97 protein-coding genes and 4 pseudogenes (2 of these 101 cut by a window edge) are annotated in these 115,343 nt (G+C 71.2%); 48 read left to right on the top strand and 53 right to left on the bottom strand.

The features are described 5' to 3' along the window. The 4 genes from CGL27_RS43720 to CGL27_RS50510 all read left to right on the top strand — a co-directional run. Positions 1-526, top strand: partial view of a type I polyketide synthase gene (locus CGL27_RS43720; protein ID WP_276147898.1) — the end only. It extends 11,159 nt beyond the left edge of the window; 526 of the gene's 11,685 nt are visible here — the last part of the coding sequence; its start codon lies beyond the left edge, outside the window; the stop codon is at positions 524-526. Positions 527-534: 8 nt separating this feature from the next. Beyond that, on the top strand, positions 535-1,308 hold the full coding sequence (locus CGL27_RS43715; protein ID WP_119993156.1) for an arylamine N-acetyltransferase: 774 nt from the start codon (positions 535-537) through the stop codon (positions 1,306-1,308). Between the two features lie 17 nt (positions 1,309-1,325). Beyond that, entirely contained in the window at positions 1,326-2,942 is a 1,617-nt protein-coding gene (locus CGL27_RS43710) for a bifunctional 3-(3-hydroxy-phenyl)propionate/3-hydroxycinnamic acid hydroxylase (protein WP_240450843.1), read from the top strand. Between the two features lie 117 nt (positions 2,943-3,059). Continuing rightward, positions 3,060-3,287, top strand: coding sequence for a hypothetical protein (locus tag CGL27_RS50510; RefSeq protein WP_162952805.1), 228 nt, complete (start codon positions 3,060-3,062; stop codon positions 3,285-3,287). Between the two features lie 131 nt (positions 3,288-3,418). Here the strand turns inward: CGL27_RS50510 and CGL27_RS43705 are convergent, their stop codons facing one another. The 6 genes from CGL27_RS43705 to CGL27_RS43680 are packed head-to-tail and all read right to left on the bottom strand — an operon-like array spanning position 3,419 to position 9,186. Beyond that, the gene (locus tag CGL27_RS43705) at positions 3,419-3,715 is read right to left on the bottom strand and encodes an O-linked N-acetylglucosamine transferase (RefSeq protein ID WP_078645578.1); all 297 of its coding nucleotides are present in this window, start codon (positions 3,713-3,715) and stop codon (positions 3,419-3,421) included. A 4-nt stretch (positions 3,716-3,719) separates the two neighbouring features. Further along, positions 3,720-5,777 (bottom strand): carbamoyltransferase C-terminal domain-containing protein, encoded by a 2,058-nt coding sequence (locus CGL27_RS43700; RefSeq protein WP_119993153.1) that lies wholly within the window; start codon positions 5,775-5,777, stop codon positions 3,720-3,722. A 52-nt stretch (positions 5,778-5,829) separates the two neighbouring features. After that, positions 5,830-6,942, bottom strand: coding sequence for an HAD-IIIC family phosphatase (locus CGL27_RS43695; RefSeq protein WP_119993151.1), 1,113 nt, complete (start codon positions 6,940-6,942; stop codon positions 5,830-5,832). Next, positions 6,939-8,051, bottom strand: coding sequence for an acyl-CoA dehydrogenase family protein (locus CGL27_RS43690; protein WP_119993150.1), 1,113 nt, complete (start codon positions 8,049-8,051; stop codon positions 6,939-6,941). Before CGL27_RS43690 ends, CGL27_RS43695 begins: the two co-directional genes overlap by 4 nt. After that, a complete protein-coding gene (locus CGL27_RS43685) occupies positions 8,048-8,323 on the bottom strand; it encodes an acyl carrier protein (RefSeq protein ID WP_014058869.1) in 276 nt (91 codons plus the stop codon). Before CGL27_RS43685 ends, CGL27_RS43690 begins: the two co-directional genes overlap by 4 nt. After that, positions 8,320-9,186, bottom strand: a complete 867-nt coding sequence (locus CGL27_RS43680; protein ID WP_078645568.1) for a 3-hydroxyacyl-CoA dehydrogenase family protein — start codon at positions 9,184-9,186, stop codon at positions 8,320-8,322. Before CGL27_RS43680 ends, CGL27_RS43685 begins: the two co-directional genes overlap by 4 nt. Before the next feature lie 243 nt (positions 9,187-9,429). Between CGL27_RS43680 and CGL27_RS43675 the strand changes: the two genes are divergently transcribed. Next, on the top strand, positions 9,430-10,086 hold the full coding sequence (locus CGL27_RS43675; RefSeq protein WP_119993148.1) for a class I SAM-dependent methyltransferase: 657 nt from the start codon (positions 9,430-9,432) through the stop codon (positions 10,084-10,086). 116 nt (positions 10,087-10,202) lie between these two features. Here CGL27_RS43675 and CGL27_RS43670 read toward each other — a convergent pair whose 3' ends face one another. The 5 genes from CGL27_RS43670 to CGL27_RS43650 form a co-directional block, all read right to left on the bottom strand. After that, positions 10,203-12,932, bottom strand: coding sequence for an AAA family ATPase (locus CGL27_RS43670; RefSeq protein WP_346345789.1), 2,730 nt, complete (start codon positions 12,930-12,932; stop codon positions 10,203-10,205). A 325-nt stretch (positions 12,933-13,257) separates the two neighbouring features. Then, positions 13,258-14,322, bottom strand: a complete 1,065-nt coding sequence (locus CGL27_RS43665) for a 3-dehydroquinate synthase family protein (protein ID WP_119993144.1) — start codon at positions 14,320-14,322, stop codon at positions 13,258-13,260. Between the two features lie 80 nt (positions 14,323-14,402). Beyond that, positions 14,403-14,597: a ferredoxin gene (locus CGL27_RS43660; protein ID WP_119994841.1), complete on the bottom strand. Its 195-nt coding sequence runs from the start codon at positions 14,595-14,597 to the stop codon at positions 14,403-14,405. A gap of 42 nt (positions 14,598-14,639) precedes the next feature. Beyond that, entirely contained in the window at positions 14,640-15,833 is a 1,194-nt protein-coding gene (locus CGL27_RS43655) for a cytochrome P450 (RefSeq protein ID WP_119993143.1), read from the bottom strand. Between the two features lie 156 nt (positions 15,834-15,989). Next, positions 15,990-18,818, bottom strand: coding sequence for a LuxR family transcriptional regulator (locus CGL27_RS43650; protein WP_162953202.1), 2,829 nt, complete (start codon positions 18,816-18,818; stop codon positions 15,990-15,992). Between the two features lie 813 nt (positions 18,819-19,631). On the opposite strand from CGL27_RS43650, the gene CGL27_RS43645 reads away from it, so the two are divergent. After that, positions 19,632-20,345, top strand: coding sequence for an HAD-IA family hydrolase (locus CGL27_RS43645; protein WP_119993139.1), 714 nt, complete (start codon positions 19,632-19,634; stop codon positions 20,343-20,345). 173 nt (positions 20,346-20,518) lie between these two features. Beyond that, positions 20,519-21,160 carry a TetR/AcrR family transcriptional regulator gene (locus CGL27_RS43640; RefSeq protein WP_119993137.1) on the top strand — a complete coding sequence of 214 codons (642 nt, stop codon included), beginning with the start codon at positions 20,519-20,521 and terminating at the stop codon, positions 21,158-21,160. A 12-nt stretch (positions 21,161-21,172) separates the two neighbouring features. Here the strand turns inward: CGL27_RS43640 and CGL27_RS43635 are convergent, their stop codons facing one another. Beyond that, on the bottom strand, positions 21,173-22,654 hold the full coding sequence (locus CGL27_RS43635; protein ID WP_119993136.1) for a hypothetical protein: 1,482 nt from the start codon (positions 22,652-22,654) through the stop codon (positions 21,173-21,175). 192 nt (positions 22,655-22,846) lie between these two features. Between CGL27_RS43635 and CGL27_RS43630 the strand changes: the two genes are divergently transcribed. The 3 genes from CGL27_RS43630 (at position 22,847) to CGL27_RS43620 (ending at position 26,667) form a co-directional block, all read left to right on the top strand. Further along, positions 22,847-23,524 carry a DUF305 domain-containing protein gene (locus CGL27_RS43630; protein WP_119993134.1) on the top strand — a complete coding sequence of 226 codons (678 nt, stop codon included), beginning with the start codon at positions 22,847-22,849 and terminating at the stop codon, positions 23,522-23,524. A gap of 227 nt (positions 23,525-23,751) precedes the next feature. After that, a complete protein-coding gene (locus CGL27_RS43625; RefSeq protein WP_119994840.1) occupies positions 23,752-25,095 on the top strand; it encodes an FAD-dependent oxidoreductase in 1,344 nt (447 codons plus the stop codon). Positions 25,096-25,260: 165 nt separating this feature from the next. Next, a complete protein-coding gene (locus CGL27_RS43620) occupies positions 25,261-26,667 on the top strand; it encodes a nucleobase:cation symporter-2 family protein (protein ID WP_119993132.1) in 1,407 nt (468 codons plus the stop codon). Here the strand turns inward: CGL27_RS43620 and CGL27_RS43615 are convergent. Beyond that, the gene (locus CGL27_RS43615; protein ID WP_119993130.1) at positions 26,581-26,964 is read right to left on the bottom strand and encodes a helix-turn-helix transcriptional regulator; all 384 of its coding nucleotides are present in this window, start codon (positions 26,962-26,964) and stop codon (positions 26,581-26,583) included. The genes CGL27_RS43620 and CGL27_RS43615 overlap by 87 nt on opposite strands. Positions 26,965-27,056: 92 nt before the next feature. Continuing rightward, the gene (locus CGL27_RS43610; RefSeq protein WP_119993128.1) at positions 27,057-28,136 is read right to left on the bottom strand and encodes an NADH:flavin oxidoreductase/NADH oxidase; all 1,080 of its coding nucleotides are present in this window, start codon (positions 28,134-28,136) and stop codon (positions 27,057-27,059) included. 327 nt (positions 28,137-28,463) lie between these two features. On the opposite strand from CGL27_RS43610, the gene CGL27_RS43605 reads away from it, so the two are divergent. The 5 genes from CGL27_RS43605 to CGL27_RS43585 all read left to right on the top strand — a co-directional run bounded on the left by CGL27_RS43605 (position 28,464) and on the right by CGL27_RS43585 (position 33,705). Continuing rightward, positions 28,464-29,552: an exo-alpha-sialidase gene (locus tag CGL27_RS43605; protein ID WP_119993127.1), complete on the top strand. Its 1,089-nt coding sequence runs from the start codon at positions 28,464-28,466 to the stop codon at positions 29,550-29,552. Between the two features lie 80 nt (positions 29,553-29,632). Further along, entirely contained in the window at positions 29,633-30,310 is a 678-nt protein-coding gene (locus CGL27_RS43600) for a uracil-DNA glycosylase (RefSeq protein WP_078645543.1), read from the top strand. Positions 30,311-30,349: 39 nt separating this feature from the next. After that, positions 30,350-31,171 (top strand): phospholipid scramblase-related protein, encoded by an 822-nt coding sequence (locus CGL27_RS43595; protein WP_119993125.1) that lies wholly within the window; start codon positions 30,350-30,352, stop codon positions 31,169-31,171. Positions 31,172-31,211: 40 nt separating this feature from the next. Further along, on the top strand, positions 31,212-32,384 hold the full coding sequence (locus tag CGL27_RS43590) for a BadF/BadG/BcrA/BcrD ATPase family protein (protein WP_119994839.1): 1,173 nt from the start codon (positions 31,212-31,214) through the stop codon (positions 32,382-32,384). Positions 32,385-32,706: 322 nt separating this feature from the next. Further along, entirely contained in the window at positions 32,707-33,705 is a 999-nt protein-coding gene (locus tag CGL27_RS43585) for a hypothetical protein (RefSeq protein WP_119993123.1), read from the top strand. 131 nt (positions 33,706-33,836) lie between these two features. On the opposite strand, the gene CGL27_RS43580 is transcribed toward CGL27_RS43585, so the two are convergent. Beyond that, positions 33,837-34,871, bottom strand: a complete 1,035-nt coding sequence (locus tag CGL27_RS43580; protein ID WP_119993121.1) for a lactonase family protein — start codon at positions 34,869-34,871, stop codon at positions 33,837-33,839. Between the two features lie 154 nt (positions 34,872-35,025). On the opposite strand from CGL27_RS43580, the gene CGL27_RS43575 reads away from it, so the two are divergent. Both CGL27_RS43575 and CGL27_RS43570 read left to right on the top strand, forming a co-directional pair. After that, the gene (locus tag CGL27_RS43575; protein WP_119993119.1) at positions 35,026-35,709 is read left to right on the top strand and encodes an HAD family phosphatase; all 684 of its coding nucleotides are present in this window, start codon (positions 35,026-35,028) and stop codon (positions 35,707-35,709) included. A 66-nt stretch (positions 35,710-35,775) separates the two neighbouring features. Then, positions 35,776-36,717 (top strand): serine hydrolase, encoded by a 942-nt coding sequence (locus CGL27_RS43570; protein ID WP_078645528.1) that lies wholly within the window; start codon positions 35,776-35,778, stop codon positions 36,715-36,717. Between the two features lie 114 nt (positions 36,718-36,831). On the opposite strand, the gene CGL27_RS43565 is transcribed toward CGL27_RS43570, so the two are convergent. Then, the gene (locus CGL27_RS43565; protein WP_119993117.1) at positions 36,832-38,268 is read right to left on the bottom strand and encodes a DUF1996 domain-containing protein; all 1,437 of its coding nucleotides are present in this window, start codon (positions 38,266-38,268) and stop codon (positions 36,832-36,834) included. Positions 38,269-38,631: 363 nt separating this feature from the next. On the opposite strand from CGL27_RS43565, the gene dacB reads away from it, so the two are divergent. Continuing rightward, a complete protein-coding gene (dacB, locus tag CGL27_RS43560; protein WP_240450842.1) occupies positions 38,632-39,930 on the top strand; it encodes a D-alanyl-D-alanine carboxypeptidase/D-alanyl-D-alanine-endopeptidase in 1,299 nt (432 codons plus the stop codon). 55 nt (positions 39,931-39,985) lie between these two features. Here the strand turns inward: dacB and CGL27_RS43555 are convergent, their stop codons facing one another. Beyond that, positions 39,986-40,204: an EF-hand domain-containing protein gene (locus CGL27_RS43555; RefSeq protein WP_119993113.1), complete on the bottom strand. Its 219-nt coding sequence runs from the start codon at positions 40,202-40,204 to the stop codon at positions 39,986-39,988. Between the two features lie 98 nt (positions 40,205-40,302). Next, positions 40,303-40,722 carry a YjbQ family protein gene (locus tag CGL27_RS43550; RefSeq protein ID WP_078645522.1) on the bottom strand — a complete coding sequence of 140 codons (420 nt, stop codon included), beginning with the start codon at positions 40,720-40,722 and terminating at the stop codon, positions 40,303-40,305. A 295-nt stretch (positions 40,723-41,017) separates the two neighbouring features. On the opposite strand from CGL27_RS43550, the gene CGL27_RS43545 reads away from it, so the two are divergent. The 4 genes from CGL27_RS43545 to CGL27_RS43530 all read left to right on the top strand — a co-directional run bounded on the left by CGL27_RS43545 (position 41,018) and on the right by CGL27_RS43530 (position 44,306). Then, positions 41,018-41,827, top strand: coding sequence for an ABC transporter permease (locus CGL27_RS43545; RefSeq protein ID WP_119993111.1), 810 nt, complete (start codon positions 41,018-41,020; stop codon positions 41,825-41,827). Further along, complete coding sequence (locus CGL27_RS43540) at positions 41,800-42,597, top strand: ABC transporter ATP-binding protein (protein ID WP_119993109.1); 798 nt, start codon at positions 41,800-41,802, stop codon at positions 42,595-42,597. Before CGL27_RS43545 ends, CGL27_RS43540 begins: the two co-directional genes overlap by 28 nt. Before the next feature lie 122 nt (positions 42,598-42,719). Next, positions 42,720-43,754 (top strand): ABC transporter substrate-binding protein, encoded by a 1,035-nt coding sequence (locus tag CGL27_RS43535; RefSeq protein ID WP_078645517.1) that lies wholly within the window; start codon positions 42,720-42,722, stop codon positions 43,752-43,754. Positions 43,755-43,844: 90 nt separating this feature from the next. Beyond that, positions 43,845-44,306 (top strand): ATP-binding protein, encoded by a 462-nt coding sequence (locus tag CGL27_RS43530; RefSeq protein ID WP_119993107.1) that lies wholly within the window; start codon positions 43,845-43,847, stop codon positions 44,304-44,306. Positions 44,307-44,382: 76 nt separating this feature from the next. Here the strand turns inward: CGL27_RS43530 and CGL27_RS43525 are convergent, their stop codons facing one another. Continuing rightward, entirely contained in the window at positions 44,383-45,198 is an 816-nt protein-coding gene (locus tag CGL27_RS43525; RefSeq protein ID WP_119993106.1) for a TetR/AcrR family transcriptional regulator, read from the bottom strand. Positions 45,199-45,361: 163 nt separating this feature from the next. Between CGL27_RS43525 and CGL27_RS43520 the strand changes: the two genes are divergently transcribed. After that, positions 45,362-46,585 (top strand): DUF418 domain-containing protein, encoded by a 1,224-nt coding sequence (locus CGL27_RS43520; RefSeq protein WP_119993104.1) that lies wholly within the window; start codon positions 45,362-45,364, stop codon positions 46,583-46,585. A 37-nt stretch (positions 46,586-46,622) separates the two neighbouring features. Here the strand turns inward: CGL27_RS43520 and CGL27_RS43515 are convergent, their stop codons facing one another. After that, the gene (locus CGL27_RS43515; protein ID WP_119993103.1) at positions 46,623-47,228 is read right to left on the bottom strand and encodes a TetR/AcrR family transcriptional regulator; all 606 of its coding nucleotides are present in this window, start codon (positions 47,226-47,228) and stop codon (positions 46,623-46,625) included. A 271-nt stretch (positions 47,229-47,499) separates the two neighbouring features. Here CGL27_RS43515 and CGL27_RS43505 point away from each other — a divergent pair, with 271 nt between their 5' ends. Then, positions 47,500-48,309, top strand: a complete 810-nt coding sequence (locus tag CGL27_RS43505) for an alpha/beta hydrolase (protein ID WP_119993101.1) — start codon at positions 47,500-47,502, stop codon at positions 48,307-48,309. A 91-nt stretch (positions 48,310-48,400) separates the two neighbouring features. On the opposite strand, the gene CGL27_RS43500 is transcribed toward CGL27_RS43505, so the two are convergent. Both CGL27_RS43500 and CGL27_RS43495 read right to left on the bottom strand, forming a co-directional pair. Then, on the bottom strand, positions 48,401-48,919 hold the full coding sequence (locus CGL27_RS43500) for a lytic polysaccharide monooxygenase auxiliary activity family 9 protein (protein ID WP_119993100.1): 519 nt from the start codon (positions 48,917-48,919) through the stop codon (positions 48,401-48,403). A gap of 323 nt (positions 48,920-49,242) precedes the next feature. Further along, complete coding sequence (locus CGL27_RS43495; protein ID WP_119993098.1) at positions 49,243-52,002, bottom strand: FAD/NAD(P)-binding protein; 2,760 nt, start codon at positions 52,000-52,002, stop codon at positions 49,243-49,245. 210 nt (positions 52,003-52,212) lie between these two features. On the opposite strand from CGL27_RS43495, the gene CGL27_RS43490 reads away from it, so the two are divergent. Together CGL27_RS43490 and CGL27_RS43485 are read left to right on the top strand one after the other, a co-directional pair. Further along, positions 52,213-52,677: an Rrf2 family transcriptional regulator gene (locus CGL27_RS43490; protein ID WP_014058908.1), complete on the top strand. Its 465-nt coding sequence runs from the start codon at positions 52,213-52,215 to the stop codon at positions 52,675-52,677. 157 nt (positions 52,678-52,834) lie between these two features. Next, the gene (locus CGL27_RS43485; protein ID WP_119993096.1) at positions 52,835-53,491 is read left to right on the top strand and encodes a maleylpyruvate isomerase N-terminal domain-containing protein; all 657 of its coding nucleotides are present in this window, start codon (positions 52,835-52,837) and stop codon (positions 53,489-53,491) included. Between the two features lie 75 nt (positions 53,492-53,566). Here CGL27_RS43485 and CGL27_RS43480 read toward each other — a convergent pair whose 3' ends face one another. The 5 genes and pseudogenes from CGL27_RS43480 to CGL27_RS43465 form a co-directional block, all read right to left on the bottom strand. Beyond that, complete coding sequence (locus CGL27_RS43480) at positions 53,567-57,394, bottom strand: CHAT domain-containing protein (protein WP_119993094.1); 3,828 nt, start codon at positions 57,392-57,394, stop codon at positions 53,567-53,569. 101 nt (positions 57,395-57,495) lie between these two features. Then, positions 57,496-57,936 carry a PPOX class F420-dependent oxidoreductase gene (locus CGL27_RS43475; protein ID WP_014058911.1) on the bottom strand — a complete coding sequence of 147 codons (441 nt, stop codon included), beginning with the start codon at positions 57,934-57,936 and terminating at the stop codon, positions 57,496-57,498. A gap of 24 nt (positions 57,937-57,960) precedes the next feature. Continuing rightward, positions 57,961-58,446 (bottom strand): hypothetical protein, encoded by a 486-nt coding sequence (locus CGL27_RS53330; RefSeq protein WP_276147941.1) that lies wholly within the window; start codon positions 58,444-58,446, stop codon positions 57,961-57,963. Between the two features lie 52 nt (positions 58,447-58,498). Beyond that, positions 58,499-58,765: pseudogene (locus CGL27_RS53325) on the bottom strand (SAM-dependent methyltransferase); the annotation flags it as partial. 73 nt (positions 58,766-58,838) lie between these two features. Further along, a pseudogene (locus CGL27_RS43465) lies at positions 58,839-59,132 on the bottom strand (cytochrome P450); the annotation flags it as partial. Positions 59,133-59,237: 105 nt separating this feature from the next. Between CGL27_RS43465 and CGL27_RS43460 the strand changes: the two are divergent. Continuing rightward, positions 59,238-60,236, top strand: a complete 999-nt coding sequence (locus CGL27_RS43460; protein ID WP_119993093.1) for an MsnO8 family LLM class oxidoreductase — start codon at positions 59,238-59,240, stop codon at positions 60,234-60,236. 123 nt (positions 60,237-60,359) lie between these two features. After that, positions 60,360-61,880, top strand: coding sequence for a sulfatase (locus CGL27_RS43455; RefSeq protein WP_119993091.1), 1,521 nt, complete (start codon positions 60,360-60,362; stop codon positions 61,878-61,880). Between the two features lie 26 nt (positions 61,881-61,906). On the opposite strand, the gene CGL27_RS43450 is transcribed toward CGL27_RS43455, so the two are convergent. Beyond that, on the bottom strand, positions 61,907-62,479 hold the full coding sequence (locus tag CGL27_RS43450) for a YceI family protein (RefSeq protein ID WP_119993089.1): 573 nt from the start codon (positions 62,477-62,479) through the stop codon (positions 61,907-61,909). An 88-nt stretch (positions 62,480-62,567) separates the two neighbouring features. Continuing rightward, complete coding sequence (locus tag CGL27_RS43445) at positions 62,568-64,586, bottom strand: aconitate hydratase (protein ID WP_119993088.1); 2,019 nt, start codon at positions 64,584-64,586, stop codon at positions 62,568-62,570. 231 nt (positions 64,587-64,817) lie between these two features. Between CGL27_RS43445 and CGL27_RS43440 the strand changes: the two genes are divergently transcribed. Then, positions 64,818-66,164 carry a family 43 glycosylhydrolase gene (locus CGL27_RS43440; protein WP_119994838.1) on the top strand — a complete coding sequence of 449 codons (1,347 nt, stop codon included), beginning with the start codon at positions 64,818-64,820 and terminating at the stop codon, positions 66,162-66,164. On the opposite strand, the gene CGL27_RS43435 is transcribed toward CGL27_RS43440, so the two are convergent. From CGL27_RS43435 to CGL27_RS43400, 9 genes are all read right to left on the bottom strand, one after another. Next, positions 66,154-66,843, bottom strand: coding sequence for a GntR family transcriptional regulator (locus CGL27_RS43435; RefSeq protein ID WP_205587843.1), 690 nt, complete (start codon positions 66,841-66,843; stop codon positions 66,154-66,156). The genes CGL27_RS43440 and CGL27_RS43435 overlap by 11 nt on opposite strands. Positions 66,844-67,085: 242 nt before the next feature. Continuing rightward, positions 67,086-68,918, bottom strand: a complete 1,833-nt coding sequence (gene phnE, locus CGL27_RS43430) for a phosphonate ABC transporter, permease protein PhnE (protein ID WP_119993085.1) — start codon at positions 68,916-68,918, stop codon at positions 67,086-67,088. Beyond that, on the bottom strand, positions 68,919-69,227 hold the full coding sequence (locus CGL27_RS52640) for a hypothetical protein (protein ID WP_240450841.1): 309 nt from the start codon (positions 69,225-69,227) through the stop codon (positions 68,919-68,921). After that, positions 69,215-69,859, bottom strand: a complete 645-nt coding sequence (locus tag CGL27_RS43425; RefSeq protein WP_240450840.1) for an ATP-binding cassette domain-containing protein — start codon at positions 69,857-69,859, stop codon at positions 69,215-69,217. The genes CGL27_RS52640 and CGL27_RS43425 overlap by 13 nt, the downstream gene beginning before the upstream one ends. Then, positions 69,856-70,794 (bottom strand): phosphate/phosphite/phosphonate ABC transporter substrate-binding protein, encoded by a 939-nt coding sequence (locus CGL27_RS43420; protein ID WP_119993083.1) that lies wholly within the window; start codon positions 70,792-70,794, stop codon positions 69,856-69,858. Before CGL27_RS43420 ends, CGL27_RS43425 begins: the two co-directional genes overlap by 4 nt. A 216-nt stretch (positions 70,795-71,010) precedes the next feature. Further along, entirely contained in the window at positions 71,011-71,982 is a 972-nt protein-coding gene (ppk2, locus tag CGL27_RS43415; protein ID WP_119993081.1) for a polyphosphate kinase 2, read from the bottom strand. Between the two features lie 20 nt (positions 71,983-72,002). Beyond that, on the bottom strand, positions 72,003-72,236 hold the full coding sequence (locus CGL27_RS43410) for a hypothetical protein (protein WP_078645489.1): 234 nt from the start codon (positions 72,234-72,236) through the stop codon (positions 72,003-72,005). 30 nt (positions 72,237-72,266) lie between these two features. Then, positions 72,267-73,421 carry an inorganic phosphate transporter gene (locus CGL27_RS43405; protein WP_119993079.1) on the bottom strand — a complete coding sequence of 385 codons (1,155 nt, stop codon included), beginning with the start codon at positions 73,419-73,421 and terminating at the stop codon, positions 72,267-72,269. Between the two features lie 122 nt (positions 73,422-73,543). Beyond that, positions 73,544-74,464, bottom strand: coding sequence for a multicopper oxidase domain-containing protein (locus CGL27_RS43400; RefSeq protein ID WP_240450839.1), 921 nt, complete (start codon positions 74,462-74,464; stop codon positions 73,544-73,546). 214 nt (positions 74,465-74,678) lie between these two features. On the opposite strand from CGL27_RS43400, the gene CGL27_RS43395 reads away from it, so the two are divergent. Beyond that, on the top strand, positions 74,679-75,689 hold the full coding sequence (locus tag CGL27_RS43395) for an alpha/beta hydrolase (RefSeq protein ID WP_119993077.1): 1,011 nt from the start codon (positions 74,679-74,681) through the stop codon (positions 75,687-75,689). Positions 75,690-75,694: 5 nt separating this feature from the next. Here CGL27_RS43395 and CGL27_RS43390 read toward each other — a convergent pair whose 3' ends face one another. The 5 genes from CGL27_RS43390 to CGL27_RS43370 all read right to left on the bottom strand — a co-directional run bounded on the left by CGL27_RS43390 (position 75,695) and on the right by CGL27_RS43370 (position 80,795). Then, positions 75,695-76,300: a response regulator transcription factor gene (locus CGL27_RS43390; protein ID WP_119993074.1), complete on the bottom strand. Its 606-nt coding sequence runs from the start codon at positions 76,298-76,300 to the stop codon at positions 75,695-75,697. After that, positions 76,297-77,574, bottom strand: coding sequence for a sensor histidine kinase (locus tag CGL27_RS43385; protein WP_119994837.1), 1,278 nt, complete (start codon positions 77,572-77,574; stop codon positions 76,297-76,299). The genes CGL27_RS43390 and CGL27_RS43385 overlap by 4 nt, the downstream gene beginning before the upstream one ends. Positions 77,575-77,637: 63 nt before the next feature. Next, a complete protein-coding gene (locus CGL27_RS43380) occupies positions 77,638-78,453 on the bottom strand; it encodes an ABC transporter permease (RefSeq protein ID WP_078645482.1) in 816 nt (271 codons plus the stop codon). After that, positions 78,450-79,376: an ABC transporter ATP-binding protein gene (locus tag CGL27_RS43375; RefSeq protein WP_078645480.1), complete on the bottom strand. Its 927-nt coding sequence runs from the start codon at positions 79,374-79,376 to the stop codon at positions 78,450-78,452. The genes CGL27_RS43380 and CGL27_RS43375 overlap by 4 nt, the downstream gene beginning before the upstream one ends. Positions 79,377-79,481: 105 nt before the next feature. Beyond that, a complete protein-coding gene (locus CGL27_RS43370; RefSeq protein WP_119993071.1) occupies positions 79,482-80,795 on the bottom strand; it encodes an aspartate aminotransferase family protein in 1,314 nt (437 codons plus the stop codon). 110 nt (positions 80,796-80,905) lie between these two features. Here CGL27_RS43370 and CGL27_RS43365 point away from each other — a divergent pair, with 110 nt between their 5' ends. Continuing rightward, entirely contained in the window at positions 80,906-81,853 is a 948-nt protein-coding gene (locus CGL27_RS43365) for a LysR substrate-binding domain-containing protein (protein WP_119993069.1), read from the top strand. 133 nt (positions 81,854-81,986) lie between these two features. Continuing rightward, complete coding sequence (locus CGL27_RS43360; RefSeq protein ID WP_119993067.1) at positions 81,987-82,718, top strand: alpha/beta hydrolase; 732 nt, start codon at positions 81,987-81,989, stop codon at positions 82,716-82,718. Positions 82,719-82,770: 52 nt separating this feature from the next. Here the strand turns inward: CGL27_RS43360 and CGL27_RS43355 are convergent, their stop codons facing one another. Next, positions 82,771-84,132, bottom strand: a complete 1,362-nt coding sequence (locus tag CGL27_RS43355) for a glutamine synthetase family protein (protein ID WP_119993066.1) — start codon at positions 84,130-84,132, stop codon at positions 82,771-82,773. 194 nt (positions 84,133-84,326) lie between these two features. Here CGL27_RS43355 and CGL27_RS43350 point away from each other — a divergent pair, with 194 nt between their 5' ends. From CGL27_RS43350 to CGL27_RS43290, 13 genes are all read left to right on the top strand, one after another. After that, on the top strand, positions 84,327-84,902 hold the full coding sequence (locus CGL27_RS43350; protein ID WP_119994836.1) for a MarR family transcriptional regulator: 576 nt from the start codon (positions 84,327-84,329) through the stop codon (positions 84,900-84,902). A 134-nt stretch (positions 84,903-85,036) separates the two neighbouring features. Further along, on the top strand, positions 85,037-86,548 hold the full coding sequence (locus CGL27_RS43345; protein WP_119993064.1) for an aldehyde dehydrogenase: 1,512 nt from the start codon (positions 85,037-85,039) through the stop codon (positions 86,546-86,548). Then, positions 86,541-87,476, top strand: a complete 936-nt coding sequence (locus CGL27_RS43340) for a catechol 1,2-dioxygenase (RefSeq protein WP_119993062.1) — start codon at positions 86,541-86,543, stop codon at positions 87,474-87,476. The genes CGL27_RS43345 and CGL27_RS43340 overlap by 8 nt, the downstream gene beginning before the upstream one ends. A gap of 11 nt (positions 87,477-87,487) precedes the next feature. Next, entirely contained in the window at positions 87,488-88,336 is an 849-nt protein-coding gene (locus CGL27_RS43335; protein WP_119993060.1) for a fumarylacetoacetate hydrolase family protein, read from the top strand. A 33-nt stretch (positions 88,337-88,369) separates the two neighbouring features. Beyond that, positions 88,370-89,731 carry an aminotransferase class I/II-fold pyridoxal phosphate-dependent enzyme gene (locus tag CGL27_RS43330; protein ID WP_078645466.1) on the top strand — a complete coding sequence of 454 codons (1,362 nt, stop codon included), beginning with the start codon at positions 88,370-88,372 and terminating at the stop codon, positions 89,729-89,731. Between the two features lie 51 nt (positions 89,732-89,782). Beyond that, on the top strand, positions 89,783-90,589 hold the full coding sequence (locus tag CGL27_RS43325) for an acetoacetate decarboxylase family protein (protein ID WP_119993059.1): 807 nt from the start codon (positions 89,783-89,785) through the stop codon (positions 90,587-90,589). A 25-nt stretch (positions 90,590-90,614) separates the two neighbouring features. Then, a complete protein-coding gene (locus CGL27_RS43320) occupies positions 90,615-91,370 on the top strand; it encodes a GntR family transcriptional regulator (protein ID WP_119993057.1) in 756 nt (251 codons plus the stop codon). A gap of 131 nt (positions 91,371-91,501) precedes the next feature. Next, entirely contained in the window at positions 91,502-92,626 is a 1,125-nt protein-coding gene (locus CGL27_RS43315) for a TIGR03364 family FAD-dependent oxidoreductase (protein ID WP_119994835.1), read from the top strand. Between the two features lie 5 nt (positions 92,627-92,631). Further along, the gene (locus tag CGL27_RS43310; RefSeq protein ID WP_119994834.1) at positions 92,632-93,348 is read left to right on the top strand and encodes an HAD family hydrolase; all 717 of its coding nucleotides are present in this window, start codon (positions 92,632-92,634) and stop codon (positions 93,346-93,348) included. After that, on the top strand, positions 93,348-94,397 hold the full coding sequence (locus tag CGL27_RS43305; protein ID WP_119993055.1) for an ABC transporter ATP-binding protein: 1,050 nt from the start codon (positions 93,348-93,350) through the stop codon (positions 94,395-94,397). The genes CGL27_RS43310 and CGL27_RS43305 overlap by 1 nt, the downstream gene beginning before the upstream one ends. Beyond that, positions 94,390-95,256, top strand: coding sequence for a 2-aminoethylphosphonate ABC transporter permease subunit (locus CGL27_RS43300; RefSeq protein WP_078645457.1), 867 nt, complete (start codon positions 94,390-94,392; stop codon positions 95,254-95,256). Before CGL27_RS43305 ends, CGL27_RS43300 begins: the two co-directional genes overlap by 8 nt. After that, a complete protein-coding gene (locus CGL27_RS43295; protein ID WP_205587842.1) occupies positions 95,243-96,040 on the top strand; it encodes an ABC transporter permease subunit in 798 nt (265 codons plus the stop codon). Before CGL27_RS43300 ends, CGL27_RS43295 begins: the two co-directional genes overlap by 14 nt. Positions 96,041-96,080: 40 nt before the next feature. Further along, on the top strand, positions 96,081-97,133 hold the full coding sequence (locus tag CGL27_RS43290; RefSeq protein WP_119993051.1) for a 2-aminoethylphosphonate ABC transporter substrate-binding protein: 1,053 nt from the start codon (positions 96,081-96,083) through the stop codon (positions 97,131-97,133). A gap of 8 nt (positions 97,134-97,141) precedes the next feature. Here CGL27_RS43290 and CGL27_RS43285 read toward each other — a convergent pair whose 3' ends face one another. The 8 genes and pseudogenes from CGL27_RS43285 to CGL27_RS43250 all read right to left on the bottom strand — a co-directional run bounded on the left by CGL27_RS43285 (position 97,142) and on the right by CGL27_RS43250 (position 111,527). Then, on the bottom strand, positions 97,142-99,559 hold the full coding sequence (locus tag CGL27_RS43285; RefSeq protein WP_119993049.1) for a glycoside hydrolase family 95 protein: 2,418 nt from the start codon (positions 99,557-99,559) through the stop codon (positions 97,142-97,144). A gap of 138 nt (positions 99,560-99,697) precedes the next feature. Next, positions 99,698-100,465 (bottom strand): annotated as a pseudogene (locus CGL27_RS43280) (ThuA domain-containing protein); the annotation flags it as partial. 211 nt (positions 100,466-100,676) lie between these two features. After that, a complete protein-coding gene (locus tag CGL27_RS43275; protein WP_119993046.1) occupies positions 100,677-102,923 on the bottom strand; it encodes an ROK family protein in 2,247 nt (748 codons plus the stop codon). Continuing rightward, entirely contained in the window at positions 102,920-106,030 is a 3,111-nt protein-coding gene (locus tag CGL27_RS43270) for a glycoside hydrolase family 38 C-terminal domain-containing protein (RefSeq protein WP_119993044.1), read from the bottom strand. The genes CGL27_RS43275 and CGL27_RS43270 overlap by 4 nt, the downstream gene beginning before the upstream one ends. Positions 106,031-106,355: 325 nt before the next feature. Next, positions 106,356-108,827, bottom strand: a complete 2,472-nt coding sequence (locus CGL27_RS43265; RefSeq protein WP_119993043.1) for a PQQ-dependent sugar dehydrogenase — start codon at positions 108,825-108,827, stop codon at positions 106,356-106,358. 123 nt (positions 108,828-108,950) lie between these two features. Continuing rightward, a complete protein-coding gene (locus CGL27_RS43260; RefSeq protein WP_240450838.1) occupies positions 108,951-109,271 on the bottom strand; it encodes a hypothetical protein in 321 nt (106 codons plus the stop codon). A 53-nt stretch (positions 109,272-109,324) separates the two neighbouring features. Then, positions 109,325-110,611 (bottom strand): enolase C-terminal domain-like protein, encoded by a 1,287-nt coding sequence (locus CGL27_RS43255; RefSeq protein WP_119993041.1) that lies wholly within the window; start codon positions 110,609-110,611, stop codon positions 109,325-109,327. Between the two features lie 121 nt (positions 110,612-110,732). Further along, positions 110,733-111,527: an IclR family transcriptional regulator gene (locus CGL27_RS43250; protein WP_119993039.1), complete on the bottom strand. Its 795-nt coding sequence runs from the start codon at positions 111,525-111,527 to the stop codon at positions 110,733-110,735. Positions 111,528-112,045: 518 nt separating this feature from the next. On the opposite strand from CGL27_RS43250, the gene CGL27_RS43245 reads away from it, so the two are divergent. Genes CGL27_RS43245 through CGL27_RS43235 form a run of 3 tightly spaced genes read left to right on the top strand, consistent with a single transcriptional unit; the run spans position 112,046 to position 114,421 of the window. Further along, positions 112,046-112,411: a carbohydrate ABC transporter permease gene (locus CGL27_RS43245; protein ID WP_240450837.1), complete on the top strand. Its 366-nt coding sequence runs from the start codon at positions 112,046-112,048 to the stop codon at positions 112,409-112,411. Further along, complete coding sequence (locus CGL27_RS43240) at positions 112,408-113,298, top strand: NAD(P)-dependent oxidoreductase (RefSeq protein WP_119993038.1); 891 nt, start codon at positions 112,408-112,410, stop codon at positions 113,296-113,298. The genes CGL27_RS43245 and CGL27_RS43240 overlap by 4 nt, the downstream gene beginning before the upstream one ends. Before the next feature lies 1 nt (position 113,299). Continuing rightward, entirely contained in the window at positions 113,300-114,421 is a 1,122-nt protein-coding gene (locus CGL27_RS43235; RefSeq protein ID WP_119993036.1) for a glycoside hydrolase family 99 protein, read from the top strand. 59 nt (positions 114,422-114,480) lie between these two features. Here CGL27_RS43235 and CGL27_RS43230 read toward each other — a convergent pair. Beyond that, positions 114,481-115,343: pseudogene (locus CGL27_RS43230) on the bottom strand (glycoside hydrolase family 71/99-like protein); its annotated part runs 367 nt beyond the window's last position; the annotation flags it as partial.

Below are 115,343 nucleotides of genomic sequence, written 5' to 3'. Positions count from 1 at the left end.
CGACACCGCGCTCGCCACCCGCCACCCCCATCTCGTCCCCCTCGAACTCGACCTCGCCGCCCTCCAGAACAACACCGGCCCGCGCACCCTCCCGCCCCTGCTGCGCACCCTCATACGCGGCCACCACCGCCCCACCGCCCACACCACAGCCCAGCCCGAGGACGACGCCCCGTCCCTGGCCGAGCAGCTGGCCGCCCTCGACCCGACCCAGCGGCACCAGCGCCTCACCGCGCTTGTCCGCGCCGAAGCCGCGGCCGTCCTCGGCCACCCCACCCCGGACGCGGTGGGGCCGGACGACGCCCTCTTCGAGATCGGGTTCGACTCGCTGACCGCGGTGGAACTGCGCAACCGCCTCAACGCGGCCACCGGCCTCCAGCTCGCCGCGGCGATGCTGTTCGACTACCCAACCCCGTCGATGGCCGCCGAGCACCTCCAGGAACAGCTCGCGCTGGACGCGGCCACCACGGACACACACGTGGCGGCCCGGGAAGCGGCGGAACACGACGACCAGAGCACGGAGAGGTGAGACAAAGCATGTTCGACGTGGCGAAGTATCTGCGGCGCATCGGGGTGGAGGGGACGCCCAAACCGACCCTCGACACCCTCCGTCATCTGCACAAACGGCATCTCATGGCGGTCCCGTACGACAACTCCACAGCCCCCGACCGGCTCCCGGCCTCGCGGCATCTGACGAACGTCCCGCTGGACCTGGTGTTCGGGCATGTGGTGACCGAGGGCCATGGCGGAGTGTGCTACGAGCTCAACCGGTTGTTCCACACGCTGCTGGCGGAGCTCGGCTACGACGTGCGTATGGTGGCGGCGGCGGTGCGGCAGGCGAACGGGACCTTCGGCCCGGAGCGGGAGCACACCTTCGACCTGGTCCACCTCGATGGCCGGACCCACCTCGTGGACGTCGGCTTCCCCGGGCCGTCCTATTCGGAGCCGTTGTACCTGTCCCATGAAGAGCAGCACCAGTACGGCTGCTCGTACCGCGTGACCGAACACGACGGCTACCGGGTGGTGGAACGGCGGCCCAAGGGGAGCGACTGGCAGCCGCTGTACCGGTTCCGGCCGGAGCTTGCCGATCCGTCCGGCTGGGACGCGGTGCGGCTGGACAGCCTGGACGACTACGCACAGGACTCGGTGCTCGCCGGGACCACCTTCCGCAGCCGGGCCACGGACAACGGGAAGATCGTGCTGATCGGCAGGCGCTACTTCACCGTCGAGGACGGGGTGGAGCGCACCAAGGTGCTGGTGAAGGCGGACGAATTCCAGGACGTGGTCGACCTGATCCTGGCGGGCGCATGAGCGGGAAGGAGGCGGCAGTGGACACCGCGCGGGAAACGGACAGCCTCGAGGCCGAGGTGCTGATCGTCGGCTACGGACCGGTGGGCCAGCTACTGTCGGTGCTACTGGCCCAGCGCGGGCGGCGCGTGACGGTCGTGGAGCGCTGGCCGGAGCCGTACCGGCACCCCCGGGCGGTCGGGTTCGACAGTGAGGCCGCGCGCCTTCTGGCCTCGGCCGGGATCGGCGACTCGCTCGACAAGTTCACCGAACCCGCGCGGGACCACGCCTGGCAGAACACGAAGGGCGAGACGCTGATCGACCACGAGGTGGCCGACCGGGGGCACTGCACCTGGCCGGAGGCTTTGTCGGCGTATCAGCCCGCCCTGGAGTCCGCGCTGATCGAGCACGGGGAGACGCTGCCGCCGCTGCGGATCCTGCGCGGATACGAGGCGGTGGGACTCGCGGACGACGGCGACCATGTGACCTTGACCGTGGTCGGCCCGGACGGGGAGAAGACGGACCTCACCGCGCTGTGGGTGGTCGGCTGCGACGGCGCGAACAGCCTGGTAAGGACGGGCGTCGGCACCACCATGACGGACCTCGACTTCTCGTACGACTGGCTGATCTGCGATGTGCGGTTGCACGAGCACCGCGAGTTCCGGCCGAACAACCTGGAGATCTGCGATCCGGCGCGCCCCCGGACGGCGGTGTCCGCGGGTCCTGGCCATCGGCGGTACGAGTTCATGCGGGTGCCCGCGGACGACCCCGAACACTTCGGCACCGTGGAGAGCGCCTGGGAGCTGCTGCGGCTGTTCGATGTGACGCCCGAGAACGGCGTTCTGGACCGGCACGCGGTCTACACCTTCCAGGCCCGCTGGGCGGAGCGCTGGCGGACCGGACGGATGGTGCTGGCCGGGGACTCGGCACACCTCATGCCGCCGTTCGCGGGGCAGGGCATGTGCTCCGGATTCCGTGACGCGGCCAATCTGGCCTGGAAACTGGACCTGGTCCTGGGCGGACACGCGGCGCCGACGCTGCTGGACACCTACACCACCGAGCGGCGGGCACACGTGCGGCACGCGGTGGAGATGTCGGTGGGCCTGGGCCGGGTGGTGTGCATGGCGGACCCGGCCGCGGCGGCGGACCGTGACGCGGCGATGCTGGCCGCGCGCAAACGCAACATCGGCCCGAGTGCCGCCCGCCGTTCCGTGGTGAGGCCGCTCGTGGACGGGCTGCTACGGCAGGACGGTCAGGGCCGCCCGGCACCGTACGCCGGCCAGGCGGGCCCCCAGTGGCGAGTGTGCCGCGCGGGAACCACCGGCCTGTTCGACGACGTGGTGGGCACCGGTTTCGTCCTCCTCTACGCCGAGGACGTGTTCCCCGCGCTGGACGCGCGGCGGCTGACATTCCTCGACAGCATCGGCACCCGACTGGTGCGCATGGTCCCCGCGGACACGCCCCCGGCCGCCCTGGGGCCACGGGACGCGCTGGACGTGGAGGACCGGTACCTGTCCTATCTGTCGGAGATGGACGCGCTGGCGGTACTGGTACGCCCGGACTTCTACCTGTTCGGTATCGCGGAGGACGAGGGCGAACTCCTCTCTCTCGTAGACGACTTGGCCACCCAGCTGAGCCCGTCACCCACCCCTTCGTAAGGCTCCCCTGCCTGGGCATGGCTGGTCCCTTCCCCCAAGTGCCGTGGGGGAAGGGACCAGTTGCTTTCACGGCCCTGCGGCCGTCGAAGCCTCAAGGAGCCCCGCGCGGCTTCCGGTATGCGGCGCACGGCCTCCGGGCTGATGGCGCCGGCCGCCGTACGAGCGCTGCGGAGGCTCGTCGACGAGATGGAGGCGCTTCAGGTCGACCGGGCGCGTGAACTCGGCTGGCCCTGGGGCGACATCGCCGGGTCGCTCGGCGTTTCGCGGCAGCTCGGCGCACCAGAAGCACACGCGGTGGCGTGCGAAGACCCCGCACCCGGCTTCGCGGCCGGGGGCGGGGTCTGATGGCACCTCGGGTGAGGCGCCATCAAGGGGCGCTGGGCTGTGTCGATGTGCGGCTCCGCCGCGTGGGCGCGACCGGCCACGACGGCGCCGCGGAGAATCGACGGCAGGTCAGGGCATATCCACCGGAGCGATTAGGTGTCCGAGGTGACGCTCTCTCCCGTCCCCGCCGCGCGGCGGCGTTCGTCGCCCGCCTTGACCAGGGCGTATCTGATGGCCAGGGCCGCCGCGTTGACCGCGTGCAACGCTTCCTGCGCGCCGGTGTCAGGGTGTATCTGGCCGGTGACGGCGGCCGAGGTGCACTGGGCGGCCTCCAGGCAGGCGACGCACGCCTCCACGAGGGCGTCCGGACGTGTGCCGGAGGATCGGCCCAGTTTCGTCAGCAGCCGGGTGATATCCCGGTGCGCTTCGGTGATCGGGTCCGCCGCCATCGGGTCAGTGCCCCCGCGTACCGTCGTCGGCCAACGGCCCTATGTCCCCGGCCGGGGACAGGGTGAGGAACCGCTGCTCCCACAGGGCGAACACCTCGGTGGCCAGTGCGTCCGACAGCCCGCCCACGGTCTTGGCCAGATCCCCGAGGGTGGTAGTGCCGTCGACCGCGCCGAGCAGTTCGTACAGCTCGGGCGACACCTTCGCGGACGGGCCGCCGTCGTAGTCGAGGTGGATCTCGTGGGTCTTGGCTCCCGCCGAGGCGTCCGGACCGGCCGTCCTGCGCTCGACCAGCCGGGTCACCGGGCGGAACCGCGGCACCAGAACGCCCAGGTCGGGCGAGGCTTTGCCGCGTACCAGGCAGTCCTCCACCACCAGAACGTCCAGGTCGGTGGTCAGGAAGCTGGTGACCACGTCGTCGAGGCTCTGCACGATGGGTTCGGCGTTGTTGTTGAAGGAGGTGTTGAGGAGCACGGGGGTGCCGGTCAGTTCGCCGAACCGCCGCACCAGGCGGTGGAACCGCTCGCCGGACTCGGCGGAGACGACCTGTACCCGGGCGGTGCCGTCCACGTGGGTGACCGCGCCGAGTTCCGTACGCCGCTCCGGCAGCACCGGCACCACGAAGGACATGAACTCGTGGTTGCCGTCCGCGCCGGAGAGGTCGAAGTAGTCGCGGGCGGCTTCGGCGGTGACCACCGGGGCGAACGGCCGGAAGCCCTCGCGCTTCTTCACCATCGCGTTGATGCGGGTCCGGTTCTCCTCGGGGCGTGCGTCCGCGACGATGCTGCGGTGGCCCAGGGCGCGGGGGCCGAACTCGGAGCGGCCGTACGCCCAGCCGAGCACCTGCCCCTCGGCGAGGAGTCCGGCCGCGGTCTCCACGGCGTCGTCCGGGAACTCCACATCGATCAGCGGCGCCCAGTCGGCCAACCGTGCCCTGATCTGCTCCCCGCGGCCCAGCGCCGGGCCGAGGCTCGCGCTGAGCAGCCGCTTCCCCGGGCGCTCCAGCGTGCCAAGGCTCGCCGCCGCGGCGTAGGCGGCGCCCTCGCCCGCGCCCGCGTCGTGCGAGGCGGGGTGCACGAACACCTCGTCGAAGAGTCCGGACTTGAGGATCAGCCCGTTGAGGCTGGAGTTGTGGGCGACGCCACCGCCGAAGCACAGGCGGGAGTGGCCGCTGGTCTTCGCCCAGTATTCGAGGATGTGCAGCACGATCTTCTCGACCGTCTCCTGGAGCGCGGCGGCGAAGTCGCGGTGCGCTTGGGTGAACGGCTCGCCCTTGCGGCGCGGCCGGAAGCCCTCGGCGTAGAACAGCGGGCTGACCAGGTTCGGCACCATGATGTTGCCGTGCAGCTCGTACTCGCCGTTTTCCTGGAGGGTGTAGAGCTTGGCGAAGGTGTCGCGGTAGGTCTCCGGGTTGCCCCAGGGGGCCAGACCCATCACCTTGTACTCGTCGCCGAAGCCGTAGCCGAGCAGATAGGTGGCGTTCAGGTAGAGCCCGCCGAGCGACTTGGGCACCGGGTAGTCGGCCAGCTTCTCCAGCCGCGTGCCCTCGGCGCGGTAGACGGTGCCGGAGTGCAGTTCGCCACGGCCGTCCAGCACCAGGACCAGTGCGGAGTCCATGCCGGAGTGCAGATACGAGGAGTACGCGTGCGCCTCGTGGTGCGGCACGTACACCAGCTTCTCGTCCGGCAGGTCCCAGCCCAGGCCCTCCTTCAGCCGCTGCCGGATCAGCTCCCGGGAGTAGCGCAGGGGTGCCCGCGGATATTCGGTGTAGAGGTGGTTGAGGACGGTGTCGATGTGGTTCTCGGGAAAGTAGTAGCCCACCGCGTCGACGTCCTCGGGCCGCGCACCGGCCAGGGCCAGGCACTCACGGACCGCGTTGAGGGGAAATTTGGTTGTCTTCTTGATCCGGTTGAGCCGCTCCTCCTCCACGGCGGCCACGAGTTCGCCGTCGCGGATCAAGGAAGCCGCCGAGTCGTGAAAGAACACCTCTCCGAGCTGCGGCACCACATCGGTGTCCGCGGCGGAGAAGTTGCCGTTGAGCCCGAGCACAAGCACAGTGATCACCCAAACCAGTCGGAGGCGAACGCGAGGATGCGGGGCGGAAGACGCCCGCCGGTCACCGGGAGCGCGGCAGCGCCGCGTCGGCGAGCTCAGGCGCCGTCAGCCGCAGCGTCGTCGGAGCCGGCTGGAACGCGGGGGTGAGGTGGAGGCGTTCGACCCCCTCCTCGTCGGGGACCGCGAGGGCGGCGGTGCAGGCGCAGGTGGTGTCGGCGAACCCGGCGAAGCGGTAGGCGACCTCCATCATCCGGTTGCGATCGGTGCGCCGGAAGTCGGCGGCCAGGTGCACCCCGGCCTGCGCCGCCTGATCGGCCAGCCAGCTCAGCAGGGTGGACCCGGCGCCGTAGGAGACCACGCGGCACGAGGTGGCGAGCAGTTTCAGATGCCACACCGCGGGGTGCCGTTCCAGCAGCACGATGCCGACGGCCCCGTGCGGGCCGAACCGGTCGGCCATCGTGATGACCAGCACCTCGTGTGCGGGGTCGGTGAGCAGTCCGCGCAGTGCGGAGTCGGGGTAATGCACACCGGTGGCGTTCATCTGGCTGGTGCGCAGGGTCAGTTCCTCGACCCGGGACAGCTCCCGCTCCGTGGCGCGGGAGATGCCCATGCGTATGTCCAGGGTGCGCAGAAAGTCCTCGTCGGGGCCGCTGAACTCGGCCCGCTCGGCGTCACGGCGGAACCCGGACTGGTACATGTTCCGGCGCTGCCGCGAGTCCACGGTGACCACGGCGGGGCTGAACTCGGGCAGCCGGGTGAGCCCGGCCAGGTCCTCGGCCGCGTAGCAGCGCACTTCGGGGAGCCGGTAGGTGACCTCGGCCCGTTCGGCGGGCTGGTCGTCGACGAACGCCATGGCGCGGTCGGCGAAGTTCAGCCCATCGGCGATGGCGCGCAGCGATGCGGACTTGGGGCCCCAGCCGATGTGCGGCAGTACGAAGTACTCGGCCAGGCCCAGCGCTTCCAGGCGCTCCCAGGCGTGGTCGTGGTCGTTCTTGCTGGCGATCGACTGGAGAATGCCGCGTTCGTCGAGGGTGGTGATGACATCGCGCACCCACTCGAACGGCAGCACCTCGCCGTCTTCGAGCAGGGTGCCGCGCCACAGTGTGTTGTCCAGGTCCCAGACGAGACATTTGACGGCCGTCGGCGGCTCGCTCACGGGCTTCCCCTCCGTCATGCTTGCACCTTCTTCCGCGTGTGCTGGGCGAGGACGAGCTGGCAGATCTCGCTGGTGCCCTCGATGACTTCCATCAGCTTCGCGTCGCGGTAGGCCCGGGCCACCACATGGCCGTCGGATGCCGCGGCCGACGCCAGGAGCTGTACGGCGCGTGCCGCGCCCTCGGCGGCCTCGCGGGACGCGACGTACTTGGCGTGCACCGCGTCGACCGCCATGTCGGGCGAGCCGGTGTCCCAGGAGGCGCTGGCGTGTTCGCAGGCCCGGGTGGCGTGCCGCTCCGCGACGTACAGTTCGGCCAGGTGCCGGGCCACCAGCTGGTGCTCGGCGAGTTTGCGGCCGGACTGTTCCCGGGTGGCGGTGTGCGTGGCGGCGGCGTCCAGGCAGGCGCGCAGGATGCCGACGCACCCCCACGCCACGGACATGCGCCCGTATGTGAGCGCCGCGGTGGTCGCCAGGGGCAGCGGCAGTCCGGTGCCACCGAGTACATGGCCGACGGGTACCCGGACCGCGTCCAGGGTGATGTCCGCGTGGCCGGCGGCGCGGCAGCCCAGCGGGTCCGGCACCCGCGTGACGCGGACGCCGGGGGCCCGGGCGGGCACGACCACGGCCGCGGCGCCGCCGCGGTACTTCCCGAACACCACCAGCAGGTCGGCGTAGTGGGCGGCGGTGATCCACACCTTGCGCCCGGTGACGACCACGTGTGTGCCGTCGTCGGCGATCTCGGTCTCCATCGCCGCCAGGTCGCTGCCCGCCCCGGGCTCGCTGAATCCGACCGCCGCCAGGTCACCGGAGGTCAGCCGGGGCAGAAAGGTGCCCCACTGTTCCGCGCCGCCCAGCCGCCGTACGGTCCATGCCGCCATGCCCTGGGACGTCATCACGCTGCGCAGCGAGCTGCACCGGGCGCCGACCGCCGCGGTGAGCTCCCCGTTGGCATGGCTGTCCAGTCCGGTGCCGCCGTGCTCGGCGCCGACCTGCGCGCACAGCACACCGGAGGCGCCGAGTTCGACCAGGAGGTCGCGGGGCAGCTCCCCGGCCAGGTCCCAGGCGTCCGCCCGGTCCCCGATCAACCCGCTGACCAGCTCCGTATGGCTGGTGGCGGCGTCGGTCACGGCTGTGCCCCGCGCAGCCGCAGGACCATCGCGGTCATCGCGTTGACCGTGCGGAAGTTGTCCAGCGCCAGGTCGGGGCCGGTGATCACCACGTCGAAGGTCGACTCCAGGTGCACGACCAGTTCCATGGCGAACATCGAGGACACGGCGCCGGTGCTGAACAGATCGGTGTCCGGGTCCCAGGTCTGCTTGGTGCGCTGTTCGAGGAACTGCTGCACCTCCTGCGCCACCGTCTCGGCGGTGTGGCTGCCCGGCTCGGATGAGATGGTCACGCCAGTTCCTTCCCGTATGCGTAGAACCCGCGGCCCGACTTGCGGCCCAGGTGGCCGTCGCGGACCTTCTTCAGCAGCAGTTCGCATGGCGCGCACCGGGCGTCGCCGGTGCGTAGCTGCAGCACGCGCAGCGAGTCGGCGAGGTTGTCCAGGCCGATCAGGTCCGCGGTGCGCAGCGGCCCGGTGCGGTGGCCCAGGCAGTCCCGCATGAGTACGTCCACGGCCTCCACCGTCGCCGTGCCCTCCTGCACCACCCGGATCGCGTCGTTGATCATCGGGTGCAGCACCCGGCTGGTGACGAACCCCGGCCCGTCGCCGACGACGACCGGCTTGCGCTCCAGCGCACGCAGCAGATCCGTCACGGCGGTCATCACCGCTTCCCCGGTACGGGGGCCGCGGATCACCTCCACCGTGGGGATCAGATAGGGCGGGTTCATGAAGTGGGTGCCGACCAGCCGTGCCGGATCGGCGATATGACCGGCCAGTTCGTCGATCGGGATGGAGGAGGTGTTCGAGATCAGCGGCACCCGCGCTCCGGTGAGCCCGGCGACCGCTTCGAGCACCTTGGCCTTGGTGGGGGTGTCCTCGGTGACGGCCTCCACCACGGCGGTGGCGTTCCGGCCGTCGGCCAGGGACGCGGTGACCGTCAGCTCGCCCTGCGGGCGACCGGCCGGCAGGGCTCCCATGAGCTGCGCCATGCGGAGCCGTTCGGTGACCGCGGCCCGTGTTCGGCCGGCCTTGGCCTCATCCACCTCGACGACCGTCACCGGGATTCCGTGCCCGACGACGAGAGAGGTGATTCCCAGTCCCATCGTTCCTGCGCCCAGCACCGTGAGCCGCGGCGCCTCCGCATCTCCGCTCATCAATCGCCTCCGCAGCGCGTTGTGAACAACGTGCCGACCATGACACGCGCTTCCGCGTTCACGGTATTCTCCGGGCGGTCACCCAAATCCCCTAAGGATCCCCCCTATACCCCCCTCAGCCGGAATATGAGTTCCAGCATTCTGGAAGACCCCATTGCGCGGCGCGTCGACGGATTCTTAGCATGGGCCGCATTGCCTTTCCCTGAACCTTCCCTTTTCAGCTTTGCGGGGTGCGGAAATCCGATGGCTCAGCAAGTCGATGTGACCGAAGAAATTCTCGGATATGTCCGGGAACTGTCCCTGCGCGATGACGATATTCTGGCCGGGCTGCGGGCACAGACCGCGGGTCTGCCCGCCGCGCAGGCCATGCAGGTGATGCCCGAGGAGGGCCAGCTCCTCGGGCTGCTGGTCAGGCTCGTCGGCGCCCGTTCGGTGTTGGAGATCGGCACCTTCACCGGATACAGCACGCTGTGCATGGCGCGGGCCCTGCCGGCCGACGGCACGCTGGTGACCTGCGACATCACGGCGAAGTGGCCGGGGCTCGGCGGCCCGTTCTGGGAGCGCGCCGACGTGGCGGACCGCATCGACGTGCGCATCGGCGACGCCAAGGAGACACTGGCCGGACTGCGGCGGGAGGGCCGGGAGTTCGACCTGGTCTTCATCGACGCGGACAAGACCGGATACGCGCACTATTACGAGGAGTCGCTGGCGATGCTGCGGCGTGGCGGGCTCATCGTCCTGGACAACACCCTCTTCTTCGGCCGGGTGACCGACCCCGCCGCGCAGGACGCCGACACCGCCGCCCTGCGTGAGGTGAACAAGCTGCTCCGGGAGGATGGCCGCGTCGAGATCAGCATGCTCACCGTGGGGGACGGCATCACGCTCGCGGTCAAACGCTGACTCCGCGGCTGAGCGCCTGCGCGGCTGAGCGTCTGAACGTCTGACGGCCATGTTCCGGGGGGCTCCCGGGACATGGCCGTCCGCGCGGCTCCGCTGTCAGGCGCGCCGCGCCGCGGTCACGCCAACTCCGTCCGGTCGACGTACAGTTCGGTGGGCAGTTGCTCCCGGTGCTTGATGTCCAGCTTGCGGAACACCCGGGTCAGATGCTGCTCCACCGTGCTGGCCGTGACGTACAGCTTCCCGGCGATCTCCCGGTTGGTGTAGCCCATCGCGGCCAGCGACGCGACACGCCGTTCGGAGTGCGTCAGCCGCTCGATCGCGGTGTCCGACTTCGGCGTTGGTGCGGTGGCATGGTGCTGGTCGTCGGCCGGCAGCCACTCCTCGTACAGCGACGCCGCGTCGCACATCTTCGCCACATGCCAGGCCCGGCGCATGGTCCGGCGGGCCTGCTTCTTCTCACCGAGCGCGTGGTACGCCTGGCTGAGGTCCCACAGCGTGCGGGCCAGCTCGTACTTGTCCTCCTGCTCGGTGAACAGGCCCACCGCCTCGTTGAGCAACTGCGGCCGCCGCTTCGCCGAACTGGTGGCCGCCAGAAGACGCAACGACTGCCCGCGGGCCCGGGCGCCGTCCGTGTGCGGACGGCTGAGCTGCTGGTACACCAGGATCCGGGCCTGGTCGTGGTTGCCCTGCGCCAGCCATGCCTCCGCCGCCCCGATCCGCCACGGCACCGGGTCGCAGCCGCTGCTCAGCCCCCAGTCGGTGAGCAGTTCACCGCACAGCAGGAAGTCCGCGAGCGCGGCCTGGTGCCGGCCAGCCGCCAGGAAGTAGTGGCCGCGCGCGTACAGGTAGTGCAGCCCGTAGGAGCTTTTGAACATGGCGTTGGGCACGGTCTGCGCGACATGGAACCCCGCCTCCTCGTGCCGCCCCATCCGCGTACACGCCAGGATGAGGGCGCCGAGCGGCAGCCCGATCGCGACACCCCAGGCGCCGGGGGAGGCGTGGGTGAGGGCGGCGCGGGACTGCTCCGCGGCCTCGGCGAGGTCACCGCGGCGCAGTGCGATCTCCGACCTGGCCGCCGACAGCACCGCCTGCCGCATCGGGACGTGCGGTCCCCCACCGGTCTCGCCGAGCGCACCCTCGCACCAGGCGGACGCCAGGTCGTTCCGGCCGCCGTAGACCAGGGCGAGCAGGGCGAACAGCCCCGCCTGCTCGTGGCATGCCGGGTCGTGCCCGAGCTGCAGTTCGCGCAGCACCTCCTCGGCCCGCCGGACGGTGTCATGGGTCTGCCCGCCGGTGAGCACGTCGGCCAGGACGGTGCCGGCCCGGGGCCACACCGCCGCCCGTGTCGCCGCGGAGCCACCGTGGTGTGCCGGGGCCGCCCGCCGCTCCGCCAGCCAGGGATAGGTGCAGGTGAGTGCCGCCTCGATGGCATGGAGCTGGTCCGTGGCCGCGGGGTCCTCGCGCAGGTGGGCGAGCAGCCCCTCCACCTCGCCCAGTCCCCCCTTCCACAGGAGCTGCATGAGCAGGGTGACGCTGTCGGGGAGGCCGAGCCGGCCGGCGCGGACGGCGTCGTACAGCGGTGCGTGGTGCCGCGTGGCGGTGGACGGATTGATCTTCCATTCCGCCCCGGCGAGCTTCGCCTGCAGGGCTGCACGGCGCTCTTCGTGCGGGCATTGCTCGAAGGACTGCTCCAGTAAGTCGACGGCGATGGACGCCTCTTCGCCCACCGCCACCTGCTCGGCCACTTCCAGAAGCACCTCGGCCGACCACGAGTCGGGGATCTGCCCGGCCCGCACCAGATGACGGGCGATCGTGGTGGCGGGCCTGCCCTGGTCGTGCAGCAGCCGCGCGGCCCGCTGGTGCAGGGTCCTGCGGGCCTGTGCCGGCATGTCGTTGAGCACGCTCAACCGCGCCGCCTCCTGCCGGAACTCGCCCTCGTCCATCAGCCCGGCCCCGGTCAGCGCCGCGAGCACCTGGCTGATGGGCTCGGGCTCGTGTCCGGTCATCCAGGCGAGGTCGGCGGCGGGCAGGGCGGATCCCACCACGGCCAGCGCGCGCACCACGTCCAGGAAGATCGGCTCATTGCGGTGCAGGCAGCTCAGGAAGGACTGGCCGTAGCCGGCCTGGCTGGCCTCGCCGTGTTCGCGGTAGTCGGACAGCAGAGTGTGCAGCAGCAGCCGGTTGCCACCGGTGGCGGCGCAGATGTCGCCGACGTGGGCGCGAGCGGTCTCCCCCAGCTCCGCCACGACCACTTCGGCCACCTGGCCGGGGGAGAGCGGGCCCAGGCCGATGCGGCGCAGGTGCTGGGCGCGCAGCAGTTCGTAGCGGAGCGGCAGGGACGACGGCAGGCTCAAGTCGTCGGTGAATACGGCCGCGATGCGCGCCGAGTCCAGGCGCCGCACCAGTTGCAGGAGGAAGTGTGCGGAGGCCGCGTCGCTGTGCCGGACATCGTCCACGGCGACGAGCAGCGGCGTGTGTTCCGCGTGGTCGATCAGCGAGGTGCACAGCCGGTGGCACAGCCGGGCGATCCCGGCCTGGTCCAGCGGATCGCCGGCCGCGCGGAGGATGTCCGGCAGCCCCGGTACCTCGGGCAGCCCGCCCGGTGACTTCCAGGCGCCGCGGGCCAATTGTGAGACGACCCCGAAGGGAAGGTCCCGCTCGCTGGGGGAACACGTCGCTGTGACGGTGAGATAGCCGGCCTCGGAGGCTCGCTCGGCGAACGACCGGAGCAGGGTCGTCTTCCCGCATGCCAGCGGTCCGTCCACGAGAAGAGCCTGCCCGGGCCGCACCAAAGAGTCACCGAATGGATGTCCGAGGTACGCCGCGGTATGCAATACCCCGCCCATCGGACGGGAATTCGGCTCGGTATTCAACGGCATGGCATAGCTGTAGGGCATGGTGATGGTCCCCGATCGAGGTCGACGGAATACGGACTCGCGGCCCTTGAGTCAGACCAAATTGTTGATCGGGACACGATTCCATCAGCACGCCCCCGCCCGCCTCAACCCCTACCGGAACCTCCGCCCCCTAACCGGCGCCACCACATCTCGTTCCCTTCATCGCGCCGTCAGTTATCCGTGGCGGGCGCCGCACGGTCAACCCCCTATCGAGTCCGTGCGCCCCTAAAACGTATGCGGAGAAACGTCCAGGCGGCTCGGATACCGTGACGCATCACCATGCGGGCGCGCGGGGCATCGCCGCGAGGGTGGCGCCGACGGTGTCCTCGGGGATCCCGCGCACCAGTCCGGGCCCCGCGGGGCTATCCAGGACGAACGTCAGCCCGTCGGTGGCCTTCTTGTCCAGGCGCATCAGCTCCACCAGCTCGGACACGGAGACATGCGGGGGCAGCGCGGTCGGCAGGCCGTAGCGGGCGACCACGTCATGATGCTCGGCCACGCGCTCCGGGCCGATGCGCCCCAGCGCGCCGGCGAGCCGGCCGGCGAAAACCGTGCCGATGGCCACGCCCTCCCCGTGCCGCAGCGCGAACCCGGTGGCACGTTCCAGCGCATGCCCCAACGTGTGTCCGTAGTTGAGGAGGTGGCGCAGGCCCGAGTCGCGCTCGTCCGCGGCGACGATGCCCGCCTTGAGCGTCACACTGGCCGAGATCTGGTCGAGCAGCGGCAGCCCGTCGAGATCGGGCGCGCCGATGAAGTGGCAGCGGGCGATCTCACCGAGGCCGTTGCGCCATTCCCGTTCGGGCAGGGTCTTCAGATGTTCGAGGTCGCAGAGCACGGCCGCGGGCTGCCAGTAGGCGCCGACCAGATTCTTGCCCTCGGGCAGATTCACCGCGGTCTTCCCGCCGACGCTCGCGTCCACCTGGGCGAGCAGCGAGGTCGGCACGTGTACGACCGGGGTGCCCCGGTGGTAGAGGGCGGCGGCCAGGCCCACCGTGTCGGTCGTGGTGCCGCCGCCACAGGACACCACCACATCCGAGCGGGTCAGTCCGAATCCGACGAACCGGCGGCACAGATCGGTCACGGCGGCCAGGTCCTTGGCCGCCTCCCCGTCGCGGGCGGGTACGACGAGCGAGGGCACTCCTGGGTCGGGGGTCTGCTCGGCGGGCCGCGCGGTGACCACCACCGCCCTGCGCGCGCCCAGGGCGGCCACCACCTGTGGGAGCAGCCGCTGCACACCGTGTCCGATGTGCACGGTGTAGGAGCGTTCGGCCAGCCCGACGTCGACCTGTCGGGCGGGGGAAGCGGAACTGGCGGCCGGACTGGAAGTCGACGTGGTCAAGACTGCTTTCCCATCGCTGGCGCGGCCCCGGCGAGAAGCCGTCTCGCCGGGGCCGGAATCGGGTGCGTGCGGAGCCCTTTTCAGTCCTCGACCGTGATCGCGGCGGCCGGGCACAGGAACGAGGCCTCGGCGACGCTGTCGCGCAGCGCGAGCGGCGGCCGCGGGTCCAGCAGGACCACTGTCCCGTCCTCCTCCCGCTGGTCGAAAACCTCCGGCGCCGCCAGCGCGCAATGCCCGGCCGCGCAGCACTTCTCCTGATCCACCGAGACCTTCACCATCGTGTTCCCCTCATCATCCTTCTGTCATCCGTTCCGCGGTCACCAGGCGACGGGCACACGGGCGACGCCGAAGTTCATCGACTCGTACAAAAACGCCAGGTCGTCGAAGGGGACCTCCAGGCGCAGCGTCGGCAGCCGGCGCAGCAGGGTCTCCAGGGCGATCTGGAGCTCGACCCGGGCGAGGGTCTGCCCCAGGCACTGGTGCACTCCAAAGCCGAACGCGACATGTTCGCGGGCGTTCGGCCGGCTCAGGTCCAGTTCGTGGGCGTCCGCGAAGTGGGGGTCGCGGTTGGCGCTGGGCAGATTGATGATCACCCCTTCACCGGCCGGGATGAGCACCCCGCCGACCTCGACGTCCTCGGTGGCCACCCGTCCGGTACCTTCCTGGACGATCGTGATGTACCGGAGCAGTTCGTCCACCGCGTTGCCCATCAGCCCGGCGTCCGCCCGCAGCCGGGCGAGCTGTTCGGGGTGGCTCAGCAACAGGACGGTGGACAGGGCGATCATGTTGGCGGTGGTCTCGTGCCCGGCCAGCAGCAGCACCAGGGCGGTGGCGACCACCTGCTGCTGGGTGAGCCCGCCCGTCAGCTCCTGGTCGACGATGAGCCGGCTGAGGAGATCGTCTCCCGGGTCGGCGCGCTTGGCCGCGCACATCCGGGCGACGTAGTCCACCATGACGCCGAGCGCGGCGCCCATCTCCTCGGCCGACGCGGTGAAGTCCATGACGCCCTGCGACGCCTGCTGGAACTCCGCGAAGTCGGCGTCCGAGACCCCCAGCATCACACCGATCACCTGGGACGGCAGGGGGAAGGCGAAGTCGGCCACCAGGTCGGCCGGCGGCCCCTGGGCGATCAGCCGGTCCAGGAGGCCGTCCACGATGCCCTGGATCATCGGCCGCATCGCCTCGGTGCGCCGGATGGTGAAGTTCGCGGTGAGCATGCGGCGGATCCGGGCGTGCTCCGGATCGTCCATCCTCCCGAGGTTGAACACCTCGGCCGGCACCTCGAACTTCACGAAGCGCGGCATCGCCTTGTGCGTGCCGTCGGCGCTGAACCTGCTGTCGCCGAGCGCGGCCCGCGCCTCGTGATAGCCGGTGACGAGAAACGGGGTGCTGCCATCCCACATCCGCACCCGCGTGACGGCGGACCGCTCGCGCAACTCCTCGTATCCCAGCGGGGGTGAGAACGGGCATGCAGCAGCCCGCGATTCGGGGTAGTCGCGTATCTCGTCCATGCCTGTCCGTCCTGTCCGTCGCTTCGTCGCCACCACTGCGCCGCCCTACGGATGGACAAGTCTGGTCCGCGCACCCGCTCCCCACTCCCCTAACCACTCCCCTATGCCCCCTTGGCTTGAGGGCAGGTATCCCCCCTTGCCTCGGCGGCAGGACACTCAGCAGGAGGACGATCCGGTGGCTCCGATGAGCAGCCACAGACGGCGCGACAGCTCCTGCCGATTTCCCACTGAGAGCTTGCGGTAGATGCGCGTCAGATGCTGCTCCACGGTGCTGACCGTGATGTAGAGGCTCTTGGCGATCTGCCGGTTGGACATCCCCGACGCGGCCAGGGTCGCCACGCGCCACTCGGCCTCCGAGATAACGGGCTGCTCTGCGCCTTCGGCCGACGCGCCGGGCTCTCTCTCCTCGGACTCCCCGGCGGCTTCCGACAGTCGAGCGTCCACGGGGCTCTCGGCGCCGTCCACGACCAGGTCCCTGCGGCTCTCGTGCTGGGCGCTGATCCCGCACTCGTCCATCAGCTTCTGCGCCTCATGCCAGGTGGTGCGAGCCTGTTGGGTCTCTCCGGTGCTGAGGAAGTCCTGGCTGAGCTCGGCGAGCGTACGGGCGAGTTCGAAACGGTCGCCGTGCTCACGCAGACACTTGGCGGACTGATAGAGGAGCAGCCTGCGCTTGTCCGGGTCCTCGGCCATGGCCAGAACGCGCAGCGCTCGGCCACGGGTGCTCAAGGGGCGGTCGGGCGAGAGCTTGAGCTCTTCCAGGGCGAGTCTTTTGGCCTCCGCCGGCTCCTGGACATGCAGATACGCCTCGGCGGCGTCGATGCGCCAGGGCGCCAGGTCGCCGAAGTCCACGGGCCACTGGTCCATCAGCATCCCGCTCACCATGAAATCGCTCAGCGCGGCATAGGGGCGGTTGGTGGCCAGACAGTACTGTCCGCGAGCCCGGAGGTACTCCAATCCCACAACGCTGTCGAACATTTCCTTCGGCACCCAGTAACGCAGATATCGCTCGGCATCATCGAGTCTGCCGATGGCGGTGTGGGCCGCCACCAGAACGGAGAGCGGCAATCCGATGGCGACGCCCCAGCCGCGCGGGGGGATGGAATTCAGTGCGGTGCCGGCGAAATCGATGGCCGAGGTGAAGTCCCCACGGCGGCATCTGATGTAGGCGCGCATGGACAGAGCGACGGCGCCGGGCGTCTTCATGTTCAGCTTGTCGGCCGCGGTGAAAAGCGCGCCGCACAGCCGGTCCGCCGTTTCCGCTTCTCCTCTCGCGGTCAATGCCCAGACCATCCGGCAGGCGTATGCGTACGCGAACCAGAAGTGATTGGAGGGCGACAACAGATGCATGGCATCGGGAAAGAAGTCCGCCACCTGCCGGGGATCCTGGAAATGCCCGATCTCCATGCCCAGTTCGCCGACGGACAGCTGCAGACCGTGCTCCAGGTTGGCCGCCCACAGTCCGTCGACTTCCCCGTCCGAGAGAGCGTGGTCGGGGAAGTCATGGATCAGGGTCGGTTTGAGGAAGGTGGCCCACTGCCGGGTCACCCGCAGAGCGGCCATGCTGGACGCGTTATCGGTGTCACCACCGCCCGACAGCCACTTGAAGGCTTCTTCCCCATCGCTGAACCGGCCGAACCACAGCACCATGAAGAGCAGAAAGCACAGATACCGCTCGGGGATGTCGGCGGGGAATTCCTCCCGTATCGCGGCCAACAGGCGGTCCAGTTCGGGTTCGGCGGTCGCCGGATTGCTGGACCATAACGCCCCGACCAGCGCCATGAGAATGTCCATGTGCTCCCGTCGGCCGAGGTCCGCGCGGGCGGCGAGCCGCAGGCCGGCGATCGCTTCCTCCGTACGGCCGTGGTCGAGATTCTTCTGGGCCGCGTGCCAGAGCACTGTGACGCCTTTTTGGTCGGGCGTTTTATCGGCGGTGACCAGGAGTTCCGCCACCGCGATCGGGTCGGCCCCGTCGGCATACAAAAGTTCGGCCGCTTTCGCGCTGAGGCGGGCCCGGTCCTCCGCGGGCAGCGTCTCCAGCGTGGCGTATCGCGCCGCGGGGTGCCGGAAACGTCCGTCCTCCAGCAGTCCCGCGGAGTTCATGATGGTGATGACCCGGGCCACGCGTTCCTGGCCGCATTCGAGCAGATTGGCCACCCGCCACGGGCTGCCGTACCGGTCCAGCACCGCGAGGGCCTGTGCCACCTGGAGCAACGCCGGATGGGATAACAGACACCCGCGATAGGCCTCCTGGAACTCCGCGCCGACGGTGACAGCAGTCTCCGGCCCGCCCGGAGCGGCTTGGAGATGGTCGCGCAGCAGGGCCTTGACCAGTCTGGGATTGCCACCGCTGACGGCGTGGCAGGAGGCGCGGATCCGGTCGGCCAGGTCGGCGTCGCTGTGCCGCTCCAGCAGGTGTCCGACCCCGGATTCCGGGAGTGTATCGATCTTGATCTTGTAGAACTCGTGGAAGCCGTGAGTCGGGGCGCACAACGGATGTGTCTGCCCGCCGGTCATCACGACGAGTGTGCGGGTGCCGGACGCATGCCTGGCGATATACAGAAGGCACATGAGGGAGGGGTAGTCGGCATGCTCGGCATCGTCAATCGCGATGATCAGCTGCTTGCCGCCCGCGATACGGTGCAGCACATCGGATATTTCACGGACCAGGCTTCTCAGCATGCCGGGTTCGGCCTCCGAATACCGCTCTCCGGCAGTCCTCCAGCGCGCCACGACGTCCAATTCGCCCATGAACGCGGAGGACCAGATCAGCTGTTCCACTATGTTGAACGGGATGGCGGTGTCGTCCGCGAATCCGGACGCCGTAAGACAGACCGCACCCGACTCGGCCGCCTGTTCCTTCAGACAGCCCAATAAGGAGGTCTTTCCGACGCCGGGCCCCCCGGTCACTTGGAGAAGCCCGCCGTTGCCTCGTGCTGCCGCGTCGAGGACGTCGCGAAGCTCGAATTGATAATCTGTCAGTCCCATACTCATCAGTCCTCGCTGTGGGGGTGTGCGTCTGAGCGATGAGTTGATCTCCGCAGTCATCCCACCCTGCGGAAGAAGGCTTCTCTGACGAGACAGATAACCGCTGCGCCGACGGCGGACGATTCCCTGATCTGGATCACCTCCGGTGGGAGCCCATGTCCTTGACGTTCATACAAGCAGAGTCACAACCGGAGCGAAACCTTCCACCGATCATGATGAACCACGGTTTCCGACCCCCGCGTGAACGTGCCTGCCCGAGCGGGCGGCCCCCTTCCTCGCACCCCCGAGAAGGGCGGGGCGCCACCGGTGCCGGCGCGCAGGAGAAAGGCGATGTACGGCATGCCGACGCGAATGCACCTCGGACTCTGAACCGGTTATGGACCCGGCAGCATTCCTTGCCCTGTGCAAAGCTGGCGGTTTACCAGCAGCCGCCCCGGCCGGTCGCCGCTCCACGCCCGTCCCAGCGGGCTCCGGAGCGGCAAGTGCCCCACCTGCGGTCATCCCCCGGTTGCCTCAAAGTCATGTCGCGTACCATTCCCGGCAACCTCCTCGCCCCTCAGCAGATATGTCTGCCCCCCGACTCGCGACGGAGATACGGGGATTGACCCCTATATGATCACCGCGACAGCGCGACCATAAACGGCCGCCGCCCCATGATTCCCCTAAACTCTTCGCCGTGATTTGGCCGGGATTTATCTGCCTGCAAAACGGCCGAAACGGGTGCGCCGTGGACCGAGCCCGGGGCCGGACCCGCGGCATACGACGCCGGAAGTCCTGGCTCCTGGCCACTTCAGAGACGAGGGAGCGTGAACTGTGACCGTCAAGGGCGCGTTGTTCGACTTCTCCGGGACGCTGTTCCGAATCGAGTCCGCCGAGTCCTGGCTCCGTACCGTGCTGGAGCGGAGCGGGACCGCGGCCCCGGACGAGGATGTCCTACGGTACGCGCGGAACCTGGAGGAGGCCGGTGCGCTGCCCGGCGGCGCCCCACCGCTCGCGGTGCCGCCGCACCTGGAGGAGGTGTGGGCCGTACGGGACCGCGGCGCCGAGCCGCACCGGGCCGCCTTCACCGGTATGGCCCGCGAGGTGCCGCTGCCCCGCCCCGAGCTCTACGACGCCCTCTATGACCGCCATATGGAGCCCGCGGCCTGGCGGCCCTACCCCGACGCCCGCGAGGTGCTGGGCGAGCTGCGCCGGCGCGGGGTGCGGATCGCGGTGGTCAGCAACATCGGCTGGGATTTGCGCCCGGTCTTCCGCGCCCACGGCCTGGACCCGCTGGTGGACGCCTATGCGCTCTCGTACGAGCACGGGGTGCAGAAGCCGGACCCGAGGCTGTTCCAGGCCGCGTGCGACGCGCTGGGCGTGGCCCCGGGCGACACGGTGATGGTGGGCGACGACCGCCGGGCGGACGCGGGAGCGGCGGCCCTGGGCTGCCGGGTCCACCTGGTGGACCATCTCCCGGTGGACCGGCGTCCGGACGCCCTGCGCGCGGTTCTCGGCCTGCCGCCGGACGCCGCCACGGCCCCCTAGGCCCCGCGGAACGAAGCCCGAAAGGGATCCCACGGGGCGAACCCACCGGTTCGGGCGATCCCCCCATGCCGCCCGAACCGGCGGAGACATACGGCGGCCCTCGAAGGATCGGCGGACAACCGAACGTCGCCTGAGTATATTGGCTGACAGCCAGCCAACGCAGGAGTTACAGCATGGTCCCCCGAAGCCCGTCGGTCAATGAGGAGTTGCGCCGCCGATCCCAGGCCCGTCTGCTGGAGGCGACGGTCGAGCTGATCGACGAGCACGGCTACGAGGCGACCACCCTCGCCCATATCGCCGACCGGGCCGGGGCGGCCCGCGGCCTGGTCTCGTACTACTTCCCGGGCAAGCGGCAGCTACTGCAGACGGCCGTCCACCGGCTGATGCACATGGAGTTGACCCGGGGGCTCGAGCGGGAGCCGCGCCCGGAGGGCGAGGAGTCCGGGCGGGAGCTGATGGCGCGGGCGATCGACGCGATCCTGGGGCTGGCCCGGGACCGGCCGCGGCTGATGCGGACGCATATGGCGGGGATCCTCACGGCCGAGGGCTTCATCCAGTGCCCCGAGCAGCAGCGGCTGGCCGGTCTGCTGCGGGACACCGTCACGCGGTACGGCTCCGAGGACCCCGAGACCGACTACCGGCTGCTGCGCGCCCTGCTGATGGGCGCGGTGGTCGCGGTGCTGCTGCCGGGCGCGCCGATGCCGCCCGAGCGGCTGCGGGCGGAGCTGTTCCACCGCTACGGACTGGACTGGGAGCTCGGGCTCCCGCCGGGCGAGGAACCGCCCGACGGGAGCCGGATGAGCACGCCGGAGTGAACGGACGGGCTCTCAGCGGTAGTCGGGCTGCGTCTGCGTGTTCAGCTCGCGCAGCCGGACCGACGCGGCGCTGTCGGTGCGCCGGTCGTGGATCTTCAGGACATCGAAGCCCTTCTCGATGTCGTTGGAGTAGATGTAGCCGTTGTAGTAGTACGCGGACCAGGAGCCGCCGGTGACGAGCGTGTCGCTGGAGAGCGGCCCGCGCTCGAAGTAGCCGATCTCCTCGGGCTTGTCGGAGTTGGTGAAGTCCCAGACGGAGACGCCGCCCTGGTACCACGCCTGGACCATGATGTCGCGGCCCTTGGCCGGGATCAGCGAGCCGTTGTGGGCGACGCAGTTCTCGGTGTCGGCCTGGTGGCGCGGGATCTTGTAGTAGCTCCGGAAGACCAGCTTGCGCTTGTCGCCCTTGCCGACGATGTCGTAGATGCCGTCGGCGCCGCGGTCCTGGCCCACCTCGGTGTTGCAGGTCGCGGCGACGCCGCCGCCCAGCTCATCGGTGAACACGACCTTGGTGCCGCGCTCGTTGAAGGTCGCCGAGTGCCAGAAGGCGAAGTTGACGTTGTCCTCGACCCGGTCGATGACCCTCGGCTTCGCGGGGTCGGCGATGTCGAGCAGGACGCCGTCGCCCATGCACGCGCCCGCCGCCAGCTTCAGCTTGGGGAACGTGGTGAGGTCATGGCAGCCGGTGGTCTGCGAGACGCCGGGGTTGGTGGACCCGCCGGGGTTTCCGCCGTCCGGGAAGAGCACGGGGAAGTCGATGACCGCGGCCTTTTCGGGCGCCTTACGGGGCACCTTGATGACGGAGATGCCGTCATGCGGGGGCTGGCAGTCCGGGAAGGTGGCGCTGGGCGCGTACGAGGAGACGTAGATGTACACGTCCTTGCGCTCGGGCACCAGGGTGTGGGTGTGCGAACCGCAGGAGGTCTCGACGGCGGCGACGTACTGAGGGTTCCGCTTGTCGCTGATGTCGAAGACCTTCATGCCCTCCCAGGAGGACTTCTCGGTCGCGGGCTGGGTGGTGCTGGTGCAGGAGTTGTCGCTGCGCGAGGAGTCGGTGGAGAGGAAGAGCAGGTCTCCCGAGACCGAAACATCGTTCTGCGAGCCCGGGCAGAGCACCTGGCTCACCATCTTCGGGCTCTTCGGCCGGCTGATGTCGTAGATGACAAAGCCGTCGTAGTTGCCCGCGAAGGCGTACTTGCCCTGGAAGGCCAGGTCGGTGTTGATGCCCTTGAGGTCCTGCTTGGGGATGTTGGTGAGGTGGCTGACATTGTCGCTGTGGACCACCTGGTCCACGCCGGGGATGTCGCCGTCCTCGATGGCGGCCCTGGCTTCCGACTGCTGCCCCTTCGTCACCCGCTCCTTGTGCGGGGCGTCACCGGGGTCGGGCGTCGCTGCCGCCGGGCCCGCGGCCAGCAAGGTGGCCACCAGACCGAAGGCGGCCGCGGCCGCGCCGAGATATCTGCGCCGCTGCGGAGGTCTTTCCCACGGCTTCACTGCGTCCTCCCTTTTTCGCCGTCCCCGTTCGGAGTTGAACGGTTGACGGACCGGAGGAAGTATCGCTCTATCCATGTACACCACAACAGGTAGCAACATGTTCGTAAAGAGAATTTCCCAACGCGCCCGGCACGGTCGCGCCGCTGACGTGCTAAGACGGTCTGCGGATCCCAAGCGCCCCAGGAGGCCACGGTGTTGAACCGCCGTACGACGCTCCACACCGCATCCCTCGCGGCCGCCGTGGCGGCAGCCCTGGCACTCGTCCTGACCGGCTGTGACGCGGAGAGCGGCGGCGGGGCCGACGCCGGAAAGGGCAAGGACGGGAAGCCCGCGGTGATCGCGCCGGGCAAGCCCGGCGAGGCGGCGAAGAAGCTGTCGGCCGAGGAGGCGGCGAAGGCGGGGGACGACGACTCCCCCAACACGGCCGACCGCTCCTACGTCCGCATGATGATCGAGCACCATGCGCAGGCCCTGGTGATGACCGACCTCGCCACCGACCGGGCCAAGTCGGCGAAGGTCAAGCGGCTCGCGGACCGCATCGCGGCCGGGCAGAAGCCGGAGATCGAGGCGATGCGCGGCTGGCAGAAGACCAACGGCGGCGCGCCGAAGGGCGACGACAGCGCCCATGAGGGCCATGACGCGAAGATGCCGGGAATGGCCACCGCGGCCGAGCTCAAGCGGCTGCGCGGCGCCGAGGGCGCCGACTTCGACGCGCTCTTCCTCAAGCTGATGATCGCCCATCACCGGGGCGCGGTCTCCATGGCCACGGATGTGCTGGCCCAGGGGAACAACATCCAGGTGGAGGAGATGGCGGGCGATGTGATCGCGCAGCAGAGCAGCGAGATCCGGCGGATGCTGCGGACGTCGTAGGCGGACAGCGGTAGGCGGATATTCGTAGGCGGATCTCGTAGAGGGGCGCCACAGGGGCGTACGGGGCCCGTTGAACCGATCTCGTCGAGCCGGGCTCGCGGCGCGGTCGCGGGCCCGTGGACCGGTGGCCGGGAGGCGTCATCCGGGCCGGTCCCCCGGCGCGTAGTGCCGGACACGACGCCCCGCCGGGTGGGATGCTGGAGACATCCTGCGGAAGGGGCTCCTTCGTGCTTCGCGTCGCGGTCGTCGGATCCGGGCCGAGTGGGGTGTACGCCGCCCAAGCGCTCGTCCAGCAGCAGGCTGTCCCCGAGGTGTCGGTGCATGTGCTGGACCGGCTGCCCTGTCCGTACGGGCTGGTGCGCTACGGTGTCGCGCCCGACCATGAGAAGATCAAGTCGCTGCAGCACACCCTGCGCGCGGTCCTGGAACATCCCCGGGTCAGCTTTCTCGGCCATGTGCATGTGGGCCCGCCCCCGCTGCTGCCCGAGCGGCTGCTGGAGCTCTACCACGCGGTGGTCTACTGCGTGGGGGCGGCGACCGACCGGCGGCTCGGCGTTCCGGGCGAGGAGCTGGCGGGCAGCTTCTCCGCGACCGACTTCGTCTCCTGGTACAGCGCCCATCCCGACGCGACCGGCGACGCCTTCGCGCTCGGGGCGGACTCCGCCGTCGTCGTCGGGGTGGGCAATGTCGCGGTGGACGTGGCGCGCATCCTGGCCCGCGGGGCGGAGGAGCTGCGGCCCACCGATGTGCCGCACGCCGCCCTCGGGGCACTGTCCGAAAGCCGGGTCTCGGACATCCATATGGTCGGCAGGCGCGGGCCGTCGCAGGCGAAGTTCACCACCAAGGAGCTGCGTGAGCTGGGCTCGCTGACCGGCGCCGAGGTGCTGGTGCGCCCCGAGGAGCTGGCGCTGGACCCGGGGTACGAGGACCCGTCGGGGCTGCCGGGGGTCAACCGGCGCAATGTCGAGGTGCTGCGCGACTGGGCGCGGCGTGCGCCCGTGGGCCGGCCGCGCCGGATCCATCTGCGGTTCTTCCTGCGGCCGGTGGCGCTGCTGGGCGAGGGCGCGGTGCGCGCGGTGCGCTTCGAGCGGACCGCGCCGGACGGGCGCGGCGGGGTCGCGGGCACCGGGGTTTTCGAGGACATCGAGGCGCCGCTGGTGCTGCGGTCGGTGGGCTATCGGGGGGTGCCGCTGCCGGGGCTGCCGTTCGACGAGGAGCGCGGCACGGTCCCCAACGCGGCGGGGCGGGTGCTGCGCGGCGGCGAGCCCTCGTCCGGGGAGTACGTGGCGGGGTGGATCAAGCGCGGGCCGACCGGGGTGATCGGCACCAACCGGCCGTGCGCGAAGGAGACCGTGGCCTCGCTGCTGGCCGACGCGGAGGCGCTCGCCGCCCGCCCGGTAGTGGCGGATCCGCTGCGGGCGCTGCGCGAGGCGGGAGTGGAACCGGTGGAGTGGACCGGCTGGCTGCGGATCGAGGCGGCCGAGGAGGCACTCGGGGCGGCGCTGGGGCGTACGAAGGTGAAGATTCCGGACTGGATGGGGCTGCTGGGCGCGGCGCGCGAGCAGGAGTGAACCGGGCGGGGCGCCGGTCGGGCTCCGTCGGCGGTCCCCGGGTCCGCGCAGTCAGAGGGGTTGACACACGGCGGCAACGCCCCTGAAATCAACAGATTGTTGAATCCCTCTACGGTTGCGTCACCCTGATCCGCCGCCCATCCCGTCGCCGCGCGAGGAGCCGCCATGACGTCCGTACGTCCTCCCGTGTCCATACGCCATCCCGTGGACGAGGTGCCGCCGCCCGGCCGGCTCGCCGCCTTCGGACTGCAGCATGTGCTGGCCATGTACGCGGGCGCGGTGGCCGTGCCGCTGATCGTCGGCGGCGCGATGAAGCTGTCCCCCGCCGATCTGGCGTATCTCATCAACGCCGATCTGCTGCTGTGCGGTATCGCCACGGTCCTGCAGTGCGTGGGGCTGTGGCGGTTCGGCGTCCGGCTGCCGATCATGCAGGGCTGCACCTTCGCGGCGGTCACCCCGATGGTGCTGATCGGCACCGAGGGCGGTGGGCTGCGCGCGATCTACGGTTCGGTGATCGTGGCCGGGGTGGCGATGATCCTGCTGGCGCCGGTCTTCGGGCGGCTGCTGCGGTTCTTCCCGCCGCTGGTGACCGGCACGGTGATACTGATCATCGGCCTGTCGCTGCTGCCGGTCGCGGGCAACTGGGCGGCGGGCGGCCAGGGCGCGGCGGACTTCGGCGCGCCGAAGAACCTGGGCCTGGCCGCCGGGGTGCTGGTCGTGGTCCTGGCCGTCCAGCGCTTCGCGCCCGGCTTTCTGAGCCGGGTCGCGGTGCTGGTGGGGATCGTGGCCGGGACGGCGGCCGCGATACCGCTGGGCTTCACCGACTTCTCCGGGGTGGGCGATTCCGACTGGGTCGGGGTCTCCACCCCGTTCCATTTCGGCTCCCCCACTTTCGAGACGCCGGCCGTGGTGTCGATGCTGGTCGTCGCGCTGGTGACGATGACCGAGACCACCGGCGACTTCATCGCGGTGGGCGAGATGACCGGGCGCCCGGTCGACCGGCGGCGGCTGGCGGACGGACTGCGCGCGGACGGCACCGCGACCGTGCTCGGCGGGGTCTTCAACACCTTCCCGTACACCGCCTTCGCGCAGAACGTCGGCCTGGTGGGGATGACCCGGGTGCGCAGCCGCTGGGTGGTGGCGGCCGCGGGCGGCATGCTGGTGCTGCTCGGGCTGGCCCCGAAGCTGGGCGCGGTGGTGGCGGCGATCCCGGCCCCGGTGCTGGGCGGGGCGGGTCTGGTGATGTTCGGTACGGTCGCGGCGAGCGGGCTGCGCACGCTGGCCGGGGTGGACTTCCGGGACAACCACAACCTCACCGTGGTCGCGGTGTCGGTCGCCGTGGGGCTGCTGCCGGTCGGCGTACCGGGGATCTACAAGGAGTTCCCGAACTGGTTCCAGACGGTGATGGACAGCGGGATCAGCGCCGGGTGCGTCACCGCGATCGCGCTCAATCTGCTCTTCAACCACCTGCCGGGCGGGCGGGCTTCAGCCCCGGTCGCCGCCGAGGCGCCCCTCCTGGAGGGCCGCGGCGGCGAGGACGCTGTCGAGCAGACCGGGGAACAGCGCGTCTAGGTCCTCCCGGCGCAGCGCGTTCATCTTGGCGGTGCCCCGGTAGATCTGGTGGATCACCCCGGATTCGCGCAGCACCCGGAAGTGGTGGGTGCTGGTGGACTTGCTGACCGGCAGGTCGATGACCGAGCAGGTCAGCTCGGCGGACTCCTCGGCGAGCGTCCGCACCACCCGCATCCGCATGGGGTCGGAGAGCGCGTGCAGCACATCCTCGAGGCGGATCGCCTCGCGCCGTGGGTGCTCCAGCGAGCGCCCCGTCGCTTGTGGCTGGGGCCCGGTCGACGTGGTCTGCGTCTGCACGGCTGCTCCTCATCGCCTCGTTCCGTGACCCCCAGTGTAGTTTGACGATCGCCGTACTACTTCAGGCCAGGAGGGAACGGGAGCGATCCGGGTTACCGACCGGCGCGGTGGTACTGGTCCGGGTTGCGCACCTGGCCGCCCAGCTCGGTCGCCGCGCGGCGGGCGAAGTAGGGGTCCCGGAGCAGCTCGCGGCCCAGCAGGACGGCGTCCGCCTCACCGTTGGTGACGATCTTCTCGGCCTGCTCCGCCTCGGTGATCAGCCCGACCGCGGCCACCGGCAGCCCGGTCTCCCGGCGCACCCGCTCGGCGAACCGCACCTGGTAGCCCGGCCCCGTCGGAATGCGCACTCCGGCGGCGTTGCCACCGCTGGAGACGTCGAGGAGGTCCACTCCATGGTCCTTGAGCAGGGCGGCGAGCCGGACGGTGTCCTCCGGGGTCCAGCCGTTCTCCTCCAGCCAGTCGGTGGCCGAGATACGGAAGAACAGCGGCAGGTCCTCCGGCCAGACCTCGCGGACCGCGTCGACGACCTCCAGGGCGAAGCGGACGCGGTTCTCGAAGGAGCCGCCGTAGCCGTCGGTGCGGTGGTTGCTGTGCGGGGAGAGGAACTCGCCGATGAGGTAGCCATGGGCACCGTGAATCTCGGCCACCTCGAACCCGGCCGCGAGCGCGCGCCGGGCGGCGTCCGCGAACTGGCGGGTGATCTCGCCGATCCGCTCCGCGGACAGCTCGTCCGGCACCGGATGGCCCTCGTCGAACGGAATCGCGCTCGGCGCCAGCGGCTGCCAGCTCCCCTGGTCGGCGCCGAGCGGCGCACCGCCCCGCCAGGGGGCGTCGGTGGACGCCTTACGGCCGGCATGGGCGAGCTGGATGCCCGGGACGGTGCCCTGCCCCTTGAGGAAGCCGACGAGCTTACGGAACGCCTCGACCTGGGTGTCGTTCCAGATGCCGAGGTCTCCGGGGGTGATGCGGCCCTCGGGGGAGACGGCCGTCGCCTCGACCAGGATCAGCCCGGTGCCACCGGTGGCGCGGGCGCCGTAGTGGACGAAGTGCCAGTCGTGCGGGACCCCGGCGCCCTCGTCCCCATCCGCGCTGTACTGGCACATGGGCGACATCCAGAGGCGGTTGGGGATGGTCAGCGACCGCAGGGTGAAGGGCTCGAAGAGGGCACTCATCAACGTCTCCGTTTCTCCTCGCGGGGCCCGGCCGGACCGCGCGGTAGTACGGTAACCATCGTAGTACGACGATCGTCAAATTACGAAGCCCCTCGTACGAGCACGCCCGGTCTCCGTCGGCACACACACCCATGACCTGGGATGACGCGGACGCCCTCAGATAAATGCGGACGCGCCCCCTCCGGTTGTCGGTGGTCAGGTGCAGACTCTGTGATGCCGGACACACTGCCTTCTCCTTCACCGATCCGCTCGCCGTTCGTTCCGCCGCCCTTCCCGCGCCCGCACCCGCACCCGCGCCCGCGCCCGCACTCCAAGGAGTGAGCCGTCATGAACGATGTCCTGCTCGCCGTCGGCACCCGCAAGGGTCTCTTCCTCGGCCGCCGCGGCGGCCAAGCGGGCTGGGACTTCACCGGCCCCCACTTCCCCATGCAGGCGGTGTACTCCGTCGGCATCGACACCCGGGGCGACCGCCCCCGGCTGCTGGCCGGTGCGCACAGCTCGCACTGGGGCCCCTCGGTCTTCCGCTCCGACGACCTCGGGGGCAGCTGGCACGAGCCCGCCAAGCCCGCGGTGAAGTTCCCCGAAGGCACCGGCACCTCGCTGGAGCGGGTGTGGCAGCTCCAGCCCGCCGGGCCCGACGAGCCGGGGGTGGTCTACGCGGGCACCCAGCCGGGTGCGCTGTTCCGCTCCGAGGACGGCGGGGAGACCTTCGCGTTCGTGCGCGGCCTGTGGGACCACCCGCAGCGGCCGGAGTGGGGCGAGGGGTTCGGCGGGCAGGCCGTGCACACGGTCGTCCCCGATCCGAGGGACCCGCGGGCGCTCATGGTCGCCGTGTCCTCCGGCGGGGTGTACCGCTCCGCGGACGGCGGGGAGAGCTGGGCACCGTCCAACAGCGGACTCAAGGCGGATTTCCTGCCGGATCAGTACCCGGAGTTCGGGCAGTGCGTCCACAAGGTCGCCCGGGACCCGGTCGATCTCGACCGGCTCTATCTGCAGAACCACGGCGGGGTGTACCGCAGCGACGACGGCGGGGCGCACTGGGCCGAGATCGGCAAGGACCTCCCGGCGGACTTCGGCTTCGCGGTCGCCGTCCATCCGCGCCGCGGCGGCGTCGCGTACGTCTTCCCCGTCAACGACGGCTCGGACCGCTACCCCCCGGGCTACCGCTGCCGGGTCTTCCGCACCGAGGACGCGGGCGCCACCTGGGAGGAGCGCTCCGCCGGGATGCCGGACGAGCTCCACTACGGAGTGGTGCTGAGGGACGCGCTGCGCACCGATGACGCCGACCCGGTCGGGGTCTACCTCGGCAATCGCAACGGCGAGGTGTACGCGAGCGCCGACGAGGGCGAGAGCTGGCGGCAGATCGCCCGCCATCTCCCCGATGTGCTGTGCGTCCGGGCCGCCGTGATCGGCTGAGAGTGATCGCGAGCGGGATCGGCTGAGAGTGATCGCGAGGCGGCACTCGGCCACCCGCTGAGCCACTAGAGTGACGCGGTGTGGCAGCACGACCCTTGAATGAAATTGTGGAAGCGGGCTGGGCCAAGGCACTTGAGCCCGTCGAGGAACGCATCGCGGCGATGGGCGACTTCCTGCGGGCCGAGATCGCGGCAGGCCGTACCTATCTGCCCGCCGGGCCGAATGTGCTGCGCGCCTTCCAGCAGCCCTTCGACGAGGTGAAGGTGCTGATCGTGGGTCAGGATCCGTATCCGACGCCCGGACACGCGGTGGGGCTCAGCTTCTCGGTGGCGCCCGAGGTCCGGCCGCTTCCCGGCAGCCTGGAGAACATCTACCGCGAGCTGCACACCGACCTCGGTCTGCCGCGCCCGTCCAACGGCGATCTGACGCCCTGGACCCAGCAGGGCGTCCTGCTGCTCAACAAGGCGCTCACCACGGCCCCGCGCCGGCCCGCCGCCCACCGCGGCAAGGGCTGGGAGGACGTCACCGAGCAGGCGATCCGGGCGCTGGCCGGGCGCGGCCGCCCCCTGGTGTCCATCCTGTGGGGCCGCGACGCCCGCAACGTACGGCCGCTACTGGGCAGCCTTCCGGCGGTCGAGTCCGCACACCCCTCCCCCATGTCCGCCGACCGGGGGTTCTTCGGCTCACGTCCGTTCAGCCGCGCCAACGACCTGCTCGTACAGCAGGGGGCCCAACCCGTGGACTGGCGCCTTCCCTGACCCCATCGTTCCAGGTGGGCGAGGGGTAGTCTGCCCGCCATGACATCACATCCGAACACCCCTGCGGGCTGGTACGCGGACCCCCAGGGCACGCCGAACCAGCTGCGCTGGTGGGACGGTGCCCAGTGGACCGCGCATACACACCAGGACCAGCCCGGCCAGGCCCCTCCGACGCAGGCCGCCCCGCCCAACCCCAACCCCGCCAGGGTCCAGCACCAGGTGCAGCAGCAGGCGCATGTGGGGCCCACGATGGGCGGCGGCGGCACGCTGTTCAGCGAACCGGTGCTGGTGGTGAACCAGAAGGCCAAGCTGATCGAGCTCACCAATGAGTACAGCGTCTTCGACCAGCAGGGGCGCACTCTCGGTTCGGTGGTCCAGGTCGGCCAGAGCACGCTGAAGAAGGTCGCGCGGTTCGTCTCGAGCCTCGACCAGTTCATGACGCACAAGCTGGAGATCCGCGACGCCAACGGGCAGCCGCATCTGGTGCTCACCCGGCCCGCGAAGTTCATCAAGTCCAAGGTGGTGGTGACCCGCCCGGACGGACAGCCGGTCGGCGAGATCGTCCAGCAGAACGTCATCGGCAAGATCAACTTCGGCATGCTCGTCAACGGCCAGCAGGTCGGCGCCATCAAGGCGGAGAACTGGCGGGCCTGGAACTTCGCCATCGTCGACCACACGGACAGCGAGGTCGCCCGGATCACCAAGACCTTTGAGGGCCTGGCGAAGACCATGTTCACGACGGCGGACAACTACGTGCTGCAGATCCACCGCCAGCTGGCCGATCCGCTGCTGAGCCTGGTGATCGCCACGGCCCTCACCGTGGACACCGCGCTCAAGCAGGACTCGCGCGGATTCGGCTGAGCCGGTGGGCGACACGGTGCCCGACGATGCGGTGACGCATGTGCTCGGGATCGATTCGGGCGGTTCCGGCGTGCGGGTGGCGGTGGCGCGCGCGGACGCTCCCGGCGTACGGGGTGCGGGGGCACGCGCAGACGCTCCCGGCGGCTCCGCGGAGCAGCCACCGACCTGGCCCTCGCCACCGACTTGGTCCTCGCCACTGACCTGGTCCTCGTCCACGCCCGCCGCCGTCGGCGACCGGGGCATCGACGCGGAGAGCCTCCTGGCCCGGGTCCTGCCCGCGGCCCGGGAGCTGCTGCGCGAGGCCGGGGCCCGACACCTCGGCGCGGTCTGTGTCGGCGCGGCGGGCATGGCCACACTCGGCGACGATCTGCGCGCCAGGCTTCCGGACGCGCTGGCCGACGCCTTCGGCGTACGGCGACTCGCCCTGGCTGCCGACGCGGTGACCGCGTACGCCGGGGCCTTGGGACAGCGTCCCGGCGCGGTGGTCGCGGCGGGCACGGGCCTGATCGCGCTGGGCGCGGTGCCCGAGGGCTTTGTCGGTGGGCTGGGCGGTACGGACGTCGAATCTGCCGCAGACGGTGTATCCCGTACGGACGGCCCGGGCGATGCGCACGGCTCATCCGGTACGGACGCCACGGCCACGGGCGGCGACATCCGCCGGGCCACCGGCGGCTGGCGGCGCGCCGACGGCTGGGGCCATCTGCTGGGCGACTGCGGCGGCGGCGCGTGGATCGGCCGGGCGGGCCTGGAGGCGGCCATGCGCGCGTACGACGGACGCGAGGGCGGCTCGAAGCCGCTGCTGGCCCGTCTGGAGGCTGTGTTCGGCCCCGCGACCGGGCTGCCGGGGCGGCTGTACCCGCGCCCCGACCGCCCCGCCGTCCTGGCGTCGTTCGCCCCCGAGGTGGGCCGGTGCGCCAGGGAGGATCCGGTCGCGGAGGCGATTCTGCGGGCAGCCGCCCGCCATATCGCCGAGGCCGCGGAGGCGGTCTGCCCTCGGCTGGAGTCGAGCGAGGTGGCGCTCACCGGCGGGCTGTTCCGCATGGGCGCGCCACTGCTGACGCCCGTACGCGAGGAGCTGGCGGCGCGGCTGCCCGGGGTCCGGGTCACGGAGGCGGCCGGGGATCCCCTGGACGGGGCGCTGTGCGTCGCGGCGGCGCTGGCGGCCGACGGACTGCGGCTGCCCCGGGACCCTGCGCTGCTCAGCATCGTCTGAGCGCCGCCCCCGTGCGGGCACGCCGGTGCGGGCACGCCGCAGGGCTTCCGATGCGGGGTCTCACCCCTTGGCCACGGCGCACAGCCCCAACCCGTAGCCATGACGCACGGCTCCCGACGCGGGTGTCCCATATGGGCGCTCAGCATAGGTGCCCAGTATGGGATTCCATGACCGGCAATTCCGGACACATGGTCGATTCTTCGAGCAAGTATGGCCGCTGAGCGCACATCACCACACAACACCAGTCGACAAAGTGGGACAGATACGCCCAGTCACACCCTCCCGAACAGCCGAGCCCATCGAGCGACTAACATGCGGCGCCATGAGCTCCCCCACAGGGCCCGCGTCCGGCCTGCCTGTACGAATGCCGCGTCCCCGCCAGCCCGGACGGCACCGCCGACCGGAGGCCGCCGCCGCGCCTCTCGGCGCGCCTCCGCTGGTGCTGGCCATCCCGGGTGCCCCGAGCGACGGTGCCCGGCGCCTTGCCGAGGACCTGGTGAGCATCGCCCGCTCCGAGATGCCGGGGCTCGACGCTCAGATCGGTTTCCTGGACGGGGACGGACAGGAGTACCCGCAGCTCGAGGCCGTGCTCACCCGCGCCGCCCAGGAGAACCCCGAGCGTCTGCGACAGGCGGCCGAGGCCGCCAAGGCCCTCGCCGACGAGGCGGCGGAGGCGATCGCCGCGGCCGAGGCCGCGGGCGAGGTCGTCGACGAGGTCCCGCCCTTCCCCAGGGTCCCCACGGACGGTCCGGCGGCCGTCGTGGTCCCGCTGCTCGCGGGCCCGGACAGCGCACAGCTGCGCCGGATACGCCAGGCCGTCATGAGCAGCGGCTCGGCGGCCGAACTCACCGACGTCCTCGGCCCCCATCCGCTGCTCGCCGAGGCCCTGCACGTGCGTCTGTCGGAGGCGGGTCTGGCCCGCGCCGACCGCGCCCGTCTCTTCACGGTCGCGACCGCGGCGGACGGCATCATCCTCGCGACGGTCGGCGGCGAGGAGGCGGCCCAGGCCGGTGGCATCACCGGCATGCTGCTCTCCGCGCGCCTCGCGGTGCCGGTGATGGCGGCCGCGCTGGACGTGGACGGTGCCGTCCTCCGCGTCGCCGAGCAGCTGCGCTCGGCCGGCTCCGCCCGGCTCGCCCTCGCGCCGTACCTGATCGGCCCGGAGGTCTCCGCCGAGCTGATCTCGGCGGCGGCCGAGGAGGCGGGCTGTGCGGCGGCCGAGGCGCTGGGCGACTACCCGGCCGTGGGCAAGCTGGTGCTGGCGAAGTACGCGGCCGCGCTGGGCATCACACTGCAGCAGGCGTCGCCGGCGATGCGCTGAGGCAACGCGCGACGAACCAACGCACGACGAAGCAAAGCACGAGAAAGCGGGGGCGGTGACCGTCAAGGTCACCGCCCCGCTCGTATTCGAGGGGCCCGTATCCTCTGGGCCCCGTATCCGCCCGGCATACGTCAGCCGAAGACCACGCAGGACGCCGCCGGTGCCGGGACCGAACCCCCTCGACGCGGCACCCCCGTCGAGGGGTCGATGTCGAACCAGGTGACATCCCCCGAGCGCTCATTGGACACGTAGAGTCGCCGTCCCGACGGGTCGAGCGTCAGATCGCGGGGCCAATGGCCGCCACAGGGCGTGGTGGTGACCAGCTCCATGCGGTCGCCGGGCGCGTCGAGGGCGAGCGTCGCGATGCTGTCGTGGCCGCGGTTGGCGGCCCATACGAAACGGCCGTCCCCGGAGACCACGAGCTCGGCCGGGTAGGACTCGACGTCCGTACCCTCGGGGACCAGACGGGTCTCGCCCAGCGGTTCGAGAACGCCGGACGCCGCGTCCCAGCGGCAGGCCGTGATCGTCGGATCGAGCTCGTTGATGACATACACACGGTCGGCGCGCGGATGGAACGCCAGATGGCGCGGACCGCTCCCCGGACGCAGCCGGACCTCGTGGTGCGGACGCGGCCCCGGCAGCGCGTACACCTGGACCGCGTCGATCCCCAGGTCGACGGCGAGCAGCCAGCCGCCCGACGGATCGGGCGCCACGGCATGGGCATGCGGCCCCTCCTGCCGCTCCGGATGCGGTCCGCTGCCCTCGTGCCGCAGCACGGCCACCGGCTCCCCGAGCCGGCCGTCCTCCAGCACCGGCAGCGCGCTGACGCTGCCGGAACCGTAATTGGCGGTCAGCAGCCGCCCACCGGCGAGCGCGAGATGGGTGGGCCCCGCGCCCAGCACCGGCACGGGCTCACCGAGCAGCGCGGGCGGATCCTGCGTGACATCCAGCGCGGCGGCCGCCCCCTCCTCGGCCTCGCTCACCGCATACAGCACGCGCCCGCCGGGAGCGAGCACCAGATAGGACGGGTTGACGACCACATCCGTGGAGTTCCGGATCCGCAGCGCGCCGGTCTCGTCGTCGACATCCGCGACGGTGATCCCGGCACCGCCCGCCACAGTGAAGGACCCGATATACGCCCGAAGCCCGTTCCCACTCGCGCCCACCGCACTACCCTTCCGCCGATTCCGGTTCCGTTACCCGCTCGGCGCCGACGGTAACAGAGCGGTCTAGACCAACACGCCGTCATCTCCCGCTCACACCGGGCCCCTGAGGATCTCCCGCGAGCACCGCGGGCCGGACTCTTGGCATGCTGTCCCCATGAACACCATGCCCGCCGTGATCTTCGACCTGGACGGCACTCTCGTGGACACCGAGCCCCTCTACTACGAGGCGGGGCGGCGGACCCTCGAGCGGTACGGGATCACCGGCTTCACCTGGGAGGAGCACTCCCAGTTCATCGGGATCGGCACCCGCGAGACCCTGGAGACCCTGCGCGGCCGGTACGGCATCGGGGCGTCCGTGGAGGAGCTGCTGGCCGTCAAGAACCGGCATTTTCTGGAGCTGGCCGCCACCACGACCGAGATCTTTCCCGCGATGCGCACCTTCGTGGAGCGGCTGAGCGCCGCCGGGCATCCGCTGGCCGTCGCCTCCGGCTCGTCCCGTTCGGCGATCGAGACCGCGCTCAAGGCCACGGGGCTGGACACGCTGCTGCCCGTCTACGTGTCCGCGGAGGATGTCGGCCGTGGCAAGCCGGAGCCGGATGTGTTCCTGGCCGCCGCGCGGCTGCTGTCCGTCGATCCGGGCGGGTGTGTGGTGGTCGAGGACGCCGGTCCCGGGGTGGAGGCGGCGCGGCGGGCCGGGATGGGCTGTATAGCCGTTCCGTACGTGGCCGGGCCGTCGCCGGACGGTGAGCAGTTCGCCTCCGCCGGGCTGCTCTTCCGGGGCGGGCAGCCGGAGTTCGACGCCGAGCGGGCCTACGAGTGGGTCGCGGCGCACAGTTGAGGCCGTGAGACCATGCGTCGCATGCCCGGATATTCACGGGCATGTCGTAGGAGAGACGGAGGGCGTATGGAAAGACGTGGGGGTAAGGCGATCCGCCGTTGGGGGACGGCGGTCATCGCCTCGGCGGCTGCCTTGACGGTCGCCGTACCGGCGAACGCGGCCCAGGCCACCGAGGCCAGGAGCGGCCCGTCGGGGGTCAGCGCCAAGGGCGCGTATCTGCTGGACAACAACACCAACAAGCAGCTCTGGGCCAAGGCGGCCGACACCAAGCGGCCGATGGCGAGCACCACCAAGCTCATGACGGCGGTCGTGGTGCTCGACACCCGGGGGCTCAATCTCGGCAAGAAGGTCACCGTCAAGCAGTCGTACATCGACTACACCGCCCGCGTCGGCGGCAGCAAGGCGGACCTGAAGAAGGGGGACAAGCTCACCGTCAAGCAGCTCCTGTACGGCCTGCTGCTGCCGTCCGGCTGTGACGCGGCCATGGCGCTCGCGGACACGTTCGGCACCGGTGACACCACCGCCAAGCGCACCAAGTCGTTCATCGCGCAGATGAACAAGAAGGCGTCCGCGCTGGGGATGACCAAATCCCACTACGACACCTTCGACGGCATCTCGGAGGGCGGACAGAACTACACCACGCCCCGCGACATGGCCAAGCTGGCCAGGCACGCGCTGGGTAACTCCACCCTCGGCACGGTCGTCAAGTCGGTCGACACCATCCAGAAGGCCCCGGCCGCCAATGGCGGGACCAGGACGTACTACTGGAACAACACCAACAGGCTGCTGGGCTCGTACAGCGGCGCGATCGGCATCAAGACGGGCACCGGCACCGCGCCCGGCAGGTGTCTCGTCTTCGCCGCGAAGCGTGACGGACGCACCGTCGTGGGCGTGATCCTCAACGCTCCCAAGCGCTACCCGGACGCGAAGAAGATGCTCGACTGGGCCTTCCGGTCCCACACCAAGGTGACCTGGCGCCAGCTGCCCAAGGGCACACCGCGGGACTGATCCCAGGACAGATCCCAGACAGATCGCAGGAGTGATCCACGGCCCGCTTTCCACGCGGGTGGTGCCCCGGCCGGATGGCCATCCGGCCGGGGCACCGGGCCGTAGGGGCGGCGGTCAGCCGCACTTACGCCCGGTGTTGATGCACTTCACGGCCTTCTTCATCAGCGAGTTGGACATCACGTTGATGAAGTCGCCGTGGTCGGTCACCGGCTTGTGCAACTGCTCGGGGAAGCTGTCGACCGCGAAGAGCGAACCGGGCGCCACCTTGTAGGTGATCCGCTGGACCAACTGCGGGATGGCCTTGAACCCCTTGGCGCACGCGCCCTTGGCGTCCGCGAAGGCCACATGGGTGCGGTGGTTCGCGCTGTCGGCGTTCTTGCCGTCCCAGCAGCTCTGGAACTTGAAGGTACGGACCACCTTGCTGCCCTTCGGGCACAGCGGGTACTTGTCCTTCAACTGCCGGTTCTCGAATCCGGTGCAGCTCCAGGAGGCGTTGGCATTGGCCGTGCCGTTGGTGAACGCCTTGGCGTCGCCGGTGATGATGCGCAGGAACTTGGGCATCTCGACGACCTTGGACACCGCGCTGCCACGGAAGCTGATCGACGCGGTCTCCGGGCGCAGGATCCGCCCCACATTGCCCTCGGTGCCGCCGCCGGGCTGGTCGGCGTCGGCCTCCTTCGTCCCGTCCTGTTGCCGCAGGACCGGCCAGTAGTGGGTGGAGCGGTCACCGTTGGTGCAGGTGGTCCCGGCGGCGGCGAGACCGTCGTTGGTGGAGAAGGCGTCGGTGTCGCGGTTGCCGACGTAGTCGTGCATATGGTGGGCGCCGTTGCTCACACCGGGGGCGACGATCACGTTGTCCGAGTTGAAGTGCTTGTTCTCATTGCGGCCGCAGCGCGATGAGAAGGTGCCGCGGGAGGCGTTGCCCCGCGTACGGGGGTTCTTGACGTTCGGCCGCACCCTGCGGATGTCCACGAAGTCCGCCTTCACCGGGCCGGACTGCGCCTGGCCAGCCGCGGCCGGAGCGGCGGGGGCGGCCGTTCCCGCGGCGGGGGTGGCGCCCGCCGGTGCGGAGGTGGCGCCCGCCGGTGCGGCGGCCGGGGCCGCTTGCTGCACGGTGCAGGATGCCAGCGTGTCCAGGCCGGACGGGCGGCTCGCCACGCGCCCGATCTCGTTCCCGATGCGGTTCAGCGCGCCACGCCGCTGGGTGGTCAGCGGCTCCAGCACCCGGGTACGCACCCAGTCCTGGTCGGCGCTCGCGCCGCGCGTGGCAAGCTGCTGGTAGGCGTCGGCCACCTGGCTGTCCATCGTCGCCAGTTCCTTGTCCACGGCGGGCCGCGCCTGCTGCGGCACACTCGACAGCCGGGTCGCGGCATCAGGGCACTTGACGGTCATCGCCGCCCGCGCCGGTGCCCGCTGCCCGGCCGATCGGCGGGCGGCGGAAGCATCGTTGTCGGTCATCAGGAGCGCCCCGCCGCCCACGGCCAGTGCGGTCACTCCGACCACGGTCAGCCCGATGACCCTGGATCGCTTGTGTCTCTTCTTGTTCCTCATCCTTCGCCCCTCATCGGCAGCCTTCATACGCCGGGGACGTGTTGCCCTCGGCCACATCGCGCCGCGCCCCCAGCACCCCCGTCCCGGGGCGGAAAGCACAGCGCTACGCCGATGGATACGGACAGCGAGGCGATCGTTCTCAACGGTGGTCGCAACATCTCGTGAATAGCCGGAGGAGTCGGTGCACCGGCGTATCTCCCTAGGGGGTTCACCACATGTCCACCGCCCTGCGGAATGAAGTTGATCAGTTGCGGCTAAAATGTTTACTTCGCTGTCTCCCCGTTAATCCTTCTACGCGCCCGCGGAGCCCCCCACATGTCCAGCGCGAACTCGTCCAGTGGGCGTCATCGCAAAGCCAAGCCCATGAGCCTCGCGGTCCGCCGCGCGTTCATCATCGCCGCCGTCCCGGTCACCGGTGCGTTGCTGTCCGCTCCGTCGGCGCTCGCCGCCGACAAGAGCACCAAGAGCACCGCGACGACCGCCCAGTCCGTGGCCGCCGACGGGCTCGACCCCGCCGAGCAGAAGATCGCGGACAACCTCAACACCCGCGCCCAGAACCCGAACCTCGGCGACTCCTTCAGCGGCATCGTGCTGGACTCCGCGTCCGACAAGGTGATCTGGGGACATGACGCCGACACCGCGCTGATGCCCGCGTCCAACGCCAAGCTGGCCACCGCCACGGCGGCGCTGACCGTGCTCGGCCCCGAGCACCGGTTCACCACCAAGGTGGTCTACGGCGATGGCACGCTCACCCTCATAGGCGGCGGCGACCGGCTGCTGACCACCGCCGACGTCACCGAGCTCGCCAAGTCCGCCGCCGCCGGGGTCAAGAGCGCGGGCCTGGGCTCGGTGAAGATCCGTATCGACGACAGCCTCTTCGCCGAGCCGACCCTGGCCAACGGCTGGAACGACTCGTACTACGACGACCAGGTCTCGCCGGTGCGCTCCCTGGTGGTGGACGGAAAGCTGTCCGCGGACACTTCCATCGACGCGGGGAAGGTCTTCGCCAAGCAACTCGCCGACCAGGGTGTCACCGTCGACGGTGAGGTCACCCGCGGCACGGCGTCGGCCACGGATGTGCCGGTGGGACAGCATCTGTCCCCGACGCTGGCCGAGACGGTCAAGAAGATGCTCAAGACGAGCGACAACGACATCGCCGAGACGATGCTGCGCATGACCGCGATCGCCGCCGGCAAGCCCGCCACCTACGAGGACGGCACGGCCGTGGTGCGGGACGTCCTCAGCCGGCGCTACGGCGTCTCGATGGAGAACTTCGAGATCTACGACGGCAGCGGGCTCTCCCGCGCGGACCGCATCCCGGCGCGGACCGTCGCGGACATCCTCGATCTGCTCACCGATCCGCGCTACGGCGGCCTGCTGCGCTCCATCGACGAGGGCCTGCCGGTGGCGGGCGAGGCGGGCAGCACCCTGGGGCCCGAGTGGGGCCGCTTCGACACCCCTGACTCCCAGTGCGCCGTCGGCCAGGTCAAGGCCAAGACGGGCACCCTGACCGGCGCCATCGCCCTGAGCGGCCTGACGAAGGCGGCGGACGGCCGGTGGAAGGTCTTCTCCTTCATCGAGAACCAGTCCTCCGCCGACCCGGCCGCCACCAAGGACACCCTCGACGGCCTCGCCGCCACGGTCAACGGCTGCTGGGCGTAGCCCGCTGCCCGACCCCCGTCGCCTCCGGCACGCTCACGTGCCGGAGGCGGCAGTGTCAGCGGTTCATGGCCGCCCAGAACTCCTCGAAGGACATCTGGCGGTCGCCGTTGGTGTCGAGCGAGTCGATCAGCGCCTGGGCCGCCGCCGCGGTGATCTCCGAGCCCTCCAGCTCCGCGACGACCTGCCGGAATTCATCCGCGGTGACCAGACCGTCCCCGTCGATGTCGTAGCGCTCGAACACCGTGCGCGCCGCTGTCTCCATGATGTCTGTCATGTGCTCCGCCTATGTGCGATCTTCGCTGACGGGCCCAGACTATCCCGGTCATCCACGGGCCCCTTCAGCACGCCGAGGCGGCATCCGGACCGGGCCGCCTAGCCCAGGAAGCTCAACCGGACCTGGCGGTCCGGGTTGTCGACGTTCGTGTCGACCAGGCACACCGACTGCCAGGTGCCCAGCGCCAGCCCGCCGCCGATGACCGGGAGGGTGGCGTGTGGGGGGACGAGGGCCGGGAGGACGTGGTCGCGGCCGTGGCCGGGGCTGCCGTGGCGGTGGCGCCAGCGGTCGTCGGCGGGGAGCAGATCGCGCAGTGCGAGGAGCAGATCGGTGTCGCTGCCGGCGCCCGTCTCCAGGATCGCGATCCCGGCCGTGGCATGCGGGACGAAGACATTGAGCAGGCCGTCGCCGCCGCCCGCCACCTCCCGTAGATACGCCTCGCAGTCGGCGGTGAGGTCGGCGACGGTCTCGGTGGAGCCGGTGGTGACGTTGATGGTGTGGGTACGGAATGTGCTCATGGAACCATCCTGGTGCGCCACCGCGTAAAACTCCCGCAACAAAGGTCCGAGGGGCAAGACACCGTTGACCGGTTCCGGACGCCGCCGCTAACTTCAAGGGCATGTCTACGTCAGCCCTGCTCACCACGCGCGGTCATATCGACCTGCTGCGGGTGGCGTCCGCCGCGTGTCCCGGCCTCCGCTGACTTTTCTTCTCCCTCCCCACTTCTTCCGCTCGCCGCTGTCTCGTTCCGCCGTACCACGCTGACCGCCGTGGCCTACGGGCATCGAGGCGTACCCCTTTTGTGGAGCCCCCATGTCCCCGGTTCTCGAACCGGTCCTGCCGCTCTCCGCGCGCCGCCGCCCCGTGCCGCGCTGGCTGCGCCGCACGACCGGACCCCTTCTGCTGCTGGTGCTCTGGCAAGTGTCCAGCGCCACCGGTGTGTTGCCCTCCGACATCCTGGCCTCGCCCGGCACCATCGCCGGTACCGCCTCCGACCTGCTCAAGGACGGCACCCTCCCGCACGCCATGCTGGTGTCGGTGCAGCGGGTGCTGATCGGGCTGGTGATCGGCGGGGTGATCGGTGTCGCGCTCGCGCTGATCTCCGGGCTCTCCCGGCTCGGCGAGGACCTCGTCGACGCGAGCGTGCAGATGCTGCGCAGCATCCCCTGGGTCGGCATGATCCCGCTGTTCATCATCTGGATGGGCATCGGCGAGGCCCCGAAGATCGCGCTCATCGCACTGGGCGTCACCTTCCATCTCTATCTGAACGTCTACGCGGGCATCCGGGGCGTGGACGCCCAGCTCATCGAGGCCGGGACCGCCCTGGGGCTCGGCCGCTGGGGGCTGATCCGCCATGTGGTGCTGCCCGGGGCGCTCCCCGGCGCGATGACCGGGCTGCGCTACTCGCTCGCCACCGCCTGGCTGGCGCTGGTCTTCGGCGAGACCATCAACGCCGATGACGGGATCGGCTTTCTGCTCAACCGCGCGCGGGAGTTCTTCCAGACCGATGTGATCGTGGTCTGCCTGGTCGTCTACGCCGCCCTCGGCCTGCTCGCCGATTTCATCGTCCGCACTCTGGAGAGGCTGCTGCTGCAATGGCGACCGAACTTCACCGGCAAGTGAACTCCCTGGAGAAGGAGTTGGAGAAGGGGAAGGCTGGGGGCGAGGGCGGCGATGCGGCGGTGCGGGTTCGCTCGCTGACTCGCTCGTTCGACGGCCGCCCGGTCACCGACAACCTCCAACTCGACGTGGAGGCAGGCGAGTTCGTGGCACTGCTCGGCCGCAGCGGCTGCGGCAAGTCCACGCTGCTGCGGGTGCTCGCCGGGCTCGACCGGGAGATCGAGGGCGAGGTGCTGGTGCCGCGCCGCAAGGCCGTCGCCTTCCAGGCGCCACGGCTGATGCCCTGGAAGCGGGTCTGGCGCAATGTGCTGCTCGGGCTGCCCGGCCGCCCGGGGCGGGCCGTGGCCGAGCAGGCGCTCAAGGAGGTCGGCCTCGGCCACCGCGTCGACGCCTGGCCCAAGACCCTCTCCGGCGGTGAGGCCCAGCGCGCCTCGCTCGCCCGTGCGCTGGTGCGCGAGCCCGATCTGCTGTTGCTGGACGAGCCGTTCGGCGCGCTGGACGCGCTCACCCGGATCACGGCCCAGCAGCTGGTCGCCGAGTTGTGGCAGCGGCGCGGCTGCGCGGTGCTGCTGGTCACGCATGACGTGGAGGAGGCGCTGCTGCTCGCCGATCGCGTCCTGGTGATGGACGGGGGCGTCATCGCGCATCAGATCCGGGTGGACCGGGACCGGCCGCGCGACATCGCCGATCCGCTCCTCGCCGAGCTGCGCACCGAGCTCCTGGACCGGCTGGGTGTGAAGGCGCCCGAGCCGGCCGTCCACAAGGTCGCCTGAGGGCCGCTTGGTTCTTCCCCTACCGGCCCGCACGTCTTCAACCGATCGCGCCCTCTCGCGATCTCCCCCGGACTTCTCGTGCTTCCCGAACTTCCCGACCTTCTTGAACGGACCCTGCTGACATGAGACGGCGCATCCTCCCCGCCCTGTCCCTCCCCCTCGCCCTGCTGCTGTCCGCATGTGTCAGCTCGTCGCCGCACAACGGCTCCGGCTCCTCCGGCAACACCGACGGCAAGGGCGATGTGACCCTCGACGTCGGTGACCAGAAGGGCAACGACGAGGCGCTGCTGCGCGCCGCCGGGCAGCTCGACAACCTCCCCTACAAGATCAAGTGGTCCACGTTCACCTCCGGCCCGCCGATCCTGGAGGCCGTGAGCGCCAAGGCCGTGGACATCGGCGGGGTGGGCAACACCCCGCCCGTCTTCGCCGCGGCAGCCAAGTCGGACATCAAGGTCGTGGCCGCCAAGCGCGGCACGGCCGACGGCGAGGCGATCCTGGTCAAGAAGGGGTCGCCGCTGAAGAAGACCACCGACCTCAAGGGCAAGTCGGTGGCGGTCGCTCAGGGCAGTTCGGCTCACTACCAGCTGGTCGCCTCGCTCGCCAAGGCCGGGCTCTCGATCAAGGACGTGCAGGTCAAGTTCCTGCAGCCCGCCGACGCCCTGGCCGCCTTCACCCGCGGCAAGGTGGACGCCTGGGCCGTCTGGGACCCGTACACCTCCCAGGCGCTGCGCCAGTCGGACGGGCGGGTCCTCACCACGGGCAAGGGCGTGGTCAACGGCCTCAACTTCCAGGTCGCCAACCCCTCCTCCCTTGGGGACAAGAAGAAGGCGAAGGTCATCAAGGACTATCTCGGGCGACTGCGGCGGGCCCAGGACTGGGTCTACAAGCACCCCGAGGAGTGGGCCAAGGTGTGGGGCAAGGAGACCGGGCTGCCGTACCAGGTGGCGCTGGACTCCGTGAAGCGGACCAACGGCACCCGGGTGTACGTCGCGGTCGACAAGCGCGCAGTCGCCTCCGAGCAGGAGATCGCGGATACCTTCGCGAAGCTGAAGCTCACCCCGCGCCGGTTCCAGTTCGCCGATTACGTGGACACCCGTTTCAACGGCGATCTGCCGCCGTCCACCTCCGCACCGCGCACCTATGGAAAGGGATCCTGAGACACCCCTTTTCGGAAGCGTCGCATCGGGTAAGCGCGTCTGCATCGTCAAAACCGCGCGAAACGCACCCGATGAAACGAGGTGAGCGTCATGCACACCGCCACGGCCCTGCGGACGGCTACCCCGCCGTCCGCGCTGCGGGCAACCCTGGATTGCCGCCCCGAAGCGGCCTCGCACGCACGGCATCTCACCGGCACCTTCCTGGAAAGCCTGGATCCGGCGCCCGATCAGGGCGCCGCCGAGGCGGTGGTGCTGGTCGTCTCGGAGCTTGTCACCAATGCCGTACGGCACTCGGGCGGCCGGTTCTGCTCGCTGCGCCTGTCGGCCCAGCCCGACGCCATCGCCATCGCCGTCGGTGACGCCAGCCGCGTACCGCCCCAGCGGCGCACCCCGGATGTCCGCGGGGAGGGCGGCGGATTCGGCTGGGCGATGATCTGCGACATGGCCACGGCCACGGCCGTCAGCGAGGAGCCGGGCGGCAAGACCGTGAACGCGATCGTCGCCCGGCGAGGGCGGGCGAGGGGGCACGCCGCTGCCCCGACACCGAGTTGACCTGCTCCGTCACCCACCTGACGACGCTCCGTCCGGGCCGCCGGGCCCGAGCCGGGGAGCTGCGCGAGCCCCCACGTTACGGCGTCGCCCCCTCCCTCGTCGCCGCCCCCTCCCCCGTCGCCGTCCGCGCACGGTCGACGGCGACGGCGATCCCGTCGAGGACGCGTTCGAGGCCGAAGACGAAGTCGTGGTCGGTCGCCGGGTCGTCGTACGCGCCATCGGGCGCCGCCTCGAACAGGCCCGAGGAGAAAAGCAGCGCCACCTGCGGAAAGCGGTCCGGGGTGATGAGCCGCGCCAGGGTCCTGCCGTAGGCCCGTTCGGCCTCCTCCTGACTCAGACCCGTCTCGCTCCTGCCCTGCGCGTGTTCCTGGGCGAGCAGGGAGGCGTGGCGCACATAGCCGCTGAGCAGGGTCAGACTGCCGACCTTGGCGGCCCAGTCGAGTTCCGTGCCGCTCAGCGCGCTCAGGCCCGCTTCCATCCACGCGATCTCATGAGGTCCCATCGGCGGCCCCGCGATGGGGAGCCGGGGAAGCCAGGGCCGGTCGTGGTTGACCAGCCGCTGGGCGACGGTCCACTGCCGTAGCCCCGCACGCCATCGGTCGGGAGCGGTCTCGACGTCGGGCGGAGCGCCGAGTGCCAGGTCCCGCATGAGGACGAGGAGCTCGTCCTTGGATCCGACATGGCGGTAGAGGGACATCGGGGAGACGCCCAGCTCCTTCGCGATCTTCGGCAGCGTCGCGCCCGGCAGCCCGTCGCGGTCCGCCAGTTCCACCCCCGTACGCACCACGCGCTCGGTGTCGAGCGCGGCGGGCCGGCCGAGGCCCGAGGCCGATACCGGGAGCCTCCACAGGCGGGCCAGCTCGGCGGGCGCCTCCTCCTGGTCGGCCGACATGGCGCTTCTCCTTCTCGTACCTCGGTTGCTCACCAGGTACATCATGACGCACGGCTACTTAGTTTTCTACATATAGATTATCTCTTATACTAAGCCGGTGCCGAGGGCTCGCTCATGTCCCGTTGCCCCATGGGCCCTCACGTCAGGACGGAGAGAGTTCCAGGTGACAGCCATAACGCAGTCCCATGCCCCGGGCCCCGCACGGGGCCCTGTGCGCCGGACCGAACGGGCCCTGGCGCCCGACCTGGCCCGGGGCGCCATGCTGTTGTTCATCGCGCTCGCGAACTCCGCGGTGTTCACCTTCGGCAACCAGCCGGGCGCCGAGGCGTCCCCCCACGGCTGGGAGCGCGGGTTCAACCTCGCCATGTTCGTCTTCGTGCACGCTCGCGCCTATCCGATGTTCGCCGTGATGTTCGGCTACGGGCTGGTGCAGCTCACCCGCAGGCAGGACGCTCAGGGCACCGGGCCCGGCGCGGCGCACTCGGTGCTGCTGAGGCGCAACGCGTGGCTCGTCGCCTTCGGCCTCGTGCACGCCGCGCTGCTCAACTTCGGTGACTTCCTCGGGGCCTACGGCATCGTCGGCATCCTCTTCACCCTGTTGCTGCTGCGCCGCGGTGAGCGGGTGCAGCGCGTCGTGCTGTGGCTATGGGGCTGGATGGTGGTCTACGTCGCCGTTGTGGCGGCCATCGCCGTGTATCACGCCACGAACAGCACATCAGGGTCCGCCGCCGTGCCGACGGACGCTGTCGATTCGCTCTCGGCCCCCGACTACGCCGCGTCCGTGGCCGACCGGCTCGGCGAGTGGCCGATCCACACGCTGACCGTCGTGCCGATCATCGTGATCGTCTGGCTGGGCGCGTGGGCCGCGCGCCGGGGCGTACTGGAGGACCCGGCCCGGCACCGGCGCCTGCTGATCCGCACCGCCGTGATCGCCCTCGGCATCGCCTTCGCGGGCGGGGCGCCGATCGGCCTCGTCAGCGCGGGATTCGTGCATGTCGACGGCGCCACCGCGGACGCGTTCCTGTTGCTGTACGAAGTGAGCGGCCAGTTCGGCGGTCTCGGATACGTGGCGCTGTTCGGGCTCCTCGCCCTGCGGCTGTCGAAGGCCCGCTCGGACGCGCGGCCGAAGCTCCCTGTGGCGGCGCTGGCGGCCCTGGGCCAGCGGTCGCTGAGCGGCTACCTGTTCCAGTCGCTCGCATGGGTGGTGCTGCTCTCCCCCTTCGCCCTCGCGCTCGGAGAGCGCACCGGCAGCCCGACGCTCACCGCTTGCCTGAGCGCCGTCCTGGTCTGGCTCGCCACGGTGGCCGGGGCCTATCTCCTGCAGCGCCGTTCGCTTCCGGGACCCGCCGAGAAGCTGCTGCGGAGGCTTACGTACGGACCCCGGTAGCCAAGCGCTCCGCGCTGGTTGACGGCTCCCCGAACCGCTACTCGATCGTGCGCACCGCGGCCTGCGTCAAGCTGGTCGCGGTGCGCACGGCGCTGGCCACGGCGGCCTGCGGATCGAGCCCGCACAGATCCATGAGGGTGAAGAGCGCCTCGGCGCTCACGGTCACCGCGAGATCCCGTTTGAGCTGGGCGAACGCTTCCGGATCCGTCGCCCCGAGGGTGCCGTCGAGCGGCCGGAGCGCATGGTCGATGAGCCCGAAACGGATTCCGGGCCGCGCGGTCGCGGTGGCGGGCCTGGTGATGGTGGCCGCGATCATCGCCCGTACCGCCCCCTCGCGGGCGAGCACGCCGCGGAGCAGGAACTCGCAGGCGAAGGCGGTGCGCTCGACGGGGTCGGCGGAGTCCGCGACCGGCGCGAGCGCCTCGGCGGGCGGCGGCCAGACGCCCGCCAACGCCTCGCTGATCAGCGAGTGGAGGTCGGGGAAGTACCGGTAGGCGGTGGCCTCCGACACCAGTGCCGCGCGGGCCACCAGTGGCATGGTCACCTCGGCGCCCGTGCCGATGAGTTCGCGGGCCGCCGCCACGATCGCCGTGCGGGTGCGCTGTTTTTGGTTGATGCGGCCGGTACCCGCCTGCGCAGTCATCGCAGAACCCCTCCTCCTGTTCGCTCCAGCCTCCATCGTAGCAACACGCTCTCATCGCGAGAGTGGACTTGCATAACGAGGCTTGCCCTCTCTACTCTCATGAGAGTCAGCTCTCACGATGGAGGCAGCGATGAACAGGGGTGTCGGAACTGGCCCCGGAGGCGACCGTCGCGGCCATGAGCGACTACGCCACGGTCCCCGCGACCGACTTCGCCTGATGGCCGAACCCGGCCAACTCCACTGGAAGACAAGCCACTTGAGGAGCACCCACGTGACCCGCACCACCCACACCCTCACTCTCGACCAGGGCACCCTCGATGTCACGGTCGACCTCCACGGCCGGCAGGGGCATCCCTTCCTGCTCCTGCACGGAGGCGGCGGCCCGCAGACCGTCGCCCCGTTCGCCGGCCTCCTCGCCGAGCAGCGGTCGGCCAGGGTGTTCTCCCCCGTCCACCCCGGCTTCGACGGCACCGCCCGCCCCGACTGGCTGGCCGACGCCAAAACCCTGGCCCAGGTCTACGCGCAACTGCTCGACGCACTCGACCTGCGGGACGTAGCCGTCGTCGGCAACTCCATCGGCGGCTGGATCGCCGCCGAACTGGCGGCACTGGGCAGCGACCGGATCAGCAGCGTCACCCTCGTCAACGCGGTCGGGATCGACGTCCCCGGCCACCCGATCGCCGACACCTTCGGACTGACGCCCATCGAGCTGTCCCGCCTCTCCTTCCACGACCCCTCGAAGTTCCGCTTCGACCCCAGCGCGCTCTCCGAGGCGCAGCGCGCGGTCATGGCCGCCAACCGCGCCACGCTCCGGGTGTATTCGGGCCCACATGCCATGGCCGATCCCACCCTGGCCGAGCGCCTGACCAAGGCCGCCCACCCGACCCTCGTGGCATGGGGCGCGAGCGACCAGGTCGTGGACGCCGACTACGGACGTGCGTACGCGCAGGCCATACCGGACGCGGAGTTCCGTCTGCTGCCCGGCACCGGCCATATGCCCCAGTCCGAGACACCCGACCAACTGCTCCCGGTGGTCTGGGACTTCGCCGACGCCCATGCCACGACCCGGCCGCGCCCCTGAGCCGCCCGTCACCGCTCCTGCGCATACGCCGTGCGCACGGCGAAGGCCGGCCGCCTCGGTGGCGACCGGCCCGGCGTTCAATGGCGTACGTTCAGCCGCCGACGTTCACATCGATGCAGGCGTAGAAGGCGTTGGAGGTGTCCGCGATGTTCCAGACCGCGAGAACCTTCTGCTTGCCCTTCAGACCGCCGAAGTCGACCTGGTGGGTGACGGTCTCGCCCGGCTGCGCCCCGCCGTCGTTGACCTCCGCGATCTTCTGACCACCGACGAAGTACTGCCAGGTGTTGGTCGCGTGACGCGCGGTCAGTTTCCAGGTGAAGCTCGCCTTGGACGGGACGGGCGTGACGGCCCAGCCCTTGCTGTCGTCGTCGAGTTCGGCGAACCGCGCATTGCCACCGCTGCAGCTCGTCAGCCCCTTGGGGCCTTCGACGCTCTGCGGCTCGTACTTGATGTCGCCACAGGCCACGGTCCCGGCGGCGCACTGCGCCTGGCGGCTCGGCGGGTTCGAGATGTAGCCGTGCGCGCTTGCCTCGCCCGCCGGGAGGCTCAGCGCGATCAGGGGCGCTATACCCGCGCCGACGAAAACGGACACCCTGCGTTTCATGTTCATGCCAACTCCTTAGCGGTGAGGGCGCCACGCCGGACGGGAAGCCCTTACCGAAGGTCAGGATGTGGGGGGATGTGGGGGGTGGCTGTACGGAACGCTTGACGGGCCGCGAAGGCGGTCGCGAATCTACGCCCGCACTAGGTCTAGACCATACCGTCTGTCAGTTCACGGTCAAGACATCAGACGGATGTGGTCTGGTCCACTGTCATCCCCGCCGATGTCATACCCCTCACCGAGCCGTCATCGTCCACCGATACGTCATCGCCCGCACCGACCGGCCCCGGGCCACGGCGTCCGGGAGCCAGGACATCGGTGCACGACGGCGGTCAGGACGAGAGAGCAATCAGCCGTCGCCGGTCGTGGGGGGACGAACGGCGGTCCAGCCGCTCTTCCAGACGCCCCCGGACCGCATCGCAACGCCCTGCGGACACGAGCGCGAACAGCAGCGTCTCCTCGACAATCTCGCGCTGCGCCGCGCTGCCACCGACACCGGGGAGCCGCGGCAGCAGCCGCTCCAAACCGCGTGCCGCCTCGGTCCAGCGCTCCTCGAGGATGTCCTCGAACGCCGCGCACAACGGGGCGATGACACTCCGCTGCACCTCATCCGCGCGCAGGGCGTGGACCCGCAGCCGCCGCAGCCCCGGCAGGTCGCCCGCGGCGGTGAGGGCGATGGCGGCGTGCAGGGCGACGAACGCGGTGGCCGGACGCTCCAGGACGTCCACGGGAGCCGTGTCCAGGACATCGCCGATCGGGAACGGCCCCTGCCACGCGCCCGCCAGCCGGGCCCGCCACAGCAGCGAACCGGAGTCGACCAGCGCGCGGACCCCGTCCACCTTCCCGGGGGACAACTGCTCCGCCCACCGGCGGCGGACCGCCGCCGTGTCCTCGAGGGCGAGTTCATGCAGGGCGGCGTGCCAGGAGAAGTGGGCGCGGTGGGTACCGCCCCGGCCCTGGTGGGCCAGCCATCGTCCGAGTCGCTCACGGCCCGCCTCGTGGTCGCCGCGCTCATAGTGCACATGGGCCAGGGCGTGCATCGCGTGTCCGGAGGCGGGCTCGGCGGCCAGCGCCTGCTCGGCCAGGGCTCCGGCCTCGTCGTAACGCCCCTCCTCCTGGCGCATGAAGGCGAGCAGGGACGTGTGGAACCAGCTTCCCCCGTGCGCCGGGGCGGTCCGCTCGACCACGCGCAGTGCGGTAGTGCCGTCGAGATCGCGCAGACCGGAGAACGCGATGGTGGGCACCGCGACGGCGAGCGCCAGCGCATCGCCCGGGTACTCCTCCAGGTGGCGCAGGAGGGCGGTGTCACCGTCCGCGGGCGTGTGCAGGACACGGCGGGAGACGACGTCCACGAAGGAACGCTCGTAGTCGTCGGCCCGCTCGCGCACCGCGCGCCGGGCATCGGCCAGCGCCCGGGAAACGTCCACGTCGGCCCCGCACTCATGGCCGATGAGCGCGAGCGCGGCATGGGCGAGGGCGAACCCGGGGTCGAGCGCCACGGAGCGGCGGAGCGCCTGCGGGGCCCCGGCCCGGACCTTCAGCAGCCGGTCCACCCCGAGGCGGTAGGCGGTGGCGGCGGCCGCGTGCGTGCTGAGGGGGAAACCGGAGGCATCCGTGGGTCGGCGTGTCCGGCGCCGGACAGGGCCGCCACCGGCGGGGAGGGCGGGCGCCGTCCACGAGTCGAGGACCGCCTCGGCGATGGTGGCGGCCTGGGCGCGGATCTCCGGGATGGCGGTCGTTTCCCACAACTCGCCACGGCGGGGAGCGCCGAGGGTCCACAGCGGGCGTGTGCTGCTGTCGTCGGCACCGTGCAACCGTCCGTCGTCGGTGGCCACGCCCATGCTCAGCGGGCCGGGCAGCGCGGCGCCCTGGTCGAGCAGGCTCCGCCACAGCGGGTCGGCCGTGTCCGACAGCCGCAGGCCCGGCCCCGTACAGTCCACCACCCAGCCCACGGGCAGTGTTCGCGGGCCGTCGCCGGTGGTGAGGGAGACCGTCAGGGAGCCGTCGGGCCGCGCCGAAGTGGAAGCGAGTCGCCCCTGGTACGTCCGCATCCGCCGGGAGCGGCGCATGCGCCCCACCGCCTCCGCGGTGGCCGGAGGCATACGGTGGCGGTGGGTGTTCCACAGGGAGCCGTACTGTGCCACGAACTCGGCTCGCTCCTCGGTGGACATCGATGCCCAGATCTCGGCCGTGACCGGGCGCAGCCCGTCCACCGCGGGCCGCCAGTCGCCGTGGGTTCGCATGACGCGGCCGATGTGCTGACGTACCGCGGCGCGCAGCGCGGGCAGGGGCAGGCCGTGCAGTGGTGTCGTACACGCGGCGGCGGGCAGCGGGTCCACCGCATGCGCCTGCGGCACCCTTCCGCCACGGGAGACGGCGTGCACCGTGCGGCCGGGGCGGTCGAGCGTCATGGCGATGTCCACCGAGGTCAGCCCGGTGCCGACGAGGAGGACATCCTCCTTGTCGCCCTGTCCGAGGGCGGCGTCCAGGGCGCCCGGCGCCCAAGGGTCGGCGATGAAGCGGTCGTTGCCGCGCAGTGCCTCGGGCGCCCATTCGGCGTTCGCACGGGACGGCCCGGTCGCCAGCACCACACGGTGCGCGTCGACGGTCCGGCCATCGGCGAGCTCCAGCCGGGCCGTCGGGTCCCCGCCGGGGAGGGTGGTCCAGTGGCAGCCGGTGGCCCGGGTGCGCAGCCGGCGGACGGTGACGACACCCTGCGCCGCCATGATCGCTCGCCCGAGGGTGTCGGCGAGGTAGGCGCCGTAGCGGTAGCGCTCCGCGAAGTCGCCGCCGCGCACGCCCGGTTCACCGTGGTGGCACAGCCACCGCACGAAGTGTCCCGGGTCGTCGGGGTAACAGCTCATCTTGCCGGCCGGCACATTGAGGCGGTGGCGCGAGTCAAGGGTGGAATAGGCGATGCCGCGCCCCGCCTCCGGGGCCGGGTCGATCAGCAGGAGTTCGAACGGGGTACGGCGGCGTGCCGCGGTCTCGCAGAGCTGGATCGCCACCAGCGCACCGGCGGCGCCCGCCCCCACGATGGCGACGGTCCTCGTACACGGCCCTGACGTCGTACACGGCTCTGGCGATGCCATGTGATACCTCCTGCTTCCCGGGAACCGGCGGCCGAGCAGAACCGGTGCCCCGCTCACGCAACCGGTACGGTAGCCAGCTAAGTGCACCAATTCAATGAACTTGGTGAACTGATGGCTGAACAGCGGTGAGTACTTGGCCGGAGGCCGGTGCCCAAGCCGGCGGTATGGTGCCTCGGCCCATGAAACGGACGTGCGTGATAACTTCCCCAGGTGCGGATCACAGCCAAGTCGGACTATGCCGTCCGGGCGATGGCCGAACTGGCGGCCGCGGAGGGCTCACCCCTGACCGCCGAGCAGGTGGCGACCCGGCAGGACATTCCACTGCGTTTCCTCTTCGGCATCCTGCGGGAGCTGCGCCTGGCCCATCTGGTGCGCAGTGTCCGGGGTCCGGAAGGGGGATATCTGCTGGCGCGCCCGGCGAAGGAGATCACCCTCGCCGACGCGATCCGCGCCATGGACGGCCCGCTGGCCAACGTACGGGATGTGGGCCTCAGCGGTCTGGAGTACCCGGGAGCCGCGGCGGTGCTCCCGGATGTGTGGCGCGCGGTGCGGGCGAGTCTGCGGCAGGTGCTGGAGAAGACCACCTTCGCGGATCTGGCCGCCGGTGAACTGCCCCCGCTGGTCCAGGCGCGGGCACGCGAATACCTCGACGACGTCCGCCACTACGACACATGACGGCCCGGGGCCGACGGCCTCGACGATTCGGGACGCGGCCGGCCCGGCGGAACCCACCGACGCCCCGCGGCCCCCCATTCGCGGGCCCGGACTCAGCGTTCGTGGCCGGGGGGAGAAATCGCTCGCCGGGCGGGCCGCGCGCTGCTAGCTTGCGGCCGTGGATCTCTTCTCACGCTCGTGGACGGCGTTGCGCACGGCGGTCGCCGAGCTCCCGGACGAGGACTTCGCCCGGCCGTCCGGCTGTGCCGGCTGGCTCGTACGGGACCTGGTGTGCCACCTGATCATCGACGCCCAGGACGTCCTGATCACCCTCGTGACGCCCGCCGAGACGGAACCGACGCGCAACGCGGTGACCTACTGGGAGGTCGCCGAAACGCCACCGACCGGCGACGACCCGCTCGACGCGCTGACCGTCCGGATGGCCGCCGCGTACGAGGAGCCGTGGCTGCTGAAATTCCACCTCGACGACGTCGGCTCCGCCGCCGGGCGCGCGGCCGAGCTCGCCGACCCGGGCCTGTGGGTCAGCACCCGCGACGAGGTGTTCACCGCGGGCGACTACCTCTCCGTGTACGTGCTGGAGTGGACCCTGCACCACCTCGACCTGATCGCACACCTCCCGGGCGCGGCGGAACCGCCCGCCGAGAGCCTCGCCGGGGCACGCGAGATGCTGGAGCGGATCGCCGGGGCGGCGTTCCCCGCGTCGTGGTCCGACACGGACGCACTGCTGGTCGGCAGCGGCCGGAGAGCCCCGACCGACGCGGAGCAGGCCGAACTGGGCGAGTCGGCCGCGAAATTCCCGCTCTTCCTCGGATAGTCCGCCGGCCTCCGTCGTGGCCCCCTCCCGCCTGGTGGCCCGCGCCCTGCTGTCCCGCGCCCCCTGCCATCCGCGTCATCCCGCGCGCCGGGCAGCCGGGTTGCCCTGGTGGGTGAAGGCGGCCCAGAGGTGGATGCGGTCGAGGTCGGTGCGGACGGCTTCGTCGCACAGCTCGCCGTGGAGGGTGGGCGGTGGCTCGCGCCTCGGGTCGAGCATCCAGAGCTGGGCCGCGCGCAGGGCGTCCACCGGGGCGAGGCCCTGCCTGGTGACGAAGTCGTGGAAGACGGCCATCATCAGGGCGGTCGTGGCGTCGTGGACGGCCCAGCGCGAGCCGATGACATCGGCCGCACCACGGGCGATCAGGGCGGTGGACAGGGTCAGGGCCTCGTCGTGGTCGCGGGTGCTCAGGTCCGTCTCGCAGGCGCTGAGCACCACCAACGGGCCCGCGGTGTCCGGCTGCCCGGTGGCGGCGCCGTCCAGGATGCGGGCCACGGTCAGGCGTCCGGCGTCCTCGGGACCGGCCGGTGGGGCGGCGAGCCACAGTGCCGAACGCGTGGGATCCGGGCCGGCCAGGGCGTGGCAGGAGATGTGCAGGACGGCGACCGGGGAGCCGCCGCCGGGCAGGACGGCGAGAATGTCCTCGGGGGTGCCCGGCGCGTCGATGGCGGTGGCCGTGGGGAACTCGCCGTAGCGGAGGCCGTCGGGGTAGCAGGCCGCGCGCAGCGCCTCCGCCTCGATCTCGGCCCATACCAGGCTGAGTTCGGGGTCGGCGACCAGCACCTGCCCGGCGGTGGTGGGCAGCCGGTCCCGGGTCGCGGCCCGCAGGAACTCGCCGCCGGAGGGCGCGTAGCTGAGCACCGCTTCCTCGCAGGCGTACCGGTGCTCGCGCCCGTCGGTCCCGTACGGGGTGCGGGCCGCGTGCCAGGCGACCGCGCCGAGTGGCCCGCAGGGCACCAGCACGATCCGCGGCGGCTGGTGGAGCGGGCCTACGGCTGCCAGGACGGGGCCCATCGCGGCGGGCCAGGCCCAGTCGCACAGATCGCGCAACGCCGCTTCCCACTGCCCGTCCCGCGCCATCCGCGGGCCCATGTCGGCCGGGGCGTCGGCGGCTGCCCGGGAGCGCCGGGCGGTGGCGTCGAGGTAGCGCTCCAGTGGCGGGCTGCCGGGGGTCAGCAGCGGCAGCTTCAGGACGGTGGGCCGCGCGTCGCCGGTGCCGGGGCGGAGGATCAGTGCGAAGCCGGGCATGCCGGGGCGCTCCCCGGGGACGAGGTAGACGAGTGCGTCGGCCCCGGCGGCGGTGAGACCGGCCGTCAGTGACGGCAGGTCCGGGGGGCCGAGCAGTTTCCAGGCGTCCGCGCCGCTGCCCGCGCCCAGCGCTTCCAGTGCCCTGCGCCGCAGGGTGCCCGGGATCCGGGGCCCGGTGGACTGACCGCTCGGCGTGGCCGCGGTGTCGGGCTCGAGCGGGCCCGCGGTGTCGGGCCGGGGCGCGTCCGCGGCGACCTCGGCGCGCCACTGCCGGGCCAGGTCCGGGTGTCCCCGGGCTTCGAGGAGCTCGGGAATGCCACGGGACGCGGCCGCGGCCCGCAGCACCAGGGCCCGGCCCCGTTCCAGCGCGTGCACCGCATCGGCCGGGCGGCCGCACACGGTGGTCCAGTAGGCCAGCCACAGCGCCTGTGCCGACCCGAAGCGGGCCACGGTCAGGCCGTGTTCGGAGCCGAGTTGGAGGAGAACGTCGGCGGACAGCCTGACCAGCGCCTCGCTTCTGGCGGCCAGGGCGGCCTCCCGGTCCTCGTCGGCGCTCGGACCGCCGCGCTGACGGCGCAGCCAGTGGGCTTCGGAGAGCTGGGTCAGGGTGTCGGCGGAGTGCGGCAAACCGTGTCCCCGGGCGAACATCTCGCGGACCTGGGACAGCTCGGTGATGCACACGTCGAGCAGGTCCGGATCATCGAGGTGGCGTGCCGCGTGCAGCAGGGCCCGGCCGAGCTGATACCGCAGCCGGAGTTCCTCGTGAGGGGTGGGCTGCGGTCCGTCGAGGATCCGGTGGACCTCCGCGATGGCCGCGTCGGCGGCGTCCCGGCTGGGCTCGATCCTGATCAGCTGGATCAGCGCGGAGGTGCGCACCGTTGGGAAGTACGGTCTGAGCATGGGGGCGATCCGCCGGGAGTCGGTCCCCACGACCTCCCTCAGGTACCAGGCCGCGGCGCGGAGTTCCTCCGGATCCTGGTTGCGGGCGGCCTGTTCCTGATGCACCTCGGCCAGAGTGGCGGCGAGCGCGAAGCGGTTCTCCTGGTCGGGCGGCAGGGTGGCGTACAGGCCGGTCAGCTCCTCGACCAGGCGCGGCAGCACGGTGGGATCCCCGCTGCGGCGGGCCAGAGCCAGTTCATGCTGGGCGGTGAACACCATCAAGGTGAGCGTGTCCGTGGACGGCGGTGAGCCCTCGCGCTCGTGTGCGGCGCGCAATTCGCCGGCCAGCGTCCGGGCGGCGTCGGCGGCCCGAAGGCTGCCCCCGAGTGTCGCCGCCTCATGGAGGCGTCCGGCCAGGCCGATGGCCAGGGCACGACGGTTGGCCATGGCCTTCTCACCGTCCCCGGGCAACGTGTCCATCATCTCCCGAAGCCGGGCGGCGCTGGTCTCCAGGTGTGCCAGATCCCCGGTCTGGGAGACCCGTACGGCATCGACCAGTGCGCCCAGCCGCGGCCCCAGGCCGACGTACCCCGGGCCGCCGGGGAGGTCATCGGGGTCCGGCCCCGGCTCCGACATGGCCTCGTCCACCTCGTCGAAGTCCATCGTGCCGGGCACCAGGAGGTTGGCGTGCACCAGCAGGACGGCGTGCAGCTTGGCGATGCGGGCCCGTTCGGGTGCGCGCGCAGGCAGCTCGCACAGGGCCCGCCGGGCGACGTCCGCTCCGTGACGGACCCGCTGGGCCAGCATCCGGGGGTCGCCCTCGCCCGACCTGAGCCCGGTCAGCAGCGCGCGCAGCGGCGCGAGGACCGGTCGGTCCAGGCCCAGGGCCACCACTTCCCCGTCGGCCTCCTCGGGGGAGACCGTGAGGCGGTCCGCGGTCCTGTACAGCCACACCAGGAGTTCCGTGAACCGCGCCAGGTCGTCGGAGGCCCAGCGCAGCACGCTCTGGACGGCGTCGGCCAGCGGGTCACCGGAGTGTTCCCCGGCTTCCCCGAGGGTGGCTGTGCCCGTCGGCTCCGGTGTGCCCTCCTCCTGCGGCGCCGCCACATCGGACTGCTCGGCGGCGGCCGGGGAACTCTCCCCGGACCGGGCAGAGAAGCCGGAGGCGGACGACAGCGTCAGCTCGATCTCCGACACGAGGAACCCGAGGAGCCGACGCACCTCTGGATCTTTCGGGCCACCGGCGAGGCGCTCGATGACCTCCCTGGCCTCCGCCAGGTCCTCCCGCAGGGACGCGGTCAGCGGCCGCGGGCCGGAGGCCCGAAGCCGTGGCTCCTGGCGGGGGTCTTGCCGCTCCGCCCGCACGGCCCGCGCGTAGTGCGCGGGGACGAGCAGCCGGAGCAGCGCTCCCCGGGCTTTCGCGGCGATCGGGTCGGTCAGCGGTCTGGTGCGGTCGGCCCAGCGCAGATGACGCAGCGCGTACTCCCGTTCGCGCCGGGCGGCGTCGGACGTGTCGTCCGTCCCACGGCTGCCGATCCGGACGCACAGCAGTATGCCGAGCAAGGGGACGAAACCGTCCCGGAGCGGATCGTCCTCGGGTAACACCCGCTCGATGGCGGCAATATGCTCGATCGTATGGGCCAGCGCGACGGTCCGCCCCGGGTCGTCCCCCGCTCGTCGCAACACCTCACTGGCCTGGCGGGCGGCGGTTGCGGTCCACGCTCGCAGCGCCCGCGCACCGTCCTCGCCTTCGTCGTGGCGCCGTTGCTCGTCCTCCATGCCGCACTCCCCCCGGTGCCCGGACACGTACCCGCTGACGACCAGCCTCCCACGTGGCGGAAAAGGGCTGTAGCACCCGAGCGGCCCCGCGGGGGGTGTGCTCAGGCGTCCGGCAGCACTCCGGGCCGGAACTTCTCGACGCCTACGACGCGGTGGACATGGTGCGGCTCGATGTACACCGCCACGCGCACCTCGCCGGGGGCCAGCCAGGGGAACGTCTCCGTGCCGAGGTACTTCTGTGCGAGACGGTCCATGACGTGTACGCCCGGCTCCCCCTCGACGAAGCGGACGGCGCGGCCCCGGATCTCCACCCGGTGATACGGATCCTCGGTGTCCATACAGCACAGTGACACCCGGGGATCGCGCCGAAGGTTCTCCTCCTTGATGCGCCCCGCCGAGGTGTTGATCACCACCAGGCCGTCCTCCAGGTCGGCCCACATCGGGGTCAACTGCGGCGACCCGTCCGGGTTCAGGGTGGCCACTTGCCAGAACCTGGGTTCCTGAAGCCAAGCGCGGGTGATCTCGTCCAGGGTGGCAGCCATGCGGTTCCGCTCCTTACTCATCGTTCAAGCGGTCCAACGCCTACCCGGCCACCAGGGTTCCGAACTGCCTGCCGCCCCGACCGCGAACAAACGCACACCGGCCGACGCCGAGGCGGCCTGCCTCGGCGTCGGCCGGTGAGGTTCAGTCGTGCCGGGGAGGACTGAACAGGGACGCCCGGCCACGGCCAGGAGGCAGCCGAACTCGTCCACCCCGAGCGGGTCGGACAGCTGAAAGCGGACGGGGCGGTCGATCTCGGTGAGGGCGTTGGACATTTCCCGGAAGGTGCGCTGCATGGTGTTCTCGGTGATGTCCAGCAGCTCGCGCAGCCGCAGTCCGGTGCGGTGCATCATCGGCACGTAGTCGTCGACGTCGGGCAGGGTCACCATGGAGACCCGGCAGAAGCCGTCGATGGCCGGGTTCCGCTCGGCCTTGCGCGGGCCGCGCTCGAAGAACTCGGTGAGGACGAGCCGGCCGCTGGGGCGCAGCACCCGGTAGACCTCGCTGAGCACCTGCCTTGATCTGCTCCTCGCTGATGCTGATGCCGGTGACCCTGGCACCGGTGCGCTCCACGATCCGCAGGCCCGGCCCGCCCACCCCGCGGCCGAGGTCGAGGACATGGGCGTTGGCGTCCACCTTGAGGCGCTCGATGACGACGTCGGTGAACCGTACGGCCGCTTCCTCGTACGGAGTGTCGGACTCCGGGTCGTCCCAGAAGCCGATGTGGAGCCGGCGGTTGACGAAGCCGTAGCTCAGCTCTTCGTGGGGGATCTCGTCGTAGAGCTTGCCGACGGCTTCCGGCACCGGCACGGGCAGGGTGGACTCGGGCATGAGCACTGCCTTCCTGATCGATGGATCCTCTGTCTGGTCCACCCGCGGCTCGGACGTGCATGTCCGAGGGACATCACCAGGCCACGGGAAGCTCATAGACGCCGTAGACGATCCCGTCGTGCTTGAACGGGATCTTCTCCAGTTCGGTCGCCAGTTTCAGTGTGGGAATGCGCCGGTAGAGGGTGCTGTAGATGACCTTGAGCTCCATGCGCGCGAGGGTTTGGCCCAGGCACTGGTGCACCCCGAAGCTGAAGGCCAGGTGGCGGCGGGCGTCGCGCCGGAGGTCCAGCCGCTCGGGGTCGCCACTGAAGGCGTCGGGGTCGCGGCTGCCGATGTCGTTGGCCATGATGACGCCCTCGCCGACGCGCCGGGGCCCGGGCTCCGGGCGACGCGCCCCCGGCGTGGGTGACCCGGTCACCGGTCGTTGGGTGAACGGCTGCCTGAGGCTACCTGCACTCCGTATGCTCACTGCATGATCGATGTGCCGCTCTCCGCGCTGGAAGTCGCCATGGTCCAGACTGGTACGCGAGCCGTGGACACGCTACGTGACACCACCGCCTTCGCCCTGCGTCTCGACGCCCTCGGCTACCACCGACTCTGGTATGCCGAGCACCACCACTCCCCCGCCATCGGCGCCTTCCCACCCGTGGTCCTGACCGCCCACGCGGCCGCGTCGACATCGGCCATCCGCCTGGGCTCCGGAGGCGTACTCGCCCCCAACCACGCCCCCATCATGCTGGCGGAGCAGTTCGGCACCCTCGCCGCGCTGCACCCCGACCGGATCGACCTGGGCATCGGCCGCGGCCCCGGCACCTTCGACGAGTCCACGGCCCGGGCGCTGCGGCGCGGCGCCGGGCCGACGACGGACGACGAGTACCGGGACGACGTGGCGGCGACGCTGCGGTTCCTGGTCGAGGAGGTCGCGCTCGGTCCGCTGCCTGAGCCGTGGCTGCTGGCCTCCAGCACCGCCGGTGCCGCGCTCGCCGCGGAGCTCGGCCTGCCTCTCGCCTTCGCCCATCACATCCGCCCCGACAACACCCTCGCCGCGCTCGGCCACTACCGTGCGCACTTCGCGCCGTCCCCGTGGTGTGCGAGCCCCCGGGTGCTGGTGTGCGTGGAAACGATCTGCGCCGAGACCCAGGAGGAGGCGGCGCGGCTGTCCGGCCCGATGGATGTGGTCAAGGCCGGGCTCCTCAAGGGGCACAGCGAGGTTCCGTTCCCCTCGCCCGAAGAAGCGTCCGCGCACCCGTTCACGGCGGAGGATCGGCAGGCGCTGGCGGCCTTCCGGTCCCAGCAGGCTTACGGCACGCCCGCGACCGTCGTGCGGCGGCTGGCGGAAGTGGCGGACGCGACCGGGGCGGATGAGCTGATGCTGGTCACGCCGGTCTACGCGCTGGCGGCCCGCCTGCGCTCGTACGAACTCGTCAAGGAACACGCCGCCGCGCCGTCGGCCACGACGCCGCAGCACTGACCGCATATCCACGACAGGCACGCCGGGCCGCCCATGGGCCCGGCGGGTGCCTCACAAGAAACACACAAAGCCCTCTCCTAAGGTCCGAGCGACGAAGACGCCCAACTCGTAGGAGGTTGCGCCATGTTCGGCAGTCGCCGTCCACGTGTCCTCGCCGCCTTGTGTGCGGCTCTGGCCATCGCCTTGCTGGCCTCGTGCGCGAGAGTGGTGAGCGCGGCCACCGAAGGTGACTCCCCCGCGGCCGACACCTCGAGCTCGGGCAAGAAGCCCAACATCGTGTACGTCCTCACGGACGACCTGGCGTGGAACCTCGTGGAGTACATGCCGCATGTGCGGCAGCTCCAGAAGAAGGGCACCACCTTCACGAACTTCTTCGCCACGGACTCGCTGTGCTGTCCGTCGCGTACGTCCCTCCTCACCGGTCAGTACCCGCACAACACCGGGGTCTTCACCAACACCGGCGACGACGGCGGCTACGGCGCGTTCCTGAAGAACCGCAACGAGGAGAAGACCTTCGGGCCCGCGCTGCAGCGCGCCGGCTACCGCACCGGGTTCATGGGCAAGTACCTCAACGGGTACCAGCCGGCCGACAAGAACGGCACCTCCAAGCCGTATGTCCCCTCCGGCTGGGACGAGTGGGACGTGGCCGGGGACGGCTACAAGGAGTACAAGTACGACCTGAACGAGAACGGCAAGGTCGTGCCCTATGGGAAGGCCCCCCAGGACTATCTGACGGATGTGTTGTCAACGAAGGCGACCTCCTTCATCGGCTCCTCGGCGGATGCGAAGAAGCCGTTCATGCTGGAGGTGGCCACGTTCGCGCCGCACGGCCCCGCCACACCCGCGCCGCGCGACAAGGACACGTTCCCCGGGCTCAAGGCGCCCCGGACCGACGCCTACGACAAGGCCACCCGCAACGCGCCGAAGTGGCAGCGCTCCTTGTCGCCACTGACGGCGAAGGAGAAGGAGGAGACCGACCAGAGGTTCGCCAAGCGGGTGCGCTCCGTCCAGGCGGTCGACGCCATGATCGGTCAGCTGGAGAAGACACTCCAGGAGAAGGGCCTGGCGGACGACACCTACCTCGTGTTCGGCTCCGACAACGGCTTCCACATGGGCGAACACCGGCTCCGCCCGGGAAAGCAGACCGCCTACGACACCGACGTCAAGGTGCCGATGATGGTCACCGGACCCGGCGTTCCGGCCAGTGCGGAGGTGTCGCGGCTCGCGGAGAACGTCGACATCAACCCGACCTTCCTGGACCTGGCCGGCGTGAAGCCGCCGTCGACCGTGGACGGGCGCAGCCTCAGCGACCTGATGCACGGCCGGACGGAGGACGAATGGCGCCAGGCCGTCCTGGTCGAACACCATCACGCGACGTCCAAGGAGGGTGACCCCGACGCGGCGCCCAAGGACAGCGGCGACCCGCCGACCTACGCGGCGATGAGGACCGACGACTCCCTCTACGTCGAATACGCCGATGGGGAGCGCGAGTTCTATGCGCTGGGCTCCGATCCCGACCAGTTGACCAACCGGGCGGCGTCGCTCTCGGCCGCACAACGGGCCGCCCTGCACCACACCCTCACCGCGCTCCAGCAATGCAAGGGCGCGGAAAGCTGCCAAGCCGCGTCCCGGACGCAGACCTAGCGGCGCCCGCGGCCCGGCCCCGGCGACTATCCGGGGCCGGGTGCCGGCTCCGGCCCGGTCGCTTCGAACTCGATACGGACCTCGTCGGAGAGCTTCAGCGCGCCCAGGAACGCGCTGTACGGCTTGATGCCCCAGGTGGATTGGGTGACGGACGCCCAGCCGCGCAGCGTTCCCTTGGGATCGCCGCTCCCGTGCACCGTCACCGGGTGGGTCCGGCCCTTGATGGTGAGGTCGCCCGTGATCTCGAAGGACTCGGGCGTTCCGGTGATCCGCGTGGAGCGGAAGGTGATCGTGGGGTGCTCCGTGGTGTGCAGCAGTCCCTTGCCCTCCAGCGTCCGCTCGATCTCGGCCCGGTCGCCCTCGCTGAGCGGCTTCAGCCCGCCGGTCGCCTCCCGGACGCTCAACGAGTCCGTCTCGACCGTCACGGTCACCGACGACTCCTCGGGGGCACCGCCGACCACCGTCGCCTCCCCGGACCAGCGGGTGGCCTCGATCGTCAGATCGTGCCCCGCCCTCCGCCCGAGCCCGGTACGGCTGGTCTTGATCAGCAGTCGTCCGCCCGGCGGCCCGAGGCGATGGTTTCCCTCACTCAGTGTCACAGCACTCACCGTACGCGACGGCCAGGGGCTTTCCCGGTATGTGTCGCACACCCCCGCGGGGCGCTCCGCCGAGCGGCCCGACGACCTCTCAGGCGCCGGGGCGGTGTGACGCCGACGGTCCCGCTCCGGAAGGCCGTGTCATGGCGGGGATGACGCCACCGGCGAGAACCGCTTCCCGCTGCCGGGGGGAGAGACGGTGACGGACGGCGTACTCCTCGTCCCGGGTCGCGTTGCGGACGCGAAGAGTCGGGGCACCGCCCGGGGAGAGGGCCCCGCGCAGCCCGGACAGATGCAGCCGGTCGTCGGTCTCGATGCGCTCGTAGTCGGCGGGATCCACGAACTCCAATGGCAGGACACCGAAGTTGACGAGGTTCTGCCAGTGGATGCGGGCGTAGGACTTGGCGATGACCGCTCGCAGCCCGAGGTAGCGCGGTGTGATGGCGGCGTGTTCGCGGGAAGAGCCCTGGCCGTAGTTCGCACCGGCGACGATGAGATGCCCGCCGTCCTCCCGGACCGCCTCGGCACGCCGCGGGTAGTCGGGGTCCAGCCGGGTGAGGGTGAATCCCGCCAGCTTGGGGATGTTGGAGCGGTAGGGCAGGGCGGCCGCTCCGGCCGGGGAGATCTCGTCGGTCGAGACATCGTCGCCGGCCTTGAGGAGGACGGGGCCGTGCAGGCTGTCCGGCAGCGGATCCAGCTCCGGCAGTGCGGAAATGTTGGGGCCGCGTTCCAGCGATACGCGCGCGGCCTCGTCCGGTGGCAACGGCGGCTCCAGCATGGCGTCGTTGTTCGCGGGCGGGTCGGGTAGGTCCGGCGCGGGAGGAGCCGCCGAGAGGCGGTCGGCCCAGTCGCGCGGATCCGTGATGACGCCGGTCAGCGCGGAGGCCGTGGCGGTCTCCGGTGAGCACAGCCACACCGCGTCGTCCTCGGTGCCGGAACGGCCGGGGAAGTTGCGCGGGAAGGTGCGCAGGGAATTGCGTCCGGAGGCCGGTGCCTGTCCCATGCCGATGCAGCCCAGACAGCCCGACTGGTGGATCCGGGCACCGGCGGCGATCAGGTCGAACGTCGCGCCGCGGCGCGTCAGGTCCTGGAGGATCTCGCGGGATGTCGGGTTGATGTCGAAGCTCACCCCGGCCGGGACCTGCCGCCGGGCCACCATGGCGGCCGGGACGGCGAAGTCGCGGAATCCGGGGTTGGCGGAGGAGCCGATGACGACCTGGGCGATGGGCTCTCCGGCCACCTCCCTGACCGGCACGACGTTTCCCGGAGAGGTGGGCCGTGCGATGAGCGGCTCCAAGGACGACAGGTCGATCTCCTCGTCGAGGTCATAGGACGCGTCCTGTTCCGCGGCGATCTCGACGAAGTCATCGCCACGCCCCACCCCGTCGAGGAAGCCGCGCACCGCCTCGTCCGAGGGGAAGACGGTGGTGGTGGCGCCGAGTTCCGCCCCCATGTTCGCGATGACGTGCCGGTCCATCGCGGTGAGGGAGGCCAGACCGGGTCCGTGGTACTCCAGGACACGTTGGACGCCTCCTTGCACTCCGTGACGGCGCAGCAGCTCCAGGATCACGTCCTTGGCGCTCACCCAGGGAGGAAGCTCCCCGGTCAGCCGAATGCCCCAGACCTTGGGCATGGTGAGGTGGAGGGGCCGTCCGGCGATGGCGAGTGCCACTTCCAGGCCGCCGGTGCCGATCGCGAGCATGCCCAGAGAGCCGCCGGCGCAGGTGTGCGAGTCCGAACCGGCGAGGGTTTTGCCGGGAGCGCCGAAGTGGTGCATGTGTGTGGGGTGTGAGACGCCGTTGCCGGGCTTGGAGAACCACAGGCCGAAGCGGCGGGCGGCCGAGCGCAGGAAGAGATGGTCCTCGGCGTTGCGCTCGTCGGCCTGCAGGATGTTGTGGTCCACGTACTGCACACTGGCCTCGGTCCGGACCCGGTCCAGGGCCAGCGCCTCCAGCTCCTGCATCACCAGCGTGCCGGTGGCATCCTGCGTCAGCGTCTGGTCCACGCGCAGCGCGATCTCCTCCCCCGGCTCCATGCGGCCGGACAACAGGTGATCGCCGATCAGTCGCTGCGTCACGGTGCCGTGCGCGCGAGCACGGGGCAGATCCATAGATCCACCGCCTTTCCGGGCGGAGTGTCCGGGCCCTCCGGGCGCCCCGCAGCGGGTTCCCGCCAGATACCGCCATATACCCCCATACTGCACCCATCACAGGGGGGCCACGGTCATGGCCCGGCGGTGCGGATGCGCGGCCGGCAGCCGCCTCTCACCATTCGGCCCCCTCCGGATCATTTTTGTACTGACTCTTGACGAAAATCAGCGGGCGTTCGCATGCTGTGCTCCATGCCGACCAACTCCGAGAACAGGTTGCACATCGACAGACGGACGTTGTTGACCGGAGTCGCCGGAACCCTGGGAATCGCGGCGGGACTGCCCGCGACCGCGGCCCAGGCATCACCCACGGGGGCCCCGCCGATAGGGCGACACCCGTCGAACTGGCCCCAACTCGAGCCCTACGGCCTCGCGGACACCCGGCTGGACCTGTGGCCGCGCCAGGACAACTCCTTCGTCCTCCCGCTCGAACGGCGGCCCCGCGACCGGGAGCGCGGCGTGGTCTGGATGCGGGACACCTACGTCAACTGCTTTGTCGTGGACGGCCGTCCGATGTACGTGGCCACCGGCACCACCCGCGTGCCCGGGCTCAGCGCGGCCGCCCCGTGGAACGACGGCATCTTCGTGTGGGTGTCCCCGTCGCTTCGCGGGCCATGGCGGCTGGTGGACACGACCGGCATCCGGCCCGGCGCCGAGCGGGGCAAGGTGTGGTCGCCCGAGTTCGTCGGCGAGAACCGGCCCGGGCGCACGGTCGTCGCTCCGTGGCAGGAGTACTGGTACGACGACCAGTTCGGCAAGCGCGGCCAGGTCTGGGCCCCGGAGCTGCACTACTTCCGCGGCACCTGGTACCTCGTCGCGTGCATGGGCGACCACTCCCGGAAGGTGGGTTCGTTCCTGCTGGTGAGCGAGGGCGGGGTCGAGGGCCCGTACCGGCTCGTCGAGGGCAACCTCGACAAGCCCTTCGGCGAATCGTTCATCGGAGGCCCGGATTTCATCGAGCCCGGCGCCTACCACCACATCGACGGCAGCCTCTACACCGAGGGCGACGACGCGTGGCTGGTGCTCCACAACGACCTGTACGCACCGTTCCGGAACGACATGGAGGACATCAACCCGACGACCAAGCTCCCCACGTTCCGGCAGATGCCATACTCCCCCGAGCCGTATCTCGAGGGCGCGTACGTGTTCAAGTACCGGAGCAAGTACTACCTCGTCCAGGCCGCGTGGGACCGTACGTCGATCGATTCCGACGGCAGCACGCGCTACGCCTACGACCCACCGGGCCCCGGCCATGTGCAGTATCAGTACGACGCCGTCGTGGCCGTCTCGGACACCTTCGAGGGGCCGTATTCCCAGCGCTGGACCGCGGGTGTCGGGGCGGGCCACAACAACTTCTTCGTGGATCACGGCGGCCATCTGTGGGCGACGTTCTTCCGCAATCCGAACTTCGGCTACTGGTCGCACCCGTCACGCATCGCCGACGCCGCCGTCCCCGGTGTGGTGCGACTGGAATGGACCGGCCCGGAGGGCAACCGTCTGTATGTCCAGCGCCGGAAGCGGGATCGGGTCAGGGGATGACCGGGCCGTCGAGCTCGACGATGATCCGGACACTGTCCGGGCGGGACCAGGTGGAGCTGCACATCACCGCACGCCCGGAGGCCGCGTCCCGGCTCAGGCTCTCCACCAGCCACACCGGCCGGTTGTGCGCCGCCTCCAGCCCCTCCGCCACCCGCCGGTCGGGCAGCACGCCGCTCACCCGGCACCAGGCGCGGACCGGGGTCACCCCGCACATCTGCCGCAGGATCGTGTCCAACGACTCCACGGCGTGCACGGCCGCGTCCAGCTCCGGCAGCATGTCGACCGGGATCCACTCCTGGGACCAGCCGCTGAGCAGGCCGTCGATGTACGACTGCCGGGTCAGCAGGTGGACCGCGCTACCTTCGGCACGTTCCAGCCGCTCGGCGATGGCGCCGGTGACCGGGACGGTGGTCACGTCGCGCACCACCGTGCGCGGTTCACCGCCCGCCTCGCGGATCGTCTGGTGCATCGAGGGGACACGGCTCTGGGAGAGCACGTAGTCCAGCGGACGGCTGACGAAGGTGCCCGCGCCCCGGACCCGGCGGACCAGATGGCGGCCCTCCAGCTCCTGCAGGGCGGACCGGGCGGCCGCCCGGCTGACGCCGAAGCGGGCGGCGATCTCGTGCTCGCTGGCGACCCGGACATCAGCCGGCTGGTCCGCGATCTCGGCGGCGAGCACCTCGGCAATCTCGGTATATCGACTTCTACTGGGCACCTGGCCACCCTGAACCCCGGCGAGTTGTCCGGACAAGTCAGCGAAATGGACCATTCCGCATCTAGCTGGTGAACGCTGGGGACAGGTCTTGTGTCCTCGGGATGCCGTCGGCGGGACGGCGAAGGCCGCCGCCTGGGGGGCGACGGCGGCCTCGCGCGAGCGGTCGTGCGCGGTACCAGCGTCGCGCCCGGCACCGGTGCCGGGTGTCAGGCGTACACCTTGCGTACCCAGACGGCCAGCCCCTCGATGAGCAGCACCAGCGCCAGCTCCATCAGGACGATGGTGGTGACCACCGGGAACTGCAGGACCCGGGCCGCGTTCAGCAGGTCGTAGCCGATGCCACCGGCGCCGACGATGCCGAGCAGCGTCGCCGAGCGCAGATTGACGTCCAGCTGGTACAGCAGGTGTCCCACCACCGCCGGCCAGGCCCGGGGCAGGACGGATCCGAAGAACACCTGGTGCCTGCGGGCACCGGTGGCGACCAGGGCCCGGGCCGGGCCCGGGTCGGTCTCCTCCAGGGAGTCGGCCACCAGCTTGCCGAGCAGGCCGACCGAACCGACGCCGAGGGCGAGCGCGCCGGAGACCGCGCCCAGGCCGGTCACGACGACGAAGACGATCGCCAGGACGAGTTCCGGGATGGCCCGCACCAGGAGGATGACCGTACGGAAGAACCGGGCCACCCGGGGCGACCCCCCCACGTTCCGCGCCGCGAGGGTGCCCAGCGGCAGCGCCAGGACCAGCCCGATGAGGGTGCCCGCGAGCGCGATCTGCAGGGTGGCCCACAGATCGGCCCAGAGCTGGCCGCCGATCCCACCGGTGCCGGGCGGCAGGAAGTCGCCCACCGTCGGGAAGAACGACTCGGCGCCGCGCCGCAACGTGTTCCAGGACAGGCCGGAGCGTACGGCCGAGGCCACGACCAGGGCGACGGTGAGCACCAGCCAGGTGGTCCGGCGGATCCGCCGGGCGTCCCAGCGTGGCAGGCCGCGGCGTACGGCCGTGCCACCGTCGGCCGCCTGTGCCTCGGTGCCCATGGCGGCGGTGATGCCGTCGGCACCAGCGGCGGTGGCCGGGGTGGCGCCGGAGGACGGGCGGGCCGGAGCCGTGCCGCCCGGCCGCTCGGCGCGGCGCGCACCCTGGCGCTCCGGCCGCCGGCGGCGGGGCCGCCGCGCGGCGGTGACGTCCTGGAGCAGTGTGCGCCGGATGGCGCCGGAGATCGACTCGGCGACGAAGCAGAGCAGCAGCAGGACCACGGCGATGGCCATCGCCCGCTGGTAGTCGAGGGTGGTGATCGCCGTGGACAGCGCGTACCCCAGACCGTTGACGCCGACGAAGCCGAGCACGGCAGAGGCGCGCAGGTTGATGTCGAGGCGGTGCAGCGCGGTCGCCACCAGGGACGGCAGCGCCTGCGGCAGCACCGCGGCGGTGATCTGCTGCAGCCGTCCGGCGCCGGTCGCGCGCAGTGCGGTGCGCGGCCCCTCGTCGGTCTGCTCGACGGCGTCGGCGTACAGCTTGCCCACCATGCCGACGGAGTGGACACCGAGCGCCACCACACCGGTCATCCCGCCCAGCCCGAAGACACGGAAGGCGGCGATGGCGAAGACCACCTCGGGAACCGCGCGGCAGAGCACGATCACGCCGCGCGAGGCGAGACGGGCGGCTGTCCCCGGGGTGGTGTTGCGGGCCGCCAGCAGGGCCAGCGGCACACTGAGCACCACCGAGAGCACGGTGGCGGAGACCACGATGGCCAGCGTCTGCCAGATCAGCGAGAACAGTTCACCGGCCGGCGGGAAGTCCAGTGGCAACGTGTGAGACAGGAAGGCCACCGCGTTGTCGGCGCTGTCGGTGAGCGTGGCGATATTGAGCCGGAGCGCGATGAACGCCCACACCCCGCCGATCACACACAGCATGAGGGCCGTGGCCGCGCTGAGCCCGGCCGCGGTGGGGCGGGCCAGGGTCCGCCGGTGCGGGCGCGTGGCGCCGGGGCCAGGACCGGGGGCGGCGGGGGGCGCGGTCGGGGGATGATGGTCGACTACGGACACTCAGTCCCCCTTCGTGAACGCCGCCGACGCGGTGACCGGGACAGGAGCAGTGGCCAAGGCGGGGCTGGGGGCGACGGCCGAACCGGCCGCGACGGCGGCGGCCACGCCCTCGGCGCTCCCGGCGGCCACCTCCTCGTACAGCCGCATCACCGTCGCGCGGTCGATGCCCTCCGTGGCCACGTCCATGACGACCCGGCCCGACCGCAGGCCGATGATCCGGTGCGCCCAGGACAGGGCCAGGTCGACCTGGTGCAGGCTGCACAGCACGGTCAGTTCCCGCTCCCGGGCGACGCGCGTCAGCAGCCGCATGCCGAGGACTCGGGGTCGAGGGAGGCGACCGGCTCGTCGGCGAGCAGCAGGCCCGGTTCCTGCATCAGGGCGCGGGCCACGGCGACGCGCTGCTGCTGGCCGCCGGACAGGGTGTCCGCCCGCTGGAAGGCGTGTGCTGCCAGGCCCACCTGTTCCAGCCCGTCCAGTGCGCGTTCCCGCACCGCACGCGGGTAGCTCAGCAGCCCCAGCCGGGGTCCGCGCAGCGACCCGAGGACGCCGGTGCACACGTTCTCCAGCACGCTGAGCCGCCCGACCAGGTGGAACTGCTGGAAGACGAAGCCGATCCGGCGGCGCAGCGCGCGCAGCTCGGACCGGTCGGCCCGGGCCAGCGCGGTGCCGAGGACGGTGCCGTCGTCGGAGGTCGGCGCCTGGAGGCCGTCGAGCAGCGAGAGCAACGTCGACTTGCCGGAGCCGGAGAGCCCCAGCAGCGCCACGACCTCGCCGGGCCGCACCTCGAACGACACATCGTCCACGGCGAGCAGGGAGCCGGCGCCGGTGCCGAACCGCTTCGTCAGCCCGTCCAGCCGGATCACCGGCTCCCCGGCGGTGACCGGGGAGGCGGTGGCGGTGGCGGCAGTGGCCGCGGTGGCGGTGGGGGCCGGGGCCGTCACGAGCCGTCCTTGCACTGCGCGTCCTTGGTCGCGTCGCAGACCGCGCGGACGCTGTCGTAGTCGGAGTCATTGACCGCGGCGAAGCCCCAGTTGTCGTCGATCTTGCAGCCGTCGCCGGAGCAGTAGCCCTTGGACTCCATGTAGTCGGCGTTGCCCTTGGTCAGGAACGCGTCGATGATCTTCTTCCGCAGGCTCGCGGTGAGGTCGGTGGAGACCGCGGCGGGCGAGCCGGGGATCTCGGAGGACTTCCAGACGGTCTTCAGCTCGCCCTTCTTGAGCTTGCCCTGCTTGATCAGGTCGCTGTCCACCATGGTGTCGAAGGCGAAACCCGCGTCGCAGTCGCCGGAGGCGACCGACAGCGCCGAAGCGTCGTGACCGCCCGCCATGACCTTGGTGTAGTCGGCGGCCTTCACGCCCGCCTTCAGCAGACCGGCCTGCGGATAGAGGTAGCCGGACGTCGAGGTCGGGTCCACGAAGCAGACCTTGTGGCCCTTGAAATCGGCGAGGCTGTTGATGTCCTTGGAGCCACTGCGGGTGATGCCGTACGACTTGTAGCCCGGCTTGGCGCCCTTCGCGGTGACCAGCGCTCCGGCCAACTTCACACCCACTCCACTGTCCTTGGCGACGACGTAGGAGAGCGGACCGTAGAGCGCGACGTCCGCCTTGTGCGCCCGCTGCGCCTCGATGACGGCGGCGTAGCTGGTCGCCTTCTGCATCTGGACCTTCTTGCCGGTCTCGGCCTCCAGCAGCTTGACGAGCGGGGCGTACTGCTGGGCGAGGGAGGTGGAGTTCTCGGACGGGATCGCCGCGACCACCAGAGAGTCGGGATCCCGTCCTTCCGACGTGGAGCCGTTGTCCGAGGCACTGGCGCCGCAGGCCGTGAGCACGAGCGGCAGCAGCGCGGCGGCGAGGGGAAGGCGGAGGTGGCGAGGCATGGTCGTCCTTCGAGCGGTGGGGCGATTCGGGCCTCTCGGGGAGGTGAGGGCACCGGCGATAACGCCCACCTTGCGGAGAACAGGTGTGCACGCCCCTCGCCGTCGGTTACGGCTGTCTGAACGATGCGGGAGACAACGGATGGCTTGACCGGACAACCCGGGGGTCCGGCACGGTCGTGCCGGACCCCCGGGTTGCCTGGTTTCGCTTTGTACGCGTCAGCGCCGTCCGACGTCACCGCTGTCGTTGGTGGTGCCGTCGGTGCTGTCGTTCGTGTCGTTGCTGTCGTTCGTGTCGTTGGTGTCGTCCTCGCCCGCCTCCAGCAGGCCCGCCGCAGCGCCCACGATGCGCGGGTCGGCGACGCCGACGACCTCCTCGTCCTTGCCGGTGTAGTCGAAGCGGGCGAGCACACTGCGCATGGCCTCGACGCGGGCCCGCTTCTTGTCGTTGCTCTTGACCACCGTCCAGGGCGCGTACTCCGTGTCCGTCTCCCGGAACATGGCGACCTTCGCGGCGGTGTAGTCGTCCCAGCGGTCCAGCGAGGCCAGGTCCATCGGGCTGAGCTTCCACTGCCGTACGGGATCCACCTGGCGGATGGTGAAGCGGGTGCGCTGCTCGCTCTGGGACACCGAGAACCAGAACTTCACCAGGTCGACGCCGTCGTCCACGAGCATCCGCTCGAACAGCGGCGCCTGCCGGGTGAAGCGCTGGTACTCGTCCTGCGAGCAGAAGCCCATGACCCGCTCGACACCGGCCCGGTTGTACCAGGACCGGTCGAAGAGCACGATCTCACCCGCGGTCGGCAGATGCTCCACGTACCGCTGGAAGTACCACTGGCCACGTTCGCGCTCGGTGGGCTTCTCCAGCGCGACGACCCGTGCGCCACGCGGGTTGAGGTGCTCGGTGAAGCGCTTGATCGTGCCGCCCTTGCCGGCCGCGTCCCGACCCTCGAAGACGATGACGAGCCGGCGTCCGGTCTCCTTGATCCAGCTCTGCAGCTTCAGCAGTTCGATCTGCTGCAGCCGCTTGTGCCACTCGTACTCCTTGCGCTCCATGCGCTGCGGGTACGGGTAGTTCTCCCGCCAGGTGTCGACCGGGCTTCCGTCCGGCCGGATGAGCACGGGGTCGTCGTGGTCGCTGTAGTCGACCCGCAGGTCGGACAGCTCGGACAGCAAGGGCGGCGTTGTCATCCGGTCCTTCCTTTCGGCTCTCAGTGGAACTGCGGCACGATCAGATAGATTCCGTACGCCACCACCGCGGCGCACGCCACAAAGCACAGGCCGGCCTGGGTGAGGCCGACGGTGGAGCCGGTGCCGTTCTCCTCACGGGCTGTCTCCACGCGGGCGAGGCCCAGGACGCCGAGGGCGAAGACGACGACCACGGCGACGGTGACGCCGATGCTCACCGCGGCGACCTGGCCGAGTGCGGTCCAGTCGAGATGCATCGCTTTCAACTCTCCGTGATTCAGGGGGACTTACGCGGCCGTGCCGACCTTGGTCGGCGGCTCGGTGCGGATGGTGACCTCGTGGGCGTCGTTGACGTTCTTCGCGTCCACCGGGTTCCGGCGCGAGAGGAGCACGATGCCCCCGGCGAGGGCCGCACCGACCAGGGCGACGACCGCCGCGCCGATGTTGCCGCCGTTGGTGACCACGCTCGCGGAGACGCCGCCGACCAGCGCGGCGGCGGGCAGCGTGACCATCCAGGCGATCACCATGCGGCCCGCGACACCCCAACGCACCTCCGCCAGCCGTCGGCCGAGCCCGGCACCCAGGATGCTGCCGGATGCGACCTGCGTGGTGGACAGGGCGAAGCCCAGGTGCGCGGAGGTGAGGATGACGGTGGTGGAGGCGGTTTCGGCGGCGAAGCCCTGCGGCGACTGGATCTCGGTCAGACCCTTGCCCATGGTGCGGATGATCCGCCAGCCGCCCAGGTAGGTGCCGAGGCCGATGGCGAGCCCCGCGGAGGCGATCACCCACAGCGGCGGACCGGCGTCGTGGCCGAGAGAGCCCGTCGAGATCAGGGTCAGCGTGATGACACCCATGGTCTTCTGCGCGTCATTCGTGCCATGCGCCAGGGAGACGAGCGAGGCCGAGGCGATCTGGCCGATCCGGAAGCCCTTGGTCACCGACTTCTTGCGGGCGCGGTCGGTGAGCCGGTAGGCGAGGTAGGTGGCCAGCAGCGCGGCGACACCGGCCACGATCGGCGAGGCCACCGCGGGTATCAGCACCTTCTCGACAACCTTGTCGAAGTGCACGCCGTGCGAGCCCGCACCGACCCACACGGCCCCGATCAGTCCGCCGAACAGCGCGTGCGACGAACTCGACGGCAGCCCGACCAGCCAGGTCAGCAGATTCCAGAGGATCGCCCCGACCAGCCCCGCGAAGATCATGCCTGGGGTGACCAAGGTGTCATCGACGATGCCACCGGAGATGGTCTTGGCGACCTCGGTGGAGAGGAAGGCGCCGACGATGTTGAGGATCCCGCTCACCAGAACCGCCGTTCTGGGCGTGAGCGCGCCGGTGGCGATGGATGTGGCCATCGCGTTGGCCGTGTCGTGGAAGCCGTTGGTGAAGTCGAAGGCGAGGGCCGTGATGATGACGACCGCCACCAAGAAGGTGATGTGGTCCATTCCTGCATGGAAACAAGCTCAGGCCAATGCTCGGCGAACTCGAGGCAAAGGCAGTACCAGAACAGTGCACGTAGTTCATGGGAAACCACCGGCGAATGAGGAAGCCGTGCGCGCCCGCCCGGTTACTTGACGATGTCCAGGATGGCCATCATGCCCATGTCCTCATGGTTGAGGATGTGGCAGTGCAGGACCGTCTTTCCGGTGTAGTTGGTGAAGCGGATCCGGATGACGAGCCTGCCCTTGGCCGGCACATTGGCGATGTCCTGCAGGCTGTGGCCGTGGTGGGGTACGCCGTTGATGCTCATCAACTGGAAGTGGTTGGTGTGCACATGGAAGGAGTGCTGCTCGTCGCTGGTGTTGACGACGGTCCACTCCTCGGTGGTGTTCAGCTTCGATCTGAGGTCCACCCGGTGCGCGTCGAACTGCTTGCCGTCGATGTAGTACTTGGTCCCCGCCTTGTTCTCGGAGAACACGACGGTGCGCCGGCGGGCGAGCGGCAGATCGCTCAGATCCTCCGGCGGAGCGAAGGCCGAGGGCGGGGCCACGCGTGCCACCGGCTTCCCCGAGGAGATCAGGGTGGCCAGGTTCGCCCGGGGGAACTGGTTGCCGGCCGGGCCGGTGTCGTAGGGGAGTGTTTCCAGCACGGTGCGGCCGGCCCGGCCGCCGGTGACCAGCACGTCGAAGCGACTGCCGGCTTCGAGGAGGAGGGTGTCGGAGGTGAAGGTGCGGTCGACGGGGAATCCGTCGCGTCCGATCACCCTGAACCGTTGCCCCCGCAGGCGGAGCTTGTAGTAGATGTTCGCGCTGATGTTGGCCGGCCGCCACAGCTGGGTCTCGCCGGGCCGGATGTGGATGGTGGGCTTGAGCTGGCCGTTGACGGTCCGGTTGGTGGGGGCTCCGATCTTCAGTCCCTCGGTCTTTACCGCGTCGCCCCGCACCTGGAAGTCCTTGAGCGCGATGGTGTGCTCGGTGACGTGCCGCAGTGCCGGCGGCAGGTACTTTCGCTGCCCGCCGGAGCGAGCGGCGAGCGGCGCGCCGCTCATGGCCACGGGGGTACGGCGGCGCGGCGCGGTGTCACCCCGGTGGATCACCCGTCTCACCCGGTCGGACCCTGCCGCGCGGCCCGGTGCCACGGGTCCGGCGAACGTTGAGGAGGCATGGCCCCAAGGGCGAGCCCATGCGAAGACCTCTGGCGAAGCTCTCAGAACACGTCAAAGGAACACCTCGAAGGAAGACCTCAAGGGAAGCGAGAACACCATGGTGGCGTCTCCGGCTCTCGGCTCCGGACGCGGACTGACCCGCGCACGCGTCGCGGCGGCCGGGTGCGCCGTAGCGGTGTGCGCGACCGTGGCGGCCCCGTCCGCCGCGGCGGACGACACGTCCCGCGGCAAGCCCACGGTGGTGCTGATCCACGGCGCGTACGCGGACGGCTCGAGCTGGAACGGTGTCATCCAACGCCTGGAGCGCCACGGCTACCCCGTCATCGCCCCCGCCAATCCGCTGCGCGGTCTGTACACCGACTCCACCTACATCGCCTCCGTCCTGGACAGCGTCAAGGGCCCGATCGTGCTGGTGGGCCACTCCTACGGCGGCGCGGTCATCAGCTCGGCCGCGGCGGGCCACCCCCGGGTCAAGTCGCTGGTGTACGTGTCCTCCCTGATGCCCGACAAGGGCGAGAGCGGCCAGTCGCTGGCCACCCGGTTCCCCAGCGAGCTCGCCACCGCCACCAGGGCGGTCCCCTACCGGGCCGGTGACGGCATGCGGGGCACGGACCTCTACCTCAAGCGGGACAAGGTCCACCGGGTCTTCGCCGCGGACCTCCCGGCCAGTACGGCGAAGCTGCTGGCGGCGACCCAACGGCCCGCCGCTACGACCGCGTTCTCGGAGAAGGCCAAGGTGGCCGCGTGGCGGCAGATCCCGTCCTGGGTCCTCGTGGCCAAGCAGGACAAGACCATCAACCCCCGGCAGGAGCGTTTCCAGGCCAAGCGCGCCCACTCTCACACGGTGGAGATCAACTCCTCCCACGTGGCCATGATCGCCCACCCCCAGGAGGTCACCGACCTCATCATCAAGGCCGCCACGGCCACCGGCTCGGCCCGGCCGTCGCCCGCCGCCAAGCCTTCCGATTCCCGCGCCAATGAGGAGTCCCGGCCCGCCGACACGGCCGCCGCGTGGGTGACCGGGGGCGCGGCGGCCCTTCTGCTGGGCGGTGGAGCCCTCGTCCTCGGCCACCGCCGACGTCGGCGGTCGCGTTCTTCGCTCAGGTAGGGCGGCTACAGCCAGCCGTGCTCGCGGGCGGTGCGAGCCGCCACGTGGCGGTTTTCCGTGCCGAGTTTGGCCGCGGCTGCCGACAGGTAGTTGCGCACCGTCCCGGGGGACAGCGCGGCGCGGGAGGCGATCTCCGCCACCGGTGCCCCGTCCTCGGCCAGCGACAGCATTTCCGCCTCGCGGTGAGTGAGTGGCGACTCGCCCGCGGCGATGGCGTCCGCCGCCAGCTCGTGGTCGACGTAGCGGCCGTCCGTGTGCACCGTACGGATGATCTCCGCCAGCCGCCGCGCGGACACCGTCTTCGGCACGAAGCCGCGCACGCCCGCGCCCAGCGCTTGTTTCAGCGCCCCGCCCCGGGCGTGGCTGGTGACGATCATCGACGTGCACTCGGGCACCGCGTCCCGCAGCGTCGCCGCCACCGACACCCCGTCGCATCCGGGCATCCGCAGGTCCAGGACGGCCACGTCGGGGCGGTGTGCCCGGGCCATGGCCAGCGCCTCGTCGCCGGTTCCGGCCTCCGCCACGACGGTGATGTCGTCCTCCAGCGCGAGGAGCGAGGCGAGGGCGCCTCGGATGAGGTGTTCGTCGTCCGCGAGCAGAACCCTGATCATTCGGCCGTCTCCCAGGGAATCCTCGCGGTCAGGCGGAAGATCCCGCCCGGTCGCAGTTCGGTGGTCAGCGTGCCGTCCACCTCGGCCAGGCGCTCGCGCAGTCCTGGCAGGCCGCTGCCGGTGCCGGGCCGGGGGGCCGTGCCCGCCCCGTCGTTCTCCATCACGAGCGCCACCCAGCCCGAGACCGTCGCGCGCGCCGACACCTCGCAGCGCGAAGCGCCCTGCGCATGGCGGAGTATGTTCGTCGTGCCCTCGCGGACCACCCAGCCGAGCGCCGCCTGCGTGTGCGCGGGCAGCCGCGCCGCCGGGCCGTTCTCGATCCGGCAGTCGATCCCGGCCGCCTCCAGTACGGATCGGGCCCCGGCCAGCTCGGTGAGCAGGTCGGCGGTGCGGTAGCCGCGTACCACCGCGCGGATCTCCCGCTGTGACTCCTGCGCGATGTGCTGCACCTCCTCCATCTGGGCCACCGCCTCTTCCCGGCCCCGCCGCGCCAGCCGCACCGCGAGCTCGCTCTTCAGCGCCACCACCGCGAGGTTGCGGCCGAGCACATCGTGCAGATCACGGCCGAAGCGCAGCCGCTCCTCCGCGACGGCCAGCCGTGCCTGTGTCGCCCGCGCCCTGGCGAGCTCCTCGATCAGCCGCACGCTCCAGCCGGTGACCCGCATCCCCGTGGCCATGAACGGAACCATGAACAGGATCCCGCCGACCGCGAAGGCCAGCAGCTCCCCCGACAGCCCGCTCGCCGCCGCCGCGCCGAGCGCCGCCGCCGGCACCGCCCCGACCAGCACCACCCCGGTGCGGGTCGGCAGTGCCAGCATCGGCGGGCCCGCGTAGAACATCATCAGCCAGACCAGGTAGGTCACCAGGTCCCGGTCCCCGATGCGGCCGGCGGCCAGCAGCGCGCAGCCCACCGCGGCCATGGCCACGGTGGCGACGACGTACAGCGCGACCAGCCCGACCGGGCGGGGTCCGGCACCGAGGTAGCGGCGCAGGGCCGCGCGGGAGAGCAGCAGATGGGCGCCGACGTGTGCCGCGCCCACCGCCGCCACCAGGGCCGACCCGAGCGTGCCGACGTCCGACGTCTTGATCCAGAACGCCCACAGCGCGGCCTCGGCGGCGGCGAAGGCGGCCAGGGTGCCGAGGGTGTAGCGGCGGTAGCGCTCGGGGCCGTCCGGGCCCCCGAGCCGCTCCACCCAGGTCTCCACGCTCAGGCTCCCCGGCCCCGTCACCGCGGGCCGCGACACCTCGGGCTCCGCCACCTCGGACCCTGTCATCACGGGCTCCGCCACTTCTGGCTCCATCACCTCGGGCTCCGCCACCTCAGGCTCCCGCCCTTCTCAATTCCGCGGTCCCCAGCGGAACCGCCGACGCACAGCAAACACCGCCAGGCCCGTCCATGCCAGCGTGAGGATCACCGCCCGGAGCTGATCCATAGCGGCCAGGTCATCCGTCCAGCCACCCCGCAGCAGGTCCATCACCGGCGAGAACGGCAGCCAGGCGGCGATGTCGGCCATCGTGTCCGGCATCACCTCACGCGGCGCGAAGACCCCGGAGCCGGCCATGGTCACCAGCAAGAACGGCAGGAACGTCATCTGGGCACTCTCCGATGTCCGGGTGAAAGCCGCCGTCAGCGCCGCCCCGGCGACCATCATCGCCACTCCGCCGAGCAGTCCGAGCACCGCCAGGTGCGGCGCGGCCGGTGCGTCCGCGTCGAGGAACGCGGTCATCCCGACCGTCAGCAGCAGTGACTGCACGACCGCCAGCACGAACGCCGGGAGCGCGCTGCCGACGAGGATCTCCCAGTCGCGTACCTCGCCACTGCGCAGCCGCTTGAGCACGAGGCCCTCGCGACGCACCACGTACACGCCGACCAGGTAGGTGTAGACGGAGAAGAGCAGTGCCGTGGCCAGTGCGGCGGGCAGCATGACGGTGGCCACCGACAGGCCGGTGCCGCCCAGGTCCAGCTCCTCGACCGTGCCGCGCATCGCGAAGGCCATCACGCTGGGCAGGATCACCGCGGTGACCAGGGACGCCTTGCTGCGCAGCAGCAGCGTCAGCTCGGCGCGGCCCAGGGCGGTCATGCGGTCGGCGGCGGTGCGCCGGGTGGCCGTGGCCACGGACGTACGTGCCGTACGGGCTGCTGACGTCGTCATCGTGCCTCCTCGCTGTCCAGGCCCTTCGCGATCTCCATGAACGCCTCCTCCAAGGTGGCCGACCGGGCGTCGAGACCGCGCAACTCCACACCCCTGTCCCGGGCCCACACCAGCAGCGCCGTGGCCGTGAGCTGCAGATCGGTGGTCTCCAGCCGGACCGTCCCGCCGGCCTCCTCGTAGCTGGTCACACCCAGCGGTGCGAGCGGCGGCACATCGCCCAGGAAGTGGTCCCGGGGCAGCTCGAAGCTCATCCGCGAGGGCCGCTCGGCGACCACGTCGGCAACCCGCCCCGAGGTGGCGATCCGCCCCGCGTGCATGATGGCCAGCCGGTCGGCAAGCTGCTCGGCCTCTTCCAGATAGTGGGTGGTGAGCAGCACCGTCGTGCCCTGCTGCTTCAGCTCCCGGATCAGCTCCCAGGTCTCGCGGCGGGACTGCGCGTCCAGGCCGGTCGTCGGCTCGTCGAGGAACAGCACCTCGGGCCGTCCCAGCAGGGCCAGCGCGAGATCGAGGCGCCGGCGCTCGCCGCCGGAGAGCTGCTTGACCCGCACCGCCCCCCGCTTGGACAGCCGGGTCAGTTCCAGGGCCTCGGCCACGGGGCGGGCGCCGCTGGTGCACCCCGCCCACATGCGTGCGGTCTCCGTGACCGTCAGCTCCGTCGGGAAGCCGCCCTCCTGGAGCATCACCCCGATACGGGGGCGGACGGCGGCGCGTTCGCGGTACGGGTCGCGGCCGAGCACCCGGACGGTTCCGGCGGTGGGGGTGGCCTGCCCCTCCAAGACCTCGAGGGTGGAGGTCTTACCGGCCCCGTTGGTCCCCAGCAGCGCGAAGAGCTCACCGCGGGCGACCGTGAGGTCGATGCCACGCACGGCCTCGAAGCCCCGATAGTGCCGCCGTAGGTCGGCGGTTTCGATCACAGTGTCCATGCATTCCAGACTCCCGGCGCGGCGGACCCGGTGGCAGTGCGGTCTGTCATGCGTCCATCTGACATCTGTCATGCGAACCCTGGAGATACGTCACCGGAGATGCCGTCAGAGGTCTTTGACGGCGTCGGTGAGCGCCTGGTCGAGGATGGCGGCACCGTGGGCGAGCTCGTTGTCGCTCGCGGTCAGCGGGGGCGCGATCCGGAAGATGCCTCCCATGCCGGGCAACTGGACGATGTTCATGTGCAGCCCGAGTTCGAAGCAGCGCCGGGTGACGGCCGCGCCGAGCCGGTCGGCGCCACCGGTGCCCAGGATCTGATCGCCGGCCAGTTCCATTCCCAGCAGCAGCCCACGGCCGCGGACATCGCCGACGGCGTCGTGGCGGGTGGCGAGCGCGTCGAGATGACCGCGCAGTGTCGTGCCGAGCCCGCGCGCACGCTCATCGAGGCGGTCGCGGACCAGCACCTCGAGGACGGTGTTGCCGACGGCGGCCGGCAGCGGGTCGCTGACGTGGGTGGTGAAGAACAAGAACCCCCGCTCATGCGCCCGCTGCTCGATCTCCGGGCTGGTGACCACGGCGGCCAGCGGCAGCCCCGCGCCGAGCGTCTTGGACAGCGTGAGGATGTCCGGGACGACGCCCTCGTGCTCGAAGGCGTACCAGTCGCCGGTGCGGCACAGCCCGGTCTGCGCCTCGTCGAGGATCAACAGCATGTCCCGCTCACGGCACTTCTGCGCCAGGGCGGCGAGATAGCCCGGCGGGAGTTCGATGACGCCGCCGGAGCTGAGGATCGGTTCGACCAGGCAGGCGGCGAGGCTGCCGACCGACTGGGCGTCGATCAGGTCGAAGCCCAGGTCGAGCTGGCGGCGCCAGTCGAGCGCGCCCTCGGCGTCGACGATGTCGGGGTGGAAGCGGTCCGGGACCGGCAGTGCGAAGTTGCCCGGCGCGGCGGGTCCGTAGCCCTTGCGGCCGGCGCTGTAGGTGGCGTTCGCGGCGGCCTGGGTCATCCCGTGCCAGGACCGGGCGAACGAGACGATCTCATGGCGGCCGGTGACGAGCTTCGCCATCCGCACCGCGGCCTCGTTCGCCTCCGCCCCCGTGGTCAGGAGCAGCACCTTCTCCAGCGGCTCGGGCAGGGTCTCGGCGAGCCGGCGGGTGAGGTCGACGACCGGGCGGCTGAGCATGCCGCTGTGCAGGTGATCGAGGAGGGCGATCTGCTCGCGAACCGTCGCGACGATCGCCGGGTGGGAGTGGCCGAGGATCGCGCTCATCTGGCCGGAGGTGAAATCGAGCAGCTCGCGACCGCTCTCGGTGAACACCGATGTGCCCGCGGCGCGGGCGATGATCTCGGGGGTGAACGGGGCGTGGCCGCTGTAGCGGATGAGGTGGCGCTCCGGGGCGGCACCGGCAGTCTCGGAAGGCATATGAACGACGGTAGGGATGCGCCGCTGCGCGCGTCCATCGCACAGATCCGACCGCTCTGTCAGGTGGAACCGTACAGCGAGATCGTACGGCCGAACCTACAATCGGGCCCATGCTCAACTCGGGCCGGCTGCGGCTGCTCAGCCTGCTGGAAACCCTGGGGACCGTCCGCGCGGTCGCCGAGACGCTGCATCTGAGCGCCTCGACGGTGTCCCAGCAACTGGCGGTCCTCGAGACCGAGACCCGATGCCGGCTGCTGGAACGGACCGGGCGGAAGGTGCGGCTGACCCCGGCCGGTCTTCTGCTGGCCCGTCGCGGCCGGGAGATCCTGGACCAGATGGCCGAGGCCGAGGCCGAGTTGCACGCCCTGAACGACGAGCCCATCGGCACCGTACGGCTCGGGGCGTTCCAGAGCGCCATCTACACCCTCGCGGTCCCGGCGGCGACCCGCCTGGCCACCACCCACCCGCGGCTGCACATGGAACTGATCGAGCTGGAGCCGCACGAGAGCGGACCGGCCCTCCGCTCGGGGGAGGCGGACGTCATCGTCACGACCACCGACTACGTCGGCCTCTCATGGGGCGCGGACCTCGAGATCATTCCCCTGGGAACCGACCCGATCGTGTTGGTGCTGCCACCTGACCACCCCCTCACCGGCCGCACGACGGTGAATCTCGCGGCATGCGCGGAGGAGATCTGGGCGTGTGACCGACCGCAGTCGTATATGGCGGATCTGACCGTACGGCTGTGCCGCGAGTCGGGCTTCGAACCCCGGGTGGCCTGCCGGTTCAGCAACTATCTGATGCTGCTGCAACACGTCGAGTCGGGCCGGTCGATCGCCCTGCTGCCCGCTCTCGCCATCACACCGGACCACGCCGTCGCCACCCGGGAGCTGAGCACACCGGTGCACCGCAACGTCGCCATCGCGGTGCGCCGCGGCACTACGCAGCGCGCGGCGGTGCACGCGGTCGTCGCGGCGCTGCGCGACCACCCCGAACTCCCGGCCCTGTCCGCACCGCACCAGCGCCCCGGCCGGGAACAGGGTGGCTTCGGTGCGTGATATTTTCGGTGCCGCCGTGCGCTGCTGCGAACCGAGGAGGTGAGACCGATCAACGCTGTGACAGGTCGGGCCTCCCTCCCCCGCATGGTCCAGGGAGTGCCCGCGGAAGGCATCCCGAAAGGCTTGAAACGCCATGCGCTTCATCTCCGAGACATCGTCCGACGGTGTCCGCGAACAGCTCTTCACCCTTGGTGAGATTCCCGGTGTGCTGTGGACACCGGAAGGTGCCGCCGGTACGCGTCCCCTGATCCTGATGGGGCACGGTGGCGGTCAGCACAAGAAGGCCCCCGACATCCTGGCCCGCGCGCGCCGCTACGTGGCCGACTGCGGTTTCGCGGTGGTGGCGGTCGACGTACCCGGGCATGGCGACCGTCCGGTGGTCGAGGAGTACGACCGGATCGCGACCGAGAACCAGGCCCGGGTGGCGGCCGGAGAAGAACTGGCCCAGCTCATCGCCGACTTCCAGGCGCTCGTGGCCCGCCGGACCGTCCCGGAATGGCGGGCGGTCCTGGACGCGGTTCAGCGACTCGAACACGTCGGCGCCGGGCCGGTGGGCTACTGGGGGGTCTCGCTGGGGTGCGGACTCGGCGTTCCGTTCGTTGCCGCCGAACCCCGGGTCCGCGCGGCGGTGCTGGGCCTGGGTGGGGCTCTGGCCTCGGCCGGGGACGCCGCGCGGATCACCGTCCCGGTGGAGTTCCTGGTGCAGTGGGACGATGAACGAGTGCCGCGGGCCGAGAGCTTGGCGCTGTTCGACGCCCTGGCCTCGGCCGAGAAGACGCTGCACGCCACCCCGGGCAGGCACGGGGACGTCCCGGCCTTCGAGCTGGACAGCGCGCTGCGGTTCTTCGCCCGGCACCTCGGCTGATAGCGCCCCCCGGCACAGCCGCGCCGATCGGGGCGCGGCTGTGCCGGGGCACTCAGGTGATCCGGGCGTATTCGCGGAACTCCCAGTCGGTGACGTATCGCTGGAACCTGGCCAGCTCATCGCGCTTGAAGGTGAGGAAGGCGTTCACGAAGGGCTTGCCGAGCACATCGGTGAGCCGGTCGTCGGCTTCGAGCGCGTCGAGTGCCCGGCCGAGGCCGCTCGGCAGCGCGGCGGCGGTGCCCAGGTCGTGGCCTTGGCCGGTCATCGGCGCCGGGGGCTCCTCGGCGGCGGCGATGCCCAGATGGGCCGCGGCGAGCACACCGGCGATGGCGAGGTAGGGATTGGCGGTGGCATCGCCGAGGCGCACTTCCAGACGGGTGGCCCCGCCACGCTCGGGCGGGATGCGCACCAGGGCGTTGCGGTTGTCCAGCCCCCAGTTGATCAGCCACGGGGCCGTCGTGTCCGGGCCGAAGCGCTTGTACGAGTTGACGGTGGGGTTGAGGAGCGCGGAGAGCGCGGGGGCGTGGGCGAGCACCCCGGCCAGGGCGTGGCGAGCCGTGGCGGACAGGCCGTAGGCGCCCCGGGGCGCGTCGAACACGTTCCGGCCCTCCGCGTCGACGAGGGAGAGGTGGAGGTGGAAACCCGAGCCGCCTCCGTCGTTGAACGGCTTGGCCATGAACGTGGCCAACCTGCCCTCCGCATGGGCGAGTTCCTTGATGGCGGCCTTGAAGCGAAAGGCCCGGTCGGCGGCGTCCAGCGCCTCGCAGTGGCTGAGGTTGATTTCGAACTGGCCGCTGTCGAACTCGCGGTTGCCGCCGCTGACGTCGAGCCCGAGGGCGTGCAGCGCCCGGACGGTCCGCAGAAGGTGCCCGTCCGGGTCGCCCGTGCGGCCGGTCGTATATACGTGACCCGGGGCGGGGGCGTAGCGCCGCCAGCCGACGGGCGAGGCCGGGTCCGGGTCCGGGTCGAGCAGGACGTACTCCAGCTCCGGGCCCACGACCGCGGTCAGGTCCCCGTCGATCAGCAGGCCGATGACCTGCCGCAGCAGATCCCGTGGCGATTCGGGCACGGGCAGTCCGGTGGCCGGGTCCCGGACGTCGCCGATGCATCCGGCCACACCCGGTTCCCACGGCAGCGCGACGAGCGTGGTGAGGTCGGGGCGTACGAGGATGTCCGGCATACCGGCTTCGAGACCACCCGGGATGTGCGAGTGATCGCCCAGTGCGCCCGTGTGGTACACGGCCCGGCTGAAGGCGAGTCCATGGCCGACCGCATGGGGCAGGTGGTGCAGCAGGATGTCCCGGCCGCGGTCGGAGCCCATCATGTCGGGATAGGCGACCCGTACGACGTCGATGCCCTCGGCGGCGAGTGCCTCGGTCCGCCGGCGGACGCGGTCGGCTGTCTCGGCGCTCAATGGTCGCTCCGCAAAGTTATTTGATGCCAAACGGGAGGGCCCACACGATACGAGGCGGCCGGGCCGTCCACAAGGGATCGCCGCGATGCGACCTGGGCGCGAACGCCCCGGCGACCGGCGCACCCGGGGCTACATTTGATCGCGAACGAATGACACGGCGGCCCTTGCCGCCCGCAGCCGAGGAGGATGCCATCGTGCCCGGGCGCCGCCGATCCATCACCGAGACCGAACAGGCCGTCCAGGAACGGCTCGGCGGCTTCGAGTTGCAGCGCGAACAGATGGCCGCCGTCGCCAACATCCACCGCGCCGCCGCGGCCGTTCGCCAGCACCTGGAGAACTCCGTGCTGCGCCCGCACGATCTGACCTGGACCGGCTTCGTGGTCATGTGGGTGCTGTGGATCTGGGGCGAGGCAGAGACCTGGTCGGTCGCGGAGGAGGCGGGCGTTTCCAAGGGGACACTGACCGGGATCGCGCGCACTCTCGAGTCACGCCACCTGGTGGCCCGCGCGCCCCACCCCGACGACGGCCGGCGCGTCCTGCTCTCGCTGACCCCCGAGGGCGAGGAGCTCATGGAGCGCCTCTTCCCCGCGTTCAACGCCGAAGAGGCGTTCGTCGCCACCGCGCTCAGCGCCGAGGACTGTCTGCGGCTCGCCAACGGGCTGCGCGCCATCGTGGCCCAGCTGGAGGAGCACGGCGAAGAGCGCCGACGGCAGCTCCTCGACGGAAGGGATCTGGCCCCGCGCCGTTCGGGCCGCCGCTCCCGCCAGTGACCACGCCCGGGGGCGGCACCTCGGCGCGGCCTCCCGGCGCGGCACCCGGCCGCCGAAGGCCACCACGGCAACCTTGACCCCGCCTCGTGGCAGAGTTAGCTTGTTTGGGGCCAAACAAGCTGGAGGATCGGGACATGCCCCAACAGCCGGACACAGCTGTGCACGAGGCGCGGGTCGCCGGCGTCGCCGTCGACACCCGGCACTGGATCGGCGGCCGGCGCGTGGCGTCCGCCGACACCTTCCCCGACGTCTCGCCGATCGACGGCAGCACCCTCGCCCGCATCGCCCGCGGCGGCCCCGCCGAGGCCGAGGCCGCCGTGGCCGCCGCGAAGGCCGCCTTCCCCGGCTGGGCGGCCACTCCCTGGGCCGAGCGCGCCCGCATCCTCCACGCCATCGCCGACGGGGTGGAAAAGCGCCTCGAAGAGCTGGCGATCGTCGAGACCACCGACAACGGCGCGCTTCTGCGCTCGCACCGCCGGGGTGTGATGCCACGCGTCGCCCGCAACTTCCGCTTCTTCGCGGACTGGCTGCTGGCTCTGGGCCACGAGGACTTCGCCACGCACACCGGCGGCCCCACCGCGCCCGGCCACACCAACCACGTCAGCTGGGACCCGGCGGGCCCGTGTGTGCTGATCACCCCGTGGAACGCGCCGCTGATGCTGGCCACGTGGAAGGTCGCCCCGGCCCTTGCCGCCGGGAACACGGTGGTCCTCAAGCCCGCGGAGTGGTCCCCGCTGACCGCCTCGCTGCTCGCGGACATCGCGGCCGAGGCGGGACTGCCACCCGGTGTGCTCAACATCGTCCAGGGCCACGGGGCCGAGATCGGCGACGACCTCACCTCCCACCCGGACGTCCGCCGGATCAGTTTCACCGGCTCGGTGGCGACCGCCCGGCGCATCGCCGCCTCGGCCGCACCGAACCTGACCCCGCTGAGCCTGGAACTCGGCGGCAAATCACCGCTGTTGGTCTTCGCGGACGCGGATCTGGAGCTGGCCGTCGACCTGGCCGTGGAGCAGTTCGACAACGCCGGGCAGGTGTGTCTTGCCGCCACCCGCCTCCTTGTCGAGGAGTCGATCGCGGACGAGTTCACCGAGCGCTTCGTGGCGAAGGTCGCCCGGTTGCGGCAGGGCGATCCGCGCGAGGAGGCCACCGACATCGGGCCCACCATCCACCCCCGCCAGATCGAGCGGATCGACGGCTTCGTGCGGCGGGCGGTCGCGGCCGGTGCCCGCGTGGTCTTCGGCGGCGGCTCCCACGCCCGGCTCGGCGGTCTGTACTACCGGCCCACGCTCCTCACCGATGTCGCCCAGGACTCGGAGGTCGTCCAGGAGGAGGTCTTCGGCCCGGTCCTGACCCTGCAGACCTTCGTGGACGAGGCGGAGGCGATCCACCTCGCCAACGACACCCGCTTCGGGCTGGCCGCCACCGTCGCCACCGGCGACCACCGGCGTGCCGAGCGCGTCACCGCCCAGTTGGTGGCGGGCACGGTCTGGGTCAACTGCTTCTTCGTACGCGACCTGCGGGCGCCCTTCGGCGGCTCCCGCCTCTCGGGCGTCGGCCGCGAGGGCGGCACCTGGAGCTTCGACTTCTACTGCGACCTGAAGAACCGCGTGCTGGCCCCGAAGGGATTCCACGACCATGGGTGAGATCGTCGGGGCCGGCCTGCTCGCCCATGTCCCCACCATCGTGCTCCCGGAGGAGACCCGGCGCGAGCTCAACGACGGCAAGGAGATCTCCCTCGTCACCGGCCTCCGGCAGCTCCGCGAGGACGTCTTCGAGCGCGACGACTACGACACCGTCGTCGTCCTGGACTCCCACTGGGCCACCACGGTCGAGTTCGTCGTGACGGCCCAGCCGCGGCGCGCCGGGCTGTACACCTCCGAGGAGCTGCCGCGCGGCATGTGCCGGATGCCGTACGACATCCCCGGCTACCCCGAACTCGCCCACGCCATCACGCACTTCGCCGACGCGCACGCCACCTTCATCACCGCGATCGACGACGCCTATCTGCCGATCCAGTACGCCACCGTCAACCTGTGGAAGTTCCTGGGCGAGGGCCTGCCCGGCAAGCGGTGGCTGACGATCGGGGTCTGCCAGACCGGCGACATGGAGGACCACTTCCGGCTGGGCCGGGCGCTCGCCGACGGCATCGCCGCCACACCCGGCCGCCGTGTTCTCCTGATCGCCTCCGGCGCCCTCTCGCACACCTTCTGGCCGCTGCGCGAGATCCGGGACCACGAGTCCAGCGACCCGCGCCATATCTTCACCCCCGAGGCGAGGGCGGCCGACGAGGAGCGCATCGCCTGGTTCAAGGAGGGCCGCCACGACAAGGTCCTCGACACCATGGACACGTTCTGGACGTACCGGCCCGAGGCGAAGTTCTTCCACTACCTGATGATGGCCGGTGCGCTCGGCGAGCGGGCGTGCGTCGCCCGGGCCCGCCAGTACGGCGCGTACGAGAACGCCGTCGGCACCGGTCAGGCCCACCTCTGGTTCGACCGCCCGGCCGACGGCTGGACCGGCGCCGGCTCGCCCGCCTCCGCCACCGCGCGCACCCCGCACAGCCCCGTCTGAGGAGAGCCGACATGCCCGAATACCGCCGCATCCTCCTCGACGGCGCCGTGGTGGAGACCGTCCGCGAGGGCGACGCACTCGTCACGGGCGACGGTCGCCGCGTCACGGCCCAGGAGGCCCGGCATCTGCCGCCCGTGGTCCCCTCCAAGGTGATCGCCGTCCACCTCAACCACCTCAGCCGCGTCGCCGAGTTCCAGAGCCGGCTCCCCGCGGCCCCCACGTACTTCCACAAGCCGACCTCGGCGCTCAACTCCCACCAGGGCGCCGTCGTCCGCCCCGAGGGCTGCGCGTGGCTCAACTACGAGGGCGAGGTCGCCATCGTCATCGGGAAGACCACCCGGAACATCGCGCCCCAGCAGGCGGCGGAGCACATCGCCGGTTATACGATCGCCAATGACTTCGGCCTGCACGACTTCCGGGACACCGACGCCGGTTCGATGCTCCGCGTCAAGGGGTCCGACACCCTGTGCCCGCTGGGTCCGGGGCTGGTCACCGACTGGGACTTCCACGGCAAGTACCTGCGCACCTACGTCAACGGCAGGCCGGCGCAGGACGGCTCCACCGACGAGATGAAGTGGGACATGCACTACCTCGTCGCCGACATCGCCCGCACCATCACGCTCTACCCCGGCGACGTCCTGCTCTCCGGGACGCCCGCCAACTCCCGCCCCGTACAGCCCGGCGACGTCGTGGAGGTGGAGGTGGAGGGCCTGGGCCGGCTCACCAACCACATCGTCACCGGCCCGACCCCCATCCGCACCGACATCGGCGCGCAGCCCACCGAGTCGGAGGAGGTCCGGTCCACCGCCCTCGGCGGCGACTGGGAGTTCCGCGGCATCCGCCCGCCCAAGCGGCCCTGAACAAAAGCTCGTCGTGACCAAGGAGTGGACCATATGGATCTGAACGGCTGGCTCGCCACGGCCCTCGCGTCGAACGCCGATTGGGCGAAGACCTTCGGCCCCTACCAGGCCCATCCGGCGCTGGCGGTGGACGACGACCGGTTCGCCGCCGCGTTCGAGGTCTTCACCGAGCGGCTCAAGGACAACTACCCCTTCTTCCACCCCCGTTACGCGGGCCAGATGCTCAAGCCGCCGCATCCGGCGGCGGTCGTGGGCTACCTCACGGCGATGCTGATCAACCCCAACAACCACGCCCTGGACGGCGGCCCGGCCACCGCCGACATGGAGCGGGAAGCCGTCCAGCAGCTCGCCACGATGTTCGGCTACGACACCCATCTCGGACACCTGACCACCAGCGGCACCATCGCCAACCTCGAGGCGCTCTTCGTGGCGCGCGAGCTGCACCCCGGCAAGGGCGTCGCGTACAGCACCGAGGCCCATTACACCCACGGCCGGATGTGCGGTGTCCTGGGCGTGGAGGGCCATCCGGTCCCGATCGACGACCTCGGCCGTATGGATCTCGACGCGCTGGAGGAGCTTCTGCGGACCGGCAGCGTCGGCACCGTCGTGCTCACGGCCGGCACCACCGGGTTCGGCGCCGTCGAGCCGATCCACGAGGCACTGGCGCTGCGCGAGCGCTACGGTGTGCGCATCCACGTCGACGCCGCCTACGGCGGTTTCTTCACCCTGCTGGCCGGGGCGGAGGGTCCCGAGGGCCTGCCCGAGGAGCCGTGGCGGGCCATCGCCGAGGCCGATTCCATCGTCGTGGACCCGCATAAACACGGCCTCCAGCCGTACGGCTGCGGCGCCGTCCTGTTCCGTGACCCCTCGGTCGGCCGGTTCTATCTGCACGACTCTCCGTACACCTACTTCACCTCCGAGGAGCTGCACCTCGGTGAGATCAGCCTGGAGTGTTCGCGCGCGGGCGCGGCCGCCGCCGCCCTGTGGCTCACCTTCCAGCTGATACCGCCCACGCGCGAGGGGCTGGGGCAGTCGCTCGCGGCGGGTCGGCGCGCGGCCCTGCGCTGGGCGGAACTCATCGAGAATTCCGAGCACTTGGAGCTGTACCAGGCCCCGGAACTGGACATCGTCAGCTACTTCCCGGTGACCGAGGCCGCCGCGCTGTCGCAGATCGACGCGGCCAGCGCCCGGATCCTGCGGGAGGGGATGACGGACGGCGACCCGGTCTTCGTGAGCACGGTCCGCCTCGGCGCCGATCGCCTGGCGGCCCTCCATCCGAAGCTCATCCGGGACGCGGACGGTGCGCGCATCCTGCGCAGTGTGCTGATGAAGCCGGAGTCCGAGAGCTACGTCGACCAGCTCCACGCCCGCCTGGAGCGGCTCGCGCGTGGGTGAACGCTCGCCCTTGCCCCTCTCTCAGCCCATCCGCGTCAGGAGCGTGACGGCATGACCGGCGTCCACGGCTACTTCCCGCCCAAGACCGCCACCGGCACCTCGGCCCTCATCCCCTCCCCGCCGTGGCGCTACTCCGGCGACCTGCTCACCATCGAGTACCGCACCGACCCGGCGCGCGTACGCGAACTGCTGCCCGAGCCGTTGGAGCCGGCCGCCGAGGATCCGGGAGCGGTCGCGCTGATCTGGGCCGACTGGCAGTCCTGCGCGACCGGCGGGCGGGAGCTGCTGGACCCGGTGCTCTCCCAGTACAAGGAGACCTTCGCGGTCGTCCGCTGCGCCTACCGGGGCCGGACGTACTCCCGCTGTGTCTACATCTGGGTCGACAAGGACTTCGCGATCGCCCGCGGACTGCATCAGGGATATCCGAAGAAGCTCGGCTCCATCCATCAGACCCGCCCGCACCCGTACGGGCCCGCCCCGCGCATCGAGGCGGGAGCCCGGTTCGGCGCGACCCTCGCCGCGGCCGACCGGCGCCTCGCCCAGGCCGTGGTGACCCTGCGCGAGCCGTCGGAGACCGGCGGCTTCGTCAACGGTCATCCCATGGCCCACCACCGCTGGCTGCCCTCGATCGAGAACGGCAAGGGGCTCGCCCTCGACGAGCTGGTCGAGTCCGGCGCCGCCTCCTTCGAGGGCGGGCGGCCATGGGTCGGCGACGCCGAGCTGGAGCTGTTCGAGGCGCCCACCGAGGAGCTGGCCCGGCTGGAGATCCACGAGCCGATCGCCGCGTACTACCGCCAGGTCGGCGTGGTCTGGGACGGCGGCCGGCTGCTGGAGTCCGGCACCTCCGGGGCCCGGTAGAAAACCCGTCTGCGACGATCTCCGCGTGGACTACCCGAACGACCAGGCCCCCGGCGCCCCCGTCCGCTCCGGCATCCCGGAGCACGGCCGCGTGCCCAAGTACTACGCCGTCAAGGCCCAGATCGACCGGCTCGTGGACGAGTTGGGAGAGGGCTCCCCCATCCCCACCGAGCGTGATCTCTCCGAGCGGTTCGAGGTCGCCCGGGAGACGGTGCGCCAGGCGCTGCGCGAGCTGGTGCTGGAGGGCAAGCTGCGGCGGCAGGGCCGCGGCACGGTGGTCGCGGGCCCCAAGCTGGCGCAGCCGCTGTCGCTGGCCAGCTACACCGAGGGCGTACGGCGCCAGGGGCGCACCCCCGGCCGTGCGCTGGTCACCCTCGACCGCTTCCCCTGCCCCGACGCACTCGCCGCCGAGACCGGCCTGACCCGCGGCGAGCCCGTCTGGCATCTGGAACGGGTGCTGCTCGCGGATGACGAGCGGGTCGGCCTGGAGAGCACGTATGTGGCCGAGGCCCGCGTGCCCGATCTGGACACCGCCTTCGATCCGGACTCGTCCTTCTACGCCTACCTCGCCGAGCGGGACATCGTCTTCGGCGACGCCGACGAGCGGATCGAGACCGTGCTCGCCACACCGCGCGAGGCCCTGCTCATCGGCACCCCGCCGGCCCTGCCGATGCTGCTCATCCACCGTGTTTCGCGGGACACCGCCGGGCGTCCGCTGGAGCGGGTGCGGACGCTGTACCGGGGCGACCGGTTCTCCTTCACGACACATCTGAGCGGCTGAAAAATACCCCTTTGCTCCTATTTGCGACATCACAAAAAGATAACGGGTCTAGCCCAAATGTGATGCCCGGTTCACGCTCTCGTTGACAGCCGGATTCCTCCGGTTCCCCAAACGCATGGAGCGTGACGGTCGTGAGAGTGATAGTCGTCGGAGCCGGCGTGGTGGGCACCATGCACGCCTGGCACGCAGTGGAACGCGGCCATGAGGTCGTACAGATCGAGCGCGAGACGGAGGCTCGCGGCGCCTCGCTACGCAATTTCGGCCAGATCTGGGTGAGCGGCCGAGCGGGGGGCGAGGAGCTGGACACCGCGCTGCGGGCCCGGGAACTGTGGGAGGACATCGGCGGTCGCGTTCCGGCGCTGGGCTTCCGTCCGAACGGCTCCCTGACCCCGGTCCGCGGCGAGCTGGAGCTGGCCGTCGCCGAGGCCGCCGTCGCCCGCGCGGACGCCGCCGTGCGCGGCTACAAGCTGCTGACCGCGGGCGAGGCACGGGCCCTCAACCCCGCCCTGCGCGGGGAGTTCGACGCCGCCCTGTACTGCGAGCGGGACGCGGCCGTCGAGCCGCGCACCGCCCAGCTCGCCCTGCGCGCCGAGTTGCTGAACTCGCCGCGGTACACATTCCTGCCCGGCCGCGAGGTCCGGGAGGTGATCGGCGAGCGGGCCGTCCGCGACGACCACGGCGAGGTGCACACCGGTGACGCCGTCGTCCTGTGCACCGGCGCCTGGCTCGGCGGCCTGGTCCGCGAGCTGGCCGGTCCGGATCTGCCGGTGCGCCGCGTCCGGCTCCAGATGATGCAGACCGACCCCCTGGGCGAGCCGCTGACCACCTCCGTCGCCGACGCCGACAGCTTCCGCTACTACCCGGCGTACGCCTCCCCCGCCCTGGAGGAGCTGAACGCGCGGCAGCCGCAGGCCGACACGGCCGAGGAGCACCGTATGCAGCTGCTGATGGTGCAGCGCGCCGACGGCGGACTGACCATCGGCGACACCCACGAGTACGAGCACCCCTTCGCCTTCGACACCCTCGAGGACCCCTACGACCACCTCACCGGCGTCGTGGAGTCCCTCCTCGGCCGCCCGCTGCCGAAGATCCGGCGCCGCTGGGCCGGGGTGTACGCACAGTGCACCGACACCAGCCGGGTCGTGCACCGCCAGCGGGTGCGCGACGGTGTCTGGCTGGTCACCGGGCCCGGCGGGCGCGGTATGACCTGCTCGCCCGCGATAGCCGAAACCACCGCGAACGAACTGGGCTGGTGACGCACATGACTACCCCGACCGACACCACCGATACCACCGGCACGATGCGCCTGGTGGCCCTCGACATGGCCGGCACCACCGTCGCCGACGGCGGCCTGGTCGAGCGCGCCTTCGACGCCGCCTCCGGCGAGCTGGGCGTCCGGCCCGGCACCCCCGACCACGCCGAGAAGCTCGCCTATGTCCGCGCCACCATGGGTGAGTCCAAGATCTCCGTCTTCCGCCATCTGTTCGGCGCCGAGGAGCTGGCGCAGCGCGCCAACGCCGCCTTCGAGCGGGCGTACGGCGAACTCGTCGACGGCGGTCTGATCGCACCCGTGCCCGGGGCCCGCGAGGCCATCGAGGAGCTGGCCGCCGACGGCCGTACCGTCGTCCTCACCACCGGCTTCGCCCGCGTCACCCAGGACGCCATCCTGGACGCGCTCGGCTGGCGCGGCCTGGTGCCGCTCACCCTGTGCCCCGCCGACGCGGGCGGGCGCGGGCGGCCGTACCCGGACATGGTGCTGGAGGCGTTCCTGCGGACCAGGGCCGCCGAGGACGTGGCCCAGGTGGCCGTCGTCGGCGACACCTCCTACGACATGCTCAGCGGCGTCCGGGCCGGGGCGGGGCTGGTCGCCGGGGTGCGCACCGGGGCCCACGGCGACGAGGCGTTCCGCGCGGCCGGGGCGACCCACGTACTGGACTCGGTCGCCGACCTGCCCGCCCTGCTGCGGGGAGTCGGCTGATGGGCATCCGCTTCGACGCGGTCACCGTCGCCTACGACGGGAACGTCGTCCTGGACGCCCTCGACCTCACGGTGGCACCCGGCGAGGTCATGGCGCTGCTCGGGCCGTCCGGATCCGGCAAGACCACCGCGCTGCGGGCGGTCGCCGGGTTCGTACGGCCCGCCTCCGGGCGGGTCTTCCTCGGCGACCGCGACGTCACCGACCTGCCACCGCACCGGCGGGGCATCGGGATGGTCGTCCAGAGTTACGCGCTCTTCCCGCATCTGCGGGTCGAGGACAACGTCGCGTTCGGCCTCAAGGCCCGCAAGGTGCCCAAGGCCGAGATCCGGGCCCGGGTCGCCGAGGCGCTGGAGATGACCGGCATGGCCGCCTACGCCCGCCGCCACCCGCGCGAGCTGTCCGGCGGCCAGCAGCAGCGCGTGGCCATCGCCCGCGCGCTCGCCATCCGCCCGGACGTCCTCCTCCTCGACGAGCCGCTGTCCGCGCTCGACGCCCGGCTCCGCTCCGGCATGCTGGCCGAACTCGCCCGGCTGCACCGGGAGTTGCCCGAGGTGTCGATCCTGTACGTCACCCATGACCAGGTCGAGGCGCTCACCCTCGCCGACCGGATGGCGGTGATGGACAAGGCCCGGCTCCAGGCGTGCGGCACCCCGCGGGAGCTGTACCGGGCCCCGGCCGACGCGTTCACCGCCTCCTTCGTCGGCAACGCCAATCTGCTGCCGGTGACGGTCGGTTCCGCGGGCGTGTCCTTCGCCGACGCCGAGATCGCGGTCGACACGGCGGGGGCCGTACCGGGCGCGACCGCCACCCTGTGCGTACGCCCCCATCTGGTCGGCATCGGTGCGGGCCCCAACCGGCTCACCGGCACGGTGGCGGAGATCCAGTGGCGGGGCGCCACCCACCGGCTGTACGTCGATGTGGCAGGGCACCGGGTGATGGCCGACGTGTGGGAGCTGCGCGAGCCACCGGCCCATGGCGACCCCGTGACCGTGCACTTCGCGCCCGAGGACGCCGTGCTGCTGACCGCCGGGGTGAGCGGCCATGGCTAGCGCGACCCTGAGCACTCCGGCCAAGGCCCGGCCCCGCGCGGCGGCCTGGGCCTGGGCGTGGGCGCTGCCGCCCGTCGGCCTCCTCGCCCTGGTCTTCCTCTATCCGCTGGCCCTCGTCGTCCAGCAGTCCGTACGGCCCGACACCGGTGGCACCTCCGTCCAGGCGTACGCCGACGTCTTCGCCTCGGAGGCGTTCCGCGAGGCGCTGTGGACCACCGTGTGGCTGGCGGCGGCCTCGACCGCCGGATGCCTGGTGCTCGGCTTCGTGCTGGCGCTGATCATCGCCTTCGTGCCCTTCCCGGGGGCACGGGCCGCCGCACGCTTCATCGATGTCTTCCTGTCCTTCCCATCCTTCCTGATCACCCTCGCCCTGCTGTTCGTCTACGGCTCGACCGGCATGGCCAACGGTCTGTGGACGGATGTCACCGGCGCCGGTGAGGGGCCCTTCCAGTTCCTCACCACACCCTGGGGCGTACTGCTCGCCGAGATCACGTACTTCACGCCGTTCGTGGTGCGTCCGCTGCTCGCCGCGTTCTCCCAGCTCGACACCGCGCAGCTGGAGGCGGCCAGTTCGCTCGGCGCCCGGGCGCCCCGGATCATCCGGCAGCTCATCCTGCCCGAGGCACTGCCCGCCCTCGCGGCGGGCGGCAGCCTGGTCCTGGTGCTGTGCCTCAACGAGTTCGGCATCGTGCTCTTCACCGGCGCCAAGGGCGTCACGACCCTGCCGATGCTCGTCTACGGCAAGGCCATCCTGGAGTCCGACTACCCGGGCGCCTGCGTGGTCGCCGTCGTCAACGTCCTGATCTCCGTGGGCCTCTACGGCCTCTACCGGGTGGTGAGCCGCCGTGCTGGTGCATAGCCGCAAGGCGAGATGGGCCGTGTGGGGCGTCTTCCTGATCCTCTTCCTGCCCCTCTTCGCCCTCCCGCTCCTCGTCGTCCTCGGCGCCTCCTTCGCCACCCACTGGTCCGGCGTCCTGCCCTCGGGAATGACCACCGCCAACTACCAGGCCGCCACCCGTGGCGAGGCCCTCCAGGCGCTCACCACCAGCCTGGTCACGGCGGTCACCGCGAGCCTGCTGGCGCTGGCCGTGGGCACCTGGGCCGCGCTCGCGGCGGCGGGCCTGAAGAGGCGGTCGCGCAAGGTCCTGGACGCCCTGTTCGTGCTGCCGGTCGCCGTCCCCTCCGTCGTCGTCGGCCTGGCGATCCTGGTGGCCTTCTCCCAGCCGCCGGTGCTCCTCAACGGCACCCGCTGGATCGTGATCACCGCCCACACCGTCCTGGTCACCGCCTTCGCCCACCAGTCGGTGTCCGCGGCGATCACCCGTCTGGACCCGGCGTACGAGCAGGCGGCGGCCTCGCTCGGCGCCCGCCCCGCCGCCGTGCTCTGGCGGGTCAGGCTGCCGCTGCTGCTGCCGTCCCTGACCGCGGCCGTCGGCCTCTGTTTCGCCCTGTCCATGGGCGAGTTGAGCGCCACGATGATGCTCTACCCGCCCGACTGGACCCCGCTGCCGGTCCTGATCTACGCCGCCACCGACCGCGGCGCCCTGTTCACCGGCTCCGCGATCGCCGTGGTCCTGATGGCGGCGACCCTGCTGGTGCTGCTCGCCGTCTCCCGGATCCGCACCCGGGCCTCCTACCGCTGACCCCGCGATTCCCCTCCCACCGCAAGGAGTTCACCTCGCCATGCCCACGAACATCCGCAAGCCGCTCGCCGCCCTCTGCGTCCTCGCCCTCCCGCTGACCGCCTGCGGCGGCAACACCGCCGCCTCCGACGAGAAGGTCGTCACCGTCTACAGCGCCGACGGCCTCAAGGGCGAGAAGGGCGACGGCTGGTACGACCGGATCTTCAAGGACTTCCAGAAGGAGACCGGCATCAAGGTCGAGTACGTCGAGGGCGGCTCCGGGGAGATGGTGCAGCGCGCCACCCGCGAGAAGTTCAATCCGCAGGCCGACGTCCTCGTCACCCTCCCGCCGTTCATCCAGCAGGCCGACGCCAAGGGCCTGCTGCGGAAGTACACCCCGAAGGGCGCCGATCAGGTCGGCGGCGCCGACAAGGCCGCGGACGGCACCTGGACGGCCGTGGTCAACAACTACTTCGGCTTCGTCCACCACACCAAGAAGGTGAAGCGGGCCCCCGCCACCTGGGAGGACCTCCTCGACGGGAGCTACAAGAACAAGCTCCAGTACTCCACCCCGGGCGTCGCCGGGGACGGCACCGCCGTCCTCATCAAGGCGATGCACGACTTCGGCGGCGAGAAGCCCGCCATGGAGTACCTGGCCAAGCTGCAGAAGAACAACGTCGGCCCGGCCGCGTCCACCGGCAAGCTGGCGCCCAAGGTCGACAAGGGCGAACTGCTCGTCGCCAACGGCGATGTCCAGATGAACTACGCCCAGTCCAAGTCCATGCCGAACCTCGGCATCTGGTTCCCGGCCCGCCGCGGCGGCAAGCCCACCACTTTCGCCCTGCCGTACGCGGCCGGCCTGGTCACCAAGGCCCCGCACACCGCGAACGGCGAGAAGCTCCTGGACTACATGCTGAGCCGCACGGCCCAGAACCAGGTCAGCGAGGTCGGTGGCGGCTTCACGGCCCGTAAGGACATCAAGGCCACCGACGCCAACGCCACCGCGCTCACCAAGCTGATGGACGGCGTGGAGGTCTTCCAGCCCGACTGGAACGACATCCAGAAGAACCTCCCGTCCTACATCGACGCCTGGAAGTCGGCCACCGACAGCTGAGCCCCGGCTCAGGCGGGACGCACCACGTACACGGCGCCCGCGTTCGCGGTGAAGGCCGTGACACCCGGCTCCGGCCGGGTCGTGGGGACGGGCGCGTCCCCGGAGGTCACCCGCACGTCCTTCGCCGTGCGCAGCCGCGCCGGGCCGCCCGCCCGGGCCGTCAGCCGCGCCTCGTTCAGCGCACCGGCCCGCCAGCTGATGTCCACCTCGAAACCGCCCCGCGCCAGCAGGCCCCGCACGCTCCCGTCCGGCAGTTGCGACGGGAGGGCGGGCAGCAGATGCAGCTCGTCGTGCTGGCTCTGCAGCAGCCACTCGGTCACTCCGGCGCAGGCGCCGAAGTTGCCGTCGATCTGGAACGGCGGGTGCAGGTCGAAGAGGTTGGGGGCGGTGCGCTCGGGCGTGAGCAGATCGGCGAGCAGCTTGTACGAACGGTCCCCCTCCTGAAGCCGCGCCCAGAAGTTGACCTTCCAGGCGAGCGACCACCCGGTGCCCGCGTCACCGCGCCGCACCAAGGTGGTGCGCGCCGCGCTGAAGAGGTCCGGGGTGCGGGTCCGGCTGATCTGGTTGCTCGGATGCAGCCCGTACAGATGGGAGACATGGCGGTGCTCCTGTTCGGGGGCGCCCGCGTCCCAGTCCTGCTGCCACTCCTGGAGCTGGCCCTGCGCGCCGACCTTCATGGGGGCGAGCCGTCCGCGCGCGGCGAGCACCTGGTCCCGGAAGGCGGCGTCGGTGCCGAGGGTGTCGGCGGACGAGGCCACGGCGCCGAACAGGTCGCGCAGCAACTGCATGTCCATCGTGGGCCCGGCGCACAGCGAGCCGCCGCCTCCGCTGTGGTGGGCGTTCTCCGGGGAGACGGAGGGGCAGGTGACCAGCGCGCCGGTGGCCGGGTCGGTCACCAGCGCGTCGAGGAAGAACTGGGCCGCGCCCTTGAGGACGGGGTAGCGCGCCCGCAGTTTCTCCGTGTCGCGCGTGTATCGGTAGTGCTCCCAGATGGCCATGGACATCCAGGCGCCGCCCATGGGCCACATGCCCCAGAAGGCGCCGTCGACGGGGGCCGTGCCGCGCCAGGCGTCGGTGTTGTGGTGGGTGACCCAGCCGTCCGCGCCGTACTGGCTGCGCGCCGTCGACCGCCCGGCCACGGCCAGCTCGTCGAGCAGGGCGAAGACCGGTTCCCAGCACTCCAGGAGGTTGGCGGGGGCGGCCGGCCAGTAGTTCATCTCGGTATTGATGTTGATGGTGTACTTCGAGCCCCAGGACGGGCTCGTCAGGTCGTTCCAGATGCCCTGGAGGGTGGCCGGCTGGGTGTCGGGGCGGGATGCCGCGATGAGCAGATAGCGGCCGTACTGGAAGTGCAGCTCGACCAGTTGCGGATCGCCGCCGGAGGCGAAGCGGGAGACGCGCTCGTCGGTGGGCAGGGCCGCCGCGTCGCTGCTGCCCACGTCCAGCGAGGTACGGCGGAACAGCGCGCGGTGATCGTCGACATGGCGGCCGCGCAGTTGGCCGTACGGGCGGTTCGCCGCCGGGTTGAGGTCTCCGGCCGCCTGGCCCGCCGCGTCACCGTTCGCGTTCTCCCAGTTCACATAGGTGGTGCCGATGGCGACCAGGACCGTCGCCGCGTCGGCTCCCCGGACGGTGACGGTCCCGCCCGCGCTGGTGGTGGTGCCACCCTCGGCGAGCACCCGCACCAGCGCGCGGAACCCCACCGCGCCGTCCACCCCGCCCGTGGCGTCCCCCCTACCGTCGAGCGCGGCGGTGAGCGGGTCGGGCGAGGACAGGGAGGTGCGCAGCGGGCTTTCGAACGTGGCGCCGAAGGACAGCGCGCCCTTCTTCGACGCGGACAGCCGGACGACGATGACGCGGTCGGGAGCGCTGGCGAACGCCTCACGGGTGAAGGTCACACCGTCGCGGGTGTACGTGGTGGTGGCCACCGCCGAATCCAGGTCCAGCTCCCGCCGGTAGCCGGTCACCGTACCGGCCGTCGGCAGGCTCAGCAGGAGGCTGCCGACCGTCTGGTACTGCGCCTGGCCGCCGGGCACCCCGAGGAAATCGGAGTTGATCAGCGTCTCGGCCTCGGGCCACTTTCCGTCGAAGACGAGCTGCCGGATGCGGGGCAGGGCGGCCAGGCCCTTGTGGTTGTCGTAGCTGTGCGGCCCGCCTGCCCAGAGGGTGTCCGCGTTGAGCTGCAGCCGCTCGGTCTCCGTGGCCCCGAACACCATCGCGCCGAGCCGCCCGTTGCCCAGTGGCAGGGCGCTCAGCCAGTCGGCGGCGGGCTCGCGGTACCACAGCGCCAGCGGCCGGTCCGCCTTCTCGCGCCCGGCGGCCTCCGCGGCGTGGGCCGTCCCGGCGGGCAGGCCGGCGGCCGCGAGGCCCGTGGTGGTCGTGGCGGCGAGGGCCATGAAGTGTCGGCGCGGCACATCAGGGGTCACTGCGACTCCAGGAAGGGGTGAGTGGGGGTCTGCCTCGGTCCGGGATCTGCCTTGGTCCGGGATCCGTCCGGCCGTCCCGGCGGGCCGCTGCCCCGCGGCCCGGGTGCCGGGTCAGCGGCCGTGGCCGGTTGTGGCCACGCCCATGGCGTACGTGATACCACCGAGGAGGTGCTGCCGGAAGGCGGGCTCGGTGTAGGACTCCTTGGTGTGGCCGAGGCCGGTGTAAAAGGCCCGGCCGCCCTTGTACTTCTGGTACCAGCTGATGGGGTGGTCCCCGTTCATGGTGCCGCCGGTGTACGAGGACTCGTCCAGCGCGGCGAGCACGTGCACGGTGGCCGTATCGCGGGGATTGGTGCGGTAGTTGTACCACTCGTCGGTGCGCACCCAGGTGTCCCCGAGGTGGCCCGTCGCCGGGTGGGCGTGGTCCTCGACCTTCACCGTGGCCTGCTGGATCGCCGGGTGGGACTGGAACCACGCACCGCACAGCCCGCCGTAGAACGGCCAGTCGTATTCGGTGTCGGCGGCGGCGTGCACCCCCGCGTAGCCGCCGCCCGCCGCGACATAGCCCTCGAAGGCCGTCTGCCCGCCCGTGTCGAGGACGTCGCCGGTGGTGGACAGGAAGACCACCGCGGCGTAGCGGGCGAGGTTGCCGGGGGTGAAGGCGGCGGCGTCCTCGGTGGCGTCGACGGCGAAGCCGCCCTGCGCGCCGAGGTCCTTGATGGCGGCGATGCCGTCGGGGATGGAGTCGTGGCGGAAGCCCGCCGTCTTGGAGAACACCAGCACCCGGCCCGCCCTCGGCCGCCTGCGGGCGGACGTGGCCCAGGCGGGCGCGGACGCCGCGCCGGTGAGCAGCACGGCACCGGCCGCGGCCTTGATCACGGAGCGGCGCCGGGTGGGGGCGGGCAGATCGGGACGTTTCCTGTGCACGGGGAACCTCCGGGGAGAAGTGTGATTCTCAAAGGGGGTTGGGCACAGGCGCGCGCCGTCGCGCCCAGGGCGCCGCACGGCTGCGAGCCTCGGTGAGGGGAGGGGCTGCCTCCGTGAGCGTAAGGGGACCGTACCGAGTCGGCCCCACTTTGCAAAGCCCGTTGACAAAAAGCTCTGGCCGGCCATCCGGTCACCGCCTCGTGGGCGCGGGACGGCCCGCCAGCCGTGGTGTGAACGTGGCGTGGAAGATGGTCGACGCGGCGCCGACGGCGGCGGCCTCGCGGCTGAGCACGGACCGCTCGACATCGACCCGGCGCAGCCGTCTGGCGGTCGGGAAGTCGTTGACGATACGGGAGATCTCGGCCGTGTAGAGGTCGGCGACCCCGTCGGTGAAGAACGGCCCGCCGAGCACGACCAGGTCGATGTCCAGCAGGTCCACCAGGGACAGGGCGCCTCTGCCGATCGCCCCGGCGACCTGGCGCACGGCCTTCTCGGCGACCGGGTCGCCGGCCCCGGCCGCCGCGCTCACCACCCGGTGGGCCTCGCGCGGGTCGTGCGCGGCGCGCGGGCCGAGGACCATGCCGAGCCGGGCGGCCGTCTCCGGGATGGACACCGGCGGATTGCACTCGGGCAGGATCTCCGGTCTGCCGTCCGCGCCGACCCGTTCCAGGGCGACGGCGCACAGCTGGCCGAACTCCCCCGCGTTGGCGCTGACTCCGCGGTGGATGTCGCCGCCCAGGAACAGTCCGGCGCCGACCCCGGTGCCCAGGTACAGGTACACGAAGTCACGGGCGCGCCGGTCGCGCCCGATCCACCGCTCCCCGATAGCAGCGGCCGAGGAGTCCTTCTCCATGACGATGGGGCAGGGGAAGCGGTCCTTGAGCATGTACAGCAGCGGCACATCCCGCCACACCGACAGCAGCGGCGGGTCGAGGACGGTGCCGGAGGCCACGTCGACGGGGCCAGGGGTGGCCACGCCGATGCCGAGGAATCCCCCGGGCCGCACCGCGCCACCGGCGGCGGACAGGACCCCGCGGCCCAGCCGGGCGATGTGGTCGACGAGCTGGTCGGGGCTCGCGGTCTGCGCGACGGGTTCCGTACGGCTACGGACGATGGCGCCGTCGAGGTCGACCACGACCGCCGTCAGCACCTCGGGGTCGACATGGATGCCCAGCGCGTGCCCGGCGTCACCGCGCAGCCGCACCGGTGTGCGCGGCTTGCCCGAGGTGGCCTGCCGCCGGTCGTCCTCGACCAGGATGCCGCGGTGCAGCAGCGAGCGGGAGATCCGGGAGACCGACTGCTGGGTGAGGCCGGTGCGGTGCGAGATCTCCCCGCGGGTGATGGTCCCGGCCAGCCGTACCGCCTCGATGACCACGCACTCGTTGAAGGAGCCGAGGTCGATCTGGTTCGCGCCGCCCCAGGACTCCCGGCGCTGCTCGCCACCACCGGCCCGGGAGGCCCCGGCGAAGTGGGTGGCGATGGGTTCCCGGAGCCAGCGCACGGGCTGCCGCTCGCGGGCGCTGCCGGGCCGGTCCGCGTAGCGCGTGAGGGCGGCGGCCAGGTCGAGGTAGACACGGTGCGAGGACTCCGGGTGCCGGGTGCAGTCCAGGCCGACCATGGCCCGCAGGAAGGTGCGCCAGGTGGTGCGCACCGGAAGGGCGTGGTGGACCACCCCGCCCCGGGCCCACCGCTGGGACGACGGCCCGCCCTCCCCCGTATCCCACAGGGTGATGGCGTGCAGGGAGGCGCCGGGGTGGCGGCGCCGGGCCTCGGCCAGGTATCCGGCCGGCCGGTCCTGGCCACGCCGCTCCCCCGGGGCCGGGGACGGCGGGACCTTCAGCGCGGCCTCCACCGCCGCGTCGACCGCGGCGATGACATCGGCACCGGGAGAGGCGCCCGGCGAGCCGCCGTGGTGCCGTTCGTGGGCGGCCGGGCGGGTGCCGACGAGCAGCAGCGCCCGGTCGGTGTCCAGATACAGGCCGAGCACCCACACCTCGGCCTGCGGAAGCGGGGGGCGGGTGGGCACGGCGGGGACGGTGGCGTTGCCGGGCGTGACCCGCCAGCGCTGGCGGATCGCGGCGACGGCCGCATGGCTGTAGCCGAGTTCGCGGGCGACCGCGCGAGAGGCGCCGGCGCCGTCGGGCGCCAGCACCGTACGGGTGATGACCTCGGCCTCGTCGATGATGCTGGGCCGCCCGGGCCGTGGACGCTCCCGCAGGCCCGCCACGCCGGAGACGTCGAAACGCTGCCGCCAGTTGCCCACCGTCTGCCGGGAGACATCGAGCCGCCGGGCGATCTCGGCGTTGCGCAGCCCCTGGGCGGCGAGCAGGACGACGGCGGCGCGGACGGCACGCGAACCGCCCTCCGCCACCCAGTGCCGCAGCAGCCTGCGGTCCTCCTCGGGCAGCCCCGGGGCGTCCTGGTAGGGCGGGTTCACGACGCCCCGCGCGCCAGCCGGAGGGTCAGGATCTGGAACGGGCGCAAGTCCAGGCCCAACACGCCCTGGGCATGGGCCAGTTCGACCGTTGGATTCTCCATCAGGTCGGTGACCTGGACGCGGTCGACGGCGAATCCGGCCGCCAGGGTGGTGCGCACCCGGCCGCCTCGCGACTCGTAGAGCCGGACCACGACGTCGCCGGAGCGGTCGTCGGCGAGCTTGACCGCCTCCACCACGACGCCCGGATCGCCCACCGCGACCAGTGGCGGTCCGGTGAGCCGGGGCGCGGCGGGGCGCAAGGGGAGGCTGAACGCGTATCCCCCGGCCACGGCGTCGCCGATGTCGGCACCGGGGTACAGCGCGTAGCGGAAACGGTGCCGGCCCCGGTCGGCATGGGGGTCGGGGCTGTGGGGGCCGCGCAGCAGGGTGAGCCGGAGGGTGGTGGTCGTTCCGCCGTCCTCGCGGGTGAGGCGGGCGACGTCGTGCCCGTAGGTGGAGTCGGTGAGCAGGGCCGCGCCCCAGCCGTGTTCGCCGATGTGGATCCAGCGGTGCGCCCACGCCTCGAAGCGGGCGGCGTCCCAGCTCGTGTTCTCGTGGGTGGGCCGCTCGACATGGCCGAACTGGATCTCGGACGCGACGCGTTCGGCGTGCACGTCCAGCGGCCAGGCGGCCTTGAGGACGGTGTCCTCCTCCCGCCAGTCGATGTCCGTGTCGACCTCCAGGATCCGACTGCCCGCGGCCAGGCCGAGGCGCTGTACGACGACGGACCGGCCGGTGGTGCGCTCCACTCGGACACAGGCCAGCAGCGGCCCTTCGTCGTCGAGCCGGACGGCGGTCGCGGTGTCCAGGTCGCGATGGGCGTTGCGGTACTGGGCGTCCAGGTTCCAGGCGCTCCAGCGCACCGGATCGTCGGGGTGGAGCTGCAGCAGGTTCCCGGCGCCACCGGGCGCGATGGCCTCCCTGCCACGGTCGTGGTCGTACACCGAGCGGACCAGCCCGTCGCTGTCGATACGGACCGTCAGCGCGCCGTTGTCCAGGACGTATCCGCCCCCGTCGGCGGGACGGGCGGTGACCGGCGGCTGGTCGGCGGTGCCGGTGCCGAGGACGGCGGCGCCGAGCGCGGGGGCCTGGGCGAGCACGGCGTACCGGCCGTCGGACAGCTTCTGCACCGGGCCGCCGGCGGCGGGCGGCGCATCCAGGCGGACCACCTCGCGCCGCGCGTGGGGGGCGGCGTTGAGGACGGCGAGTGGTTCCGCGGTGTCCGGGGTGCCCGCGACGCGGGCCACGATGCGCTCCAGGCCGCGGTGGATGGCGCGGTAGGTCTGCTCGGCCTCCTGGTGGACCCAGGAGATGGAGGTCCCGGGGAGGATGCCGTGGCACTGGTGGAGCAGCACCTGCTTCCACAGCGCGTCGAGCGTCTCGTACGGATAGGGCTCGCCGGTGCGGACGGCGGCCGTCGCCGCCCACAGCTCGGCCTCGCGCAGCAGGGCCTCGCTGCGCCGGTTGCCGCGCTTGGTGCGGGCCTGGCTGGTGTAGGTGCCGCGGTGGGTCTCCAGATACAGCTCGCCGCGCCACACGGGCGCGTCGGGGTACTCCTCGCGGGCCTCGCGGAAGAAGTCCGACGGCGACTGGACCCTGACCCGTGGCGAGCCTTCGAGGTCGGCCAGGCGCCGGGCCTTCTCCAGCATCTCGCGGGTGGGCCCGCCCCCGCCGTCGCCGAAGCCGAAGGGGGCCAGGGAGCGGGTGCCCGCGCCCTTCTCGGCGTACGTGGCGACGGCGTGGGCCAGCTCGGCGCCGGACAGGGTGGCGTCGCAGGTGTCCACGGGCGGGAAGTGGGTGAAGATCCGGGTGCCGTCGATCCCCTCCCACCAGAAGGTGTGGTGGGGCAGCTTGTTGGTCTCGTTCCAGGACAGCTTCTGGGTGAGGAACCAGCGGGCGCCCGCGAGCGCGGCGAGCTGCGGGTAGGCGGCGGTGTGGCCGAAGGAGTCGGGCAGCCAGACGCCATCGGTCTCCACGCCGAGTTCCTGGGAGAAGAAGCGGCGACCGTGGACGAGCTGACGTGCCAGGGCCTCGCCGCCGGGCAGATTGCCGTCGGCCTCGACCCACATGCCGCCGACCGGCGCCCAGTTGCCGTCGGCCACCGCCTTCTTGATCCGCTCGAAGACGTACGGCTTTTGGTCGCGCATCCACGCGTAACTCTGGGCGGAGGAGCAGGCGAAGACCAGCTCCGGGTACTCCTCGGCCAGCGCGGCCATGGTGGAGAACGTCCGGGCGCACTTGCGCACGGTCTCGCGCGGCGGCCACAGCCAGGCGGAGTCGATATGGGCGTGTCCCACGGCGGCGATGGTGTGCGCGGTGTCGTGGGCGCGCCGGTCCAGGACCGGGCGCAGGATCGCCCGGGCCGCCGCGGCGCCCGCGGCGACGCGGCGCGGGGGCACGCTGTCCACGGCCCGCTGGAGCGCGCGCAGGATCTCGTGGCGGCGCGGCAGTCCGAGGGGCAGTTCGCGCATCAGCTCGTCCAGCACCTCCATGTCGTGGAGGAGCTGCCAGACGTCCTCCTCGCGGACCACGAGGTCGGCGCGGCGCAACTGGTACAGGTCCTCCTCGCCCGCGGTGAGCCGGTGGCCGTAGCGGGTGCCGATACCCGCGCTGCCGACGATGGGCGGATTGGCGGCGGCCTCGACGAGCAGGCACACGCTCTCGCCGCCGACGGCGCGGGGGGTCAGCGGCACCGAGCGGTTGTGACGGTGCAGGCCCTGCAGCGGGGTGCCGTCGGCGTCGTGGACCAGGCCCTCGGCCTGGCCTCCGGGTCCGCGGGAGAGATCGAAGCCGAGGTCGAACAGGGCCTCCACCCGGCGGCCCGCCCACCGTTCGGGGACCGTGGCGGTGGCGCGGAACCAGGTGGTCGACCACGGGCCGCCCCAGCTGCCACCGATGACGAACGGCCGGTACTCGGCGCGCAGCGCGTCGGCCACCGGCACCGGCTCCCCCGGGAGGTGCCAGGCGGCGACCTCCAGCGGGACGCGGTCGCCGTACAGCGCCGGGCGCAGGCGCTCGGCGATGAACTTCGCGATGCGCTCCTCCACGGCGTGGCGGTCGTCGTGCATGGTCGGCCCTTCCTCCTGCCTGCCCCCGGGAAAGTGCGCGTGACGCTTATGTAAAACCATGTGTGTTATCACGTCAACGCTTCGGCCCAATTACCCTCCCGTTGCCGTGAGCTGCTCCTCTGACCTGCGAATTTACTGGGTAAAAGAAGCGATCCGACACCCTGTCAGGAGGAAAATAAGCGGCCCTCCATCGACTGTGTCAGATAAGAGAATTGACACCGGGCACAGAAATGCGGCGGGGAGGAGTCGGCGTTCTCCTCCCCGCCGCGTGGGCCGTCCGGCGGTTCCCCTCGGGTTGTCCGGCGCGGCCCGGCTCGGTCCCGGCTCAGCCGGTGGTGAAGGTGAAGTCGTCCAGGTCGAAGAGGTTGCCCTGGCCGGTGACGCCCTTGAAGACGAAGCAGAGCGTCGTCGTCCCCGAGGGGGCGCCGCCGAGCGTGGCGCTCACGTCCTGGAAGTTCTCCCAGCCGCCGGTGGCGGGCACGGTCGCGGTTCCCAGCAGCGTCCCGGTGGGGCCGCCCGCGCGGACCTCGATGGTGCCGCCGGGTCCGCCGGAGGAGATGCGGGCCGTCAGCTTGGTGGCGTTGTTCAGGAGGTACGGCTTGAAGGAGATCCAGTCGCCGTTGTCGGTGAAGCCGACGGTCTTGCCACCGTGCGCGGTGGAGTGGCTCGCCTGCTCGATGCCCTGGAACGCGGTGTAGTGCTCGGCCTGGCGGTGCTTCGGCTGAGCGACATGCTGGGTGTGGGTGGTCAGCGCGGGCTGGCCGCCCGCTCCCTTGTCGGTGTATTCGGCGTCGAAGACCCCGAAGATATTGGCGTTCTCGTCGTGTTCTCCGTCCGCCAGCGTCTGCAGGGTGCCCTCACAGCCGGTGGCCGAGGTGATGGGGTGGGCGTGGCTGTCGTGCCCGAGCAGGTGGGTGATCTTCACCTTGGCGCAGTCGATGGTGCCGTCTTCCGGGTCGCTGACCTTGATGCGGAAGGGCACCTTGTCGCCGAAGGTGAACAGCTGGCCGTCCCCGGGCAGTTCCAGGGTGACCGTCGGCGCGGTGTTGCCGACCGTGATGTGGACGCTCGCCGTGCCGGTCAGGCCGCCGGGGTCCCGGGCGGTCAGGGTGGCGGTGTAGGTGCCGTTGGCGGTGTAGGTGTGCGCCGGGTTGGCCTCGGTGGAATTACCCCCGTCGCCGAAGTCCCAGCTATAGCTGATGGCGTCGCCGTCGGGATCGCTGGTGCCGGACGAGGAGAAGCCGACCCGCAGCGGCGCCTGCCCCGAGGTCTTGTCGCCCGCCGCCTGGGCGACCGGCGCCCGGCCTCCGACGACGTTCTCGATGCGGTACAGCGCCGAGTTGGCGTCACCCGCGCCCCATCCGGTGCCGTAGTCCAGGACGTACAGCGCGCCATCCGGGCCGAAGGCCATGTCCATCACCTGGGTGCCGGTCCAGGGGAAGGCGTTGATGGAGCTGACCGTGCCGTCCGCGCCCTGGTCGATCCGCTTGATCCACTTGCGGCCGAACTCCCCCGCGAAGAAGTCGCCGTCGTACTCCTGCGGGAACTTCACCGGCGAGTTGAGGTTGGCGTCGTAGCGGTAGACCGGTCCGGCCATCGGGGATTCCGAGCCGGAGCCGAACTCGGGCACCGACCCGCCGTCGTAGGGGATCCAGGCGGCCTGGGCCGGGGGCAGGTCGGTGAGGCCGGTGTTGTTCGGGGAGGTGTTCTTCGGCGCGGCGCAGTTGAAGGCGGAGCCGGAGGTGCCGGTGGCGAAGTCGTAGTCGATGTACGGCTGGTTCTTGCCGACGCAGTAGGGCCAGCCGAAATTACCGGCCTTGGTGACCCGGGCGAACTCCACCATGCCCTGCGGACCGCGGGTGGAGCTGGCGTTGCCCGCGTCGGGCCCGTAGTCGCCCACGTAGACCACGCCGGTGGCCTTGTCGACGCTCATCCGGAACGGGTTGCGGAATCCCATCGCGTAGATCTCGGGGCGGGTCTTGGCGGTGCCGGGGGCGAAGAGGTTGCCCGCCGGGATGTCGTACGAGCCGTCGGCCTTGACCTTGATGCGCAGGATCTTGCCGCGCAGGTCGTTGGTGTTGCCCGCGCTGCGCTGGGCGTCGAAGGCCGGATTGCGGCTCGCCCGCTCGTCGATGGGCGTGTAGCCGTCGGAGGCGAAGGGGTTGGAGTCGTCGCCGGTCGACAGATACAGATTGCCCTGTGCGTCGAAGTCGATGTCGCCGCCGACGTGGCAGCACATGCCACGGGAGGTCTTGACCTCCAGCACCGTCTTCTCGCTGGCCCGGTCCAGGGTGCCGTCGGTCTTGAGCACGAACCGGGAGAGCCGGTTGACGCCGTCGAACTTGGTGAAGTCCGCGGCCGTGCCGTTCTCCGGGGCGTCACCGCCCGGGGTGTTCAGCGGCGGCGCGTAGTAGAGGTAGATGAAGCGGTTGGCGCTGAAGCCCGGGTCGACCCCGACGCCCTGCAGCCCCTCCTCGTCGTGGCTGTACACCGGCAGGGTGCCGGCGACCTTGGTGGTGCCGGCGGCGTCGGTGAGCCGCAGCGTGCCATCGCGCGAGGTGTGCAGCACCGAGCGGTCGGGCAACACGGCCAGCGACATCGGCTCACCCGTCTCGGCCACCCCCTTGGCCAGGGTGACCTGCTGGAACACGGGGGCAGCGGCGGGGGCGGCGGCCGTCCGGCCGGAGTCGGGCTCGGCGTCCGCCGCCGGGGCGGTGAGCGTCAGGGTGGCGCCGGTGAGCAGTGTTCCGGCGAACAGCGCGAGGGATCTGCGCAGTCCGAGGCGTTTCCTGTGCACGAAGGTCCTCCGTATGCAGTGGGGATACTCGCGGAAGTGCTGAGCACAGGCGCGCGCCGTCGCGCCGCGGTACGGGCCTTGGGCAGGGTGGAGGGGACCCTTGTGCCCGTACTCGACACCGCCCTAGCCGTGGCCCGCCGACGCGGACAGCTCGCCCACGAAGGGCACGGGCTCGGGACGGGAACATGTGGTGCCGACCGGGAGCGAGGTCCGCTCCCGGGCGCTACCGCGCCAAAGCTCCACGGGACCGTCGAAGGTGTCGGGATCCGGTACGGACCGCGAGCCCTCGCTGCCGTGCGCGTCCACGGCCTTGCGCGCGGTCCGGGTACCCGGGCCGAGCACCGTGTCCGGCGCGCGGCCGACCCGCGGCCCGGCCCGCTGTGCCGCGCCCATGATGGCGTCGGCCTCCTCGCCGACCAGCCCTGTCCTCAGCGGCTCGCCCACAGCGGTCCCCTCTCGGTCAGCCTCCGCTGGGGTGGCGCTCGTCGCGTTCGGTCTCACGGCCTCTGCACGCTCCCATCGGTGGTCCGCAGCAGGGCCCAGCGGTCGTGGGCCAGGGGCTCGGGGGCGGGATAGCGGCGTGCGACGCTCTCGTCGAAGTCGACTCCGAGCCCCGGGGCCTCCCGGGGCTCCATCGCTCCCAGGCGCGGCACGATCGTCCCGGGGAAGACCTCCAGAACCGCCTCGCGGAAGGTCGCCGCCTCCTGGACGCCGAAGGCGGGGCTGGAGATGTCGAGGGCGACGGTGGCCGCCTGCGCGAGCGGGCTGACGTCGCCCGGCCCGTGCGGGGCGAGCCGGACGCCGTGCAGCTCACATGCGGCGGCGAGCTTACGGGCCGGAGTGAGGCCGCCGAGCGTGGGGATCCGGATCCGCGCGAAGTCGATCACCGGCCCGGCCAGCAGCGGCAGGAACTGGGTGAGATCGCTGAACAGCTCGCCCATCGCGAGGGGCACCGGGGACGCGGCGCGCAGCCGCGCGAAGTGCGCGGCGTCCTCCGGGGCGAGCACATCCTCCACGAAGTAGAGCCCGGCGTCGGCCACCCGGCGCAGGAACTCCACGGCCTGGCGCGGGTCGAGGCGCTCATGCGCGTCGTGCAGCAACTCGACGCCGTCGCCGACCAGTTCGCGGGTGCGGCGCAGCACCGGGGGCACCGCGCGCAGATAGGCGGCGCTGTCCCAGCGACCGGAGCGGTCGTGTCGGGCCCGGGCCTCCTCGGCGCCGGAGGGGGCGGCGCCGTAGGTGTCGGAACCGGGGACGGCGGTCTGGACGCGGACGTGCCCGAAGCCCCGTTCGCGCGCGGCGGCGACCTTGTCGGCGAGTTCTTCGGCGTCCCGGCCGTCCACGTGGGTGTAGGCGGCGGCGCGGTGCCGGAAGCGGCCGCCGAGGAGGGCGTACAGCGGGGCGCCGAGCCGCTTGGCCTTCAGGTCCCACAGGGCGACATCGACGCCGCCGAGGGCGTTGCCGGTGATCGAACCACCGCGCCAGTAGGCGCTGTTGAGGGCCAGGCGGTGCAGGTCCTCGATGTCGCCGGGGTCGCGGCCGCGCAGCAGCGGCGCGAGGTAGTCGTCGATCACGCTGCGGACGGCCAGGGTGCGCTGAGGGTCGCTGGCACATCCGAGGCCGTACAGCCCGGGGTCGTTGGTCTCGATCCTCACGATGAGGTACGGGCAGCCCTGCGGGGCCGTCAGGAACGTGCGTACGGCGGTGATGCGGAGCTTGTCGCCGCGCTCCTCCACCCAGGGGGCCTGGGCCAGCGGGAGGTGCGGCTCATGGGGTGCGGACATGCGCTCCCATTCCGGTAGCCGAATGGCAATCGTCCATTCGAACGTAAGGAGGGTTCAGGAGCGGTGTCAATGACCGTACCGGGATACGGTCGGGCTCGGGGCGCGCGGCGGTGTGCGGGGCTCAGTGCTCGCCGAGGCGCTTCAGCAGGGTCCGCAATGAGTGGGCCGCCTCGGTGACATGGGCGGCGATCTCGCTCAGCCGGGCGTCGTCCATCCGGCTGCGCGGCGCCGAGCAGCTGATCGCGTCGCCGCCGCCGTGCCCGGTACCGAGCGGGACCGCCACACAGCGGATGTCCACCGAACTCTCGCCCTCGTCCTCCGCCCAGCCGCGTTTGCGGGCGTCGGCGAGCTGGGCGAGCAGCTCGTCCGGGTCGGTGACGGTGCTCGGAGTCAGCGCCGTCAACGGCCAGTTGAGCCGGCGCTGGATCTCGGCCGCGTCGTACTGGGACAGGATCGCCTTGCCGAGCGCGGTGGCATGCGCGGGCAGCCGGCGGCCCACCGCCGAGTACATCCGCAGGGCATGACGGGATTCACGTTTGGCCAGGTAGACGACGTCCGTATCGTCCAGCCGGCCGAGGTGGACGGCCTCGCCGGTCTCCTCGGCCAGCAGGTCGAGCACGGGCCCGGCGATCCCGGCGAGGTCGTCGCTCTCCAGATAGGCGGTGCCGGTCAGCAGCGCCTTGAGACCGAGGCTGTACAGCGTTCCCGACGGGTCCGTCTCCACCCAGCGGCGGGACTCCATGGTGCGCAACACGGCATGCAGGCTGCTCTTGGGCACGGCCAGGGTGCTCGCCATGTCGGCGAGCGAGAGCCGGGCGCCCTCGGCACCCAGGAGTTCGAGCACTTCCAGGACGCGCGCTGCGGACTTGACGTCCTCGTGACGCCGGCCCCGCGCTGCTCCCGACACCGATTCCACGCCAGCCTCCGCTCCCCGGCCCGGCGCCCCGCTGGCCCCGGTTGCCGACACCTTACGCAGCTTGTCTTGACGCTATATCACGGCAAGCCTATGTTCCGTTACTCCAACGTCATTCGGTCTTCTGAACGCATCGGCATGAGGCAGGGGCTCGTATGCATGCCAGATATCCGCTTTCTCCTCCCTCGGCACGTTTCTCCCCGTCGCCGCGACGCGCCCGCCTCGCGGCGCTGGGCCTCGCCGCCGTGCTGTCGGCCTCGGGCTTGAGCGGCTGCGGCAGCGCGTCGGGGGCGGGCTCCGCGGACGCACACCCTCACCGACACCTGGAACCGGCTCCACTTCCTCGACTACTTCCTCAACAGCCTCAAGGTCACCGCCCTGACCGTGGTGCTGACGCTGCTGATCTACGCCGCCGCCGGATACGCCTTCCGATCATCCTGCTGGAGCACAACCTCGGCATCCTCGGCACGCACTACGGGCTCGTCCTGCCGTTCGTCAACGGCACCGCGCCACTGTCGGTGATGCTGCTGACCGGCGCCTTCACGGCCGTACCGAAGGAGCTGCGGGACTCCGCCCGGGTCGACGGGGCCGGGGAGCCGCACATCTTCGCCCGTGTCTACCTGCCGCTCGCCCGGCCGGCGCTGATCACCGTGGCGCTGCTGACGGCGATCCCGACCTGGAACGAGTATCTGCTCACCAAGGTCTCGCTCAACGACGAGTCCGCGTACACGCTCTCCCTCGGCCTGCAACAGCTCTCCGCGCAGAACGTGCCGCAGTACAACAGCCTGATGGCCGGTGCGCTGATCGTGGTGATCCCGGTGATCCTGCTCTTCCTCGCGCTGCAGCGGTACTTCGTGAACGGACTCGTCGGGGCGGTGAAGGGATGACCCACGTGCTGGTGACGGGCGCCGCGGGCCACATCGGGCGCCATGTCGTCGACGACCTGCTGAACCACGGCTACCGCGTGACCGCGACCGACCGTAACCCCGTCCACGACCCGCGTCTGGAGCGCAGCCTCGCCGGGGATCTGCGCGACCGCGAGCTGGTGCGGGAGGCGCTGCGCGGGGTGGCGGCGCTCGTCCATCTCGCGGCCATCCCGCACCCCGACACCCGGGATCCGGCGGGCCAGTTCACCGCCAACTGCCACACCGCCTACCTGGCGCTGGACGAGGCCGGGCGCGCCGGGGTGCGCCGTGTGGTGGCCGCCTCCAGCATCGGCGCGCTGGGACTGGCGTGGTCGACCCACCCGCGCTCACCCGGCTATGTACCGGTCGACGAGTCACACGCCACGCTCGCCGAGGACCCGTACGGACTCTCCAAGCTGGTCCTCGAACAGGTCGCCGAGGGCACCCACCGGCGCTGGGGCACCGACACCGTGTGTCTGCGCTTCCCCTTCACCGGCACCGGCCCACGGCTGACGCGCCAGCTCGCCGCCGTGCGCGCGGACCCCGGACACCACGCGAGCGACCTGTGGGGGTGGCTGGACACCCGCGACGCCGCCGCCGCGGTGCGAGCCGCGCTCGCCGCCGAGTCGCGCGGCAGCCATGTGCTGTACGTGGCGGCCCCCGACACCTCATCGGACATCCCCACGGCCGAACTGCTCGCCCGCTACCACCCCACCGCCAGGATCGTGGCGCCGCTGTCCCGCTTCGCGGGGCTGTACGACACCTCTCGCTGCACCCGGCTGCTGGGCTTCGCCCCCGCCCACGCCCGGCCTACCGCCGACGCCGTCGCCGAGGGTCCCCACCGCTCCTCCCCCACGGAAGGAACATGAGATGGCACAGAGCCCCGGCACCAGTCGCCGGACCTTTCTGGCGGCCACGGCCGCGGGCGCCCTCGGCGCCGGCGCGCTCGCCGCGGCGGGAGGCCGGGCGGCCGCCGCGGCACCCGCCGACGACCCCAGGACACCCGCCACCGCGACCCGTCTCGCCCTCTCGCCAAACGTGCACATCTTCTACTACCCCTGGTACGGCAGCCCGGAGGTCAACGGCTCCTGGCGCCACTGGCCGCAGGGCGGCCTCACCCCGCCCGACCGGATCGGCTCCGACTTCTACCCGGCGGCCGGTGCCTACGACTCCGGCGACCGCGCCGTGGTCGACCGCCACATGGGGTGGCTGGCCCAGGCCGGAACCGGTGTGCTCGTCACCAGCTGGTGGGGGCAGGGCGGTTACGAGGACCAGCGGGTGCCGCTGCTCCTGGACGCGGCGGCCGCGCGCGGGCTGAAGGTGGCCTGGCATATCGAGCCCTACGCCGGCCGCACGGCGCAGTCCGTGGTGGACGACGTCGGCTATCTCATCCAGCGGTACGGCGGCCACCCGGCCTTCTACCGGGACGCGGCGCACGGCGACCGCGGCGCGTACTACGTCTTCGAGTCCCTGCGGATCGTCGACTGGGCCCCGCTGGACCAGGTGGCCGACCGCGCCATCGTGCTGGCCCAGACCACGGACGTATCGAAGGTCGCGCACTTCGGCGGCATGTACACCTATGACGCCATCGCCGCGGGCAACAACCCGCAGTGGGCCGGCCCGGCCGCGTACTGCCGTGACCACGGCATGGTCTGGGCGCCGTCCATCGGCCCCGGCTACCTCGACGACCGCGCCGTGCCCGGGAACACCACACCCACCCTGGAGCGCGACGACGGCGCCACCTACGACCTGGAGTGGAACAACGCACTCTCCCCCGCCAACGGGGGCCCGCCCGCCTGGGTCTCGATCACCTCGTTCAACGAGTGGCACGAGGGCAGCCAGATCGAGCCCGCGGCCTCCGCCCCGCCCACCGCGCAGAGCTACCGGACCTACAGCGGGGCGTACGAGAGGACGGGCGCCGCGGCCGAGACCGCGTATCTCGACCGCACCGCGTACTGGGTGGCCCGGTTCGAGGCCGCTCGCCGCCGCTGAGCCGTGGTTCGCCGGGGTCCCGGCCGGGGCCCCGGCGAACCGCGCTAGGCGACCGGTTTCGTGGGCCGGTCGGGGGTCAGCGCGATCTCCTTCTTGAGCATCCGGCCCCCGTCTCCGGTGAGGCGGAGGTAGTAGTCCGAGGAGCAGACGGTGCCGTCCTCGTCGAGCGCCCAGATCCCCGAACCGGCCGGGACCATGGACGCGTTCTCCGCCGTCTTGGCTATCTGATTGCCCTCGTTGTACTCGTCGAACATGGAGATGTAGATGCCTTGCGCGCCCACCCGCACCATGTTGTAGAACTGCCGCCACATGAAGTCGCCGTGCGCGCGCTGCCGCGACTGGGTGTCCCCGGGGAGCACACAGGGCTGGTAGTCGATCCCGTTGGCGTTGCAGTCGGCCTGGTCCGGGGTGTTGACGCCGGAGAAGAAGCGGTCGGTGTCGGCGATGTTGCCGATGCGTCCCACCATCCACGGCGAGAGCATGTTGAAGGCGTGGTAGACGCCCATGTAGCCGGGGCGTGAGTCCTCGTTGCCGGACCGCCAGTGGGTCGGAACCCCGCCCATCACATAACAGCCCTGGGCCTTGAACCAGTTGACGACGTCCAGGCAGTCCGCGGCCGACCAGGGCTTGTTGGCCTCGTTGAAGCCGAATCCCCAGATGCCCACCACCGGCTTGCCGTTCTGTCTGGCGTAGGCGGAGGACGCCGTATGGGCCTTCATCTTGTCCGTCCAGTCCTGCTTCAACTGGCTCTTCATGTCGAGCCAGCCGGTGGCGTCGTACATGATGTAGAACTTCCGGCCGTACCTCTCCGCCGCCGACCGGACTTTGATGGCCATGGCGTCGCGCGTCGGCCCCTCGGGGCTGAAGGGGTTGAAACGCTGGAGGGCGGCGGTGTCGATGGCGTACTGCTGCATCCAGCGGA

The organism is Streptomyces sp. 11-1-2, assembly GCF_003595545.1.
GTDB classification, from domain to species: domain Bacteria; phylum Actinomycetota; class Actinomycetes; order Streptomycetales; family Streptomycetaceae; genus Streptomyces; species Streptomyces hygroscopicus_B.
The sequence above is the reverse complement of the archived record's forward strand: the minus strand, read 5'-3'. Positions and strand labels throughout refer to the sequence as shown.

Bases quoted from the DNA above. Each gene is read 5' to 3' on its own strand.
- CGL27_RS50510 (WP_162952805.1), top strand. From the start codon at position 3,060: ATGCGGCGCACGGCCTCCGGGCTGATGGCGCCGGCCGCCGTACGAGCG.
- CGL27_RS43445 (WP_119993088.1), bottom strand. From the start codon at position 64,586: ATGGATCTGCCCCGTGCTCGCGCGCACGGCACCGTGACGCAGCGACTG.
- CGL27_RS43675 (WP_119993148.1), top strand. From the start codon at position 9,430: ATGGCTCAGCAAGTCGATGTGACCGAAGAAATTCTCGGATATGTCCGG.
- CGL27_RS43440 (WP_119994838.1), top strand. From the start codon at position 64,818: ATGCCGACCAACTCCGAGAACAGGTTGCACATCGACAGACGGACGTTG.
- CGL27_RS43670 (WP_346345789.1), bottom strand. From the start codon at position 12,932: ATGGGCGGGGTATTGCATACCGCGGCGTACCTCGGACATCCATTCGGT.
- CGL27_RS43370 (WP_119993071.1), bottom strand. From the start codon at position 80,795: ATGCCTTCCGAGACTGCCGGTGCCGCCCCGGAGCGCCACCTCATCCGC.
- CGL27_RS43300 (WP_078645457.1), top strand. From the start codon at position 94,390: ATGGCTAGCGCGACCCTGAGCACTCCGGCCAAGGCCCGGCCCCGCGCG.
- CGL27_RS43375 (WP_078645480.1), bottom strand. From the start codon at position 79,376: ATGGACACTGTGATCGAAACCGCCGACCTACGGCGGCACTATCGGGGC.
- CGL27_RS43515 (WP_119993103.1), bottom strand. From the start codon at position 47,228: ATGACTGCGCAGGCGGGTACCGGCCGCATCAACCAAAAACAGCGCACC.
- CGL27_RS43460 (WP_119993093.1), top strand. From the start codon at position 59,238: ATGATCGATGTGCCGCTCTCCGCGCTGGAAGTCGCCATGGTCCAGACT.
- CGL27_RS43495 (WP_119993098.1), bottom strand. From the start codon at position 52,002: ATGGCATCGCCAGAGCCGTGTACGACGTCAGGGCCGTGTACGAGGACC.
- CGL27_RS43335 (WP_119993060.1), top strand. From the start codon at position 87,488: ATGCCCGAATACCGCCGCATCCTCCTCGACGGCGCCGTGGTGGAGACC.
- CGL27_RS43480 (WP_119993094.1), bottom strand. From the start codon at position 57,394: ATGGAGGACGAGCAACGGCGCCACGACGAAGGCGAGGACGGTGCGCGG.
- CGL27_RS43255 (WP_119993041.1), bottom strand. From the start codon at position 110,611: ATGTCCGCACCCCATGAGCCGCACCTCCCGCTGGCCCAGGCCCCCTGG.
- CGL27_RS43575 (WP_119993119.1), top strand. From the start codon at position 35,026: ATGAACACCATGCCCGCCGTGATCTTCGACCTGGACGGCACTCTCGTG.
- CGL27_RS43540 (WP_119993109.1), top strand. From the start codon at position 41,800: ATGGCGACCGAACTTCACCGGCAAGTGAACTCCCTGGAGAAGGAGTTG.
- CGL27_RS43455 (WP_119993091.1), top strand. From the start codon at position 60,360: ATGTTCGGCAGTCGCCGTCCACGTGTCCTCGCCGCCTTGTGTGCGGCT.
- CGL27_RS43330 (WP_078645466.1), top strand. From the start codon at position 88,370: ATGGATCTGAACGGCTGGCTCGCCACGGCCCTCGCGTCGAACGCCGAT.
- CGL27_RS52640 (WP_240450841.1), bottom strand. From the start codon at position 69,227: ATGCGGCTGCTGACGCGCGTCGCCCGGGAGCGGGAACTGACCGTGCTG.
- CGL27_RS43290 (WP_119993051.1), top strand. From the start codon at position 96,081: ATGCCCACGAACATCCGCAAGCCGCTCGCCGCCCTCTGCGTCCTCGCC.
- CGL27_RS43400 (WP_240450839.1), bottom strand. From the start codon at position 74,464: ATGAGCGGCGCGCCGCTCGCCGCTCGCTCCGGCGGGCAGCGAAAGTAC.
- ppk2 (WP_119993081.1), bottom strand. From the start codon at position 71,982: ATGACAACGCCGCCCTTGCTGTCCGAGCTGTCCGACCTGCGGGTCGAC.
- CGL27_RS43715 (WP_119993156.1), top strand. From the start codon at position 535: ATGTTCGACGTGGCGAAGTATCTGCGGCGCATCGGGGTGGAGGGGACG.
- CGL27_RS43695 (WP_119993151.1), bottom strand. From the start codon at position 6,942: ATGACGGAGGGGAAGCCCGTGAGCGAGCCGCCGACGGCCGTCAAATGT.
- CGL27_RS43680 (WP_078645568.1), bottom strand. From the start codon at position 9,186: ATGAGCGGAGATGCGGAGGCGCCGCGGCTCACGGTGCTGGGCGCAGGA.
- CGL27_RS43565 (WP_119993117.1), bottom strand. From the start codon at position 38,268: ATGAGGAACAAGAAGAGACACAAGCGATCCAGGGTCATCGGGCTGACC.
- CGL27_RS43535 (WP_078645517.1), top strand. From the start codon at position 42,720: ATGAGACGGCGCATCCTCCCCGCCCTGTCCCTCCCCCTCGCCCTGCTG.
- CGL27_RS43340 (WP_119993062.1), top strand. From the start codon at position 86,541: ATGGGTGAGATCGTCGGGGCCGGCCTGCTCGCCCATGTCCCCACCATC.
- CGL27_RS43235 (WP_119993036.1), top strand. From the start codon at position 113,300: ATGGCACAGAGCCCCGGCACCAGTCGCCGGACCTTTCTGGCGGCCACG.
- CGL27_RS43705 (WP_078645578.1), bottom strand. From the start codon at position 3,715: ATGGCGGCGGACCCGATCACCGAAGCGCACCGGGATATCACCCGGCTG.
- CGL27_RS43385 (WP_119994837.1), bottom strand. From the start codon at position 77,574: ATGACAGGGTCCGAGGTGGCGGAGCCCGAGGTGTCGCGGCCCGCGGTG.
- CGL27_RS43555 (WP_119993113.1), bottom strand. From the start codon at position 40,204: ATGACAGACATCATGGAGACAGCGGCGCGCACGGTGTTCGAGCGCTAC.
- CGL27_RS43595 (WP_119993125.1), top strand. From the start codon at position 30,350: ATGACATCACATCCGAACACCCCTGCGGGCTGGTACGCGGACCCCCAG.
- CGL27_RS43620 (WP_119993132.1), top strand. From the start codon at position 25,261: ATGACGTCCGTACGTCCTCCCGTGTCCATACGCCATCCCGTGGACGAG.
- CGL27_RS43655 (WP_119993143.1), bottom strand. From the start codon at position 15,833: ATGGACGAGATACGCGACTACCCCGAATCGCGGGCTGCTGCATGCCCG.
- CGL27_RS43365 (WP_119993069.1), top strand. From the start codon at position 80,906: ATGCTCAACTCGGGCCGGCTGCGGCTGCTCAGCCTGCTGGAAACCCTG.
- CGL27_RS43270 (WP_119993044.1), bottom strand. From the start codon at position 106,030: ATGCACGACGACCGCCACGCCGTGGAGGAGCGCATCGCGAAGTTCATC.
- CGL27_RS43305 (WP_119993055.1), top strand. From the start codon at position 93,348: ATGGGCATCCGCTTCGACGCGGTCACCGTCGCCTACGACGGGAACGTC.
- CGL27_RS43395 (WP_119993077.1), top strand. From the start codon at position 74,679: ATGGTGGCGTCTCCGGCTCTCGGCTCCGGACGCGGACTGACCCGCGCA.
- CGL27_RS43360 (WP_119993067.1), top strand. From the start codon at position 81,987: ATGCGCTTCATCTCCGAGACATCGTCCGACGGTGTCCGCGAACAGCTC.
- CGL27_RS43550 (WP_078645522.1), bottom strand. From the start codon at position 40,722: ATGAGCACATTCCGTACCCACACCATCAACGTCACCACCGGCTCCACC.
- CGL27_RS43310 (WP_119994834.1), top strand. From the start codon at position 92,632: ATGACTACCCCGACCGACACCACCGATACCACCGGCACGATGCGCCTG.
- CGL27_RS43640 (WP_119993137.1), top strand. From the start codon at position 20,519: ATGGTCCCCCGAAGCCCGTCGGTCAATGAGGAGTTGCGCCGCCGATCC.
- CGL27_RS43410 (WP_078645489.1), bottom strand. From the start codon at position 72,236: ATGCATCTCGACTGGACCGCACTCGGCCAGGTCGCCGCGGTGAGCATC.
- CGL27_RS43390 (WP_119993074.1), bottom strand. From the start codon at position 76,300: ATGATCAGGGTTCTGCTCGCGGACGACGAACACCTCATCCGAGGCGCC.
- dacB (WP_240450842.1), top strand. From the start codon at position 38,632: ATGAGCCTCGCGGTCCGCCGCGCGTTCATCATCGCCGCCGTCCCGGTC.
- CGL27_RS43345 (WP_119993064.1), top strand. From the start codon at position 85,037: ATGCCCCAACAGCCGGACACAGCTGTGCACGAGGCGCGGGTCGCCGGC.
- CGL27_RS43245 (WP_240450837.1), top strand. From the start codon at position 112,046: ATGCTGCTGACCGGCGCCTTCACGGCCGTACCGAAGGAGCTGCGGGAC.
- CGL27_RS43405 (WP_119993079.1), bottom strand. From the start codon at position 73,421: ATGGACCACATCACCTTCTTGGTGGCGGTCGTCATCATCACGGCCCTC.
- CGL27_RS43420 (WP_119993083.1), bottom strand. From the start codon at position 70,794: ATGCCTCGCCACCTCCGCCTTCCCCTCGCCGCCGCGCTGCTGCCGCTC.
- CGL27_RS43530 (WP_119993107.1), top strand. From the start codon at position 43,845: ATGCACACCGCCACGGCCCTGCGGACGGCTACCCCGCCGTCCGCGCTG.
- CGL27_RS43325 (WP_119993059.1), top strand. From the start codon at position 89,783: ATGACCGGCGTCCACGGCTACTTCCCGCCCAAGACCGCCACCGGCACC.
- CGL27_RS43525 (WP_119993106.1), bottom strand. From the start codon at position 45,198: ATGTCGGCCGACCAGGAGGAGGCGCCCGCCGAGCTGGCCCGCCTGTGG.
- CGL27_RS43380 (WP_078645482.1), bottom strand. From the start codon at position 78,453: ATGACGACGTCAGCAGCCCGTACGGCACGTACGTCCGTGGCCACGGCC.
- CGL27_RS43610 (WP_119993128.1), bottom strand. From the start codon at position 28,136: ATGAGTGCCCTCTTCGAGCCCTTCACCCTGCGGTCGCTGACCATCCCC.
- CGL27_RS43475 (WP_014058911.1), bottom strand. From the start codon at position 57,936: ATGGCTGCCACCCTGGACGAGATCACCCGCGCTTGGCTTCAGGAACCC.
- CGL27_RS43545 (WP_119993111.1), top strand. From the start codon at position 41,018: ATGTCCCCGGTTCTCGAACCGGTCCTGCCGCTCTCCGCGCGCCGCCGC.
- CGL27_RS43650 (WP_162953202.1), bottom strand. From the start codon at position 18,818: ATGGGACTGACAGATTATCAATTCGAGCTTCGCGACGTCCTCGACGCG.
- CGL27_RS43605 (WP_119993127.1), top strand. From the start codon at position 28,464: ATGAACGATGTCCTGCTCGCCGTCGGCACCCGCAAGGGTCTCTTCCTC.
- CGL27_RS43585 (WP_119993123.1), top strand. From the start codon at position 32,707: ATGAGCTCCCCCACAGGGCCCGCGTCCGGCCTGCCTGTACGAATGCCG.
- CGL27_RS43240 (WP_119993038.1), top strand. From the start codon at position 112,408: ATGACCCACGTGCTGGTGACGGGCGCCGCGGGCCACATCGGGCGCCAT.
- CGL27_RS43570 (WP_078645528.1), top strand. From the start codon at position 35,776: ATGGAAAGACGTGGGGGTAAGGCGATCCGCCGTTGGGGGACGGCGGTC.
- CGL27_RS43500 (WP_119993100.1), bottom strand. From the start codon at position 48,919: ATGAACATGAAACGCAGGGTGTCCGTTTTCGTCGGCGCGGGTATAGCG.